This window comes from Clostridioides sp. ZZV15-6388, from assembly GCF_020657755.1.
In the GTDB taxonomy this organism is placed as follows: Bacteria; Bacillota; Clostridia; order Peptostreptococcales; family Peptostreptococcaceae; genus Clostridioides.
Genome location: NZ_JAGWCU010000015.1, coordinates 1 through 89,151, shown reverse-complemented (window position 1 = coordinate 89,151; position 89,151 = coordinate 1). Strand labels below are relative to the sequence as shown.

The following is an 89,151-nucleotide window of genomic DNA, read 5'->3' as shown; positions in this document are numbered from 1 at the left end:
TTATATAGTTAAGATAATTATCCAAGAAAATTTTGGATAATAGAAAAATATTTTATGAAATGGAAAAATTATAATTATATAATTTTTATTAAAAATTTGTTGGGAATCTTTGAATAAAATTAAGAACATAGGTTCGCTGGGGGATGGTGCATGTGGAAAAATCAAATACTACTATTATAAGAAAGGAAAAAATTAAAGACACAGGAATTAAATTAGATTTTTTATTGAGTGTAGATATTGATTTTTATGAACTGTTATTAGAAATCTTGGAAAAAGTAAAAGAAGAGAATTAGTTCTCTTCTTTTAAAAATCTCTTTATATAAGCATTATCAATCATTTTTTCTATAGCTTCTCTATCTTCTTCCTCAAGTGAATATATCTTTTCTAAAAGTTGTTTTGTTTTTTCACTAACTGATAAACTTTCTATTATTAATTTGTCTTCTCTATTTATTTTTGTATTTTCATTTATACCTAATAAATAATCTGTAGATGTCTTCAGTGCTTTTGCTAATCTTACTATTATTTCACTTTTAGGTTCTCGCAGATTATTTTCATAACGTGATAAACTAGCTTCAGTTATACCAACTTTAGTAGCAAGTTCCTTTTGATTTATATCCAACTCTTTTCTTAACTTTGCTATTCTATCTCCTAAACTTTCCATATGTACATCACTCCTTACCGAAATTATAAGTTATTTTACTAAAAAGTAAAATAAAATTACCAAAAATATATAAAAAAAGATAAAAGAGAAGAAAAAAGATTGATAATTACCGTTTGTATATATATAATATAAATTATACAAGTGGTAATTTATGGAGAGGTGATATGTTAAATACAAAAAATCAAAATTAAAAATGATGCTATTAAAAATAAATCAAAAAAGTAATAAAAATATTAAAAATAAATCCTATAATACATTTATTTGAAGGAAATATAAAACTAAGTTTATAAGAAAAGAGATATGCACTTTGTAAAAATATTGAGTTTTGATATAAATGATTTAAGATGCAAATGATTTGAATAAAAATTTTTATTAATACAATTACCAAATGTATAAATCAATATGAGAAGGGTGGTAAGGATAAGTTTTACTAAGTGAAATAGATTATATAATGGTGTTGGAATAATTAACAGATGATTTATCATGGAAATAAAAAAGAGAACTAATTTAGTAAATATTTTAAAATTAAAGAAATTCTCAAAAGAGAAAGATGTTATATAAGTATGTAATGGCAAAAGTTTTAATTATGTCAAAATAGTATATAACAAGGAAATGACTTTAAAATAAATTAAATATATTGGAGAGGTTGAAATGATAATAATTAGAAGCCAGGATAAAACTAATTTAATGAAAGTTAGTAAAATTGAAATAAATGATAATCAAATATATGTAACATTTGAAGATATGTATAATACTAGGAAGATAGGAGATTATGAAAGTAAAGAGAGAGCAATACAAGTATTAGATAAGATACAAAATTTTATTGAGAATGGTACTGAGTATGATTATATAACTGCTAATAAAGTTAGATGTAATGTAAATCGAATATTTCAAATGCCAATTAAGTAAGGCGATTATGTTAGGCTGTTAAGATTTGAAAAGTATTTTAATAATTTTGTTGAAGGTAATTATAATTAAAAGTTATAGATTATTTTAAATATTGTTTTTGCAACAATCAAGTATAAAAGGGAAAATAGGTATTATCAATAATATAAAAAGATTATTTTTAAATATATTATCTTTAAAGAATAAAATACCCCATTCTTAATGTAATAAGAAGGGGGATTTTATTTATACATAAATATTAAAATAAAATGTAAATTTAATGTATATTAAACTATCTAATAAGGAATGATATAAAAATTATACAATAGAAATTCTCCTAAGACAGCTAATATTAAGTACATAATAGTTTCATTTTTAGGAAGATTAATAGCTTTTCTATTTGTATCATCATCAGCTTCAACAGCAATTTCATCTTTAACAGTTTGTTCATATCGATATGAAAAGAGAGTCTTTTTACTTATATAATTAAATAAATTATTTATACATATCCATATGAAATATCCCAAAATAGCACCTAGAGTATTCATCATCAAATCATCAATATCTGTAGCTCTATGATTGAATAATTGACAAATCTCAATTGCTAATGAAAAAACTAATCCAGTCCATAATATACTAATAAAATTTCTATATCTTTCCCAAATCAAAGGAAGTAAAAATCCTAAAGGCATAAACATGATGATGTTTAGAATATAAGTTAAAGCACCACTTGAACTAAATGGAATTAAATTTATTTCATCTAGCCTAATAATTTCATCATATCTACCTATATCCCATATACTTCCAATACCTGCTTTGCTAAGTGCTAAGTAAATATAAAATAAAAAAACATAGACCCATATTAGATGTGTTATTAAACTCCTCTTTTCTTTTAAATTTACTTTTCTTATAACAATTATTTGGTATATTAAACAAGGTAATATTGCACAAAATAACGGATAAAGTGTCCACATAATTGTAATTTATCTCCCTTCAAAATTTATATTTTTAACCTCATAAATACTATCTTTATTGTAATCTTTAAAAATAAATTTTTCTTTAATAAAACCTTAAAAATTTATTAACTTATAAAATAGAATCTTCTACACCTAATATGTAAATGTTTAAAAATTTTATCATATGTATAAATATTATAAATATATGGAAATAATAATAGTATATATTGGTAAAATAGGAGGAATTGTATGAAATGGATTAAATGGTATAGTATTACATGTATATGTATTTTTGCTCTTATAACTTTTTTTATGTTAATATTTCCAAATAAAGTAAGAATGCTTGATGCTTCATATGCATATAGTCTTATTGAAAAAAAAGTGCCAAATGGTGCTAGCTATCAAGGATACAAGAAGAATCAAATTGATGGTACTACTACAATTTATTATAATTATAATAATTCAACTCATGTAGTGAAATTATCACACCCTGAATATAATTCGAGAGAGATTAACTGGGATAAAGTTTCAAATATTATATTTGATTAACTTAAAATAACATTTATTATTTTGAAAATTTATTGTATATAAAAATATGTCATTTTTATAATATAATAAAATGGATATGTTTAAGAAGATTTTAATTCTTTAAAATCTAGAAAGAATCATGGTCATACTACTATAAACTGTATATCTAGTAAAAGGCAAAGTGGTGTTCAGATTAATATCAGTACTTATATACAAGTATATTAAGTTATAATTTGTTTGACATTTATACATGTAGATATGAGAATCTAAACATAAACGATTTTTGTCTATTTAATTAAGGGAGATAAGACAACTATTGTGTCTTGGATTGGAGAAATATATTATGAAAAATGTAGAAGAACTACTTCCAAAAGATAAGTTTAATAACTGTAATATTGAAAAATTAAAATTATTATCTGATGAAGAAATAAAACCTATTTGCCATAGGCTTTTAGAATGGATACGAGATTACAATTGGCCTGTTGCAAAAGATATATTGTCTGTATTGGCATTACATCAAGAAATTATTACTCCACTGATAATAGATATTCCTAAAAACATTCTCTTAATGGAATGTTTTTTTATTTATTAGAAAAAACAATATTTATCAATGGATAAAATAATAAAGCCCTTATTTTTTATAAATAATACTATTTTCCATATTATTTAAAAAATTTTCTAAGTAATATAACAAAACTTTTTTATTTAGCTTAATTGTGCAATTTGTTGATATTTCTTAGATTTTTGTAATTAGTTAATAAAAAAATGTATTATAATAATATTATCGAAACTTGAAAATCTGACAAAGAGATAATATTATAAGAAGTGATGAAGAAGTTATTTGGATGGAATAAAAATAAAGGGTTATTTATTAAAACTTGAAAAAGAAAATAAATAATATCGATATACAATAAATACATATAGAAAGGATGATACTTATTATAAAAAAGAATTTGAAAGGAATTGTTACAGCACTTATCATTGTTATTTTTATACTCGTTTATTATACATTTTTTAGAGATATTACAGCAGAGCAGATACGTCAATATGTGCAATCATATGGAAACTATGCACCTTTTGTATATATATTGATTTTCTCAATTTTACCAATTACTTTTTTTCCAGTTCCAGTCTTAGCATTGGCTGGAGGATTAGCATTTGGATTGTGGAAAGGAACACTTTATACGATAATAGGTGCAGGTATTAATAGTGCAATTATGTTTATGATGGCAAAGGTATTAGCTAAAGATACCATAACTAAGTTTTTAAAAAATAAATTAGCACCATCTTTATGGGAACTTTTTATGGAGGCAGATGAGAAGAGAGGATTTTTTATTATATTTGTATTAAGATTGGTACCAATTACTCCATATAATCTTATAAACTATGGAGCAGGACTTACTAACATAAAGTTTAGTAGTTATATACTTGCAACATTTATTGGTATTTTACCAGGAACATTAGTGTTCTTAAATATAGGAGATAAAGCTATTGATGTTACTAATCCTTCTTTTATAATTTCTATAGTGTTGTTGCTTTTATTAATAATAGCATCTTTAATATTGGCAAAAAAGATTTCTCCAACTAGTATATCCAAGAGAGAATAAGCATTTAATTTATTTGTGTAAGATATTAATATAAAATCGTAATAATTTTATATTAATATCTTTTAATATTTTTTGGATTTTTTGTAATTAATTGATATAAAAATATATTATAATAATATTATGAAAATTTTAAAAATATAAGAAAGAGGTAATACCATGAGAAGTGATATAAAAAAAGGAATAGAAGGAGCTCCAAAGAGAGCATTAATGTATGGAATGGGTCTTACTAGAGAAGAGATTGAAAGACCACTAATAGGTATAGTAAATGCACAAAATGAAGTGATTCCTGGTCATCTTCATCTTGATGAAATAGCAGAAGCAGCAAAAAATGGAGTGAGAATGAGTGGTGGATTACCATTAGAATTTCCAGCTATAGGAGTTTGTGATGGTATAGCTATGGGACATGTTGGAATGAATTATTCACTTGCTTCAAGAGAATTAATAGCCGATTCTATAGAGGCAATGGCGATGGCACATGGTTTTGACGCTTTAGTACTTATACCTAATTGTGATAAAATAGTGCCAGGAATGTTAATGGCTGCTGCAAGACTTAATATACCAAGTGTTGTTGTAAGTGGAGGTCCTATGCTTCCAGGAAAAGCAAATGGAAAAGTATATGACTTTAACTCTGCAATGGAAGGTGTTGGAGCTTGTAAGGATGGAACAATGAGTGAAGAGGAACTAGAAGTGTTGTCAATGAATTCTTGTCCTGGTTGTGGTTCATGTTCTGGGCTTTTTACAGCTAATAGTATGAATTGTTTAACAGAGGCACTAGGTATGGGTATTCCATATAATGGTACTGCTGCTTCACATTCAGGAGAAAGAAAAAGAATAGCAAAATATGCAGGTATGTATGTCATGGAACTTCTTAAGAATGATATAAAGCCTAGAGATATTTTGACAATAGATGCTTTTAAAAATGCAATAACTGTAGATATGGCAATGGCTGGCTCTACAAATACAGTGCTTCATTTACCTGCAATAGCCTATGAAGCAGGAATAGAACTTAATTTAGATTTATTTGATGAAATAAGTGAAAAAACTCCTTGTTTAACAAAATTAAGTCCAAGTGGTAAGCATCATATCGAAGATTTACATATGGCAGGCGGAATACCAGCTATAATGAATGAAATTTCAAAGATAAAAGGAATAAATTTAGATTGTAAAACAGTAACAGGCAAGACTATAGGAGAAAACATAAAAAATTGTGAGATAAAGAACGAAGAAGTAATACATACATTAGAAAATCCGTATAGCAGTCAAGGAGGCCTAGCAATTTTAAGAGGTAATCTTGCTACAAATGGAGCAGTTGTAAAAAAATCAGCAGTAGCAGAGGAAATGTTGGTTCATGAAGGTCCAGCAAGAGTTTTTAATTCAGAAGAAGAAGCTGTTAGTGCTATATTTGGCAAAAAAATAAATAAAGGTGATGTTATAGTTATAAGATATGAAGGTCCAAAAGGAGGGCCAGGAATGAAAGAAATGTTATCTCCTACCTCAGCAGTTGCGGGAATAGGACTTGATAAGCATGTAGCACTTCTTACTGATGGTCGTTTTTCAGGAGCTACCAGAGGGGCATCTATAGGACATATTTCTCCAGAAGCTATGGAAGGTGGTTTAATAGGAATAGTTGAAGAAGGAGATATAATTTCTATAAATATACCAGATAAAAAATTAGAATTAAAAGTAAGTGATGTAGAAATGGAAAAGAGAAAATCAAAATTTAAGCCTTTGGAACCAAAAATAAAGCATGGATATTTAAGTAGATATGCTAAACTGGTTACATCAGCAAATACAGGGGCAGTTTTGAAATAGTAAATATATTATATCTTATAAAAAAGTAAATCTGCATATGTAAGCAAATCTTTATTTTGATATAGCACATAAATTTTATTTTGTAGATAATAAAATATGACTCCTAAAAATAAAAAACATATCATAAATATAAATAGATGAGTATAATCATGTAACTATAAATTAAATTATTAATTTATAGTTTATCATTTTAACTTGTTTATAATTTTTTATATGCAATAAAATTTTTAGGGGGATACATTATGAATAAAAAAATGAAGTTAATTCCATATGAGATAAATGAAAATCTAAGAGGAACAAAGAATAAATTTCCATATGGTATAAAACAAATGAATGCTAAAGGAATGTGGGAAGAGGGATACACTGGTAAAAATGTTGTAGTTGGTATAATAGATACAGGTTGTGATACATCTCATCCTCTATTAAAAGGGAAAGTCATTGGAGGGGTAAATTTCAGTGATGATAGTAATGGAAATAAAAATATATATGAGGATTTTAATGGACATGGAACACATGTAGCAGGTATTATAGCAGCATCTAATTATAATAATGAAGTTATGGGAGTAGCACCAGATTGTAAATTATTAATAGCAAAAGCATTAAATAAAGATGGTATTGGGACGTATCAGAGTATAATTAATGCTATCAACTTTGCTGTAAGTAGCAAGGTGGATATTATATCTATGTCTCTAGGAGGGAATAAAGATGATAAAAATCTAAAAAATGCTGTTTTACAAGCAGTAAAAAATAATATTCCTGTAGTGTGTGCAGCTGGTAATAATGGAGATGGGGATTCTAGTACAAGTGAATATAGTTACCCAGCAAGTTATCCTGAAGTAATAGAAGTAGGTGCAATAAATGAAAACTATTTAGTTGAGAAATTTAGCAATTCAAATAGTACAATAGATTTAGTTGCACCAGGAAGAAATATTTTATCAACTTATATGGATAATAAACTTGCTATTATGAGTGGTACTAGTATGAGTGCACCCTATGTAACGGGTTCAATGGCATTGATTAAAGAGTGGGCAAGAGAAGAATTTGAACGAAATTTTGATGAAGCTGAGTTGTATGCACAGTTAATAAAGTGTACAAGGGCACTTGGTTTGCCTAGAACAGAACAAGGAAATGGTTACCTATATTTAAATCTTTATAAATACAAGGGTAATACTAAAAGATAGTATTTGTTTGCTAATGAAAAATGAAGACTATGTATTTAATAGATAAATGATAAAAATTATTTAATGAGAAATATTATCAATAAATATTGATTTTTAAAACTACTCATGATATTATATATTTAGAAAAAATAAAGAGATTTCAAATAAAGAAATCTTTTATTTTTTAAATATTAGTTAGCTATAGCTAACTAATAAATTAATTAAAAATATCATAGGAGGTAAAAATGAGTAAAATATATATTGTTTATTGGAGTGGAACAGGAAATACTGAAAAAATGGCAAATTTTGTAGCAGAAGGTGTAAAGTCAAAAGGTAAAACACCAGAGGTTTTAGATGTAAGTTTATTGAAACCAAGCGATTTAAAAGGAGAAAATAAATTTGCACTAGGTTGCCCATCTATGGGAGCAGAGCAATTAGAAGAAGGTTATATGGAACCATTTGTATCAGAATTAGAATCAATGGTATCAGGTAAACAAATTGGATTATTTGGTTCATATGGTTGGGGAAATTGTGAATGGATGAGAGATTGGGAAGAACGTATGCAAAATGCTGGTGCTACGATTATAGGTGGTGAAGGAATCACAGCAATGGAAGATCCAGATGGAGAGGCAGAGGCTAATTGTATTGAATTAGGTAAAATGTTGGCTGAATAAATTTGTATGCTATAAAAAGCTAATTTTTAAAAACTAATGATAATATTAGTATACATAAAGCTAAAAAATATTAATAGTATGACATATGTGATGAATATTCTATAAAAGAGAAAATAGTTAATGTTTTGACTTCAAGATATATTCAGTACTGCCGGATAATAATTTTTTATTTGTTATCTGGCAGTATGTTTATTGTACAAGAAATACAATTATTTAATGATGTTTTTCAACTGGTACAACTTCATCATAAAAAGACCATAATTGATTGATAGCAGAAGTGATAAAGGTTGTATCTTGTGCAAAGCAAAGCATATTTGCACCAATATTGACCCATGTTTCAACGCTTGTCTTTTCTATTGTTGGAAAGACAATAAAAGGCATTTTATATTTTTTACATATCTCAGCAGCATGAGTAATCATATTTTTTATTTCTGGTCTATCCATATCTCCAGCAAAGCCAAGATCTAAAGATAGGTCGCCAGGACCTAGTGCTATAATATCAACACCATCAACCTGAACTATATCTTCAAGATTGTCATAGCCTGATTTTTGCTCAATTAACATCATTTTCAATGTTTCTTTATCTGCGTTTTTAATATAGTCTAAATAATTCATACGCCCATAATAAGAAGCACGTTGAGGATTACATCCTCTTATACCTTTTGGTGGGTAGGTACAAACTGATACTGCTTTTTGTGCGTCTTGTACTGTATTAATAAATGGAAATCCTATGATATCTGTTCCCATATCCATTATGGCTCTAACAAGAGCAGGGTCACTATTTCCTAATCTAACTAAAGAAGCAGCACCGCCAGCATGTGCTGCTATCATATGTTGCTGAATGTCTTTACGGTCTAAGGCTCCATGTTCTCCCTCAATCCAGACAAAATCATATCCAGATAGCCCTACTAATTCACTTACAGCTGAATCAGACAGTGAAACTGCAATTCCACAAAGTACTTTTCCTGCATTTAAATTTTCTTTAATCATAGTTGCATATTTTTCCATTTATATCATCCTTTCTTTTACCAGTTGATTTTTACACTTCAAACTATACAACTTCAACCTAACTTGAAGTCAATACTTTTTTATTGACTACTGATTGACTATTATGAAAGGAATTTTTATAATGTTATTATTCATTTAAAATTTTATGGAGGTAAAGAACATGCAATATTCCATGACTGAGGTATCAAAAATAACCGGAATTTCTCCATCAGCAATCCGTTTTTATGAAGAAAAAGGCTTGTTACTTCCTATCAATAGAAAACCAAGTGGTGTTCGTTATTTTTTAGAAGAGGATATAGAACGCCTAGTCTTTATTATAGAACTTAAAAAGGCAGGTTTATCTATAAAGGATATATATGAATGCTTTCATTTCTGTGATATGGGAGATGATACAATAGATAAAAGAATTTGCCTATTTGAACAACATAAACAGAATATTCAAAATAAAATACATGTGTTGGAACATTGTATGGAGCAAATAGATGAAAAAGTAGCCTATCTAAACGAAAAAAAGGCAGTTAAGAAATAATTTTTTGTGCTCTTTTTATAACTTTATTGTCTGTTTATGTATGTAAAGTCTTGATTTTAATGCTTTTCTTACACTATGTATCAAAGTCTAAATTGGTTTTTATTTTGTCTGAGATTTCTCTATGTAATAAAAAAGAAAATTATGATAAGATATATTAATGTAAGTGATAAAAATATTTATGAGTATAAAAGTGAGTGTTTTTTATTATATATATGAACAATCTAGATTATGATGTTAAAACATACAGTTATACTTTTTTAATTGGTATGATAAAAATATTAGAATTGAATTGTTATTGCTTGGGGGAAGTAGAAATGTATGAATCAAGAGAAAATTATTTAGAGACAATATTGATTTTGGAAAAGAAAAATGGAATTGTAAAGTCTATTGATATAGCAAAAGAACTAAATTATAGTAAAGCAAGTGTAAGTAGAGCTGTAGGGATTTTAAAAGAAAGTGGTTTCATTGTAATGAAGTTTGATGGTGAAATTATTTTAACTGAAAATGGTAGAAAAAAAGCAGAAGAAATTTATGAAAAACATATTTTAATTACTAGATTTCTAATAAATACATTGGGAGTTTCATTCAATATAGCTGAAAAAGATGCATGTAGAATAGAGCATGTTATAAGCAATGAGACGTTTGAAAGAATAAAAAAATATTTAGACAAAAACTAAGAGGTGAGCTTATGGAGTATTTTAGTGAGTCGAGTAAATATGAAGTGCAAAAATTTAATTGGGGAGAAGTTACATGGATACATGAGCCATCAAAAACACAATCTAATAGACTTAGTGCTGGAGTTGTAAAATTTTTTCCAGGAAATTGTCAAGAAAAACATTTTCATTTAAGTGAAGAACAACTTTTATACGTGATTCAAGGAGAAGGAATACAAATAATTGATGGTAGAAAGATTAATATAAAGAAATCATCAATAATCTATTGCCCACCATATTCAGAACATGAAATTATAAATACTGGTAAAAATGATTTGATAATATTAATCGCCTATGTTCCCTATAAATTTTCGAGCTTAAAACAATTACCAATCATGTTTTCTGAGAATAATATACAAGAGTTAATTAATATAAATATAATTGAAAATATTGCAAATCAAATATCTAATATACTGAAGCTAAAAATATCTATTTATGATTCAAAACACGAAAAAATATTTGAAACTAATGGAGAAGTTAAGTTTTGCAATATTTGCAAAAACATAAGAACATGTAATAGAAAACTTAATAAAAATATAAATAACGATAATTTTACTAAAATATATAATTGTGATTATGATGTTTCTAGCCTAGAGATATCTATAGTATTAGAAGAAAATATAATTGGATATATAGAATGTGGAAATTTTATAATATATAAATCTATTGATATAGATAAAAAGTTATCGATATTATCAAATAACTCAAATATAGATATAAAATATATAAATAAAATTTACAGTGAAATCCCATTAAATCCTAAAAGTAGATTATATGTATTAAAAGAAAATTTACTAATGGTAACTGATTTTATTCAGGAAATAGCAAAAAGAACATTCTTTGAAAACCAACTTAGTATAAAAGATGAGGAAATATTAAAGAGTAGAAAGGAAAATATAAAACTTGAAGATGCACTTAAAAGGGCTAATTATAAGCTATTAGAAGAAAAGTGCATTATAAGTCCTGTAGGAATTAGTATACTTAATACTGACTGTGTAGAGTATCCTTATGAATTAGAATTTTCTCTTGAGAAAGAAATTAAAAATATGAATTTAGAAGGCATTTGTAAACTAATAGAGATAAATAAGAAAATACATAATAATATTAAAAGTATTATTCAAGAGGTGATACTTGTATTATCTAGAACAGTACTTAGAGATTTAGAAGATTTAAATCTTATCTATTACGTAAAAAATAAATATACTAAAAAAATATCACTTGTAAGTAGTGATAAAGACTTATGGAATATATTACTTGAATTTTCTAAAGAATGTATTGATATTAATAGAGAATTTTGGAGAAAAGATAAAGTAAATTTAATTGAAAAGATAAACGAATATATACAAAAATATTATAAAGAAAATATAAATTTAAATAGCATATCTGAGATGTTTTTTATAAGTCCAAATTATTTAAGTTCTATTTTCAATGAAAAGAATAAAATTTCAATAACTGAGTATATAAATATTCTTAGAATAGAAGAATCTAAAAAATATTTAAAAAATGGGAATATGAGTATAGCTGATATTTGCAAGAAAGTAGGATTTAATAATAGCAGTTATTTTTCACAAATATTTAAAAAATTTAATAATAGCACTCCAAATGAATATAGAAAAAATATATTGGACAATAAAAATTAAGAAAGAATTGTATGAAGTATATATTGTAAAGGAGATTGAAATAGAATGTATGGAGGAATTTTATGTTTGTAATTATTTTTTTATGTATAGGGGGCTTTATAGCTGCTTTTGTAGATTCTATAGCAGGTGGAGGTGGACTTATCAGTATGCCTGTTCTTATGGCTATTGGAGTACCAATACATCTTGCTATTGGTACAAACAAATTTGCAGCATCAGCAGGTTGTATAAGTAGTGCTTATAGGTATGCAAAATCTGGCAAAACTAATAATGAACTCTTAAAAAAATTAGTTCCATTTACTATTATAGGTAGTATTTTAGGAGTAAAATGTGTATTATCAATAAATGAAAATATACTAAATGTTTTAGTTGTATTGATGATTTTGATAGTGGCAATTTATACTTTTGTTTCTAAAAATTTAGGTCAAGAAGACAGATTTGAAGGTATTAATAAGAAAAATTTGAGATTAGGAATGCTTATGGCATTTATAATGGGTTTCTATGATGGTTTTTTTGGACCAGGAACAGGAACATTTTTAGCTTTTGGATTTATAAAAATATATGGATATGATTTCTTGCATGCTTCAGCAAATACAAAAATATTAAACTTGACAAGCAATGTAACTTCATTATTATTATTTATGATAAATGGTCAAGTATATTATAAAATTGCTGTGTTGTTTGCATTAGTAATGATAATAGGGGCTTATGTAGGTGCTAAAGTTGCAATAAAAAATGGTTCAAAAATGATAAAACCAATATTTTTAGTAATGGCATTATTTATGGTCACAAAGCTAATGTACCAAACATTGTTTTAATTGGATAGTTTTATCTTTTATAATTATTTGTATATTATATAAAAATCTACAACCACTGTAATTAGATTAGTTGTAGATTTTTTATATGATATTAACTATTAAAAACTTCAAGTATTTTGCAGTTTCTAAATGCTTATTAGAGTATATATGAGAATATATATTTCAAGTTATTTTAAGATTTTTATTAGTTCAATATTGTATAAATATGAATATATACAAATTTTACAAAAATTCTAATTATCTTCTAATACAGTTCATATATAATACATATGGAAATTGTAATATTATAATAGAAAAGTTATATAGTATAAAAATATAACTTTAACTATGTATATGAAATATATAATAATTTGTAGGAGGAATATATATGAACATATCAAGAAGAGCTATGAAAATAATTGAACTGGCACAGAGAATTGCTAATAAAAGAGGTGTAACAGTACAAGAAGCTTGGAATGATGCCGTAAGAGAATACAGAGAAAAGTATGAATATGTTGCATAGATAGTGCACGTTATATTTTAAATATAAGAAAGTTTGTAAAATAAAAGGGCTTAGAGTTTTATTTCTAAGTCTTTTTATTTTTTTTGAAAGTAAAGTATTTAAATAAGAGTAATCTATGAGTGAGATTGCTTTATTTAAAACTAATTTTAAAAATTTATATATTCATTTCAATAACTATTTAGAAAAAAATCTAAATAGTTATTGAAATGAATAATTAATTATGTTATATTGTATTTAGATGAAATTCTAAATAGAGAGGTGATATTGTTGGGTTTTCCAGAAACGTTTAAGGCTCTTTCTGACCCTATAAGAAGAGAAATCTTACTTATGCTAAAGAGTAACAGGATGTCAGCAGGAGAAATTAGTGAAAAATTTAATATGACAAATGCCACAATCTCTTATCATCTATCACAATTAAAAAAGGCAGGGCTCATATTTGAAACCAAGTATAAAAACTTTATTTTCTACGAAATAAATACTTCAGTTTTTGAAGAAGTTATGCTTTGGTTTTCACAATTTATGGAGAAGGGAGAAAAAGATAATGAAAAAAATGATAAATAAACAATTTGTTTTATCAACTTTAGTATGTTTTATACCATTTATTGTATCAATTTATTTTTATAATAGATTACCAGATCAGGTTGCAATTCATTTTGACAACTATGGAAATCCAGATAATTATGCTCCAAAAGTTATAGCAGCTTTTGGTGTACCATTATTAATGCTATGTATTCATATATATACATGGTTTAGACTTGAAAATGAACCAAAGAAAATAGGATTTTCAAAAATACTTCAAAGTTTTTCAAAGTGGGGAGTTGCTATACTGTCAGTTATTTTACAAGTGATGATGATTATGTATTCAATAGGAATTACTTTAGAGACAAACTTTTATATAGGGTTATTTTCAGGAATATTGATTTTCTTTATTGGAAACTATATTCCTAAATGTAAACAAAATTATACATTAGGAATAAAATTACCATGGACTCTTAATAATGAAGAAAATTGGAATAAAACACATCATTTAGCTGGATGGATTTGGATTATTGGTGGAATATTGTTAATTATTAATGCATTTATTAATATTCCTTTTTATAATACTTTCATAATAATTATGATTGTAGTGATACCATTTATTTATTCTTATTTTATATATAAAAATTCAGCTAAAAATAATTAGGATAGTTATATATTTTTATAAAACTTAGTTAAATATTATATATTTCAGAGCTAAAACATACAATTAAAAACTTATTAAGGTATTTATTTTAGCTCTGAAAATCAATTAATATTCAAAGTGAGAAATCATCATTGATTATATATTCTAAGGTAATTTGCAAATCAAGCTATGTGTTATAAATTGAAAATTCATATTTAATATTGAAAATACAAGTATTATGTGATAGTATAATCTATAAAAATTATTTATAAACACAGGAGGTAGATATGAATCTTGAAGAAATGAAAGAATATAGAAAATTATATAATAATAAACTAAGTGAAACAGATGAATTTTTTAGAGTATTTGGAAGTCTTGATGATAAGACTTATTCAGAGGGAGCCATAAGTAAAAAAAATAAAGAGTTGATGGGATTAGCAATTTCTATTTTAAGTCGTTGTGATGAATGCATTTGCTATCATATAGAGGGATGTGTCAACTCTAAAGCAAGTAAGGCTGAAATTATAGAAGCAATAAAAATAGGTGTAATTGGTGGTGGCTCTATTACATATCCAAATGCAAGATTTGCAATAAAAATCTTAGAAGAACTTAATATATAATTTTTGTACATAGTTATTTGTATTAATACTAATATATTAATTTAATAATACTATTGAGTATGTTTTAATATAGCATATACTATTACATAACAAATACTTATATTATTAATTTAAATTTAATATTTTACATATTGGAATTTTAGAAGGACTTTAGATAAATTTAATTAAATTTAAATATATTGATTCCTTAAAGTTGTAATAAAAAAATAGATAAACTATATAGTTTATCTATTTTTTATTATAATCTTGTCTAATTGTAAATAGTTAGAATGTTAAATAAAAGACATATTTCTTCTTTTCAAAAATAATCTTTCTCTATCATAATTGTTATCTCACAGTCATATAATCTTTTTGACAAACTAGTATTATTATGCTGATATTTTATCTTATTTTTCCTTAATAGGTATTAGTAAATCAAGTTGTATATCTTTTACCTCATGGTCTGTATTTTCTATATGGCTAAAATAGTTTAAATGTTCTTCTAAAAGACCACACATATGTTCTTGGTCTTGTAAATCACCTGCAAATTCATATTTCTCACTGTTATTCACCCATTCGAGAAGTGCATCCCATTCAGCAAAATTGCCAAAAGCAATCATATGTGCACCATATAACCCTCCTGCAAACTGCTTTTTTTTAAGTGGTGCCGAAATCTCCATATTATCTGGAATTGTCACCCATGCCTCATAACCATGATAGCCTGTTTCATCTATTGGATTAGGATGATTGAAACCATAACGTCTTAAATCTGGTTTAATTTTATTCAAATTGTTTTTACGCACGAATTCATCAAGCATTGTATTTGCATGAAGTTCTGGGTCATCACCAATATAATGAGCGGAAGCAATAGTAGTTGGTGGTAGGTATACTATACGTACATCATTGAGTTTTGATAATCTTTCATCTGCTTTATTTAACTTATTCATACCTTGTTCCTCCTTAAAATTAATACTAACAATATTAAGTGATTCAATAGCTGATAACAATGTGTCATTTTCAGAAATAATAGTTTTGAGTGGTAGTTCTGTAACTTTAATTAGTTCTTTGATAAAACAAAAGAGAATATCCTTGATTGTAGAAAGAGCCGTAATTTCTTCATCCAATTCATTTATGTTTTGACGAAAGATGTTAATAGCAGTAATTGCATTTTTATTTTCTAGAATTATTTGAATTTGACGTACAGGAATTCGCAATTTACGCAAAAGCATAATCTGCTCAATTCTAGAAATTGCTTCTTCATCATAAACTCTGTAAGCATAACCTTCACGACGAAAACTTTTAATTAATCCAATTTGTTCATAATAGCGTAGCATTCTAGTGGATATACCCATATTTTTAGATACTTGGCTTATAGTGATTGTCCTCATTATACTTCCTCCTTACAGTTTTAGTATAAACTACGACACGGTGTCAAAGTCAACAATTAAACATTAAAATTATTGATTGTCTTAATTTAATCAGTTTAAATATCTCCTATTATACTTAGCACTCTGTAAAATTAAATAAGTCTCTATGGTAACATCAAAAACTTTCGAGATATCATATGTCAAAGCCATACAGAGATTGTATCTATTAATATCATATCAGTTTGAAATTTTTCTGTTATTAACTATTTTATTTTTTACTTACTTTGAGAAATAAAATAGTTAGCGAATCTTATGTATATATCAAAGCTGCTACACAATAAATAATTTTTATTATTTTTACTGTAAAACTTTTGGAAAGAGAAGTATTGATTTTTTTATTTTATTACTGAGTTTCCTACAAATTAAATTGTATATTTTTATTTATAGGGTAGAATAAACTAGTTTTGTTAAGGATTTTGAAGGGAAAATAAAGTTAAAAAAATAAAGGCACTAATTTGTCTAACGTTTATTGGTGAAAAATAAACATATAGAAGTTATAATAAATATATAAAAATGTATGAGAGGTGTTGTATGTTTGGTAAACAAAAGGAAAGTGTTAGATTTCTAGAGTTTAATGATGTAGCAGAGAAGTTTGGAGAGAAAAAAGCTGTTGCAATTTTTGATGCAATAGCTGGAAAAAAATCTAAAGAACATATTATCAAAGACATAGAGAAATTAGTCAAAAACGAAGTGTAGATATTTATAAGGTATATTGAGCTTGAGGGTAGCTCTTTATGCCTTCTTTTTTATTGCACAAAAATAATTAAATATTCTAGTATTCATTTAATTATGGTTTGTACTACTTTTATATTGACAAGAAAGTTCTTTAAATATATGGTGTATATATTAAAATAAATTTAAAGGTAATTATGAAATACAGCTATTGATTAATTTGTTTAGGTTAGAGATTTGTATAATCACTTTCCTAATGAATTTATTGCCTTAGATAAACAAAACAGTCAAATTAGTAATGTGAGGTGAAACTTTATGCCAATTAATTCTTTTGAAAATTATCCTATGAATTGGAAGCCAAAACGACCATCAAGAGGGCAAATACTATATAAAGCTATTGCAGAACAATTAGAAGAAGATATTAATAATGGAACTTTGTTGCCTGGTACTAAATTACCACCACAACGTGAATTGGCAGATTTCCTAGATGTAAATGTAAGTACTATTTCTAGAGCTTTTAAAATTTGTGAAAAGAAAGGATTAATAAGCGGGGTTACAGGAAGTGGAACTTTTGTAGCTTATGATATACGGTCAAATTTATTTTTGATGTCAAGTAATAAAATTACATTCATTGAAATGGGTACAATGAATCCAGATTGTGCATTAGAAGAAATGAGTACTTTATTTAAACAAATAACTAAAGAATTGGATTTTAAAACTATATTTCAATATGGACAGAGAGATGGTGCTGATTGGCAAAAAGAAGCTATAGCTAAATTGATTTCCAAAACTGGATTTAAAATCTCTTCTGATAGCTTACTTCCTGCAAGTGGAGGACAAAATGCAATTGTAGCTATTTTGGCAGGTCTATTTCAACATGGAGATAGAATAGGTGTAGACCCATTAACTTACCCTGGAATAAAGACGGCAGCCAAAATGCTTGGAATACAACTGATACCAATTAAACAAGAAAATGGAGAGATTAGTGAAGAAGGTTTATTATATGCCTGCAAGAATGAAAACATCAAGGGAATATATATAATACCAGATTATCAAAACCCAACTACACATATAATGTCAGAGACTGGACGAAAAATGATTGCACATATTGCATCTAAATATAATCTAATTGTGATTGAGGATGCTATTCATGGTTTACTTAATGAAATACATTTGAACCCAGTTGCTAATTATATACCTAATCAGACAATTTATATTACAAGCTTATCAAAAATTCTTGCACCTAGCTTACGTCTTGCATACATTGCTACACCTAAAAAGTATAGAGAAGCGTTATCAAGTGCTTTATATAATATTAATCTGTCTCAATCATATTTTTTAACAGAAATAGCTTACCGTATGATTGCATCAGGAGAAGCAGATAAATTAATTGAGGCACGCCGTAAGTCTGCTAGGAGAAGAAATGAGATTGTCAATCAATATTTATCTGAGTATAATATTTTAGGAAATGATGAATGTATATTTAGATGGTTAATACTACCTGATGATATAATGGCAGAAAAACTTGAGTTACAGGCACTCAAAGAAGGTGTACAGGTTTATGCATCTGAGCGCTTTGCGGTTGGAAAAGAAAAACCTATTTCTGCAATAAGAATAGCTGTATGTGCTACAGAAAATATAGAAGAACTTAAATCTGGTTTAAGTGTATTAAAACGATTACTGAAAGAAAAAAGATAATTGTATTGCACACAATATTTTAATTGTGTGTAATTTTTTTTGCTGTTACAATAAAAACATAATAGATAATTGATTTATAAGAATTGACATATATCATTGCCTTATAACAAAAAGTAATTATAGATTAATAGTATTTCAAAACTAATTTATTTTTATTTATTATAGTAAAGATTATATAGTTAATTCAAATTTATTTTTAAGTATAATTGCAATTATATGATTAATCTATTTTATATTTTAATAATACTCAATGTATTAAAAGTTAAAAGGAGTGATTTATCATGGAAAGAACTCAACAACTAAGAGAAAGTTTTATTGCCTCTATACCCATATTTTTGGGCTATATACCAATAGGTATAGTAGGAGGAATACTACTGCAGAAATCTGGTCTTTCACCTTTTCAAATAGCATTGATGGTAACTTTGGTATTTGGAGGAAGCTCTCAATTTATTGCAGCTTCAATGATTTCAGCTGGTGCAAGTATAACATCCATTGTATTAACCACATTTATTGTTAATTTGAGACATTTCTTAATGAGTTCCAATTTAAATATGTATATAAAAAATAAAAGTCCAAAGTTTATATTGCCATTTTGCCATACCATAACTGACGAAACTTTTGCAGTTAATTATGAAAAATTTACTACTGGAAATTGGACTGACAGAAATGCAATCTATCTCAATTTTTTTTGCCTAGTTTCATCAGTCTTAGCGAACTTTATTGGGGCATTTTTAGGAGAAACAATATCTGTAGATAGTTCTATTTCTGGATTTATACTGACTTCTATGTTTATAGCATTAATAGTTTCTCAAATAAAAAACAAAATTTATGTTTTAGTATTTATATCATCAATTATTATTTCAATTATTTTATATGTATTATTTAAGAGTAATTTAGTAATTATAGTCGCATCAATTTTAGCATCTTTAATTGGGTTCTTTGCAGAAGAGGTGCATTATAAAAAGGAGGAATCTTATGAATAATAGTAATTATATATTTTTTATTATAATAGGAATGTACATTGTTACATATCTTCCAAGAGTTTTTCCAATGTTAATCTTTTCGAAAAAGGATATGCCTGAGTCTTTGAAAAAAATAATGAAATTTATACCTGTAGCAATACTTACTTCTTTAACAGCGAAAGATGTATTTTTTAATGGAGATAATCTATATTTATCTGTAGTAAATCCTAAAATTATATCTTTTCTAATTGTACTTCTTGTTGCATACAAATTTAAATCTATTGGAATTTCTATTGTTACGGGTGTGGCATCTATATACTTATTTGGATTTATTATGTAATATTTAACCGCTAATATATACAAATTTTAAAATTATAAATATTTATAAATACATATTGCTTTAGATTTTATTATCTAACATAATTATATATTTTTAGTATTTAGTTGTTATGTATTTTAAATTTAATTAATTACTGTTTTGCGTACAAATATAGAGAACTTATTGCTTATATATTAACTTTTATATAGCAATAAGTTCTTTTTTATAATTAATTTATAAGTATTTTAATTTAATAGGGAATATTATATAAATACATAATAATATAGAAATTAATTTATTTTGTATAAATTAAATAGTTACTCTAAATCATTTTTTATTGTATCTAAGTTATATTTTGCATCATCATTATTTTGATTAATATCTAATGACTTATTTAAAAATTTTTTTGCATCATCATATTTTTTATTACACATTAATATAACTCCCTTTAAATTGTATGCATCACTTGCTTTCTTTTTATAGTTAGAACTTTTTTTATCTAAATATTTTAAGCAGTTATTAATTGGAAGTAGAGCCTTATCATAGTCATCTAAATACATATAGTTAGATGCTTCTATATAGTAAAGATCTGAATTGCTAGGATCAGCATCAGTTGCTTTTTTTAGCAATATAACAATTTCCTTAAAAGATTCTTCTGAAAATTTTTCGAGTTTTAGATATACAAAATCAAGGTATCTAGAACTAAGGTTACTTTTAAAATTTTCATGCCACAATAACTTATATTGATTGTTTTCAACTACAAAGTATCTATCAATTTTTAAAGATTTCTTTTTTCTAGAAAGCATATCTTTCATATCATAAGTTTCTTCTAGTTTAATAAGATTCTTATATTCTTTTTTATCATATTTATACTTTTCTATATTCTCTTCTTTTCCTAATTTATAGCCGATTACTTTTTTGGTCTCGATTAATACATCCTGATACTCTTTAAACCTTTCAAGACTAACTTTTTTCTTGGTGTCTTTGCTTAGTAAATCATATGCTGTTTCATAATCTCCAGAATTTACTCTATCAGTATACTTTTTTGCTACTTCACTAGCACTTTCTCTTGGAGAACATCCTGTTATTAATATTGCAATTAATACTATTAATATTAAAGGTACTCTTTTAATAATGTTCATAATATAATCCTCTATAATTAAATATTTATTAATTTTATTTTATCATCAAACATTAGATAAGTCATCAGCTTTAATATATATGTGAAGTAAATAGTTTAATAAAATGTTGTATATCTTAATTTAGATATATGAAAAATTTTTTATAAAATAATTAAGGCTTTAAAAAGTTATACTTATATCACTTTCTAGAGCCTCTAATAATAGATTTCTTTACTCATAACTATTTTGAATTTATAATACTAGTAACATCTGTTTTATTCGTACTAATATTTCTAAAAACCTAATTCTAATAACCAGTTTGTAAGTTTGTTTTCTCTTTCTTTTAAATTGTTATTATATTCATTAAACTTTCCTAATATAATTTCTCCTATGATTACACCATCGGACATAAATACTACTCGTTCTGTTTTTGCTGCAACTTTGGCATCATGAGTCACAAGCATAATGGTCGTACCAGAGTGGTTGATATCTAAAAGAATATCCATCACTTCATTTGTTACTTTAGAATTAAGTGCACCTGTTGGTTCATCTCCAAATAAGATTTCTGGAGTATTAATTAAAGCACGGCATATAGCTGCTCTTTGAAGTTGACCACCAGAAACCTGAGTAATATCTTTATCTTTGATTTCTGAAATATTTGTCTTATCCATAAGTATTTTTGCTCGTTCATTAATTATTTGGCGGCTTTCTTCCTTTCTCAAATAGGCAGAAAGGACTATATTGTCAAAGATATTTAAATTTTTCAGTAAATTGCTTTGTTGAAAGATAAATCCCATTTTTTTTAATCGTATCCTCGATAATTCTTCTTCAGACATATTAGAAATTATTTCTCCGCAGAATGTAATGTTTCCAGATGTGAGTTTATCCATACCACTTAAGTTATAAAGTAGAGTTGTTTTTCCTGAGCCAGAAGCTCCCATAACAGATACAAACTCTCCATGTTGAATGGTTAAATCAATTCCTTTTAAAACTTGATGTATATTCTCTTTGCTGATGACATATTCTTTACTAATTTTTTTAGCTTCTATAATATTATTCATAATATACCTCTTATTCTATGATAGACATAATTTTTATTTTTTTGATTGTCATACTGATTGCTGTGATAGCAATAGATACAGTTATAATTAAAGTTATTGGACAAATTATATATACAATTATTGGATTTGTTATAAATTGTAAATTAGATATACCAGAAAGAAGTAGCCCTGCTATTTTTTGACCAATTGTATTTGATGCAATAGTTCCTAAAATAATTCCAGTTGTAAGGACTAATAATGCTCTTGCAATATATTGAGTTCGTATATTTTTAATAGAGAAGCCTAAACTAAGCATAATTGCAATTTGTGATGTATCTTTAGCAATCAACATTTTAAAAAACATTGATGTAATAAATCCAGAAATCGAAATAGATAGAATAACAGCTAGCTTTATAACAAGTCTTAATTGGCTAATAACAGAGCCTAATGTCTGACTTACATAATCGTCCATATTTGTAACTTTTGCGGGATAACAATTCATTCTATACTGATTTAATTTATCTGTTAAATTAACTCCAGGTTTCATATTTAAATTTATGACATGCCATAAAATTGTATCTTCTTTGTAAGGGAGCATCGCTTTTGCAGTCTTACCACCATATGTAACATCTTGATAAATTCCACTAACAGTAAGGATTAGCTCATTATCTTTTTCTGAAAAAATAGATAAATTATCTCCAACACTTTTCCCTAATTCATCAGCATTTATAACAGATAGAGCAATCTCATTTTCATTTGTTGGTGCAGAACCCTTTACATATTCAAGTGGAAAAGTTGAAAAATCTCCATTTTCTATTTTCATATTTTCTATCGTCCCATCCTGGTTCATTACCTTATAAGAACTCGTTATAAAGGAAGCATACTTTTCAACATCATTGTCACTTTCAATAACCTTCAATATAGAATTAAGATGGTTTTGAGTTTCATTTGTATGTTGTAAATCAATGCGAATATCACTTTGACCAGCTCCCATATAAGTAATAAATTCTGGAGACTGAATAGTATTTAGAAAATTAAGTGGTACAATCATAAGGAAGATGCAGACAGCATAAACAAAGCAGAGTAAGCTATAAATGGTAAATCTTTCAGTTACTTCATTTAATCCTAAAAAGAGATTAACATTTGTTATTTTGCTTTTGTATAGTTTTAGACTATATCTGTTTCGCTTAGTGTTCATTGAAGTACCTGTTTTTAATGCTTCTACTACTGATATTTTATTAAATCTTTTGAGTATTAGATTACAAAAGAATATAACTGCTATAAATACAATAACTGCACCAATTAATGGAATAAAAATAGCAAAAGCACTTTTTTCTACTGTGCCCATATAAAGATTGATATTTTCTGTAAAAAAAGTTCTAATAAATAATGAGGTTATATAACCAAAAAAACTTGCTGAAGATGCAATCAATAGATATTTTGCCAGATACAACTTTCGGATATTACCACTTTGGATACCAATTGCTTTCATAACACCAATTTCACGATAATCTTCCTCAATAGTTGCAATTAGTGTAAATCGTAAGCATAAAGTAGCAATTATAATAAGTAGAACACTAATTAAGATAATAATTGCAACTACAATGCCATCAGATAATGCATTTAGCATTTGATAAAGAGAATAAGTTATTGATGTTCCTGTTTGTGGAAGATTAGTTGATTGATATAACGTTTCAAATTCACTAATTTTATTTATATCATTTAATAGAAACTCAATCAGGTACTCACTTTCACCCAAGTTAGCATGTAAAGTATTCCAATCATCATTACTGATTAAGAAACGCTTTGAAGTAACAAGGGAAGGGTTCATTTGTACATCACGTACAAAGTCTTTTATTGTAAATTCCATGAAGAAATCACCATTGACTATTTGTATCTTATCTCCAACATTTAAATTATTTTGTTTCATGTAATAGACAGGAACCCCTATTTCTCCATTTTCTACTTGAAATATCTCATTATCCATGTCTAATAAAAAATCGAACTTACTATTTTGCCTCACAAAACTATTTTCTAAAACACTGTCAGACTGGCTTTTTTTCTCATTTCCTAGAAAAATATTTCTTCCATTGATATTTAGGAGTTCAACAGTTTGTTGTTCTTTTACAGACGTAGTTGAAGCTGTAAATTTATTGATTGATTTTTGGTTTAATTCTCCAGAATACATTTGAACATAGTGAGGTGCACGAGATTGTCTAAACAAGGAAGCCATAGAACTAGTAAGTTCTATAATGATATTTGTAGCACTAGATACCAACATAGCTGCCAGTAAAATAAATATGAATAATGCGACTGTTACTACTTTATTTCTTGTTAAATCTTTTTGTAATATTCTTTTTAACATATTTCATCCTCGTTTCTTAAAAATTTCTAAAAATTAAAAATAGCATAAGTATAGCAATGTAAATAACTGAAGTAAGTAAACTGAGTTGAATATAAAAAAGCTCAAGTAAGTGTATCATAAGTTATTTTTTATTAATGCTGTATATTGATAAGAGATAACAATAGCTACCACTATTTTCATCAAAATTTTTATTAGGTAGTCTTTATGTACTTTCATAATCATACAAATATATATACATGTTATAATTATATTTGGCAATAGACTGACCGTCGGTTTATAATAATGATACAGTGTTATACTTCTTTTGTCAAGTAAGCTTTAAAAAAATTATATGTTAGGTAAATTACTATTTTATAGATGATTTATAGACAATAATAATTTATTTAGTAATATAAAGATATTTTTTATTTATTATTAATTAAAAATTGAATTTATATTTAATTAATATAAAATTTGAGGGAATATTATTTTGTAAATGTTTAATTTGTGTTATTATTCAGATATAGGCAATATTAGATAAATCTAATGACGCAAAGCTATAGGGACTAAAATCTTTATATAATAAAGGTCATGTCAGCCAGTTGCCAAAAAGATAATAATTCTTTTTGTTAAATTTATTTTTTAAGAGTTAGGTATTTTTAACAACTTAAAATTTGGCAAGAGGAGGGCTTGAAATGATATCTGAATTAATGTTAAAAAACTTTGATGAATCTAACCTCAATTTTAAGACTAAGATTAAATTGAATTTAAGAGAGAAACCAGATATAAACAGTATGAAATTAAAAAGCATACCAGAAGGAAAAATGGTTAAGTTAAATTGTGTAGATGGAAAATGGGCAGAAGTTGAAAGTAATTATGACAAAGGTTGGTTACTCTATAAATATTTAGAGAAATTGAGCAACACTAAAAGTAATAATATTCTAGAAAGCAGAAAAAGAAATTACATAGGAAATATAAAAACTAATGGTTTAAATCTAGAATTAAGAAATGACAGAACAACAGATTCAAAAATAATAACTACAATTCCTGATGGTTTTAAAGTTGAAGTCTGTTATAGTGTTGGAAAATGGTCAAGAATTAATATCCACAAAAATGGGAAAAGATATTCTGGATATGTATATAGCCAGTATGTAGAAGAATATTCGATTTTGGCATAATCATATATAATAAGCTTTATAAAAAAAGAATCCTATAAATGCAAGTTGTCATAAGGCTATATAAAAATATATTGAGAAGTAGCTCTTATACAATAGCTAAAGGCAATAAATAAAAATGAATATAATATAGATTGGCACTTCATATGAGGTGCCCTTTCTATATATATGCAAGAAGAGTAAATGAAATAAATACAAAACAGTAGACTATGAATTATATGTGGAAAGACATTATTTACAGTTTTTGTTTAACCTTTATAAACAGCTAATAATCTTTTTGTTCCAGAAATCTCTGCTAATACTATATCAATCATACGTTTTACATTAGCAACATGAAATTCACTAACTTCCTTTTCCCAGTCATCATCATCTTTTTGCTTAATTCCTGTTAGATATTGATTTAAAATTTCTAATCGTTTTTCTAAAAGATTTTTTCTTTCTTCTTTTTCTAGGCATTCAATAAAGAATGCTGTAATAGAAAAAATATTAGTGTCATAATCGAATTTCAAAATAGAGTTTCTCAAAGTATCATGAAATTCTGTACTTCCTTTTTCTGTGATTGTGTAAACTGTTTTGTCTGGCATATTACCATCCTTTTTAACAGTACCTAAAATCAATCCTCTTTTTTCTAAAGTTTTAATTGTAGTATATACGGTTGAGTCTGCGATATTAAACCAGTACTTTACATTCATGTATTCTAACACTTTTATAATTTCATAGGCATTAAGAGGTTTTTCATTTATTAGGCCTAAAAGCATTGTTGCTGGTTTTGATAACATTACAATTCACTCTCCTTTGTAATATTTATTATTACATAACTATATGTATATATTAGTTCTATATTAAACTACTGTTATCTAGCAGTATTATTGTATCATGGAATTTTGATAAAAGAAAGCATGAATATGGATTATGCTACAAATTAATAAATGTATAAATTTTAATTTAATTATTTCAAGAATTTAAGTGATAAAAATGATTTATAAGTTTAATTTTCTACTTAAGCTATTTAGGAATGAATATAAGATAACTAAAGATAACAAAGCAATTGTATATGGTATGAATAATATGATAGATGTTAAAGTATTATTTTTATATATTGATGTGATAAAATATGACTAACAAATAAATTGAACTTTGAAAGGTGAAATGAATGAAAAATATTTATATTATTGGTGGTACAATGGGAGTAGGCAAAACAACAGTATGCCAGTCTCTAAAATTAATCTTGAAAAATAGTGTTTTTCTTGACGGTGATTGGTGTTGGGATATGCATCCATTTCAGATTACTGGTGAAACGAAAAAAATGGTTCTTTCAAATATTTGTGCATTGCTGAATAACTTTATAAAATGTAGTGCTTTTGACAATATTATTTTCTGTTGGGTAATGCATGAACAAAGTATTATTGATACTATTATATCTTGTCTAGATATATCGGATTATAGAATAATAAAGATTTCTTTACTTTGTGATGAAACTGTACTGAGAAAAAGGTTGAAGAGAGATGTAGATGAAGGTTTGCGTTTTACTGATGTAATAGAAAGAAGTGTCAAGTATTTATCATTGTATGAAAGATTAGCAACAACTAAAATTAATGTTTCTAATAAGTCTGTTAAAGAGATTGTTGAAGAGATATCTGAATTGTAAAATTTTAGTTTTAACTCCAATGTTAATGATAGTATAGTATTGTTGAACATTCCTCTGTTGATTGAGAAGTGTAAAAAAGGAATTTATTACTTACTTTTATTTGTGCAAGTCCTACTGTTCTAGTTGGATGAAGAATAAGGGCGAAAAAATATAGTCAAATTTTAATATTTTTCTAATATTATTAGAAGTATTTTTAATAAAAAAACATATCTGATATAAAATAAATTAGAAATTTGAAAAAATTTGTAGTTTTTGAGTGAGTATATATTATAATAAAATAGATATAAATTTTTTATGAGGGGAAAAGAAATGAAAAAAAAGAAAAAATTGATTAGGATAATTATATGTTTTTTACTGGTAATCAGTATTGTAAATCCACTTCAAGTAGAAGCTGAAATTATTAACGATTTGAGTACATCTGTTTACTCAACACAAACGAACTATACATCTAGTAATGCTAAGTTTAAGACTATTAAATCTAGAAAAAGACATAGAAGTAGTAGGTCAAATAAAAGTAAAATAAAACTAAAAAAACGAAGTACAAGTAATAGAAGGTATAGAAGTGGAATTAGAAATAAACATAGTAACAGAAATATAAAAAGACACAGTATAATATCAAAGTTGATATTGTTAGTAATAGTGATATTTATCATTATAGCTATAGTAATAGTAATATTCATTAAAAGAAATAAGAAAAGATTTTATTAAAATATAAAAATAGAATTAGTAGAGTTTTATTAAGAATAATTCAAAAATTACATAAAAGAGCTAGATAAATGATAGGAAAATGAATTAAATTATTGAAAATAAAATTTAAAAAGTTAGAATTAGGTATAAAATTTTAAGAAAGAAATTAGTATTGATTTTTATTAGTATTATTTTTTAGAAAATAGTTTTAGAAGAAGTATATTTAAAAAATTATAAAAATATATTGACATTTTTTAGGAAAAGTAATATCATTATTTTAATGGTAAAACAATATATAATAAATTAAATCCTATGACAAGGAAGAGTAGTTAAATTTAGGTTCAATATAGAGAGCTAAGGATGGTGGAATCTTGGCAAGAAAAAATTTGATGAATGGGCCTTAGAGGAGTAAATCAAAATCATATTTTTGAGAGTAGACTTTATCGTCAGTCGCACGTTATAGCGAATAGGGTATGTAAGTACCTGATAATGAGATATATAAAAATTGAGTTTTATATTAAATTTTTATATAATTTAGGTGGCAACGCGGATAATCTCCGTCCTATTAATTTAGGACGGAGTTTTTTTATTTTACGAAAAATTCGATATGTAGAAGGTGGTGAAATAGATGTTATGAATTTCTAAAGCTAAAGAGGATGATTTAGAAGACTGGCAAAAAAATAAATTAAAAATTAAAAAATTAGGAGGAAATACAGAAATGAAAACAAATACAAAAAAACTAACTTTAAATGCAATACTTTTAGCAATAGGATTACTAATACATCAAATTACACCTGCTATAGGATTACCAATGAAACCAGATATACCACTAACAATGTTATTTGTAATATTAGTTTTAAATAGAGATGACTATAAAACTTGCTTAATAGCAGGAATAGTAACAGGTATATTTACAGCACTTACATCAAGTTTCCCAGGAGGTCAAGTTCCTAATATAATAGATAAAACTCTTACAGCAAATATAGTATTTTTATTAATATATGTTAGCTATAGAATGCCTTTTATAAAAAACTTATCTAAAAAAACACAGGATACTATAGTAGTTTCAATTATAATGCCAATAGGAACACTTGTGAGTGGAGCAATCTTTTTGTTAGCTGCTCAAGCTATAGTCGGTCTTCCAGGAGCTTCTTTTACAGCTTTATTCTTAACAATAGTATTACCAACTGTTTTAATAAATTTAGTTGCAGGAATATTTTTATTCAAGATTGTTAATTTATCAATAAGAAGGGTTAGTTACCAAAGTTAAAATTTGATTAGATATATGATTTATAATATTTTATTTAAAATCTATTTGATATGATAAAAAGTTTATTTTATAAAGACATTATGATTATTTCATTTTCTTAAATAAGATTAATTTAATATACTTGTATAGTATAAACTGAGTACATTATTAGATATCAATAGAAATATATTTTGTAGAATTGTAAATGGATTGATTTAAAATCTATTTTTATATAAAAGTAAAGTATAATAAAAGACAGCATTGAGCTGTCTTTTATTATACTTAAAACTTTAATAATACCTTTAAAAGATTTTTCTTATTTGATATAATTAAGGTTATGTGTAATATAAGAAATTAACTAGGAGGAATAGACGTGAGCAAAAGAAAACAAGTAACAATACCTATAGAGAAAATACAAGAACAAGATAAATATATAGAACAAATACACAGACAAAATGAAGAATACTTCAACAGAACAGGAAAGAGAAAACTCGTGTTTACTCAAACCTTTGGATGTCAAATGAATGAACATGATTCAGAAAAACTTTGTTCAATGTTAGAAGAAATGGGATACCAAATGTCAATGATAGTTGAAGAAAGTGATCTAATAATATATAACACATGTGCAGTAAGAGAAAATGCAGAGCTAAAAGTGTATGGAAATTTAGGTCAGTTAAAGCATCTAAAAGGAAAAAATCCAAACATGAAAATAGCTGTGTGTGGATGTATGATGCAACAACCACATGTTGTAGAAGAATTAAGAAAAAAATACAAACATGTAGACCTTGTATTTGGAACACATAATCTATATAAATTTCCACAATTACTTACAGAATCAATAAATTCTGACAAGATGTTAGTAGATGTATGGGATGTAGATGGAGAAGTAATAGAAGGTCTTAGAAGTAATAGAAAATTTGAATTAAAAGCATTTGTAAATATAATGTATGGATGCAATAATTTCTGTACCTATTGTATAGTTCCATATACAAGAGGAAGAGAAAGAAGTAGAACACCTGAAGATATAATTAACGAGATAAAAGAGCTTGTTTCAAATGGAACAAAAGAAATAACTTTGCTTGGACAAAATGTAGACTCGTATGGAAAAACACTTGAAAATCCAGTTGCATTCTCAGAACTTTTAAGAAAAGTTAATGATATAGAAGGAATTGAAAGAGTTAGATTTATGACATCTCATCCTAAAGACATATCTGATGAGGTGATATATGCAATTAGAGATTGTGACAAGGTGTGTGAATTTTTACATTTACCAATACAATGTGGAAGTAGTAGTCTTCTAAAAAAAATGAATAGACATTATACAAAGGAATATTATCTAGAAATAATAGAAAAGGCTAAAAAAGAAGTTCCAGATATTGCTTTTTCAACAGACTTAATGATAGGTTTTCCAGGAGAAACAGAAGAAGATTTAGAAGATACTCTAGATGTGGTTGAAAAAGTTAGATATGATTCAGCATTTACATTTATTTATTCTAAGAGACAGGGAACTCCTGCTGCTAAAATGGAAAATCAGATACCAGAAGAAATAAAACATGAAAGATTTAATAGAGTATTAGAAGCAGTAAATAGAATCTCAGCAGAGATAAATGATGAATATAAAAATAGAGTAGTTGAAGTTTTGGTCGAAGGAAGAAGCAAAAATAATGAAAATAAATTTGCTGGTAGAACTAGACAAAATAAACTTGTAAATTTTGAAGGTGGAAGTGATGATTTAATTGGAAAATTAGTTATGGTTAAAATCACTGAACCTAGAACATTTTCATTGAATGGTGTACTAGTAAATGATTAATACTGTATAAAATAATAAAATTATGTAAACCAATTGAAATAGATGTACTATAAAACAAAATATATTAAATTTTTTAATTTTAAGAACATATCATATATATTATGCTAATTTCAGTTTCTATTATAAATAAAAATAAATTTGATATAGGATGTAAATTAATTGTACATCTATTTTTTATTCTATTTTATCAAAGCTTACCTAACTATATTTAGTATTTCTTTATATATACTAAAATATTATATAATAGACTATGGGCATGCAGGAAAGGCAACTATACCATTATAAGTTTATATATGTTATTTTTTATAGAGCTTTTTAAATGCTAAAATATCTAATAGACATAAAAAAGCAGTCAATCTTTCACAATTAACTGCTACTTACTAATTTTTATTTTTTACATTTCTTATTAGAGTAATAGATGTTGAAAAGAACACTAGCAAGTATAACTATTATGAATATTACAGCAAATGGAAGCATTTTTTTTTCATCCATTTGTCCACTCTCTATTCTATATCCCAAAAATGACATGATAAATAACATTATAGATACAATAAAAGTAACAATACTAGAACTTCTACATAGTTTTTTTACATCATATCGAGCTTTTTCTTTATCACTCATAGTATTATAACCTGCTAATAACATACTTGCTTTTCCATTAAATAGCAATATACTTAAAATGAAAGAGGCAATTGCAATTATAACTGTGAATCCTACTGCAAACATTATAAGCACCTCCATATACTCTGATTTATCAGTTTACTTGTTTATTAATATTTTACCATAAACATACATTAAAATCATTTATTTCATATCTTAATCTTATTAGATATATTATCATACTATAATTTATTTATAGTGTGATATTAATAAATAGTGCTTAGCTTGAAATTGTATCAAAAATTGTGTAATAATAATTGAACAATAATCAAGTATAAAATATAATTTCATATCTTTTTTAGAATTTTAAATTTAGAAAATTTTAAAAACTTCGTATATAAAAATTTGAGTATTTGAATACAAGTATTATTCTGATAAGAAATTTAAAAAATTTTCTAATATCTTTGCTGTTATTCCCCAAATTACATAATCTTTATATTTATAAAATAGAACAGGATAACTTCCACTTTCAAATTTATAATCTTTTTGATTTGGAATTGAACCATATGGAAGATTTTCATCAGGAAAAACTTTGACTGTATTATTATAGGTATTTGGAGGATTTTCTAAAAGATATTTTATAGGTACCAAAAAAGTATGGTCAACTTCACCCTTATTTATATTTAAATTATTGATGTTCTTTATATATCCTAAATAGGGATGTATTATAAATTTTACAGGCGTTATAAGTAAGTCAAGACTTGCTATAACTTCTATATTGTCATTAAAAGTTCCAAGTTCCTCACATGTCTCTCTAATAACGGCTTCATAAGGAGTTTCGTTAGACTCTATTTTTCCACCTGGAAAAGAAATTTCATTGGGTTGATGCTTTAAATTTTTTGAGCGAACTTCAAATAATATATGATGTATGTTATTTATTTCTACTATTGGAATTAATACAGATGCTCTTTTCATATTTTCATAACCGTTTATATATGGTTTGTAATCTTTAAATTTATTTTTAATATTGTTTATCATTTTTTCCTCCTAAAATAATATTATTAAAAAATATAGAATTAAATTCCGACAATAACAATATATATATAATTATATTTATCTAATTCAATATATAGTAATATCTATATTATTATATAATAAATCAATAAATATATATTAACAAGTATTAACAAATACTAAAGTATTTAATTTTAGCAATGTTTAAACTAAGTTATTATAAAATAGTTTTTTAACATTTAATTGAAAAATATATTTTTACTTTAACTGACATTCATTTTTTTATTTTTACAATCTCATTTAAGGTGAATTTTACTTTAGAATCATCATCAAAAATAAAAAAGTCAGTATTCATAAAAAAGTAAAGTGGTAAGATTATCTTATCACTTTACTTTTTCATGAATAATTTATCTAAAATATTTATGAATTAAAAATAGAGTGAATTCTATTTCTCTAATTCTAAATATTTCTTAATAACTGACTCTGCTAAACATTTTGACGAATCAATAATATTAATTGATGGTTGTATCTTTTCTAAGACAACATTTAAATCAGTGCAAGCAATTACTATATTTTCAATAGATTCAAATTTTACACTTTCTAGAAATTCATTCAAAATATTGATATTTTGTGGATTATTCTTATCTGTTTTGATATTTTGGATAAGAGCATTTATCTTTTTTTGCCATTCATCTTTAAATATAAATTTATGACCAGCATCTGTTATACCTTTTTGATAAATTTTAGATTCAAATGTTGAACTTTTTGAAAGTAGAGTTACTTTTTGTGGAGTAGAAGGTAAATCTTTAACAGTTTCTTCTACAATATTTAATAATGGAATACTTATTGATTCTTTCAATTCTTTAAAATATATATGAGCTGAGTTGCATGGCATCGCAATAAAGTTTGCCCCAACGGATTCAAGTTTTTTTAGACCCTTAATGATAGTTTTTTTCATAAGTTCATGATTTATTGGGCGGTCAATATAAAATGGAGTAGGTAAGGAATATATCATAATTTCAGGAAACTCTTCATCGTACTTCGCTCCATATTGAGACTGACATTCATCAATAATTAAATCAACAAATGGTTCTTTGTATTAAAAGAGCCATAGTTCTGTTCATATTTTTAGAGTGTTGTTTGTTTTTCAAATATTCCGCAATTCACTCTAGAATAAGGGTGGTGAAAATTTATGCTTTCGATTCTAAACGATTTTCTTAGGACAGTTTTAGTAAGTAGTTTATTTACGGCTCTATTATTAGTTTTTAGAATGACTATTTTTAAAATTTTTAGTAGAAGATTTAACTACTATATATGGTTTATTGTTATTATTAAGCTATTGTTACCATTTACATATTATACTTTTGCATTTAATGAATTTAAATATCAAGAGAATATTAATAAGGTAAATCTAGAAGGTTTTAACAATCTTTCTACTTTGTGTACTATGATTTTAGTTTCTGTTTGGGCTACTATTACAATATTTTATTTGATTTCTACTTTATGGAAATATATTGAACTTAAAAATCTGATAGATGATTTGTCATATGAGGTTGATGACAAATACATAAACAATCTTTATAGTAATTTATTAAAAGAACTTAATATAAACAAAAATATACAAATTAAATATCCTCATGAAGTTGAAACACCCTCATTTTTTAATTCATGTATTCTTTTACCACCATATGATTATACACTAAAAGAACTGGAATGGATATTTAGACATGAGCTGATGCATTTTAAGAGTAAAGACCTTTGTATTAAATATCTAGTATTATTTTTAAAAATAGTATATTGGTTTAATCCTTTTATGTACATTATGGATAAGATTATAGATTTAGATTGTGAATTTTATTGTGATGAAGAGTTTTAAAAAATCGTAGTATAGAAGATAAAAAAGAGTATGCTTTGACTGTTATAAATGCAATGAAAAAAGATTTAAATTCTTCAAATAAATTTGTAGCCAGATTACATAAGAAATCAGATATAAAAAAAGAGTATCTAATATGTTTAATGAAAAAAATAGAACAGGTATTTTAATGGCAATAATTTTATGTTTATTCTCATTGATTACATATTTTAAATTTGATTCAATTGCATCAAATCCAGTTAAACATTCTTTAGAGGCTCCGATGCCAGTAAATACAGGGAAAGAAAAATCTTTTACTATAACTGTAGATTAAAAAGTTTTCAACTAATATATAAATTAATTTAATAATTTATTATAATACACTTTTTGAAAGGTTATAATGTTATAGAATACTAATAATGAAGGAGAAGTACATAGGATGAAAGAACTTGATTTCAAAGCAATAGATCAAAGAGTAAAAATTGCAAGGATAAAGAAAAGACTAACTCAAGAAGTTGTTACAGAAAATGTAAAAATTGTTTCAATCACGCTTAGATAATGTATATTAAATAAATATTTTATTTAAAAAGCTTCTATAAGTTTAATTATTTTGGAGCTTTTTTATTGTATCAAAACAAATTTCAAATATGTCTTTAGAGATTAGTTGGATTATAACCTTTTCATTATAAAATTCACTAATATCTTTGGTACAATAGAATAAAAAGGAGACTTATTATGAAAAATTGTTTAGAGTGCAGTTATACTTTTACTATTATAGATAGATTTAAAAGTATATTTACAGGAAAACTTAGATGTAAAAAATGTAATACCATATATAGAGTGAAAAGAAGTATTTATCGTTTTATATACTATTTAGTTATATATCTTTCAAGTATATTTGTTGCGCCAATTTTTACAAATTATAAAGGAATACCTTTAGGTTTTTTATCTAGATTATTAATACTTATTTTGATACTTAATTTTTTTATAATAGTATATGATTTAATTCCTCATAAATTTCAAAAATATACTAAGATAAAGTAATAAGTTTCTAGGGAACTAATAAGTCTTTTAATTGTAAGATATTTTTAATAAATTTGAAATAAATAACTGCTATACTTTATGTATATTTAGTTTTATAGGGGGGATAAAATGAATTTTAAAAATAAAGGCAAAGTATTAAGTTTATGTTTAATCTCAATTTCAATGATATTTACAGGGTGTACTAATCTTAAGGAGGAGAAAACCACTAAAATCAATATATTAGCAACTACAGACTTACATGGAGAAGTTACATATAACATAGCTGAAAAAATAAACGAAGAAAGAAAAAAAGACTCTAATATAACATTAGTAGATGCAGGAGATTTTTATGATTCAGATGGTTTAGGGGCAATGAATCAATATCTTAGTGAGGCTCGAGATGCTTACGAAAAAGATGAGGTAATTAAAAAAGAAGTACCTATAGTTAGACAAATGAGTGAAGTTAAATATGATGCAGTAGTACTTGGTAATCATGAGTTTGTTTCTAGTTCTAAAAAAAATTTAGATAAAATAATAAATGAATTTAACAGTGAAAATATAGAAGTTTTATCTGCAAATACATATAATAGTAACAGTTCAAGTTATGTTAAACCTTACACAATAAAGACAATTGAAACAAAAGATGGTGAAGTTAAGCTTGGTATACTTGGTCTTACAATCAAGGAAGTCGGAGAAGGATGGGATTTTGATGAAAACGGAAATAAAATTAAGGCTAAGTCCAGAGATTTAAAAGATATGGTTACATACCAGGATTTATATATGAATGATATAATAGAAGATGCTAAAAAATGGGTGAAGGAAATAAAAGAAAAAGAAAATCCAGATATACTATTAGCCGTAGTACATAGTGGAGAAAAACCTAAAAAGCCTAAAAATCCAGGTAATAGAATACAAGAACTAGCTAAAGAAGTTGCTGGAATTGATGCGATAGTAGCGGGCTATACTCATAAGGAAATTGAACAACATGATTATACAAATAATAAAGGTGAAAATGTAATAGTTACACAACCAGGCAACCATAACTCTTGTATATCAAAAATAACATTTGAATTAGAAAAAGATGATAATACTTGGAAAGTACAAAATAAATATTCAAAGTTAACTAAGCTAGAAGAAGATAAAAGTTTAGAAAATTTTGGTGATTTGATAACAAATTTACATGAGTTAAATGATAAAAAGAGCGAAGTGAATTTGTCATCATTAAGTAAATTCAAATGGGACAGAGCTTATTTATTTAGCAATGATACTAGTGTTGAAAAGATGTACGATATAGTTGGCTATAAATGGAAAAATCTTATAGATATAGAAAATGATAATAGAATTAAGATGGTATTTATGAAAGATGAAAAAGTTTCCTCATATGCTTGTTTTAATGGAAAAGACTTTGGTATAGACTTAAAAGTAGATAAATCTAGGTATCAAGATGGTGTACTAGAGATACTACCTAAAAAGAATGATAAATTTGAAATAAAGAAAAATAGTGAAGGATATGATATTCAGTTAGTGTATAAATAACAACCAGCAGTTAAATTTAGTTTATTGTATTTTAAATGAAAGTAATGCCCTTAAAATCCAAATAAATGGATTTTAAGGTCATTTTTACTAGATATCTTTAAATAAGTCTTTAGATGCTAGTATTCCTTGTAAGTGTATACAAAAACATCTACTTTAGTGTACGATTTGATTAATACAGGTTATTTTAATATAATATAGATAAATAGGAATTTGAAGGAGTAAAAGATATGAAAAATGAAAGTATAAGTTATTTGGGATTAGGATTATGCTTTGGTGTTATTTTAGGTTCAGTATTTAAAAATTTAGCTATTGGCTTATCCCTTGGGTTACTTATTGGAGTAGTGTTAGATAGTAAGAAAAACAAAAATAAATAAAATTTCTATAGTAGAGTATATCTAAAAGTAAGAATTTGTATTGTGATATTAAATTAGGCTACAATCTATCTAAAACTATTTAAATTAGTATCCAAGCTGTACAAGAAATAAAAAATACATTTTTATATAATTTATCTGTATTAAAACAATAAGTCTTAAAATTTAGTTTATGGATTATACTTAGAAAAAAAGCCTTTAGAATCCAAATAAATACATTCTAAGAGTTTTTATTAGATATTTTTAAATAAAAATAAGTTTTTAGAAATTAGTTCAAATTTATCTTTTAAAAACGATTGAACTTTCAATTAAATGTATATGAACTAATTTCCAAAACTTCTCTACATAATTGATTGAGAAGTTCTTCTAGTGTTTCTGCTTTACCTTTACTTGCTAATTTTTTTATTAATGCCATCTTGAACGTATAACTGTATAAATTTGTATTCAAATTTTTTCATTTGCTATCTTCTTTTTAATCAATTTTCTATTAACAATACATTTAAAATGTAGATAAAACTAAAAAGGGTTTTCTAGAAAATAAAATCCATTTAATTATACTTACTTACCAATACCATTACTTGATGTAAACAAGATTCCACAACATTTTCACCATACTCTAGTATAAAATCGTTTAACTGCGTATCTATAAAATTACAGTAATCATATGAACTGCATATATAGGCAGTTAGTATATGTGTACATCTATCTACTTTATTCATAAACATATATTATTTATCCCCCTAAAAAACTTTCATAAAAAACAAAAAGAAAATATCTTTTTGGCAACTGGCTGACATAACTTATTTTATAAGTGTTAGTCCCTATAGCTTTGCGTCACTAAATTTCTCTAGTTTTGCCTATTTAGTTTTATTCTACGATTATAATATTACAGGAAAACGTTTTGTTTTTCAATATATAAACTAAAAAAATTAAATATAAAAGTTATTTTGTCCTTTAAAAATAAAACATACAAGTAAATTATGTAATAAAGCTTATTGTGTAAAAGGAACTGTAAATTTATATTATTAATTTATTTGAATTATATTGATGAAGTAACACAAACTTAATCAATAAGAAGTGGTCAATATATTAAAAAGAGTATAGATAATCAATATATGTGTATAAAAATCTATTATATCAAAAATAATAGTATCGACAGAATAAAGTTATAGTAAGTAAAAGAGGGTTACTGAAATTTTAAAAAAATTAGTGAGGATAAAGATAATAAATCATAAACTATTATATAGTTTTGTAAATTTTAATACAGATAAAATATATAATATAAATAAAAAATTTGTTAAAATATAATAAGTGTAGTATAATCAAGTAGAAAAGATATAATATATTTCGGGGAGCTAATACGCTGAGAGGAGATTTTATCTCGACCCTTTGAACCTGTTTGGATAATGCCAGTGTAGGGAGACCAGTAAAGATAAAAATAAGTCTTATCCTATTTTGGATAAGACTTTTATTTTATTTAAATATTTTAATAAAAAACAAAATATACCTAGTAGGTATTAATTATTTTAAAAGGAGTGATTTAAATGGTAATTGCAGACATAGCAGTAATGCCACTAAGACCTTACAAAGGTGAAGAAGAAATGTATAAAGTAGTAGATGCTTGTATAGCAGAAATTGAAAACAGCGGTTTAAAATGTGAAATAGGAGCAATGAGTACTACTGTTGAAGGTGATTTTGATGAAGTTTTTGAACTCCTAAAAAAAGTGCATAAAATCCCTTTTAATCTTGGATGTGAAAGAGTTATAACAGTAGCTAGAGTAGATGAAAAAGCTGGGGGTTTAACTATAGATGAGAAACTTAGAAATCATAGATAAAGTCAAAAATAGTATATATCCAATAGCAACATTTTTGTTTATACTTATTTTTTGGCAATCTGTGGTAGAAGTTTTAAAGGTTCCTCAATATATACTACCTACACCAATAGATATAATTAATGTATTTTTTAAAGATTATCAAAATTTATCCATGCATGCCATGGTTACTATAGGGGAAGCAATATTTGGATTTATAGTTGCAATAATAATATCTTTAATAATTGGAATATTAATGGATTTTGTATTGATAATAAAAAAATGTCTTTATCCTATTATGTTAGTGACTCAAATGATACCTACAATAATAATAGCTCCACTTTTTATGATTTGGTTTGGCTTTGGGACAATGCCAAAAATATTGATGGTAACGCTTACTTGTTTTTTTCCTATATTAATAAGTTTTGTAGATGGTATTGAGAATATTGATAAAGATTATTTAAATTTGTTTAAGACTATGAATTCAAATAAGATTAATACTTTTATTCATCTTAAATTTCCTATGTCAATGGATAAATTTTTTTCTGGACTTAAAATATCGGCTACTTATGCTGTAATGGCAGCAACTGTTGCAGAGTGGTTAGGTGGAACTAAAGGTCTTGGTGTTTATATGCTAAGGTCAAAAAGTGCATATGCACTTGATAAAGTATTTGCATCTACTATATTAGTAGTTATATTTAGTTTAATATTTGTAGGAATTGTACAAGCTATAAAAAAAGTTGTTATAAAACATAGATTAGAAGATTAAATGTATTTGAGGGAGGATATTATGAATTTCAAAAAATTAGGAATATTAGGTTTAGTAAGTGCTCTTATATTAGCAACAATAACTGGATGTTCTTCTGGAAATAATAGTGATAAAGACAAAAAAAATAGTAAAGATACTTCTTCTAAAAAAGTGACTTTTGTACTTGATTGGACACCAAATACGAATCATACTGGATTATTTGTGGCACTTGATAAAGGTTACTATAAAGAAGAAGGCTTGAATGTTGAAATAGTACAACCACCTGAAAGTGGAGCTGAGACTTTAGTAGCAACAGGAAAAGCTGACTTTGGTATAAGTTATCAAGAGCAAGTCACTTATGCAAAAACTAGTGAAGACCCACTTCCAATAAAAGCTGTGGCGACTGTTATACAACACAATACTTCTGGATTTGCATCTCCAAAAGAAAAAAATATAACTACAGCAAAAGATTTTGAAGGAAAAACTTATGGAGGCTGGGGTTCTCCATCAGAAGAAGCTGTTTTCAAAGCAGTTATGAATAAAAATGGAGCTGACTTTAATAAATTAAAAATAGTTAATACTGGTCAAGATGATTTCTTTGCAGCTATGAAAACTGTAGATTTTGCATGGATATTTGAAGGTTGGGATGTAGTTAAAGCTAATTTAATTGATTATGATTTAAACTTTATACCAGTAAAAGACTTAGATGAAAGATTAGACTATTATACACCACTTATAATTTCTAATGATACTGTGCTTAAAGACAACCCAGAACTTGCTAAGAAATTCTTAAAAGCTACAACAAAAGGTTATGAATATGCAATAAAAAACCCTGAAGATGCTGCAAAAATTTTAGTAAAGCATGCTCCTGAAGTAGATGAAAAATTAGCAATAAAGAGTCAAGAATACTTAGCAAGTAAATATAAAGATGATGCACCAAGATGGGGAGAAATGAAAGATAGTGTATGGAATAACTATACATCATTCTTAAAAGAATATAAATTAATAGATAAGGATATGAAGGCAAGTGATGCTTACACAAATGAATTCTTACCACAATAAAAAAGCAAAAATATCTATAGAAAATGTATCAAAGACATATAAAGATGTAGATGTTTTAAAAGATATAAGTATTGATGTTTATGAAGGCGAATTTGTTTCTATATTGGGGCCAAGCGGATGTGGAAAAAGTACTATCTTTAACATCATAACTCAATTGACAGACTATAATAGTGGTATGGTAAACATAAATGGTAATTATAGTTACATGTATCAAAAAGATTTACTTTTACCATATAAAACTATAATAGATAATGTATCTCTTCCACTGGTACTAAAAAAAGAAAAAAAGGGCAAAGCTAGGTCTATGGTAAAACACTATTTTGAGGTTTTTGGTTTGGAAGGATATGAGTATAAATATCCAGCAGAACTTTCCGGAGGTATGAGACAAAGAGCTAATTTTTTGAGGACTTTTATAAATTCTAATGACATAATGCTTTTAGATGAACCTTTTGGTGCACTCGATTCATTAACTAAAACATCTATGCAAAAATGGCTTTTAGATGTTAAGAAAAAAGTAAATTCAACGATACTTCTTATAACTCATGATATTGATGAAGCTATAATGTTATCAAATAGAATCTATGTTATCTCAAAAAAACCATCAATAGTAAAAAAAGAATTTATCATAGATAATAGAAATATAAATGAAGATAATCTTGAAAATGTTATTAAACTGAAAAAAGAGATAATATCTTTATTATAAAATTCTATACGTTTTTACTTAGTGATTATTAAACTTAACAATCCAAAGTGCAATTAGCATTTTGGATTGTTTTTTAGTTATACGTCAAAATTTTATATATTATGTTAATAATAATCATCTACTATGATATAATATTTAATTAGAAAAGAAGGAGGTTTAATAATGCAAATAGATATGAATAAATTAACTCCTATGATGAAACAGTATCTTGAAGTAAAAAATAGGTATAAAGATTGTATACTGTTTTTTAGATTGGGAGATTTTTATGAAATGTTTTTTGAAGATGCATTAGTAGCTTCAAAAGCTCTTGAAATAGCATTAACAGGGAAAGCCTGTGGTTTAGAAGAACGTGCTCCTATGTGTGGAGTGCCATTTCACTCAGCCAATTCATATATATCGAAGTTAGTAGAAAATGGATATAAAGTAGCAATAGGTGAGCAAATGGAAGACCCATCTACTGCAAAAGGAATTGTTAGGAGAGAGGTCATAAGGGTTATTACTCCTGGAACAGTTCTAGATGGAAATCTACTTGAAAATAAAAAAAATAATTATTTATTATCTTTATACAAAGATGATGCCAATATAGGTCTAACTTATGTAGATATAAGTACAGGAGAAACTAATGCAACTTATCTAAATGAAGATAAAGTAATAGAAGAAATTGCAAAAATTCATCCTACAGAAATAATTGTAAATGATTTGAATTTTATAGAAAAACTTAGAGATATAGCTACTGTAAGCAACATATACATAAATGAAAGTTTTAGTGACAACTATTTAGATATAAATATATTAAAAGAATATTTTCCAGATGTTTATCTACAAAAATTAAAGTTTGATGATAAGGGTCTTATAAAATCGAGTTTATCAATTCTTCTAAATTATATATATAACACTCAAAAGCAGATAACATCCAATATTAACAATATAAATATATACAATTCATCAGAGTACATGGTCTTAGATATGTTTACTAGAACTAATTTAGAACTTACTCAGACTATAAGAGGAAACAAAAAGAAAGGTTCACTATTACATGTTTTAGATAAAACATCTACTGCAATGGGAGGAAGGCTTCTAAGAAAATATGTAGAAGAGCCTCTGATAAATAAATCTAAAATTGAAAATAGATTAAATGTAATAGAAGAAATAAAAGATGATTTTATACTAAGAGAAGACTTAAACGATATACTTAAAAATATATATGATATAGAAAGAATATGTGGGAAAATAGCATTTGAAAGAGTAACACCAAAAGAATTAGTTCACTTAAAAAATTCAGTAGAAAAATTACCAAATCTAAAAGACACAATAGACTTATCAAATGCAAATAGATTAAAAGAGTATGTATCAAAAATGGACAAGTTGGATGATATATACAGTTTAATAGATGAAGCCATTTTGGAAGAACCTACAATAACTATAAAAGATGGGAATATAATTAAATCTGATTTTAGTGATGAACTTAAAGAATTGAGAGATATTTCTAAAAATGGTGCTTTTCTTGTAAAAGAAATAGAAAATAGAGAAAGAGAAAAAACAGGAGTTAAATCATTAAAAATAGGATTTAATAAAGTATTTGGATATTATATAGAAATAACAAAGGCCAACTTTAAACAAGCAAAACTAGATGAGACATATATAAGAAAGCAGACACTTAGTAATGCAGAGAGATATATAACTCCAGAGTTAAAAGAAATAGAAGAAAAGATACTACATGCTGAAGAGAAAATTAAATCTCTAGAATATGAGATATTTGTAAGTATAAGAGATACTATATATAAAAATATAGACAGAATACAAAAAGTAGCTAAGATTATAGCTAATATAGACGTTTTCGTATCTTTGGCAACTGTTGCTCACATGAACAACTATATAAAACCACAGATAAACGAAAATAATAAACTTGATATAAGAAATGGTAGGCATCCAGTTGTTGAAAATATAGTAGGTGAAGAAAATTTCGTTCCAAATGATACATATTTAAATCGTGGAGAAAACATCATTAACATAATAACTGGTCCTAATATGTCTGGTAAATCAACATATATGAGACAAACTGCTATAATAGCACTTATGGCACATATAGGTTCTTTTGTTCCAGCAGAATATGCTAATGTACCAATATTAGATAGAATATTTACAAGAGTAGGGGCTAGTGATGATTTATCTCAAGGTCAGTCTACTTTTATGGTAGAGATGAATGAGGTCTCTCTTATATTAAAAAATGCTACCGAAAGAAGTTTAGTTATTTTAGATGAAATAGGACGTGGAACCAGTACTTATGATGGTATAAGTTTAGCATGGTCAATAGTAGAATATATTCAAAAGAATATTAGATGTAAGACACTATTTGCAACACATTATCATGAACTTACTGATTTAGAAGAAGAATTTAAAGAGGTTAAAAATTATTCAATAGCAGTTAAAGAAGATGGAGAGGGAATAATATTTTTAAGAAAAATAATTTCTCAAGGTGCAGATAAGAGTTATGGAATCTATGTTGCTAAATTAGCTAAATTGCCAGATGAAGTCATAGATAGAGCAAAATATATACTTAAGGATTTGGAAAAAAATCATGTTTATAACAGTGTCGCAATAAATGGAGATAAAGAAAAAACTACTGTGATTAATAATGATTTAGATGAAGAACTGCTTAAGGTAAATCAGAGCAATTTTAAAAATAAATACGAATCTCTAAAAATAGAACATGAGCTTATAGTAAAAGACTATAAACATATGAAAAAGGATTATGATAAACTAAATTCTAAGTTTAAAACATTAAACGATGAAGTTAGTTCAATGAAGAAAAAGGATAATAAAGAAGAAAGTGATAAAGAAGATTCTGTAAAGGAAGTTGCACTAACTCAAATATCTTTTGATAGTGTAAAGATAGATGTATTGTCAGAAGAAATTTTAAACTTAGATATTTTAAATATGACTCCATTAGATGCTATAAATTCTCTTTACAGTCTTCAAAAAAAAGCAAAAGAAATAAAATCTTAGAGGTGTAAAAATGAAAAATATAATTAACATCCTAGATGATTTGACTATAAATAAAATAGCAGCAGGAGAAGTAGTAGAAAGACCATCTTCTGCATTAAAAGAATTAATTGAGAATTCTATTGATGCAGGTGCAAATAAGATTTCTATAGATATCATTGATGGAGGAAAAACTTTAATTAAAATCACAGATAATGGAATAGGAATACCTTCAAGTGAAGTTGAGAAATCCTTTTTAAGACATGCTACTAGTAAGATAAAAAAAATTGATGATTTATATGATTTGTACTCTCTTGGATTTAGAGGAGAAGCATTAGCATCTATTTCAGCTATATCAAAATTAGAAATGATTACTAAGACCAAGGATGAAATGGTTGGAACGAAAATATTTGTAGAAGGTGGAAAAATAGTCTCAAAGGAGCCAATTGGTTCTACTAATGGTACAACAATCATTATAAAAGAGATTTTCTTTAATACACCAGCAAGACAGAAATTTTTAAAATCTACTCATGCAGAAACTATAAACATAAGTGATTTGATAAATAAGCTTGCAATAGGCAATCCTAATGTCCAATTTAAATATACAAATAATAATAAACAAATGTTAAATACTCCAGGTGATGGAAAGCTTATAAATACTATTAGGAGTATATATGGAAAAGAAATAACAGAAAACCTAATAAATATAGAATTTAAATGCAATCACTTTAAAATTGATGGATATATAGGAAATAATAACATCTATCGTTCCAATAAAAATTTGCAACATATCTATATAAATAAAAGGTTTGTAAAAAGTAAAATAATTATAGATGCAATAACTGAAAGTTATAAATCTATAATTCCAATAGGTAAGCATGCTGTTTGTTTCTTAAATATAGAAGTAGACCCAGCATGTATTGATGTAAATATACATCCTAATAAGCTTGAAGTTAAATTTGAAAAAGAACAAGAAGTGTATATAGAACTAAGAGATTTTTTAAAAGTTAAATTAATACATTCTAACCTTATTGGAAAGTATGCTACGTATAATGATAAGAAAACGCAGCCTCGAATTGCTATTAATAATAGAGAAAAAAGTATAGATTATGAATTTAAAAATAATAATTTCGTTGAAGCTAATTCAAAAAATAATAATACAACTAAAGAGAAAGATGAATTTATTGAAGTTGTAAGTTTATCAAGTGAAAAACCAATAGATGAATTTCCTTCTGTAAGTGAAGTTTTAAATGCAAATATAGAAAATGAATTAAAAAATACGGGCTATTTAGGAGAAGAGGTTGTAAATGACAATATACAAGAAGAATTTCAAGTTGATAGGCCTAAACAAATTGATAGTTCTAAAAATGAAGACAGTCATTATTTAGAAAAAAGTATTAAAGACAGCGAAGAGGAGTATTTAACTAATTCAAAACGTAAATTTTCCTTATATGGATATTCTGTAATTGGGGTTGTATTTAATACTTATATAATCCTAAGTAAAGATGATTCTATGTATTTGCTAGACCAACATGCTGCACATGAAAGAGTTTTGTATGAGAGATATATGGATAAGTTCTATAGACAAGATATCAATATGCAAATACTTTTAGACCCAGTAATTCTTGAAGTATCAAATGTAGACATGCTTCAAATTGAAAATAATTTAGAGTTATTTATGAAATTTGGTTTTGAATTAGAAGTTTTTGGCAACAATCATGTAATGATAAGATGTGTTCCAACTATATTTGGAATTCCAGAAACTGAAAAGTTTATACTTCAAATAATTGATAATATAGATGAGATTACAAGTAATTATGATTTAAAAGGTGAGAGATTTGCATCAATGGCATGTAGATCTGCAATAAAAGCAAACGATAAAATATATGATATTGAGATAAAAAGCTTATTGGAACAATTAGAAAATTGTGAGAATCCTTTTACGTGTCCTCATGGAAGACCAATAATGGTTGAAATTTCTAAGACCGAAATAGAAAAAATGTTTAAAAGAATTATGTAAAATATTTTGGATAGTTAAAATACATGGAAAGGAATGTTATGAAAAAAATACCACTTATAATACTTACAGGTCCAACTGCTGTTGGAAAGACTGATTTGTCAATAAAGTTAGCAAAAGATATGGATGCAGAGATAATCTCAGCAGATTCTATGCAAATATATAAATATATGGATATTGGAAGTGCAAAAGTTACTTCAGAGGAAATGCAAGGAGTAAAGCATTATCTTATAGATGAGGTTAAACCTGACTATCCATTTTCAGTTTCAGAATTTCAACAAAGAGCAAAAAAATATATATCTGAAATAAATCAAAAAGGAAAGTGTGTTTTAGTGACTGGAGGAACTGGTCTTTATCTGAATTCTTTAATATACAATATGGATTTTGCAAAATCTGATGCTAACAATGAATTAAGAGAAGAACTTCAAAAACAACTTCTTGAGAATGGAATAGATTACATGCATGATAAATTAAAATCACTTGATGAAGAAGCTGCTGATAGAATTCATAAAAACAATACAAAGAGAGTTATAAGAGCGCTTGAAGTTTGTCTAAGCGGTAAGAAAATGAATGACTTTTCAAGTGACTTAAAATTTAATGACGATTATCAACCTATAATAATAGTTTTGAATAGAGATAGAGAGCATTTGTATGAAAGAATAAATATGAGAGTTGATATTATGCTAGAGAGTGGTTTGGTTGAAGAAGTTAAAAAACTCTTAAGCATGGGATTTAAAAAAGACATGATATCAATGCAAGGTATAGGATACAAAGAGATATTGAAGTATTTAGATGGAGAATATACATATAAAGAAGCCATTGAAATAATAAAAAGGGATTCTAGAAGGTATGCAAAACGTCAGATAACTTGGTTTAAAAGATATGAAACGGCAAAATGGTTTGATTTGGATAAATATGAAGATATAGATTTATTAAAAAATGAAATAATTATATATATTAAAAATTCTATAAAATAATATATATAAATTTTTAAGTATACAACTTCATATTGAAAATTTACCATAACTTATATAGAATATAAGATAGGAATATTTTAGATGTTCAATTTAATCTTGGGAGGGTACAAATCTAATGAAAAATACAGTTTTAAATTTACAAGATTTGTTTTTAAATAATGCTAGGAAAGAAAGGATACCTGTTACTATATATTTAGTCAATGGAGTGCAAGTCAAAGGGCTTGTAAAAGGATTTGACAGTTATATAATATTGATAGAAGGGGACAATAGACAACAAAACATGATTTATAAACATGCTGTTTCGACTATACAACCTGGTAAATATATTAATTTAACTAATCAAAATCAAAATAATAATAATAATAACAACAATAACAATAGATAATTAATTTAATTTAAGATAATTAAAAGGAGACTTATGCTAACTTATAAACTATAATTTATTTGTTTTAGTAAAATAGTCTCCTTTGACATGTTTAAATAAAATAACAAAGAGACAGGTGATAAAATGCTTAATGAGACAAAAGAATTACTGAAAGATTACTATGGTGTAGATGAAGATACTTTTAAACTATCACAAGAAACAATGGAAGATATAAAATATAAGTTTGAGGAAATAAAAGAAATAAGAGAATACAATCAATATAAAGTTTTAAAAGCTATGCAAGAATCTAAATTAAGTGACATGCATTTTAATTGGACCACAGGATATGGATATAATGATATTGGACGTGAAAAAATAGAGGAAATTTATTCCAAAGTTTTTAATACAGAAGATGCTCTTGTAAGACCAATAATTGTAAATGGAACACACGCACTTACTTTATGTATACAAGGAATAGTCAGACCAGGAGATGAAATTCTATCTGTTACTGGAAGACCATATGATACTTTAGAGGGTGTTATAGGTATAAGAGAAGAAAAAGGTTCTTTAAAAGAATATGGTGTTACATATGATGATGTAGATTTTTTAGAAGATGGAAATTTGGATTTAGAAGGAATTAAAAGAAAAATAAATGATAAAACTAAACTTGTTATGATACAAAGGTCAAAAGGGTATTCTTGGAGAAAATCACTTTCAATTAGTGATATAAAGGAAGCCATTGATGTAATAAAATCTGTTAAACTAGAAGTTATAGTAATGGTTGACAACTGTTATGGTGAGTTTCTAGATACTAAAGAACCAACTGATGTTGGAGCAGATGTTATGGCTGGTTCTCTAATAAAAAATCCTGGAGGTGGACTTGCATTAACAGGTGGGTATATAGCTGGTAGAAAAGATTTAATTGAACTTATATCATATAGAATGACTTCTCCTGGAATAGGTAAAGAATGTGGTCTTACCTTTGGAACTACTAGAAATGTTCTTCAAGGATTTTTCTTAGCACCATATGTAGTATCTCAAGCTGTAATGGGCGCTATATTTTGTTCAAGAGCTTTTGAAAAATTAGGATATGATGTATTGCCAAAATATGATGATTTAAGAAGTGATATTATTCAGTGTGTTAGACTTAATAGTGGTGATGAAGTCATAAGTTTTTGTCAAGGAATACAAGAAGCTGCTCCAGTTGATTCTTATGTTAAACCTGTGCCTTGGGATATGCCTGGATATGAAAGTGAAGTTATAATGGCAGCAGGAGCATTTATACAAGGTTCTTCCATAGAATTAAGTGCAGATGCTCCAATAAGACCTCCTTACAATGTTTATTTCCAAGGAGGGCTTACATTTGACCATTCTAAAATGGGTACTTTAAAAGCAATTGAATTTATAAAAAAACTAAAAAAGTAAGCATATTTTTCTTTTAAAAGGTCAAAATATTTACTAGTATATTATGATGAGAATTGAAGGGTGATAATTATGAAAGAACAAATTAAAGAAAAAGTAAGTTCCCTACAAGATGAAATGATTTCTTCAATACAAGAAAGTGTAAAAATACCTAGTGTTATATCTGAGCCAACTGAAAATTTCCCATTTGGGGAAAATATAGATAAGGCTTTAAGAGGTATTTTAGACTTATGTAAATCTTTAGGGTTTAAAACAGTATATAAAGATGGATATTATGGCTATGCAGAAATAGGACAAGGTGAAAAAATGATAGGTATACTTGGTCATGTTGATGTAGTTCCAGAAGGTGACTTAGAAAGCTGGAATTATCCTCCATTTGAAGGTGTTTTAGAAGATGGTAAATTATATGGAAGAGGAACACAAGATGATAAAGGACCTACAATATCAGCAATTTATGCAGTAAAAGCTCTTATGGATTTAAATATAGATTTAAATAAGAGAATAAGATTCATTTTTGGAGCTGATGAAGAAAATCTTTGGAGATGTATAAATAAATACAAAGAAAATAATGAAGACGTACCAGACTATGGATTTACTCCTGATTCTAGATTCCCAATAACAAATGCAGAAAAAGGTCTTTTACAAGTTCATTTAACATGTGATAGTAAAAGTGATATAGAATTATCAGTTGGGAAGGCTTTAAATGCAGTTCCAGGAAAAGCAGTTTATATTGGAAAATATTCTGATAAGTTAAAAAAAGAATTAGATAAATTAGGTTTTGAATACACTGTTGAAGGTAATAAAATATGTATAATAGGAAAAAGTGTTCATTCAGCAGCCAGTGATACTGGTATAAATGCAGTAGCTAGACTTTGTATAGCTCTTAATAATATAGGGATAGATTCTAATATAATTAAGTTTTTAGGAGAAGTTATTGGTGAAGATGCTAATGGAAACAATATAGTTCCTAATTGCAAGGATGATGTGTCAGGAAAATTAACAGTAAATATAGGTAAAGTAACTATCGATAGTAAAAAAGAATTTGCTGGAATTGATGTAAGAATTCCTGTAACATATAAAAAAGATGACTTTGTAAAAGAACTAAAGAAAATAACAGATAAATATAATTTAGATTATAAAGAATATGATTTCTTAGATTCAATTTATGTTCCAGAAGATACACTTCTTGTTAAAACATTGAGAAAAGTATATGAAGAGGAAACTGGTCTTGATGGAACACCTCTTTCATCTGGAGGAGCAACTTATGCAAGAGCTTTAGACAATTGTGTTGCTTTTGGAGCTATTTTCCCAGGGAAACCAGAAACAGAGCATCAAGCTAATGAACATTTGATAGTAGAAGATATTGTAAAAGCTGCTCAAATATATGCTCTTTCTATTTATGAATTATTAAAGATTTAAATATAAATATAAAGCTGTCTTGTAATAGGATTTTTTCTAGTAAAAGACAGCTTTATTATTGTATTATTAAATAGGTTAATAAGATAAATATTTAATAGATATAAAAAATAATAGTAATGTTTATATAGGAGGAATTATATGAAAATAGCTATATTTTTGGGAGCAGGAGCATCAGCTGCAGAAAACTTACCTATTCAAAATGAATTATTTAGTGAATACTTTAAGAAATTAAAACCTAAAAATTATGATACTGATATGAATAGAGAATTGTATGCTTTTTTTAAACAAATGTTTAATATTGACATAAGAAAAGATAATCTAGATAATGCAAATTTTCCAACATTTGAAGAAGTTTTAGGGCTTTTAGATTTAGCAGAACAAAGAAGAGAAGGATTTAGAAATTTTGGACTTGAAAATTTAAATAATAGGAGTGATAGTATACGTTTTTTGAGACAGTATTTAATACTGTTGATGGCTGAAGCAATCCATAACACACCTAGAACAGATAATAAATATCACAAACTTTTAGTTGAAAATCTTTTACAAGATGATTTACTCCTTGATACAACTTTTATTAGTGCAAATTATGATATACATATAGACAATACAGTTACTGGTTTAAGAGATAAAGATAATTTGCCTATTATGCTTGATTATGGTGTAGAATTTACTAATTTTAAGGAAGAATTAAACTGGAGAAAACCAAAAGAACCATTAATTAAACTCTATAAGATACATGGTTCATTGAACTGGCTTTACTGTCCCATTTGTAACAGTTTAACTCTTACACCACATGAAGGTGGTGTTATGAAACTAATTGAAAACAGTTCAGAGACAAAATGTCTAGAATGCAATGAATTGACAGAACCTATTATAGTTCCACCAACATATTTTAAGAATATGTCAAATATATTTTTAAGTAATGTATGGAATGAAACAGAAAAAACTTTAAGAGATACTGACCTTTTAATATTTTGTGGATATTCATTTCCTGAAGCTGATATGCATATAAAATATATGTTAAAGAGAGTTCAGACAAATCGAAAAAAAGCCCCACTTAAAATAATGGTTTTTAACAATCATTCACAAAAACAAAGGATTACTTTAAAGAAAGAAGAAAGAAGATATAAACGTTTTTTGGGAGAAGATATTATATTTACTGATAATTCTTTTCAAGATTTTTCTATGAATCCATTAAATTTTATAAAAAGTATATATTAATTTGGCAATAATAGGATAAAATCCAATAGAAATAAAGTGAATTTAGGTATATAATAGAAAATAAAACATAGGGGGTATAAAAATGAAGGTTTTTGATTTAACTCATGTGACACACAATGATATGCCTGTATATGCAGAGCCTAATAGACCAGATATAAAAAAAGTAGCTATTATTGAAGAAAATGGATATCAAGAAACATTAATCAGTGTATTTTCTCACAATGGAACTCATATGGATTCACCAAAACATATGTATACTAAAGGGGAATCCTTAGATACATTGGATATAGAAAATTTTGTTGGTCAGGCTTATGTATTAGAACTTGAGCAAGGAAGCAAAAATATAGAATTGGAATATCTAAAAAAATATGAAGATGAAATAAAAAGTAGTGAGTTTATAATATTTAAATCAGGCTGGTCAAAGTTTTGGGATAAAAAACAATATTATTTAGGTTATCCTACTTTAACAGAAGAGGCTGCACACTATATAGCTGATAGTAATATAAAAGGAATAGGGATTGATATGTTGTCAGTAGATAGATATGATACATTAGCGTTTGAAGTGCATCATATTTTATTTGAAAAAGGTAAAATAATAATAGAAAATCTTACAAATTTAGAAGCTGTGCCAGAAAGATTTTTATTTATAGCAGCTCCATTTAAGTATAATGATGCTGATGGTGCTCCAGTAAGAGCAATAGCCATAGTAGAATAATATTTTACTATAAAATAAAGTGACATAGGTGTAATATACAAAGTATTAAAGGAGATTATAGTATGATGAGTGATTTAAAAGATAAAATGACAGAATTATCAGATGAAAATGAATTAAATTTAAATGAAACTAAAATATACAATGTATTAGATAAATTAAATATTAAATATGAGGTAGTAGAACATGAAGCTGTATATACAGCAGAACAGTTAGTAATTTTAAATGATATAACAAAAGGATGTCAGTGTAAAAATTTATTTTTAAGAAATGCTAAAGGAAATAAATACTATCTAATTGTAGTTAGAGGGGATAAACATGTTGATTTAAATTCAGTTAAAGAAAAAATAGGAAGTTCTAGGTTATCATTTGCTTCGCCTGAAAGATTATACAATGTACTTAAACTTCTTCCTGGAAGTGTAAATCCTTTTTCATTGGTAAATGATACAGAAAGAAAAGTAGAGCTTTACATAGATGAGGATGTAATTAAAGAAGAGTATTTAAATTTTCATCCGAATATAAATACTAAAACTGTAAACATATCTAGAAAGGGCTTTGAAGAATTTTTGGAATATTTAAAATATCCAATACAAAGTATTGATGTTTAAGTTTTGATAATGGGAGCAAATTTTAATTAGCTAATCGAGGGGAGAAAAAATGTTTGGAGTAATAGCAAATAGTCTAGCAATTGCAGGAGGATGTATAGTAGGTCTTATAATCAAAGGAGGATTACCTCAAAGAGTAAGTGATACTATAATGAATGGAATTGCATTATGTGTATTATATATAGGGATATCAGGAGCACTAGAAGGAAAAAATACACTAGTAACGATAATATCTATAGCTTTAGGGGCTTTAATAGGAGAATTAATAGATATTGATAAATGGGTAAATAAATTAGGGGCATTTTTACAGAGTAGATTTTCTAAAGGCAACAAAAAAGATTCTATTGCTGAAGGTTTTATATCATCTAGTTTGTTATTTTGCATAGGGGCTATGGCAGTAGTTGGTTCATTAGAAAGTGGACTTACAGGAAGCCATGATACTCTATTTGTAAAATCAGTAATAGATGGGATAGCTTCTATTATATTTACGGCTTCTTTAGGTATAGGTGTAATGTTTTCTGCTGTATCTGTATTTTTATATGAAGGTATTATATGTTTAGGGGCATCATTCTTAAATGGATTTTTAAGTGATCCTGTAGTTACAGAAATGACAGCTGCAGGAAGTTTATTAATTATAGGTCTTGGTTTAAATGTACTTAAGCTAACAAATATAAAGGTAGCAAATCTTTTACCAGCTATATTTATGCCAATATTATTTGGTGTGTTTGGATTAATCTAGAAATTAAAAACTTAAAGTTTGTCTAAATTTTTTAAAAACTTTAGACAAATTTTTTATTTAGAAGGAAAATGGCTTTTATCATCAAATTAATAATTATAGTAGAAATAAGTTTAATATTATGATTATAAAGTTTATATTAAATTTATTTTATTGATGAAACTAATGGGGGAGGTTAAAACTCAATGATTACATTTGATGTAAATGGAGCTATTATCAGGTTTGATGATACAAAAAATAATTATAATAAGATAAGAAAAATTTTTAAATTGTATGCTTTAGAAATTTCTAAAAACTTTGAGAGAGATTGTTTAAATAATTTTCAAAATCTAAAACAAATATCAGATAGAGGTCTAAATCTAGGAGAAAAATATATAGAGGAATCTTTTAAGAAAGGAATCGAGACTATAGTGAGTTTTGGAATTATAACTATAGATATTGATACCTTTAAAAGTGTTTATTGTGAAAAATATTTAGATTTTAAAAGGCTTTTTAATAACTTAAATAAAACTTTTATTATACCAAATAAGAATAAAAAAAATAATTATGCAAATTTTTTAGAAATCGAATCTACAGTAAAAAAAATGAGTAATTATTTGTATAATGATTGTTTCAAAATTCATTATGCTGTTATAGATGCTCTTATAGAAAATAGAGTCAGTGAAGTCCATTCTTATATTGATGAGGAATCTATAAAAAAATCTAATGCCTTATTTAATAATTATAAAGATGGTTTTATTGGAAAAGCAGATGAGTGTAAGGTTGTAAAACAAATAATAACATTAAATCCATATAGAGAAGACGTATACGAATTTTTGGTAAAAGAGGATGGTGATTTTAGTAAAGAGATTGAAAGATTAACTGAGTTTTTAGGATATGATATAAAAGAATATAAGGCTTCCTTAATGGACCTTTATATAAATGAACTAGTAGAGAGCGATGAAAGTGATGCTGAAAATGCAAGAGAGAAGATTGAAAAGTATGCTAAGTATATTGGATGTAGTGATGAAAATCTATATATAGCAAGAGTTAATGCCATATACACTTTTGCCAATGCATAAATTTTATATAATCTGTAAATAAAAAAATATATGATTGTACTAAAATTTTAAATAAAAAATACTTGTTAAGCTTACTAAAAAATAATTTATATTTTCTAGATAAAAATCATTCCTTTAAAGGAGTGGTTTTTTATTTTTTCAGCTATATTCTATCTAACTTCTTAAAGAAAATTTCTATGGTATTTTATTAATCATAAAGATTATATTTAAATTTCACTTTTTTTATCATCCAATATAAGAAGCAAAATTTAAGTTAAAAATGGTTCATATTGTTAAGAGAATTTGAATTAAACAAAAAAGACAATATATTGACTAAATTAATTTGAATTGATATAATAAAATAGTCAATATGGTGTCATATGTTTGAATTATTAATAGTCTGCTAAAGAAAGTTATTTCAAATATATAACTCATGAACACTAATTATTATATGGAGGAATCAATTATGAAAGTAAATGTGTACGATGTAGAATTACTTGTAGATGATAAAATTAAAGTTATAGTTTCAGACTTAATTCCAAATAGTAAATTAAGAGTATCTATGAAAATGGAATTTCCATGGTGTAAAGGAGAGGAATTTTCATCTTATGGAGTATTTTATTCAAATGAAAAAGGAGAAGTGGATTTAGATTCAATGGAACCTTTAGAAGGGACTTATAAAACGGCTGACTGCATGGGGTTAATTTATTCCCTGAAAAAATCGAAAACTGAAGGTAAAAATTTTGCAGAAAATATATCTATTGATAAACCAATAATCATGAATATGATATTTGAATCTGATATTGAAAGAAAAGAAGTTGAGTTGAAGAGATTGTTTAAAACAGAAGATATTATCACAAAAGACATATCAGATGAATTTATAGGAAAATTATTTTATAAACAAAATTCTAGTAATAAAACAATTTTAGTTTTAGGTGGTTCTGATGGAAATTTAGATGCTTTAGAACTTTTAGCAGCTCCACTTGCATCTAGAGGATTCAATGTACTAACAGTTGCTTATTTTGCTTTAGAAGGATTGCCAAGTAAATTAGAAGAAGTACCATTAGAATACTTTGAAAACGTATTTAAATGGATTAGTGAAAATGAAATCACTAATACTAAAGAACTATTTGTACATGGAACATCAAAAGGTGGCGAGTTAGCACTTTTACTTGCTTCAAGATATAAACAAATTAAAAAAGTAGTAGTATCACAGCCTCATGCGTATTGTTTTCAAGCACTTGATGGACAGATGAATGGAAAAGATACTTCATCATGGTCATATAAAGGTAAGCCACTTCCATATATCAAAGTCGACAATAATATATTTTTTGAAGACCAGAAAAAAGATATAGAAAAAGGAATCCCATTTGGATTTGCCAGTACCTATAAGAAAAGCATTGTAAGGGCAGACAATAAAGAAGAAGCCAGAATAAAAGTAGAAAATTCTGAAGCTGATATTCTTATGATTTCTGGAAAAGAAGATAATATTTGGAATAGTTATGATGGTTGTGTAGAAATCATGGAAAAACTTAAAAAAAATAACTACCAATATAATGTGGAACTATTAACATATGATAAGATGGGACATCCTTTACCAATTCCATATATTGTGCCTCTAAAGGAAACTTTATTTGTGAATATGGATGGAGGAATATTTTCTTCAGGAGGAACTGTAGAAGGTAATGCAAAAGGACAGTTTGAATCATGGAAAAGAACTATTGAATTTTATAAAGAACCTTTATCAATCGATATAAAAAAATAAAAATGACTATATTTTTCTATATATGCACAAAATCTATCAATTTTACAACTTTAATTTATTGTTTATATAATTTGTATGTTATATACTAGTTTTAACAAGATTGATAATTTATAAACAATTATAAGAGTTATTGAAAGGTGGAGTGAAATTATGGAAAGACTCACTAGAAGTGAACAGCCTCATATAAAATTTGGAATGTTTAAGATACGAATTCCATTTATACATTACAGATTTGAGAAACCAGAAGCTATTCAAGGCATAATATCAAGTATGACAAGCTTAGGAACTATTGGACTTAGCACGCAAATATTAGGATTACCATATGAAGTTGCATGGAGTATGGCTATCATTAACTCAATATTGTACTGCTTACATGTTTTTATGGGAGACCCAGTAGTTCCTGGCTGGATTACAGCTTCTATAACTCTTACAACTGCATATTTGTTAAAGTTCAATATTGGTATTGAAAGAATACAAGCATTAACAGCTTTACAAATAGACTTAGGAATTATATTTATTTTAATGGGGATAACAGGTATAGCTGGAAAACTAGTAAATAGAATCCCAAATTCCATCAAAGGTGGGATACTTATGGGAGTTGGTATATCAACTGTAATATCAGAATTTAGTCCTAAAGGCAGATTTGAATCTTATCCAATATCTATAACAGTAGGGATTTTAGTTGCTTGTTTTGTAATGTTTTCTGAAAAATTTGATGCTCTAAAAGTAAAGAATAAGTTTTTATTTCGATTAGGTCAATATGGAGTGGTTCCAGCTATTTTAGTGAGTTTAATTATAGGAATATTTAGTAAAGAAATAGGAATTCCTAGCTTTAATTTTGAAAATATTATTTATATAATGGATTTTCAAAAACTAATAGATACAGTATCTCCTTTTGGAATAGGTTTTCCAAGTGTAATATTATTTATACAAGGATTGCCAATGGCTTTCATGATATACATAATTGCGTTTGGTGATTTTATAACAGGTGAAAATTTAGTTCTTTCTGAAAGTAAAAACAGAACAGATGAGTATATTGATTTTAATTCCAATAGGTCTAATGTTATAAGTGGAATAAGAAATATTGCTATGGCAGTTATTTCTCCATATATAGCTATGTGTGGTCCATTGGCGGCAACTCTTACTGGAAGTGTTGCTCAAAGATATAAGGTCGGAAAGGAAGCAATGCAGTCTATTTTTAGTGGTATGGGTACGTTAGTATGGGTTTCGGCTATTTTTATTTGCTTTTATCCAATTGCACAAATAGCTACTCCTCTTATACCATTAGCATTATCAGTGACACTTTTAGTTCAAGGTTATTTATGTACTAAACTATCAATGGAACTATGTGATACCGGTGTAGAGAGAGGTTTAATTGGGCTGATGGGTGGTGTAATTGCTGCTAAAGGTGGAACATGGGGTCTTGTAGTAGGCTTTATACTTTATTTTGTGCTAATAGATTCTAAAAAGAGAAGAGAAAATGATAGTAATTCATCAGAAGATTATGTATATGAAATATCAGATAAAAAGAAAACTATTTAAAATAAAAAATGAGTTGCAATTGTCTATTAATTGATTAATTGCAACTCATTTTTTATTTATTAACCCCAGGAATGACAAAAAATGCAAAATTTTTTCTTGACATAATTTTTTTGATATGTAATAATTGTTATACAACATATGTGTTTTATAAAATTTTAATGGAGAAGTGAACTTATATGCCACCTAAAGCAAAAATAACGAAAGAAATGATTTTGAATATTGTCTTGGATATTACAAGAGAAACAGGATTTGAAACTGTAAATGCAAGGAGTATTGCAAGTAAATTACAATGTTCTACTCGACCAATTTTTACTTGTTATGAAAACATGGATGAATTAAAATCTGAATTTCTTGCTTTTGCATACGAATACTATAATCAGTATGTTATTAATTATCATAACTCTGAAAATGTCAATCACTATTTATTATTTCCACTTTCATACATTGAATTTGCTCAAGAAGAAACACATTTATTTAAGTTGCTATTTATAAACGATTTAGATTTGATGATGGAAGAGGCAAATGATTTTTATAAAGAAATTGATAATGAAAAAAAGGCAAGGCTTTTTTCGGAAAGCATTGGAATAGAGTTAGAATGTGCAAAAGTCATATTTTTAGATTTATTTCTTTATACTCATGGCATAGCTGTCTTAACAGCAACAAAAAAAATATCATTAGATAGAAATAGTGCTGAAAAAATGTTAAAAAATATATTATCAGCTTTTATAAGACAAGAAAAACCGGATTGGAATTTATCTATTTGATGTTTACTAACTAATACAGAAGGGGGTGCAATATGAAAACAAACCAATACTTAATTGATTTTTACAATAATTACGACGAAGATAGTCGGTTGGCATTAAAGCATGGAACAGTTGAATTCCTAACTACTATGCATTACATTGAGAAGTACATAAAACCTGGCGACCGTGTGCTTGAAATTGGCGCTGCAACTGGTCGCTATTCTCACACGCTGGCACGTCAGGGATATGATGTAGATGCAGTGGAATTGGTCGAACATAACATAGAAGTTTTCCGTAAAAATATTCAATCAAATGAAAATATAACTATTACTCAAGGTAATGCTATGGATTTATCTGTTTTTCCAGATAATGAATATGACATTACATTGTTGTTAGGTCCGTTGTATCATCTTTATAACAAAGAGGATAAACAACAAGCTCTACATGAGGCTATTCGTGTAACAAAGCATGGGGGTGTGATTTTTGCTGCATATGTTGTATCTGATGGCTGTCTTATTGATGAAGGGTTCAACCGTGGAAATATCAATGTAGCTGAATATATTGAAAAGGGCTTGATTGACCCACAGACATTTGCTACCAAGTCAGAGCCAAATGATTTGTTTGAACTTGTCCGTAAAGAAAACATTGACGATTTGATGTCTGTCTTTCCTGTAACAAGACTGCATTACGTCGCATCAGACGGTTTAGCTCTATGTATGCGTGAAGCAGTAGATGCTATGGATGATGACGCATTTGAGTTATATTTGAAGTATCACTTTGCTACTTGTGAACGCGAAGATTTAATAGGCGTTACGAGTCATGCGATTGATATATTCAGAAAATAAACAATAGAAGATAAAAAAACAAACAGAGGGTCGTAAAATCAAAATTTTCTGACCCTCCGAATTTTGAAAATCTATGTTGAGTGTAGTATAAAAGTAGCTATTTTTATGTCTATTCTTATTGAGAGCGTAAACGTTCTGTAAGGGATTGTTTTTCTAGATTTCTTATAAGTAATTCAATTATTAATATTTGTATGCATATTAACACAAATGAAAAAATTAAAATAGAAAAGATAGAAAAATTGAAATTAATGAAGTCTAATCTAATAACATCTTTTATAAAAAAGCAGAGTAATTTTGAACCACAATAACCCAATATAATCGATACAAATATAGCTTTAATACTCAAATTCAAACCTTCTCGATAGAGCATTTTGTGCAACTGTTTTTTTGTCATTCCAACTGCCTGAAGCAAGGCAAACTCTTTTTTTCTAATTAATACACTATTTACAAGAATATTTGTCATATTAAGGATACCAAAACAGGAAATTAAGCCAACAAATACATATGCAGCTATAATCATATACTTAAAAGCTCTAGTTAGCATTTTATAATCATTATCATATGAATAAAGGATTAAATTTGAATTATTTTGAATAATATTTAATAGTTTTTCTTCAACTTCTTTTGAATATTTTTTATCAGATAAAATTGAAAAATGTAAATTTGTATTATATGGTGTTATTTTATCTAAAGCCTTATCTGAAGTAAAGAACATACATCCTGTATTGGAATTATCGATTATTCCAACTATTTTCATTTGTCTTTTGATGATGTCATTTCCACTAAATATGTTAAATGTAATTGTACGTCCAATTTTCAAATCAACTCCATAAGATTTTGTTTTATGTTTATTTACAATTAAGCTGTTTGAATCCAATTGATTATAGTCAATTTTTCCATTTACAATATACTTTTGGAATGATTTTGCAAGCTCTGGTGTGATACCTTCAATCAATGTTGTAACTTTACTTCCATCTTCATCTTTAATTGAAGGGTCTATAACTTCACATTTAATTCCTTTAGATTCAATTACCTTTTGTACTCCATAAATTGAATTGATTTCATTTTTAAGAGTGTTTGTAAATGGATTATTTTGCTGAATTTGTGTAATGCGTTCATACAAATTGTCAATTTTATTTCCAATAATATAATTTTCATTATAAACGAATGTCTGAGACATCTGTTTGTTAAAATCTATAGAATTAGCAAGACTAGCAATTGAAATAAATAATATTCCACTAATACTCAATGAAATTAATGCTATTAAATTTTTCTTTCTATTTGCCTCAATATTTTTTAGTGCTAAATTTTTAATATTTATATGATTAAGTGTTTTAATTTTATTTCTAAATTTAATTTCTGTATATTGCATAGCTTCAATAGCAGAAGTTTTAGAAATAATTCTAGCTGGTTTGTTTAAAGAAATTCTTACAGTCAAAAATATTACTATTGATAATACTACAGTAATAAATAAGTCAGTAGTCATTTGCCATGCTAAAGGTTGAATTATATATGTAATTATACAGGAAGATATAATGCCTATTGGAATAAAAATAATAGATAAAATATTTCCTTGTAGGTAAATAATCTTTTTTAATTGCAAAGAAGTCATACCAAGTGCTTTCAATTTTGCATACATTTGAACCGAATTAACAACTGAAATATAAAAAATACTATAAATAACAAATAAACTAGAAAAAAGAATAATTACTCCTACTATTAAAACTGTAATAACTTGTTCACTATCAATTAAATTTGATTCAATATAATTATCATTTAAATATATATTATGTTTTTTAATATTTAAAGAGGAACCAATTTCATTTAATTGAGTCTTAATTGAAGTAGGAGATTTTTCTAAATTTTCTTTTGATAATCTAACTAATACATCTACAGTATTTGGAGTTGCTTCATCAAAATTATTGCTTTTGATTTGTAAAGGTGTAGAAGCTACATTCTTTAGATAATCATTGGAAACAACTGTATAGTATTGCTTAGCATTATCTTGATAATAATTTTCTACAAATCCAACAATAATAAAATTACTTTGTATTTCTTTGTTAGTAATATTATCACGATATTTTAATGTAATACTATCTCCAAGGTCTTTATTTAAACCAAGTTCATGCAGATATTTTTCTGAAATAGCAATTTCATATTTATTTGTTGGTATAGTTCCTTTTAGTAGTTTAAAATTCAGAAGCTCAATTGCAGTGTTATCTGCATATATCATTGACATCCTATAATCTGATTTTATCTTATTACCAAGTAACTTATAAACTCCTACGCTACTAAAGTTTTTATTTTGCTGTAATATGTTTTTTGATTTTTCATTTACAGATTGATATCTCGCATGATAGGGAGATGCATTAACTAAATCCATAGAACCATTATATGAAACTAAAGCAGTCGTTAATAATAAACATGTAGAAATCATTATAATAATACCTGAAAGAAAAAATTTAAGCTTATTAATTTTTAAATCATTCAATGCTATTTTTCTAATGAAAGCACCATTATTATTTTTAAACATATATTTCACCTCCTAGTTATCAATTTTTCCATCTTCAATACGAATAATTCTATCTGCTAATTGTGCAATTTCATTATTATGGGTAATCATTACAATTGTTTGGTTAAATTTCTCACTTGTCATTTTAAGTAAACCTAATACATCTGCACTTGTTTTACTGTCAAGATTACCTGTTGGTTCATCAGCAAGTATAATAGCAGGTTTCGTTACAAGTGCCCTTGCAATAGCAACACGTTGCTGTTGTCCTCCAGAAAGATTACCTGGAATATCATATAGTTTTTCATCTAGTGCTAGTAGACTTATAATTTCATTTATAAAGTCTTTATCTAGTGTTTCACCATCCAATCCAATTGGCAAAATGATATTTTCATATACATTAAGTAAGGGAACAAGATTATAATTTTGGAATATAAAACCTATGTTTCTACGTCGAAAAATTGTAAGTTGTTCATCATTCATAGTTGATAATTCTTTTCCTCTTATAATTACATTTCCGGATGTAGGATTGTCTAAACCGCCCATCATATTTAATAATGTAGATTTACCACTACCAGATGTACCTACAATAGAAATAAATTCACCTTTTTCAACAGATAGGCTCACACCATCAAGAGCTTTTGTAATGTTTGAATTTCTACCATAATATTTCTTTAAGTCTATTACTTGTAAAATACTCATCATAAGGACCTCCTTCATATATTGTAAGTACAGTATATAATCAAAATGTTGCAGAATTATCACAAATAAAATATTTGAAAATTTATTTATTAGGCAAAAATATAGAAAAAGTAGAGCCTTTTCCAATTTTTGATGTAACTTTAATATATCCACCTTGAAGAGATATAATTTTTCTTGAGAGATATAGACCAATTCCAATACCATCTATATCATGTACATCTTCTTCACGATAGAATCTCTTAAAAATTTCTGCTTGGTTACTTTCTGATATGCCTTTTCCAGTATCAGTAATATCTATTTTAACATACATAACCCAGCATTCTGTAGATATATGTATTTTACCTTTAGGGCTTGTGTACTTCACTGCATTATCTAATATATTGAAAATAGCTTCAGAAGTCCATTTTTTATCATGACATATACATAAGTTTGAATCACAATCAACTGTAACTTCAATGTCCTTTTTTTCAGCATCAAATAAAATTCCACTAAGTGAAGTAGCAATTGTTTCATAAATCAAATTCTTCTTTTTAGATAATTTAATTATACCTGTTTCTAGTCTTGAAGTTTTTATCATAGACTGCATTAAAAATTCTAATTTATCTAATTGACCTTGCATATCTATCAAAAACTCATTTTGAATTTCCGCTTTAAGATTCTGATTTAATAGGGTAGTATTAATTATCTTTAAGTTTGCAATAGGAGTTTTGATTTGATGAGATATATCAGAAACTAATTCTTGTAAATCAGCTTTTTCCATAGCAATATTATGACGACTTTCTTGAATGACTTCATACATTCTAATCATTCTATGATTAATACGTGACAAAAGTGTTTCTTCTTCAAAAGCAATTTCTAGATTATCTTCACTATTCATCATCTTATCTAAAGTTAAACATATCTCAGAGCAAAAGAGAGTTATTTTCTTATGAAGTAAGTGTATGATTAATAATATAAAACCACAGAATATTATTGTATATATTAATAATAGGGCAACTATTTTAAAATCATTAGTTATTATATAAATTGCTATATTGAATAGAATAACTGTAAGAGCCATACTAACAGCTATTATTAAATAAATAGTATTAAAAGAAAATTTTTTAAAATTCATTTTTTTCACCTATCCACATGTATCCCATACCATATAGTGTTTTAATATATTGAGAGTCATCTTTTTCAATTTTACTTCTAATTCTACTTATAACAGATGTCAAAGTATGTTCATCTACAAAATTAGCATCTATATCCCAAAGTTTTTCTAAAAGTATTTTTCTTGTTAGGATATTTTTAGGATTTTCAATAAATAGTTTTAAAGTACGATATTCTAGTGGCGTAAATACAATTTGATTGCCATTTATACATGCAGAGAGCTCAGAAAAGTTAATCTTGAGATGTCCATCATCATAGCAATCTTGTTTTGTTTTTGTTGTAATATGCTTTAAAAGTGCTCTTACTTTTTGTTTAAACACATTGATGTTAAATGGTTTTGTTATATAATCCAAAGCTCCAAGTTCATAACCTTTAATCATATCATATTCCATATCATTGGCAGTTAAAAAAATTATAGGGATATCATAATTTTCTTTAATTTTCTTGCATAAATCAAATCCGCTTTTATCTGGTAGATTAACATCTAAAATAATTAAATCAAATTTGTGTTTAGCAATAGATTCTAAAGCAGATATAGCTGTAAATTTTGAAATAACCATATATCTCTCTTCATTTAAGTTATATGATAGTGTTTTATTTAATATAGTATCATCTTCTACTACTAATATTTTTTCCATATATTCACTCCTTTTATTTTTAATATTCTATACAAAGTCAATTATAGACTCAAAATGTTGCTAAATTGTCATAAATAATATAAATTATTTATATAAATAAAATATTTAATAAATAATCTGCCCTAGAATTTATCATAGGACAGACTAATTATTAAATATATAAATATATAAAATTATTTTAACCAAGATGGATTTCCAGGTACAAATATTCTTTTACCAAATTTTGAAGTATATTCATCCAAAGCCTTCTCAATAAGCTCATTATTGCCTTTAAAAGAGGTAGTGTTTTTTATAGTTTCAAGGTTTTGGCTAAATGGGCAAGCAGATATACACATACCACAGTCTGTGCCTAGATATCTCCATTTAATATAACATGTTTCATGTTCAATCACCCAATTATATTTTCCATCATCACCAATTTTAATATCATTAGAAAGTGAGTGAGAAGGGCAATTAAAAGAACATTTTTTACATACTTTGCAAAAGTCTTCAAGTCCAAAATCAACATATTCATCTTCTATAAGTGGAATGTCAGTAGTGACAACCCCTAGTCTAAGTCTAGAACCATAATCTTTATTTGTAAGTATTGCATTTCTCCCTATATCACCTAATCCAGCATCACGAGCTAAAAAAACAGGCATTACTAGATAATTAGCATCCATATGATTTCTAGCATCATATCCTAGGTTTCTTATGTAGTAACTTAAAATCATACCGACAATAGATGCATCTACATAACATTTTGAAGTTTCTATAACTTCACATATCATTGGGGCTCTGTTTATCATTTCTTTATCCATTTCACATCCAAATACAATTGCATATTTATGAGATAGATTAACTTCTTCGCCGTAGTTTTCTTCATGCCTACCTCTATTTGTATAAATATGGTAGTCTTTTAATCTAGTTATACCAATCACAGAAGCTCCATATTGCTTTGCAAACCCTTTTATCTTTTTAGTCATTGACTTTGCATCTACATCTACTTTATTGTCACAAATTTTTCCTTCACATAGTGATTTTATATCAGATAAAAAGTCAAATGCACTACTTGCCATTGGAGAATTTATCTCATTATAAGTCATAGTTCCTTCACTACATAAATTTGGTCTACTTCTTATACTATCATCAACTTCTTTTTTTTCAGGATTTTTCTCATAATAGTCATTATAAGCAAAACCATTTTTTTTATAATTTGCTCTTGCAAACATAGTATTTCTTTCATCAACCCTTTTCAATTCTATTCCCCCTAGTAAAAGTATAATTAAATAATATAACCTTATCCTTACATAACTTAATTATATAAGAATAAGGTTATATTTTCAATTTAAGCGTCGTTAAATTAAATAATTTGTATTTATACAAGTTTTACAATATTTTTACATATAAATTATATTAATAATAAATAATAAAAAATTTAAGAATAAATATGATTTATTGTCTTTAAATGGAGTGTATTGACATATTGTAAAAAATCTTATTATAATAAATATACTAAGAATTAATACAAATTGATAAAGAAAGAAGTGAATTTATATGTCAAGAAATAAGCATTCTGATAAGATAAGAAGTCAGATATTAGAAGTTGCATGGAAAATATTTGAAGAAAGTGACTATGATGATGTAACCATGCAACAAGTCGTAGATACTCTTGATATATCTAAAGAATCTGTATACTATCATTTTAAAGATAAAGAAGTCCTGTTCGAAGAGATTATATCAAATATTTTAAAAGTAGAGATAGAAGATTTAAAGTTAATATTACATAATTCTGACTTTACGATTAGAGAAAAAATATCTGCGTTTATCTTATGTATATCTAGCTCAGAAATAAGAAAGAAATTGATTGATTATATGTGCTCTCAAAAAAAACCTACCTTCTTTATAAAGAGTATACGAGCATCTACGCTTGAAATTACTCCTTTATTATCTTACTTAATAAAACAAGGTATTGAAGAAGGTGTTTTTAAAACTGATTATCCAGATGAAATGTCTGAATTATTTATAATATTAATAAATATTTGGTTAGACCCAGTATTATTTAGTGAAAGTACAGAAAAACATTTCAAACGTATTGAATGTCTAGCTAATTTATTAAGTGCAAGTGGTGTACCTATTATAGCTGATAACGACTTAAAATTAATTAAAGCATTTTATAGAGAATGTTCTAAAGAAAAATAACCTATAAATAAGAAAAATAATCTATAAATAAAAAACTGTAATTAAATTTGAGAAAAAATAAATTTAATTACAGTTTTTTTAGTAAAATAAGTGTATCTATATATTTTTTAATAAGATAGAGCAAGAAAATACTATTTTACAAGTTTAAAAATAAAAATATAAGGAGGAGAAAATTTGAATTTATTAATTATTGAAGATGATACAAATTTAAATGAGGGTCTTTTTTATGCTTTTGAAAGTGAAGGATTTAATGTTTTAAAAGCTTATACAAAACAAGAAGGCTTACATGTATTTAATAATAAAAATATAGATTTTATAATTTTAGATTGTAACTTGCCAGATGGAAATGGATTTGATGTATGTAAGCAAATACGTGAAAAATCAGACATTCCAATTATAATGCTTACTGCAAGAGATTCAGAAATCGATGAGGTAACAGGATTAGAGATAGGGCTAGATGATTATATCACAAAACCATTTTCTCTATCTGTATTAAAAGCAAGAGTTAAAGTAGCAATAAGAAAAAAATCAAATAATAAAGTGATATATTCTAATGGAATAAAACTAGACCAAAATTCACTAAAAGTATATAAAAATGAAGTGGATTTGGAGCTTAGTGCTGTAGAATATAAGCTTATTAATTATTTAATTGAGAATAAAGGTCAAATATTATTAAAAGAACAAATTTTAAATCATATATGGGATAGTGAAGAAAATTATGTTGATGAGAATATTGTATCTGTAAATATAAGAAGACTTAGAATGAAGGTAGAAGATAATCCATCTAATCCAAAGTATATAAAAACAGCTTATGGAATGGGATATCTATGGAATGAGGTAGAATAATATGTTGGTCCTATTTTTTGCGATATGTATGATAATTATATCTATAATAACTATTAAAAAAAGTCAAAATACATGTGATGAATTGAGTCTAATGTTAAATCAATTATTGGAAGGTAAAGAAGTTTCTTATCCAGATACAAAAGATACAAGAGTATCAAAAATTTCTTATCAAGTAAAAAAAGTTAAAGATATGATAGAAATAGAAGTAGAGCAGTCAAAATCAGAAAAAGAAGCAATTAAAAGTTTAATTTCAAATATGTCACATCAATTAAAAACACCACTTTCAAATATTACCATTTACTGTGAACTTTTAGAAAATATGAATCTTCCTACATCAAAAAAAGTGGAGTTCTTACAAAAAATGAAAAATCAAACTTTTAAAATTGACTGGTTGTTAGAATCTCTATTTAAGATGACCAAATTAGAAGATGGAGTTATTAGATTTGAAACAGAAGAATTGATGATTAAAGATACTATTGTTCAAAGTATCAGTACTGTTTTTAATAAAGCAGAATCTAAAAACATAAAAATAAATTTAGAAACATTTTCAGATATAAAGTTATTTCATAATAAGAAATGGACTATAGAGGCAATTGTAAATGTCTTAGAAAATGCAATAAAATATTCACCATCAGATAGTATAATTACTATTTCTGTAGAAAAAATGGAACTATATACTAAAATTATAATCAAAGATGAAGGAATAGGTATTGATAGTAAAGAATTGAACAATATTTTTAAACGATTTTATAGAAGTAAAAATGTTGAAAATCAAAATGGTACAGGAATTGGTCTATATCTTACAAGATTAATTTTAGAAAAGGAAAATGGAAATATTATAGTAGAATCTAAATTAGGAAGAGGAAGTTGTTTTAGTATCTTCTTACAAAATTGTAAGAGTTTAAATTAACTTTGTAGGATGGATGTAATTATCGTCACTTACAATATCTTATAAGAACTTATACTTTAAGTTATGTTGAAAGGAGAAATAAAATGAGTATATTAGTGACGAATCATTTAGTAAAACATTATGGAGAAGATGAAAACAAGGTCAATGCTCTAAATGGAGTAAACATAGAAATTGAACAGGCTACATTTACTGCTATAGTTGGAACTTCTGGGTCTGGTAAAAGTACATTATTAAACATTATAGGTGGGTTGGATAACCCTTCATCAGGAGATGTAATAATTAAAGGGAAAAACATATCTAAACTAAGAAAAAAGGATTTGACTGTATTTAGAAGAAGGAATATAGGTTTTATATTTCAAAATTACAGTTTAATACCAGTATTGAATGTCTATGATAATATTGCTCTTCCTGTTACATTAGATAAAGGAAGTTATGTGGACCATGATTATATTGAAATGTTAATGAATACATTAGGAATTTGGGATAAGCGTCTAAAATTTCCAAGTGAACTTTCTGGTGGACAACAACAGAGAGTAGCAATTGCTAGAGCCTTATCAAATAAACCTGCACTTATACTAGCTGATGAACCAACAGGAAATCTTGATAGTAAGACCACAATGGAAGTAGTATGTTTATTAAAAGAAAGTAGTGCAAAATTTCACCAAACAATACTTATGGTAACACATAATGAAAATATAGCACAAATATGCGATTCTATTATACATATTGAAGATGGAATTGTAGTAAATAATGGCGGTGAAATACTATGATATCTTTAATGAAGTTTGCAATTCAATATATTAAACATTATAAAAAACAATCTATATCTATAATTTTAAGTATCGTACTATCAGTAGCCTTATTAACAGGAATTGGTTCTCTAGTACATAGTGCAAATAAAAGTAGAATTGAGAAAATAAGAGAAGATAATGGAGATTATCATTTTTATTTTAAGGTAGATAATAAACAACTACAAAAAATTAAGAAAAACAAAAAATCAAATGAATACACTGTAAACAGACTTGGTATAACAAATACTAAAGGTTCTATAGATGAACCTTTCATTATGAAGTTTTTAAATGTGGATTCATCTTATTTAGATATGACAGGTAGAAAATTATTAAAAGGAAAGCTTCCTAGCAAAGAAGGAGAAATAGCGCTTGATACCTATTCATTAAATAATTTAAATCTAAAAGAGAAAATTGGAACGGAGATAAAATTAGACGGAAAAACTTATAAGTTATATGGGATTTTATCTAATCTTTTAAATCCAGAAACTACTTTGGAGGGCTTTGTAGATAGTTCTACATTTTCTGAAGAAAATGGTAATTATATGGTTTATGTAAAATTTGATGAAAATAGAAATATAAAAAAACAAAGTTCTAAATTTATGAGAGAATTTAATATATCGAAAAAAAGTTCCCATGTAAACTGGAATTTATCAAGTGAATTTGGTGTAAAACCTCCAATAACTTTTGAAAGATATAGTATATTTCAATTCTTAAATTCTTTAAAGTTAAATACAAATGCAATTATTTTAATTATTGGAATATTTAGTGCAGCAGCAGTATATAGTATTTTCCATGTTTCTATACTTCAAAGAGTATCACAATATGGCGTTTTAGAAGTATTAGGTGCCAACAATAACCAACTTTTACTACTATTGTTTTTAGAATTATTTTTACTTTTCATCGTAGGTTTTCCTATAGGATGTATTTTAGGAATAGGAGTAGCTTCAACAATACATCAACAATTTCCTCATATATTCTTAGGTAGTGATATTATTTCAGGGTCATTTTTTATAAGTGAGAAATCTATTTACTTAGGATTTTTATTTTTAGCATTATTGTTAATTTTAATCACTATACGAGTTGTATATAAACTAAACAAATATTCTAGTATTGAGTCAATGAAAAATTTTGAAGTTACTAATAAACAAAATAGAGATATAAAAAGCATAAAGTTTTCTAACATGACAGCAGTATTATCTCATAAATATATGACTCAAAAAAAAGGAATGTTTATAGGAATTTTGTGTTCATTAGCTCTTGGGGGAATTATTTTTCTATGTTCTAGCTATTCTATACAACTTACCAGAAATAATAATGAACTTACAATGAAAGTCGATGATGGTTTAAATTCTGACTATCAAATAGCTATGCAAACAACTGATTTTGATGTAGGAATACCAAGAGATAAAATTTCAAAACTAAACGAAGTAGAAGGAGTATCAAGTATTTACCCAGTAAGGTATTTTTTGGGAGGTATACACATTAGAGATGAGCAATTACTTTGGAAAAATTTCTTTAAACCTCTTGAAAAAGATTACAGAATAAAGAATTTTTTCAATGGAATTTGCACTAAACAAAGTGATGGGGGACATCTCTTAAAGACAAATATCTATGGATATAATGCTGATATGTTAAAAGGATTAAATCCTTATATTATTGATGGAAAATTTGATAATTCTGACATGGTTAAAAACAACAAAGTGATTGTTAGACTTCCTATGGATGGTACTGGTATATATGGTGCAGTTGACATAAAGCCAGGAGATACTATCAAAGTTAAAGTGCCAAAAACAATGAAACCTACAGATGAGATTATTAAGTTTAAAGAAGAAGATAAAAATAATTATACAGTAAAAGAATTTGTAGTTGCTGCTACTGTAAAACGTGTAATGGCAAATAATATATACTTTATTGGCGATTATGGTATGGATATAGTTATGACAAATGAACAAATGGAAAGTAATTTTAATATCATAAATTACAATATGGCCAGTATAAAAAAGACGAAAGAAAGCAATAGCATGGAAGTAGCTAAAGAAATAAAGAATGTTATACATAATATAAAACGATGTATTGTGACAGATTATACCATTGCTATTGAAAAAAATAATATTTATTTAAACCAGAAATTATTGTTTATATATGGTATTGTATTTGTACTTCTAAGCATAAGTTTGTTTCATATTATCAATACAGTGAGTTATTTAGTTTTTTCAAGAAGACATGAATTTGGAATTTTAAGAGCTATGGGAATCACAGATAATAAGTTCTTGATTATGATGATGAGGGAAGGTTTCTTATATGGATTATATGCAAGTATTATAATGGTAATTGGAAGTATTATTGGGCAATCCATGATTTATTTTATAGTAAAACGCGTATATTTATATATAAATCCAGTCTTTAATATAAATATGTCTCTATACATGGGTATGATTATTTTAAATATTACTATTAGCATTATTGCAGTTATCATTCCAGTAAAACAAATATTAAAGAGTGATATTATTTCAGAAATAAATAGAGATTAAAATTTTTAATAACGATTAATAAATTAAACTATGTAAATATTAAATAACCTCTTAATTGATATACAGTAAAGTTATATCAGTTAAGAGGTTTATATTAGTTTTTAATCTAAATAAATTACCTAAAATGCCTTAAGATATATTATTTTGTATAGTTATCAAAATAACCTTGTATGTAAATAATAGGAGTACCTTTATCTCCACTTCCAGAAGTTAAATCTGCTAAAGAACCTATAAGGTCTGTAAGTCTTCTTGGAGTAGTACCTTGAGAAACCATATTTCCTGTTAAATCATCAGATTTATTATCTTTTTCAACTATGTATTTTGAAATTGCTTTTTTTAACTCATCTCCAGATAAGTCAGCAAAGTCATTATCAGCTAAATATTTTAATTTTACCTCATTTGGAGTACCCTCTAGGCCTTTTGTATAAGCAGGAGAAACTACTGGGTCAGCTAGCTCCCATATTTTTCCTACAGGGTCTTTGAAAGCTCCATCTCCATAAACCATTACTTCTACATTTTTACCTGTAATTTCTTTCATATTGCTTTGAATTTTATTTACAACTTCATCACAATTTATAGGGAATAATTTTACAGTTTCTTCTGTAGCTTTGTTTGAACCTAAAAGTCCATATTGGTCATTATATCCACTGCCATCTACACTTGATGTCATTATATCATCAAGAGAATATACTTTTTTAGCACCATTTTGATTTAAAATTCTCTTTGTTCTCTGTCTTGTATGTATATCACAAGTTAAAACACTTGTTGTGTAATTAAGTATAGTTTTTGGGTTATTAGCAAAAACTATTTCTACTTCTGCGCCACACTCTTTAATTAAATTTTTATAATAATCAACATAATCAACACCAGTAAATGTATGTTTATTATATCCAAATAGCTCTCTATATTTTTCTTCTGTTAACACATCTGACCAAGGGTTTATTCCTTTGTCATCAAGTTCATCAAGACTTATTAAGTGATTTCCAACTTCATCAGAAGGGTAGCTTAACATTAATACAATTTTTCTACATCCTTTTGCAATACCCTTTAGACATATTGCAAAACGATTTCTACTTAAAATTGGGAATATAACACCAACAGTATCATCTCCAAATTTATCTTTTACATCTTTTGCTATATTGTCAACATGAGCATAGTTTCCTTGTGCTCTAGCAACAACAGCTTCTGTAACAGCAATTACATCTTTGTCTCTAACTTCAAAGTTTTCATTCTTTGATGCATTTAAAACAGAATCAACAACTATTTTAACTAAGTCATCTCCTTGTCTTATAATAGGTGCTCTAACACCTCTTGAAACAGTTCCAACTAATCTATCCATTATTTAAAATCCTCCTAAAGAATTAATATTGTCATATTAGTACCATGTATATTATAATTCAAATATAATCATAAGTAAAATAAATAATACTAATATTTGATATAAGGAGTAGTTATGTATGAACGTAAAACTTGAATTATATAAAGTTTTCAATGCAGTTGTAAGTCATAAAAGCTTTTCTCTTGCTGCCAAAGAATTATTTATGTCACAGCCAGCTGTAAGCCAGTCAATTAAACAATTAGAAGAACAATTAGATACAATATTATTTTATAGAAATAATAAAGGTGTAAAGTTAACTCCAGAAGGGAAAATTTTAAGTGAACATGTTGCTACTGCATTAAACTTAATTGCATCAGGAGAAGATAGAATAAATAAATTTAAAAAATTGGAATATGGTTCATTAAAAATTGGAGTAGGAGACACAGCAGCACGTTTTTTTCTATTAAAGTATTTGGAAATTTTTCATAAGAAATACCCACATATACATGTATCTACAATAAATAGAACTAGTAGAGAACTTATATCATTACTTAAAGATGGTAATATTGATATAGCAATCATAAATATGCCAATAGAAGATGAGACATTAAATATCGTCGAATGTATTGAGATACATGACATATTTGTATGTGCAAATGATTACATAGAATACAAAGGAAAACAAATATCTTTAGAAGAATTAAATTTGTTCCCTTTGATAATGTTAGAAAATAAAGCAAATTCAAGACTTTATGTAAATGAATATTTTTTATCAAAAGGTATAAAACTAAATCCAGATATAGAATTAGGTTCTCATGAATTACTTTTAGAATTTGCATATATAAACCTTGGAGTATCTTGTGTTATAGAAGAATTTAGCATAGATTACTTAAATAGTGGAAAATTATTTAAATTAGACATAAAAGAACCAATACCTAAGAGAAATATAGGTTATTGCCATTTAAAAAATATATCTCTATCACTAGCAACAAAAGAGTTTCTAAGTATGATATCTAATAATATGTAAATTTGTGTTTAGTAATTCTAAAATAAGTTTAATAAAAATAAATTAAAGTGAGAAATACCTACATATACATATATCTTACAATAAATAGAACTACTATAGAGCTTCTATTATTACTAACAATGTTGTAGATTTGAAAGATTTATAATAAGCTAATTTTTATTAAAATTAGAAATAAGGTTAATTTGAGCACATTTATATAATTAATATCGTATTTTAAATATGAACAGTATATTAGATTAATGTATAAAGGAGGATTAGAAATGTCTGATTCTGAATATCCTCAAATGAAAACCTTAGAAACTAGAAACTGTATACTAAGACCTGCATCATTAAATGATACTGAAGATTTTTTTGATTGTTATAAAAATAAAGTAGTAGTAAAACATTTACCATTTAGTGAGCACAAGTCTTTAGAAGACACAAGAAAATTTATAAAATCATTTTTTTTAAATCCATATAAAAAAGGAAAAATAGGTCACTTTGCAATAGTATACAAAAGAGATAATAAAGTTATTGGGAATATGGGATTTAATAATATAAATCCCAAGGCATTGGAAGCAGAAATAGGCATATGTATTAATCCAAATTATTGGGGGCATGATTTTGCTACTGAGATAACTAAAAGAGTAATACAATATGGATTTAGGGAGCTAAATCTAAATAAAATCATTGCAATAACCTATGAAGAAAATACGAATTCTACAAAATCATTAGATTTATTAGGCTTTAAATGTGTAGGAAAATATATCAAAAAAATTCATACTGGAAGCACGATAAAAAATGTCCCTTGTTATCAGTATGAATTAAAAAAAATAATGAGTATTTAGTGTTCTAATAAGAGCTAGATAAAAACAATGCCAAAATCATATTATATCCACTAAAAAGGTTTAGTATATTAATATACTCACACTTTAATATAATATGATTTTGGCGTCTATAAGTTATTAAAAAATATATAAACAAAGTTATAAAATAACCTATTAATTAATTTTCTAAGTTTTTAAATCCTTCTCCAAGAACCTCATGCACATCTGTAACAATAACAAATGCAGTAGGGTCAGTCTTTTTAACTAATCTCTTAAGATAAAGTTCTTGTTTTTTAGAAACTACAACAAGTAGTACTTCTTTATTTTCTCTAGTGTAACCACCTTTACCATCAAGAATAGTAAGACCTCTATCAAGTTCTTTTGTTATAGCTTGTCTTAAACTTTCAGGTTCTTCAGAAATAATAAAAAATGCTTTTGAATGATCAAATCCTTCCATTATCATGTCTGCTATTTTTATTAAGACACAAAGCGCTATCCCAGAGTAAAGTCCCGTTTCTATACTACGATTTACTATACCAGAAGATATAACGACCATTCCATCTAAACAAGACATAAATTTTGTAGCTTTTATCCCTGGAAACTTTTTACTAAGTATAAGTGCAATTAAATCTGTTCCTCCAGTAGAAGCATCTGATTTAAACATTATTCCTAAACCTATCCCAACCAAAATTCCTCCTGCAATAGCAGATAGTAGTAAGTCATCAGTTAATCTCAATTTTGATAGTGGGTCTGTCAATTGGACTATAGCAGAGAATACAATTGTTCCAAATAACGTTTTTAATGAATTTTTTGTACCCATAATTCTAAAGGCAAGTATTACTAATGGTACACCTATGATTAACATGATAGCTGATACTGGAAGCCCTGTAACTTTATTTAATACTAAAGATAGACCACTAAGCCCTCCAGGAGCAATTGTATGTGGTTTTAAAAACATATTTATACCAATACTCATTGATATACAACCAAAAAATAACCCAATCATTTCAAGTAAAATTGGCGACTTTTGTTTTTTCATATAAACACCTCCATGAACTTGTCACAATTTAATATTATAACATATTTGACCAGTTTATATTATATAAAATTTCTTGACATAAGCAATTTCAAGTGTTTTATTATTCTTAATATTTGTAAAATATTTCTAAAATACATGATTTTCTGTCATTCTTCTAACACAATTATTTTTTAGTGGAAATTTTTTATATGTTATAATTTTTAATTCTTTTATTAAAGTATCCCCTATAAAAGTGGTTCTATGATATGCTTTTCTATTTTCATTAATATACACATATTATTTTGTATTCAGATTTAGATAGTTTGATAAGTAATTTTAAACTGTTTTATATATCGTCACTGTTTTATATATCGTCACTGTTTTGTATATTGTCGTAGTGCTTTATTAAATAAAACAGATAACTTGATAATATGAAACTATACACATATAATTTAAGAAGTATCATATTTAAGAATATTTGCATTAAAAATAGTTAAAAACACAAATATATAAGTTTAAGAAAAGATTTGATTAAATGCGTAAGTCTGGATATAAGACAATATTTTACTCGTACATTATTTTTTTCTTAGTGCTTTTCTGTCTGGCTTTAACTGCAAGTAGTAATCGTATTATTACAGTTCTAGATGGTGTAATAGCATAATAATTGGTAGATGTATTATGCTAATTTTTACATAATAAATTTAAAGATTTTCTTAAACATTTTCCATACTTTTCAGATTGTATAAATTTTGTATATATGAATTAGACTATGTTAAATGTGTTATAATATTAAGGCAATGAATAAAAGATTATAGTATATATGAATTATTTTATTTGCTGTTTACTAAACATATTATCAGGGTATTTATTTAAGACAGTGAAATATTTAAAAGGTTTAAGTAATAATTGATAGAAGTTTTGGCAAAATATACAAAAACTAATTGATTATATACGTTATATGGGTATATAATAGATATTGTTTTAATAAAATACTTGAAAGGGAATGATTTGATGAAAATTACTTTACCAGAAACAGCTATTGATACTTTAAAAAGTATCCTAAAAGACAATCAAGATAAACCTAACAATGTAAGAGTATACTTTGCAGGTGTTGGTTGTGGAGGTCCTTCTTTTGGATTAGCTTTAGATGAGAAAAAAGAAGATGACTTAACTTATGAAGTTGGAGAATTGCAATTTGTAATGAGCTCTGATGAATACAGTCAATATGGAGATATAATTATAGAAGATACAGGGTTTGGATTTAGAGTAATTCCTGAAAACATGAAAGATCAAGGTGGAGGAGGATGCTCTGGTTGTTCAGGGTGCCACTAGAATTGATTTTTTAGTATATTGAGAACTCTCTTTGATAGAAATACTTTTCTATTTTAAGAGAGTTCTTTTTATTTTTAAGTAAGATAATGTATAATAAAAAATGTATTTTACTAATTTTTATATGTAAGGAGAATTTTATTGTGAGAAGAAGACGAAAAAAAGGTGCAGATGAAAAACTTTTAAGTTATACAGAATATGTCTTAAGGGAAGATATAGACAAATTAAAGGGAAAATGGAATATAAAGTTTGGAAATGATAATCCAATACATGTGGAATTTGGAACTGGAAAAGGTCAATTTATTACAACCTTGGCCAAACAAAATCCTGATATAAACTATATTGCTATGGAATTAAAGGAAGAAGTACTCTTAAAGGCTGTTGAAAAAGCTGATGATTCTAATTTAGATAATATATTATTTTTGTGGGCGGATGTAAGCGATATTCTAAATTATTTTGAATCTAAAGAATTATCTAGGATTTATATAAATTTCTGTGACCCATGGCCAAAAAATAGATGGAGTAAAAGAAGACTTACTTATTCTGGATTTTTAGAAATGTATAATAATATTTTAGAAGATAATGGAGAAATTCATTTCAAAACAGATAATGAAAAATTATTCGAGTTTAGTTTAAATGAAATTGCTGCAAATAATTGGCTCTTAAAGAATATTTCTCTTGATTTAAGCAGTAGTGAGTATAAAAATAATGTTACAACAGAGTATGAGGATAAATTTATGTCACAAGGCATGCGAATATTTAGATGTGAAGCTAAAAAACGTAACTAGTAATATGTTTATAAGTTTAATAGTAGAAATTTATGCTAATTTATATTAATAAAGTGTACGAAAGTAGGCATATATAACAAGGAAACAGAGCCCTCTCATAGAAATTAATTTACTATGTAAAAAATTTTGTTTTATGTGGGAGGGTGCTATGAATTTAGCTAATTTAATACCATTTCTTATTTCTGCGACGGCTTTAAATCCAATAAATTCAAACGATAAGATTTTAAGTGAAAACCAACTTAAAGATATTTTTCCTGATGCTAACCTGAGAGCAGTTGTAAAACGATATGTAAATCCAGATGAAATGACTATAAGTAATATAAAGGCTTTGGATGGAGAATTTTATGCAACAGGGGAAAATATTTCAAATTTAAAAGGTATATCATATCTTGAAAACATAGACAATTTTATTTTTTGGAACAATAACATAAAGGAACTTCCTAGAGAAATACTAGGTTTAAAAGATATGGACTCAATTAATCTTGCAAATAATTATTTAATTAATGATAATACAGTCAATTCTCTTTCTAATAATGGTGTAGATGTAAATTGCGACTTGAATTTTATTGATACAAAAGACAATCAATATAAATTGGATTCTAAATACCATAATGTTGACATAGCAAAAGGTGAGAGTATTGATTTGAGAAAAATAGTTACAAAGAAAATTGATAGTTATTACAAATATTGGGAAGTAACTAATAGCCTTCCAAAAGATTTAAACTTTGTGGTATCTGTAAGTGATAAGAGTATACTTTCATGTAAAGATATGATTATTAAGGGTAATAATAAAGGGCAAGCAGTTGTGAAAGTTATACTAAATGACAAAGATGATTTAAATACATCGCAAGAAGTTTTAATCACTGTAAATGTAAAATAACATAAAATAAAGTGTATATTCATATAACTTATTTAATTATTATATTTTTAATTTCAATATTAAATCAAAGCAAAGGTTGCTAGTAACAAAGCACTAATATTAATGTTTTGTTACTAGCAACCTTTAGATATCTATGAATAGATTATCTAAAAAATCCCATTTCTTTTGTTAGTAGCCCATATCCCTATTAAAATTATCAATGAATATACTATATACAAAAATATTCTTATATACTGAACATCTAGTCCAAAAAACTCAATATTACTTTGTGAGGTATGCAACATCACAAGTACTGCAGATATACCAATAAGCAAAGGATTAATTACTATTTGCTTATCAGTTCTTAAAATCATTATTTTCCCCATCCAAATTATCGATAATATAAAAAATAAAATTTTAAGACCAAACTCTAATGTATCTACCAAAGCGAAAACATCCCTTCATTTATAATAAATTTTTCAGCTTAATCAAATATAAAACCCTAATATAACTTTTTAAACTTGTACTAAATCCATATAAGATAATTTAATTAAGTTCTATAAAACTTTATCTACATTAATATATACTACACTATACTTTGCATTTCTTAAATATAAATTAATAAAATTAATAAAATTTTGTTCATGAGCATATAAAGATATATTTCATTATTTAAATGCATATCATTATATATACAGTTTTAGGAGGCGAGGTATATGGATTCTAAATTTTTTAATTGGTACACTCAATCCTTAGGAGGAACTTTTGGTATTATATCATGTATATGTGCTTATTTAAATGGATATATGTTTGTTTATACAAATAGCGCTAGTAGTTACTTTGAAAGTATAGGATTTTTAGGAATAATTTCAAGCTATGTATTACTTCCACTTTGTATGCTAACTTTGGTTTTTGGAATTATACGTTCTTATACTCCAGATACATCCGATAAAAGTATTTTTGATATACCCTTTTTTACTTTAAATAAAAGGTTAATACTTGTTACAGTAGTTTTTGGATTTATTGGTGCTAGATTTTATTTTATAATTCCTACAATTTTAATGACTTTTAACTTATATAGTAGTATTTTAATCACTAAATTAAAAGATATACTATATAAGAACAAAGAAAATGATACTAATATGAAAGAAAGTGAAGTCTAAATTGCATAATTTTGGTATTTGTCTTAAAAATCCCCGAGGTATTAATTTGTATTTTATTATATTTTGCAAAATATATTGAATTTTATTCATTTTATACTTATAATTTATATTAATAATGGAAAATTAAAACAAAAGAATTTACTGGTTGTTAATTTAAAATTAAAATATATCTGAATGTGTTGATTCTATAGTCAGCACTTTTTCTTTTATAAATTTGCTTTTTGTGATATAATATTAGCACCAGGTAATAATACAAGGGGGTAACAACATGAACATCAATGAAATTAAGGAATTATTAAAGGTCATAGACTCAACTAACTTAGAATATGTAAAGCTTGAAAGTAGCGATTTTAAATTAGAAGCATCTAAAAAAACTGAAGTTACAAGCTCGCCTGTTTTAAGTGTACAACAAGAATCGGTAGTAGATCTTTCTTTAGAAAAGCCATTTGTAAACGAGGCACCTGTAGTATCTAATGAGAATTTATCAATAGTAGTAGCTCCTTTGATGGGAACATTCTATGATTCTCCAAGTCCAGATGCAGAAAGCTTTGTCAAGGTTGGCGATGTAGTTGAAGAAGGTGACACTTTATGTATATTAGAAGCAATGAAACTTATGAATGAAATAACAAGTGAAATTAAAGGTGAAATAATTGAAGTATTAGTTGATAATGAAGAACTAGTAGAATATAATCAACCTTTATTTAAGATAAAACCATTGTAGTAGGAGGTATTTAAGTTGATAAAAAAAATACTAGTTGCAAATAGAGGCGATATAGCAGTTAGAATCATCAGAACGTGTAAAGAACTAGGCATAAAAACTGTTGCTATCTATTCTGAAATAGATAAAGATTGTTTTCATAGATATATAGCTGATGAATCTATTTGCATAGGGCCAAATAATATAAGCAAGAGTTATAATAACATAGAAAATATTATATACCTTGCTCTTAAATTAAAATGTGATGCTATTCATCCAGGTTTTGGCTTTTTATCAGAAAACCCTGAATTTGCAAAACAATGTGAAGAGAATAATATTATTTTTATAGGTCCAACAAGAGAACAAATGATTTTGATGGGAGATAAATCTAGAGCAAGAGAAACTATGATGGAATTAAATATCCCTGTTGTTCCTGGTTCAGAATCTGTTTTAAAAACTAAGGAAGAAGCTTTAGAAGTTGCAAGAGAAATTGGCTATCCTGTTATGATAAAAGCCTCAAGTGGAGGCGGTGGGAAAGGTATGAGAATCGTTAGAAAGGAAGAAGAGCTTTTTTCAAATTTTGATATGGCAAGTTCAGAAGCTCTAGCAGCATTTTCTAATAGCGATTTATATATGGAAAAATTTATAGAAAATCCTAGACATATAGAAGTACAAGTATTTGGTGATAAACATTCGAATGCAATACATTTAGGTGATAGAGATTGTTCTATGCAAAGAAGAAATCAAAAAGTAATAGAAGAGTCTTTAAGTCCATACCTTTCAGATGAAGAAAGAATAAATCTTCATAAAATTGCAGTGGATATAGTAAAAGGTGTAGGTTATATCGGTGCTGGTACTATTGAATTTATAGTTGATAAAGATAAAAACTTTTATTTTATAGAGATGAATACAAGAATACAAGTTGAACATCCAGTCACAGAGATGGTAACAAATCTTGACCTTATAAAACTTCAAATATCTATAGCTAATGGAGAAGAAATACCTTTTAAACAAGAAGATGTTATTTTTAGAGGCCATGCTATTGAGTGTAGAATAAATGCTGAAGATTCATCAAATAATTTTGCTCCATCACCAGGTAAGATAGAGTCATTAAATTTACCTGGAGGTTTTGGTGTTAGATTTGATACTTTTGTATATACAGGATATACTATACCACCTTTATATGATTCTATGATAGGTAAATTAATATGTTGGGCTGAGACTAGAGAAGAATGTATAAATAGAATTTATAGAGCTCTAGATGAAATTATTGTAGAAGGTATTAATACAAATGTAGAATTCCAAAAGGCACTTGTAACAAGTGAAGAGTTTAGAAAAGATACTCATCATACCAAATTTATAGAAGATGTCTTTATGAAGAAGGAATTTGCTACATTATAAGGAGTAAATAGATTATGATAAAAAAATTTTTATCATCAAAAGAATCTAAGTATGTTACGATTTCTTTAGATGACAACTTTAAAAAGAATAGTGTAGATGATAAATTTTGGACTTATTGCAAAGGATGCGATAGTCATGTATTTAGAAAAGACATAGAAGAAAATTCATTTGTATGTCCAAAATGTTCAAGACATTATGGTTTAAGAGTACGAAATAGAATAAATTTATTGATTGATAAAGGAACTTTTATGGAATTTAATTCTGATATAGAATTTCAAAATCCATTAAACTTTCCTAAATATAAAGAAAAAGTAGACTCTTATAAGGAAAAAACGAATGAGTCAGAAGCTGTTGTCACAGGTTATGGAAGATTAAATGGAATTAAAACAGTTATTTGTGTAATGAATCCTGATTTTATGATGGGAAGCATGGGTTCTATTGTTGGGGAAAAAATAACTTACTCAATAGAATATGCTGCCAAAAACAATTTACCTATAATTATTTGTTCTGCTTCAGGAGGAGCTAGAATGCAAGAAGGTATGGTATCTCTTATGCAAATGGCAAAGACTTCTCAGGCACTTGCTAAGCTTGAAGAAAAGTCATTACCATATATATCAGTTTTAACTGACCCTACTACTGGAGGAGTAACTGCTAGTTTTGCTATGCTCGGAGATATTATAATTTCTGAACCAAATACATTAATTGGTTTTGCAGGTCCAAGAGTGATAGAACAAACAATAAATCAAAAACTTCCTGAAGGATTTCAAACTTCTGAGTTTTTACTTGAAAAAGGTTTTATTGACATGATAGTAGATAGAAGAAAAATGAAGGAAGTATTGTATCAAATTCTTGCTATGCACAAGAAATAGGGCATAAAGGAGGAACTGTTTTGATTGAAAATAATAATGATAAAATAAAAGTCTTAGAAAATGATATTAAACAATTAGTAGCTATTTCTGAGGCAAATAATATAGATTTAAGTGATAAAATAAATTCTCTTAATGAAAAATTAGCAAAGCTTAAAGAAGATGCCTTTTCACATCTATCACCATATGAAAAGGTAGTGTTAAGTAGAGATATAAAAAGACCTACAACTTTGGAATACATAGAACATATTTGTTCTAATTTTTTAGAGCTTCATGGAGATAGGCTTTATAAAGATGACCCTTCTATAGTTGGAGGAATAGGGCAAATAGGAAAATTCAATGTTACTATAGTTGGTCACCAAAAGGGAAGAGATACTAAAGAAAACATAAAAAGAAACTTTGGTATGCCTCATCCAGAAGGATATAGAAAAGCGTTAAGACTTATGAAACAAGCTGAAAAATTTGACAGACCGATAGTGACATTTATTGATACATCAGGAGCTTTTTGTGGCTTAGAGGCAGAAGAAAGAGGACAAGGAGAAGCTATTGCAAGAAACTTACTTGAAATGAGTAAACTTTCTGTTCCAGTAATCACCTTTGTAATTGGTGAAGGTGGTAGTGGAGGAGCTTTAGGAATCGGAGTAGGTAATGATGTGTGTATGTTAGAACACTCAGTTTATTCTGTAATTTCACCTGAAGGTCTTTCTAGTATCTTATTTAAAGATTCATCTAAAGCAAAAGAAGCTTGTGATGTTATGAAACTTACAAGTAATGATTTATATGATTTAAAAATAATAGATAAGATTATAAAAGAACCTCTTGGTGGTGCACAAAAAGATGTAGAAGCTGTTTCAAAGGAAATGAAGTCTTACATTTTAGAAAGATTAAATCATTATAAAGATATTCCTAAAGAAGAAATAATGTCTCAAAGGTATAATAAATTTAGAAATATTGGAAAATGCTTATAGAATATAAAGAAATTTGTAGATTTTTCATTATAAAATGGTTTTAAAAAATAAAGGTTTTCTTAAATCTATTATAGAAGTATATTTTTATAAAAGTATACTTTAAATGATGATTGTAATTAGTAAATGGCAATTGTGATTTAGTACTTTAGGTAATGGATACTTTAACAAATTAACAAGGAGATGTTGAAATGGAAGTACTAAAAGTTTCATCAAAATCTAATCCTAATTCTGTAGCTGGGGCTTTGGCTGGAGTACTGAGAGAACGAGGTATTGCAGAAATACAAGCTATAGGAGCTGGAGCTCTAAATCAAGCAATAAAATCAATTGCAATAGCAAGAGGCTTTGTTGCACCTAGTGGAATGGACTTAGTGTGTATTCCCGCATTTACTGATATAGAAATCGAAGGTGATAAGAAAACTGCCATCAAACTTATAATTGAACCTAGATAATATATCTTTTTGTTAGAATTTAATTAAGTTTTAAAGGTTGACTATGGAAATGATGTCCTGTAGTGAACCTTTTTTACTTTAATATATTTTATTTTATATAATTTTTAATGTATAATCTTAATTAAACAAATAAGTTTGAAGGAGATGTAGATTATGAAATTAAAACTATTTTTAGAAGAGTATGCAGTATGTAGATTAAATAATAACAGTGAAATACCAACATGGATAGATACAGAAAATTTTTACTCTATAACTAAAACTGATGATGAATTGAGCATTGTATGTTCAAACAACAATATCCCTTCTGATATTAAATCAGAAAAAGAATGGAGAATACTTAAAATCTTAGGCCCTTTAGATTTTTCACTTATAGGAATTTTATCTAAGATAAGTGGGTTATTAGCTGATAATAAAATAAGTATATTTGCAATTTCTACATATGATACAGATTATATTTTAATAAAAGAAAAAGATATAAAAAATGCTTGTAAAATTTTAAACTGTAATGGATATGAGATAGAGTAGTTGAAGACTTAAATGCGAGGTTCTAGTTTATGATTCATATAGTTGAGATTTTTAAAATAAGTATAATAAATATCTTTTGTTTTATAGGAATATTTATTGTATTTGGATTGATTTTTAGTATTATAGAAAATTTAAATAATAAATTTATCTTTTTATCTTTTGGAAAAACTGGTGTCATTGTAACTGGAGCTGTTGGAACTTTTATACATGAATTGAGTCATTTAATAATGTGTTTGATTTTTATGCATAAAATAAATTCAGTAAAATTCTTTAGACCAATTGAGAGTAAAAATGATGGAGTATTAGGATATGTAAATCATAGTTATAAAAAAGATAATATTTATCAGAGTATAGGAAATTTTTTTATAGGAATTGCTCCAATTATAGGTGGAACAATGATGATTATTGTACTTTTTAGAATACTATTACCAGATAGTTACATTAAAATAACACAAAACATAGATTTAAAATTATATGTAAGTATGATTAATAATTTTAATATAGCGGGTTTTATACAGATTATTTTAGATGATGTTTCTAATTTTGTAAAAATGATATTGTTAACACCTGATATATATTTATTAAGATATTTTATATTTATGTTTTTAATGTATTCAATTTCCACTCATATGTCACTTAGTAGTGCTGATTTGAAAAGCAGTTTAAAGGGTTTGAGTTTTATAGTTATAGTTATATTTGCAATTAGTCTAATTACATACTTATTTGGGCTTAATAGCTTAAATATATCTAGTTTAATAGTAAAGTATAATATATTTGTAAGTTTTTTTATGACGATAGGGCTTATTTTTTCAATAGTAACTCTCATAATATCTTATATTTTAAGTTTGATAAGTCCATTTAAAAATTTTAATTAAGATACTAAATTTTATACTATTTTTAGTTTTCTTATTTTAGTTTCCTTGAAAAGATAGTAAAATTCAAGATTGAAAAAGATTTTAGTAAAGCATAAAATTTCTCAATATATTTTAGTGAATATTTATTAAACATATATTGAGAAATTTAAAAAGAGTACTTGAACTCAACTAGTCTTTAAATGTGGATTTAGGGAATAGTTAACGCAAAAACCAATTAGAGCACTACTAATCTCTTAAAAAATACATTAATTGATTAAATTAAATATTTATGCTAACATAGCTACATTGTTATTAATAAAAATAACTTACAAATATTCATATTTTAATTTTAGGAGGTTTAAATTTGAATAATGATAAGAAAATTATAAAAGTACATAATAAATCTGATAAACCTGATAATATTGTCATCAAAGAAAATGAACTTATAGAAAAATGTCTACTTTTGGAAAATAAACTTCCTGTATTTATGAAAGATTATTTTATATATCTAAAAGGTTCTGTTGCCGTCTCTACACGACTTGCTTATTTAGAAGATATAAAGTTTTTCTGCTTATACATGATTGAGACAAAGGAACTAACAAGTGCAGATTGTATAAAAGACATTACAGAAAGTGATTTTAACATGATAAAATCAAGAGATATAAACTTATTTTTAGGCGATTATTGCAGCAGATATTATAAAAATACAGAAAAAAACACATTAATTTTTGAAAATAATAATAGAGCTCTGGCAAGAAAAAAATCATCCATCTCTACTCTATTTAAATTTTTATATAGAAATTCTCAAATAGATAATAACATAACTGATGGATTTAATCCAATAAAGCTACCTAAACCACAACCAGATGCTATTAAACGTCTTGAAATAGATGAAGTTGCAAAAATGTTAGAATCAGTAGAAACTGGTGAAGGTCTTACTGAAAAAGAAAAAGTTTATTGGAAAAAAACTAGATTACGTGATAAGGCTATATTAGCTCTATTTGTTACATATGGGCTTAGATTAAATGAACTTAGAGAACTTAATATCTCCTCTTTTAATTTTTCAAGAGGTGAATTCAAAATATATAGAAAACGTGGAAAAGAAGTCTTAATGCCTATAAATCATACTTGTGAACATGTAATAAAAGATTATTTGCAAAATGAAAGAACAAGAGATGATTTACTAAATGATGAAGTTAAAGATGCATTATTTTTATCTCTTCAAAATAAAAGGATTACAGCAAAAGCTATAAGAACACTTGTAAAAAAATATACATCTATTCCACTAGATACAACTAGAGATAATGGATATAGCCCTCATAAATTAAGAGCAACTGCTGCGACTTCTCTGATTCAAACAGGATTTTCTATATACGATGTTCAAAATTTACTCGACCATGATAATGTCACGACTACTCAACTTTATGCTGCACATAAAAAAAATGTAAAACGTGATATAGTTAAGAATTTTGAATGGATTGAAGATGATTAAAAATCAGGAACAAATGTTTGCAGATATAAATGGATTATGTTATAATTAAAAATATAAATGTATGGAAATAAAAACAAAATATGTTTGGAAATGAGTGATGTTATGTATTTAGATCTAACTGAAAAGCAAGTTTTAATACTGGAATTTATAAAATCTCAAATCATATTAAAAGGCTATCCACCTGCTGTAAGAGAAATATGTACTGCTGTAGGGTTAAGATCTACTTCAACTGTGCACTCTCATCTAAATAAACTTGAAAAACTGGGATACATAAGAAAAGACCCTACTAAACCAAGAGCTATTGAAGTTTTGGAGCGTAGTAAAGTCAATGATGTTTCTGGAGCTAACCAGGAAATAATAGAACTTCCTTTAGTAGGTCAAATAACAGCTGGAGAACCCATTTTAGCGCAACAAAACATAGAGGAATATATTCCATTCCCTGCCAGTTTAGTAAAGGGCAGTAATAACTTTGTATTAAAAGTAAAAGGCGAAAGTATGATTAATGCAGGAATTTTAGATGAAGATTACGTTGTAGTAGACAAAAAAAATACAGCCTTAAATTCTCAGATAGTAGTTGCACTTATAAATGGTGAATCTGCTACAGTCAAGAGATTCTTTAAAGAAGGAAACTTGATAAGACTTCAACCAGAAAATGATTTTATGGAACCAATTATGCTTAAAGACTCAGAAGTTGAAATTGTAGGTATTGTAACTGGTGTATTTAGAGTTATAAAATAACTATTAAAGAATATCAAAAAAATAAGCTATTTAATAGATAAAATATATCTTAATTTCTTTATTTTATCTATTTGGAATAG

Annotated in this window: 89 protein-coding genes, 3 riboswitches and 1 other annotated feature; of the genes, 69 read left to right on the top strand and 20 right to left on the bottom strand. The window is 26.4% G+C overall.

Annotated features, from left to right (window positions below; translation table 11 throughout):
* Positions 1–152: 152 nt before the first annotated feature.
* Positions 153–293: a hypothetical protein gene (locus KGF48_RS11140; protein WP_227435245.1), complete on the top strand. Its 141-nt coding sequence runs from the start codon at positions 153–155 to the stop codon at positions 291–293.
* Here the strand turns inward: KGF48_RS11140 and KGF48_RS11135 are convergent.
* Positions 290–661: a helix-turn-helix domain-containing protein gene (locus tag KGF48_RS11135; protein ID WP_227827964.1), complete on the bottom strand. Its 372-nt coding sequence runs from the start codon at positions 659–661 to the stop codon at positions 290–292. The genes KGF48_RS11140 and KGF48_RS11135 overlap by 4 nt on opposite strands.
* Before the next feature lie 651 nt (positions 662–1,312).
* On the opposite strand from KGF48_RS11135, the gene KGF48_RS11130 reads away from it, so the two are divergent.
* A complete protein-coding gene (locus KGF48_RS11130) occupies positions 1,313–1,570 on the top strand; it encodes a hypothetical protein (RefSeq protein ID WP_227827965.1) in 258 nt (85 codons plus the stop codon).
* Positions 1,571–1,842: 272 nt separating this feature from the next.
* Here KGF48_RS11130 and KGF48_RS11125 read toward each other — a convergent pair whose 3' ends face one another.
* The gene (locus KGF48_RS11125; RefSeq protein ID WP_227840958.1) at positions 1,843–2,520 is read right to left on the bottom strand and encodes a VanZ family protein; all 678 of its coding nucleotides are present in this window, start codon (positions 2,518–2,520) and stop codon (positions 1,843–1,845) included.
* Positions 2,521–2,751: 231 nt separating this feature from the next.
* On the opposite strand from KGF48_RS11125, the gene KGF48_RS11120 reads away from it, so the two are divergent.
* From KGF48_RS11120 to KGF48_RS11095, 6 genes are all read left to right on the top strand, one after another.
* Positions 2,752–3,051 (top strand): hypothetical protein, encoded by a 300-nt coding sequence (locus KGF48_RS11120; RefSeq protein ID WP_227840959.1) that lies wholly within the window; start codon positions 2,752–2,754, stop codon positions 3,049–3,051.
* Between the two features lie 322 nt (positions 3,052–3,373).
* The gene (locus KGF48_RS11115; RefSeq protein ID WP_227840960.1) at positions 3,374–3,622 is read left to right on the top strand and encodes a DUF5071 domain-containing protein; all 249 of its coding nucleotides are present in this window, start codon (positions 3,374–3,376) and stop codon (positions 3,620–3,622) included.
* A 337-nt stretch (positions 3,623–3,959) separates the two neighbouring features.
* Positions 3,960–4,637, top strand: coding sequence for a TVP38/TMEM64 family protein (locus KGF48_RS11110; RefSeq protein WP_227868052.1), 678 nt, complete (start codon positions 3,960–3,962; stop codon positions 4,635–4,637).
* 156 nt (positions 4,638–4,793) lie between these two features.
* Positions 4,794–6,449 carry a dihydroxy-acid dehydratase gene (gene ilvD, locus KGF48_RS11105; protein WP_227840962.1) on the top strand — a complete coding sequence of 552 codons (1,656 nt, stop codon included), beginning with the start codon at positions 4,794–4,796 and terminating at the stop codon, positions 6,447–6,449.
* 242 nt (positions 6,450–6,691) lie between these two features.
* A complete protein-coding gene (locus KGF48_RS11100) occupies positions 6,692–7,630 on the top strand; it encodes a S8 family peptidase (RefSeq protein WP_227868051.1) in 939 nt (312 codons plus the stop codon).
* Positions 7,631–7,854: 224 nt separating this feature from the next.
* Positions 7,855–8,283, top strand: coding sequence for a flavodoxin (locus KGF48_RS11095; RefSeq protein WP_227827972.1), 429 nt, complete (start codon positions 7,855–7,857; stop codon positions 8,281–8,283).
* Between the two features lie 213 nt (positions 8,284–8,496).
* On the opposite strand, the gene KGF48_RS11090 is transcribed toward KGF48_RS11095, so the two are convergent.
* Positions 8,497–9,291: an HpcH/HpaI aldolase family protein gene (locus tag KGF48_RS11090; protein WP_227840964.1), complete on the bottom strand. Its 795-nt coding sequence runs from the start codon at positions 9,289–9,291 to the stop codon at positions 8,497–8,499.
* Positions 9,292–9,451: 160 nt separating this feature from the next.
* Here KGF48_RS11090 and KGF48_RS11085 point away from each other — a divergent pair, with 160 nt between their 5' ends.
* The 8 genes from KGF48_RS11085 (at position 9,452) to KGF48_RS11055 (ending at position 15,272) form a co-directional block, all read left to right on the top strand.
* Entirely contained in the window at positions 9,452–9,820 is a 369-nt protein-coding gene (locus tag KGF48_RS11085; protein WP_227827974.1) for a MerR family transcriptional regulator, read from the top strand.
* A 314-nt stretch (positions 9,821–10,134) separates the two neighbouring features.
* The gene (locus KGF48_RS11080) at positions 10,135–10,497 is read left to right on the top strand and encodes a metal-dependent transcriptional regulator (protein WP_227868050.1); all 363 of its coding nucleotides are present in this window, start codon (positions 10,135–10,137) and stop codon (positions 10,495–10,497) included.
* Between the two features lie 11 nt (positions 10,498–10,508).
* Positions 10,509–12,173 carry a helix-turn-helix domain-containing protein gene (locus tag KGF48_RS11075; RefSeq protein ID WP_227868049.1) on the top strand — a complete coding sequence of 555 codons (1,665 nt, stop codon included), beginning with the start codon at positions 10,509–10,511 and terminating at the stop codon, positions 12,171–12,173.
* A gap of 62 nt (positions 12,174–12,235) precedes the next feature.
* Positions 12,236–12,988 (top strand): sulfite exporter TauE/SafE family protein, encoded by a 753-nt coding sequence (locus KGF48_RS11070; protein WP_227827977.1) that lies wholly within the window; start codon positions 12,236–12,238, stop codon positions 12,986–12,988.
* Between the two features lie 367 nt (positions 12,989–13,355).
* Positions 13,356–13,490 carry a hypothetical protein gene (locus KGF48_RS20330; RefSeq protein WP_255287792.1) on the top strand — a complete coding sequence of 45 codons (135 nt, stop codon included), beginning with the start codon at positions 13,356–13,358 and terminating at the stop codon, positions 13,488–13,490.
* Between the two features lie 267 nt (positions 13,491–13,757).
* Entirely contained in the window at positions 13,758–14,051 is a 294-nt protein-coding gene (locus KGF48_RS11065) for an autorepressor SdpR family transcription factor (RefSeq protein WP_227827978.1), read from the top strand.
* Positions 14,032–14,673 carry an SdpI family protein gene (locus KGF48_RS11060; protein WP_227827979.1) on the top strand — a complete coding sequence of 214 codons (642 nt, stop codon included), beginning with the start codon at positions 14,032–14,034 and terminating at the stop codon, positions 14,671–14,673. Before KGF48_RS11065 ends, KGF48_RS11060 begins: the two co-directional genes overlap by 20 nt.
* A 266-nt stretch (positions 14,674–14,939) precedes the next feature.
* Positions 14,940–15,272 carry a carboxymuconolactone decarboxylase family protein gene (locus KGF48_RS11055; RefSeq protein ID WP_227841254.1) on the top strand — a complete coding sequence of 111 codons (333 nt, stop codon included), beginning with the start codon at positions 14,940–14,942 and terminating at the stop codon, positions 15,270–15,272.
* A gap of 386 nt (positions 15,273–15,658) precedes the next feature.
* On the opposite strand, the gene KGF48_RS11050 is transcribed toward KGF48_RS11055, so the two are convergent.
* Positions 15,659–16,639 (bottom strand): MerR family transcriptional regulator, encoded by a 981-nt coding sequence (locus KGF48_RS11050; protein WP_227841255.1) that lies wholly within the window; start codon positions 16,637–16,639, stop codon positions 15,659–15,661.
* Positions 16,640–17,209: 570 nt separating this feature from the next.
* Between KGF48_RS11050 and KGF48_RS11045 the strand changes: the two genes are divergently transcribed.
* The 4 genes from KGF48_RS11045 to KGF48_RS11030 all read left to right on the top strand — a co-directional run bounded on the left by KGF48_RS11045 (position 17,210) and on the right by KGF48_RS11030 (position 20,350).
* Positions 17,210–17,374, top strand: coding sequence for a hypothetical protein (locus KGF48_RS11045; RefSeq protein ID WP_227435106.1), 165 nt, complete (start codon positions 17,210–17,212; stop codon positions 17,372–17,374).
* Positions 17,375–17,665: 291 nt separating this feature from the next.
* Positions 17,666–19,048, top strand: coding sequence for a PLP-dependent aminotransferase family protein (locus KGF48_RS11040; protein WP_227841256.1), 1,383 nt, complete (start codon positions 17,666–17,668; stop codon positions 19,046–19,048).
* 281 nt (positions 19,049–19,329) lie between these two features.
* The gene (locus KGF48_RS11035) at positions 19,330–20,031 is read left to right on the top strand and encodes an AzlC family ABC transporter permease (protein ID WP_227827983.1); all 702 of its coding nucleotides are present in this window, start codon (positions 19,330–19,332) and stop codon (positions 20,029–20,031) included.
* Positions 20,024–20,350 (top strand): AzlD domain-containing protein, encoded by a 327-nt coding sequence (locus tag KGF48_RS11030; protein ID WP_227827984.1) that lies wholly within the window; start codon positions 20,024–20,026, stop codon positions 20,348–20,350. Before KGF48_RS11035 ends, KGF48_RS11030 begins: the two co-directional genes overlap by 8 nt.
* Positions 20,351–20,646: 296 nt before the next feature.
* Here KGF48_RS11030 and KGF48_RS11025 read toward each other — a convergent pair whose 3' ends face one another.
* The 3 genes from KGF48_RS11025 to KGF48_RS11015 form a co-directional block, all read right to left on the bottom strand.
* Positions 20,647–21,471, bottom strand: coding sequence for a hypothetical protein (locus KGF48_RS11025; RefSeq protein WP_227868048.1), 825 nt, complete (start codon positions 21,469–21,471; stop codon positions 20,647–20,649).
* A gap of 272 nt (positions 21,472–21,743) precedes the next feature.
* The gene (locus tag KGF48_RS11020) at positions 21,744–22,511 is read right to left on the bottom strand and encodes an ABC transporter ATP-binding protein (protein ID WP_227841330.1); all 768 of its coding nucleotides are present in this window, start codon (positions 22,509–22,511) and stop codon (positions 21,744–21,746) included.
* Between the two features lie 10 nt (positions 22,512–22,521).
* Positions 22,522–24,855: an FtsX-like permease family protein gene (locus tag KGF48_RS11015; protein WP_227841329.1), complete on the bottom strand. Its 2,334-nt coding sequence runs from the start codon at positions 24,853–24,855 to the stop codon at positions 22,522–22,524.
* Positions 24,856–25,350: 495 nt separating this feature from the next.
* A riboswitch (cyclic di-GMP riboswitch) is annotated at positions 25,351–25,444 on the top strand.
* 85 nt (positions 25,445–25,529) lie between these two features.
* Between KGF48_RS11015 and KGF48_RS11010 the strand changes: the two genes are divergently transcribed.
* On the top strand, positions 25,530–26,012 hold the full coding sequence (locus tag KGF48_RS11010) for an SH3 domain-containing protein (protein ID WP_227841328.1): 483 nt from the start codon (positions 25,530–25,532) through the stop codon (positions 26,010–26,012).
* A 245-nt stretch (positions 26,013–26,257) separates the two neighbouring features.
* Here the strand turns inward: KGF48_RS11010 and KGF48_RS11005 are convergent, their stop codons facing one another.
* On the bottom strand, positions 26,258–26,788 hold the full coding sequence (locus tag KGF48_RS11005) for a PadR family transcriptional regulator (protein ID WP_227841327.1): 531 nt from the start codon (positions 26,786–26,788) through the stop codon (positions 26,258–26,260).
* Positions 26,789–27,162: 374 nt separating this feature from the next.
* Here KGF48_RS11005 and KGF48_RS11000 point away from each other — a divergent pair, with 374 nt between their 5' ends.
* The 4 genes from KGF48_RS11000 (at position 27,163) to miaB (ending at position 31,403) form a co-directional block, all read left to right on the top strand.
* Positions 27,163–27,657 (top strand): AAA family ATPase, encoded by a 495-nt coding sequence (locus tag KGF48_RS11000; RefSeq protein ID WP_227841326.1) that lies wholly within the window; start codon positions 27,163–27,165, stop codon positions 27,655–27,657.
* Between the two features lie 309 nt (positions 27,658–27,966).
* Positions 27,967–28,365, top strand: coding sequence for a hypothetical protein (locus KGF48_RS10995; protein ID WP_227841325.1), 399 nt, complete (start codon positions 27,967–27,969; stop codon positions 28,363–28,365).
* A 282-nt stretch (positions 28,366–28,647) separates the two neighbouring features.
* Positions 28,648–28,912: a binding site (T-box leader), on the top strand.
* Positions 28,913–29,062: 150 nt separating this feature from the next.
* On the top strand, positions 29,063–29,614 hold the full coding sequence (locus tag KGF48_RS10990; RefSeq protein ID WP_227841441.1) for a tryptophan transporter: 552 nt from the start codon (positions 29,063–29,065) through the stop codon (positions 29,612–29,614).
* 352 nt (positions 29,615–29,966) lie between these two features.
* Positions 29,967–31,403, top strand: coding sequence for a tRNA (N6-isopentenyl adenosine(37)-C2)-methylthiotransferase MiaB (gene miaB, locus KGF48_RS10985; RefSeq protein ID WP_227841442.1), 1,437 nt, complete (start codon positions 29,967–29,969; stop codon positions 31,401–31,403).
* 387 nt (positions 31,404–31,790) lie between these two features.
* Here miaB and KGF48_RS10980 read toward each other — a convergent pair whose 3' ends face one another.
* From KGF48_RS10980 to KGF48_RS10970, 3 genes are all read right to left on the bottom strand, one after another.
* Positions 31,791–32,129: a DUF3784 domain-containing protein gene (locus tag KGF48_RS10980; RefSeq protein ID WP_227841443.1), complete on the bottom strand. Its 339-nt coding sequence runs from the start codon at positions 32,127–32,129 to the stop codon at positions 31,791–31,793.
* Between the two features lie 300 nt (positions 32,130–32,429).
* Positions 32,430–33,041, bottom strand: a complete 612-nt coding sequence (locus KGF48_RS10975; protein WP_227841444.1) for an NUDIX hydrolase — start codon at positions 33,039–33,041, stop codon at positions 32,430–32,432.
* A 421-nt stretch (positions 33,042–33,462) separates the two neighbouring features.
* A complete protein-coding gene (locus tag KGF48_RS10970; protein WP_227868053.1) occupies positions 33,463–34,089 on the bottom strand; it encodes an amino acid racemase in 627 nt (208 codons plus the stop codon).
* Positions 34,090–34,209: 120 nt separating this feature from the next.
* Between KGF48_RS10970 and KGF48_RS10965 the strand changes: the two genes are divergently transcribed.
* The 5 genes from KGF48_RS10965 (at position 34,210) to KGF48_RS10945 (ending at position 37,802) form a co-directional block, all read left to right on the top strand.
* Positions 34,210–34,893 carry a M56 family metallopeptidase gene (locus KGF48_RS10965; RefSeq protein WP_227868047.1) on the top strand — a complete coding sequence of 228 codons (684 nt, stop codon included), beginning with the start codon at positions 34,210–34,212 and terminating at the stop codon, positions 34,891–34,893.
* A gap of 133 nt (positions 34,894–35,026) precedes the next feature.
* Positions 35,027–35,203 (top strand): hypothetical protein, encoded by a 177-nt coding sequence (locus KGF48_RS10960; protein ID WP_227827997.1) that lies wholly within the window; start codon positions 35,027–35,029, stop codon positions 35,201–35,203.
* Positions 35,204–35,604: 401 nt separating this feature from the next.
* A complete protein-coding gene (locus KGF48_RS10955; RefSeq protein WP_227868046.1) occupies positions 35,605–35,913 on the top strand; it encodes a hypothetical protein in 309 nt (102 codons plus the stop codon).
* Between the two features lie 108 nt (positions 35,914–36,021).
* On the top strand, positions 36,022–37,428 hold the full coding sequence (locus KGF48_RS10950; RefSeq protein ID WP_227868045.1) for a metallophosphoesterase: 1,407 nt from the start codon (positions 36,022–36,024) through the stop codon (positions 37,426–37,428).
* 227 nt (positions 37,429–37,655) lie between these two features.
* A complete protein-coding gene (locus KGF48_RS10945) occupies positions 37,656–37,802 on the top strand; it encodes a hypothetical protein (RefSeq protein ID WP_227841486.1) in 147 nt (48 codons plus the stop codon).
* 545 nt (positions 37,803–38,347) lie between these two features.
* On the opposite strand, the gene KGF48_RS10940 is transcribed toward KGF48_RS10945, so the two are convergent.
* A complete protein-coding gene (locus tag KGF48_RS10940) occupies positions 38,348–38,524 on the bottom strand; it encodes a hypothetical protein (RefSeq protein WP_227828001.1) in 177 nt (58 codons plus the stop codon).
* A gap of 53 nt (positions 38,525–38,577) precedes the next feature.
* Positions 38,578–38,667, bottom strand: a riboswitch (cyclic di-GMP riboswitch).
* A 470-nt stretch (positions 38,668–39,137) separates the two neighbouring features.
* Positions 39,138–39,237, top strand: a riboswitch (TPP riboswitch).
* Between the two features lie 106 nt (positions 39,238–39,343).
* Between KGF48_RS10940 and KGF48_RS10935 the strand changes: the two genes are divergently transcribed.
* From KGF48_RS10935 to KGF48_RS10845, 19 genes are all read left to right on the top strand, one after another.
* A complete protein-coding gene (locus KGF48_RS10935) occupies positions 39,344–39,634 on the top strand; it encodes an MTH1187 family thiamine-binding protein (protein ID WP_227828002.1) in 291 nt (96 codons plus the stop codon).
* Positions 39,609–40,379: an ABC transporter permease gene (locus KGF48_RS10930; protein WP_227828003.1), complete on the top strand. Its 771-nt coding sequence runs from the start codon at positions 39,609–39,611 to the stop codon at positions 40,377–40,379. Before KGF48_RS10935 ends, KGF48_RS10930 begins: the two co-directional genes overlap by 26 nt.
* Before the next feature lie 21 nt (positions 40,380–40,400).
* The gene (locus tag KGF48_RS10925) at positions 40,401–41,420 is read left to right on the top strand and encodes an ABC transporter substrate-binding protein (protein WP_227840155.1); all 1,020 of its coding nucleotides are present in this window, start codon (positions 40,401–40,403) and stop codon (positions 41,418–41,420) included.
* Positions 41,389–42,123: an ABC transporter ATP-binding protein gene (locus tag KGF48_RS10920; protein WP_227828005.1), complete on the top strand. Its 735-nt coding sequence runs from the start codon at positions 41,389–41,391 to the stop codon at positions 42,121–42,123. The genes KGF48_RS10925 and KGF48_RS10920 overlap by 32 nt, the downstream gene beginning before the upstream one ends.
* A 162-nt stretch (positions 42,124–42,285) precedes the next feature.
* A complete protein-coding gene (mutS, locus tag KGF48_RS10915; protein WP_227840156.1) occupies positions 42,286–45,129 on the top strand; it encodes a DNA mismatch repair protein MutS in 2,844 nt (947 codons plus the stop codon).
* Positions 45,130–45,139: 10 nt separating this feature from the next.
* Positions 45,140–47,125: a DNA mismatch repair endonuclease MutL gene (gene mutL / locus KGF48_RS10910; RefSeq protein WP_227840157.1), complete on the top strand. Its 1,986-nt coding sequence runs from the start codon at positions 45,140–45,142 to the stop codon at positions 47,123–47,125.
* A gap of 38 nt (positions 47,126–47,163) precedes the next feature.
* Positions 47,164–48,099: a tRNA (adenosine(37)-N6)-dimethylallyltransferase MiaA gene (miaA, locus tag KGF48_RS10905; protein WP_227840158.1), complete on the top strand. Its 936-nt coding sequence runs from the start codon at positions 47,164–47,166 to the stop codon at positions 48,097–48,099.
* A 115-nt stretch (positions 48,100–48,214) separates the two neighbouring features.
* The gene (gene hfq / locus KGF48_RS10900; protein ID WP_169466998.1) at positions 48,215–48,484 is read left to right on the top strand and encodes an RNA chaperone Hfq; all 270 of its coding nucleotides are present in this window, start codon (positions 48,215–48,217) and stop codon (positions 48,482–48,484) included.
* Positions 48,485–48,607: 123 nt separating this feature from the next.
* Complete coding sequence (locus tag KGF48_RS10895; protein ID WP_227840159.1) at positions 48,608–49,888, top strand: methionine gamma-lyase family protein; 1,281 nt, start codon at positions 48,608–48,610, stop codon at positions 49,886–49,888.
* Between the two features lie 69 nt (positions 49,889–49,957).
* Complete coding sequence (locus KGF48_RS10890; RefSeq protein WP_227840160.1) at positions 49,958–51,304, top strand: M20 family metallopeptidase; 1,347 nt, start codon at positions 49,958–49,960, stop codon at positions 51,302–51,304.
* A 138-nt stretch (positions 51,305–51,442) separates the two neighbouring features.
* Positions 51,443–52,525 carry an SIR2 family protein gene (locus KGF48_RS10885; RefSeq protein WP_227840161.1) on the top strand — a complete coding sequence of 361 codons (1,083 nt, stop codon included), beginning with the start codon at positions 51,443–51,445 and terminating at the stop codon, positions 52,523–52,525.
* Positions 52,526–52,607: 82 nt separating this feature from the next.
* Entirely contained in the window at positions 52,608–53,240 is a 633-nt protein-coding gene (locus KGF48_RS10880; RefSeq protein WP_227840162.1) for a cyclase family protein, read from the top strand.
* A gap of 65 nt (positions 53,241–53,305) precedes the next feature.
* Positions 53,306–53,845: a prolyl-tRNA synthetase associated domain-containing protein gene (locus tag KGF48_RS10875; protein WP_227828091.1), complete on the top strand. Its 540-nt coding sequence runs from the start codon at positions 53,306–53,308 to the stop codon at positions 53,843–53,845.
* 49 nt (positions 53,846–53,894) lie between these two features.
* Positions 53,895–54,581 (top strand): DUF554 domain-containing protein, encoded by a 687-nt coding sequence (locus KGF48_RS10870; protein WP_227828013.1) that lies wholly within the window; start codon positions 53,895–53,897, stop codon positions 54,579–54,581.
* A 182-nt stretch (positions 54,582–54,763) separates the two neighbouring features.
* Positions 54,764–55,639, top strand: a complete 876-nt coding sequence (locus tag KGF48_RS10865; protein WP_227828014.1) for a kinase — start codon at positions 54,764–54,766, stop codon at positions 55,637–55,639.
* A 445-nt stretch (positions 55,640–56,084) separates the two neighbouring features.
* Positions 56,085–57,383 carry an acyl-CoA thioesterase/bile acid-CoA:amino acid N-acyltransferase family protein gene (locus tag KGF48_RS10860; RefSeq protein ID WP_227868044.1) on the top strand — a complete coding sequence of 433 codons (1,299 nt, stop codon included), beginning with the start codon at positions 56,085–56,087 and terminating at the stop codon, positions 57,381–57,383.
* Between the two features lie 150 nt (positions 57,384–57,533).
* Positions 57,534–58,925, top strand: a complete 1,392-nt coding sequence (locus KGF48_RS10855; protein WP_227868043.1) for a hypothetical protein — start codon at positions 57,534–57,536, stop codon at positions 58,923–58,925.
* A gap of 176 nt (positions 58,926–59,101) precedes the next feature.
* Positions 59,102–59,689: a TetR/AcrR family transcriptional regulator gene (locus tag KGF48_RS10850; protein WP_227868042.1), complete on the top strand. Its 588-nt coding sequence runs from the start codon at positions 59,102–59,104 to the stop codon at positions 59,687–59,689.
* A gap of 32 nt (positions 59,690–59,721) precedes the next feature.
* Positions 59,722–60,513 (top strand): class I SAM-dependent methyltransferase, encoded by a 792-nt coding sequence (locus KGF48_RS10845; protein WP_227868041.1) that lies wholly within the window; start codon positions 59,722–59,724, stop codon positions 60,511–60,513.
* A gap of 115 nt (positions 60,514–60,628) precedes the next feature.
* Here the strand turns inward: KGF48_RS10845 and KGF48_RS10840 are convergent, their stop codons facing one another.
* From KGF48_RS10840 to KGF48_RS10820, 5 genes are all read right to left on the bottom strand, one after another.
* A complete protein-coding gene (locus KGF48_RS10840; RefSeq protein WP_227868040.1) occupies positions 60,629–63,046 on the bottom strand; it encodes an ABC transporter permease in 2,418 nt (805 codons plus the stop codon).
* Positions 63,047–63,058: 12 nt separating this feature from the next.
* Complete coding sequence (locus KGF48_RS10835; RefSeq protein WP_227868039.1) at positions 63,059–63,724, bottom strand: ABC transporter ATP-binding protein; 666 nt, start codon at positions 63,722–63,724, stop codon at positions 63,059–63,061.
* Positions 63,725–63,806: 82 nt separating this feature from the next.
* Positions 63,807–64,838, bottom strand: coding sequence for a sensor histidine kinase (locus KGF48_RS10830; RefSeq protein WP_227868038.1), 1,032 nt, complete (start codon positions 64,836–64,838; stop codon positions 63,807–63,809).
* Positions 64,828–65,514: a response regulator transcription factor gene (locus KGF48_RS10825; protein WP_227868037.1), complete on the bottom strand. Its 687-nt coding sequence runs from the start codon at positions 65,512–65,514 to the stop codon at positions 64,828–64,830. The genes KGF48_RS10830 and KGF48_RS10825 overlap by 11 nt, the downstream gene beginning before the upstream one ends.
* 173 nt (positions 65,515–65,687) lie before the next feature.
* A complete protein-coding gene (locus KGF48_RS10820; protein WP_227868036.1) occupies positions 65,688–66,752 on the bottom strand; it encodes a 4Fe-4S dicluster domain-containing protein in 1,065 nt (354 codons plus the stop codon).
* Positions 66,753–67,050: 298 nt separating this feature from the next.
* Between KGF48_RS10820 and KGF48_RS10815 the strand changes: the two genes are divergently transcribed.
* From KGF48_RS10815 to KGF48_RS10795, 5 genes are all read left to right on the top strand, one after another.
* Positions 67,051–67,695 (top strand): TetR/AcrR family transcriptional regulator, encoded by a 645-nt coding sequence (locus KGF48_RS10815; protein WP_227840172.1) that lies wholly within the window; start codon positions 67,051–67,053, stop codon positions 67,693–67,695.
* Between the two features lie 174 nt (positions 67,696–67,869).
* On the top strand, positions 67,870–68,541 hold the full coding sequence (locus KGF48_RS10810; RefSeq protein WP_227828025.1) for a response regulator transcription factor: 672 nt from the start codon (positions 67,870–67,872) through the stop codon (positions 68,539–68,541).
* A 1-nt stretch (position 68,542) separates the two neighbouring features.
* Positions 68,543–69,451 carry a sensor histidine kinase gene (locus tag KGF48_RS10805; protein ID WP_227828026.1) on the top strand — a complete coding sequence of 303 codons (909 nt, stop codon included), beginning with the start codon at positions 68,543–68,545 and terminating at the stop codon, positions 69,449–69,451.
* Positions 69,452–69,534: 83 nt separating this feature from the next.
* Positions 69,535–70,221, top strand: a complete 687-nt coding sequence (locus KGF48_RS10800) for an ABC transporter ATP-binding protein (RefSeq protein ID WP_227840173.1) — start codon at positions 69,535–69,537, stop codon at positions 70,219–70,221.
* Entirely contained in the window at positions 70,218–72,773 is a 2,556-nt protein-coding gene (locus KGF48_RS10795) for an ABC transporter permease (RefSeq protein WP_227868035.1), read from the top strand. Before KGF48_RS10800 ends, KGF48_RS10795 begins: the two co-directional genes overlap by 4 nt.
* 139 nt (positions 72,774–72,912) lie before the next feature.
* On the opposite strand, the gene KGF48_RS10790 is transcribed toward KGF48_RS10795, so the two are convergent.
* Positions 72,913–74,112 carry a coenzyme F420-0:L-glutamate ligase gene (locus tag KGF48_RS10790; RefSeq protein ID WP_227868034.1) on the bottom strand — a complete coding sequence of 400 codons (1,200 nt, stop codon included), beginning with the start codon at positions 74,110–74,112 and terminating at the stop codon, positions 72,913–72,915.
* Between the two features lie 118 nt (positions 74,113–74,230).
* Between KGF48_RS10790 and KGF48_RS10785 the strand changes: the two genes are divergently transcribed.
* The gene (locus KGF48_RS10785; protein WP_227828030.1) at positions 74,231–75,118 is read left to right on the top strand and encodes a LysR family transcriptional regulator; all 888 of its coding nucleotides are present in this window, start codon (positions 74,231–74,233) and stop codon (positions 75,116–75,118) included.
* Positions 75,119–75,378: 260 nt separating this feature from the next.
* Positions 75,379–75,945 carry a GNAT family N-acetyltransferase gene (locus KGF48_RS10780; protein WP_227839427.1) on the top strand — a complete coding sequence of 189 codons (567 nt, stop codon included), beginning with the start codon at positions 75,379–75,381 and terminating at the stop codon, positions 75,943–75,945.
* A 157-nt stretch (positions 75,946–76,102) separates the two neighbouring features.
* Here the strand turns inward: KGF48_RS10780 and KGF48_RS10775 are convergent, their stop codons facing one another.
* Complete coding sequence (locus KGF48_RS10775) at positions 76,103–76,963, bottom strand: YitT family protein (RefSeq protein ID WP_227839428.1); 861 nt, start codon at positions 76,961–76,963, stop codon at positions 76,103–76,105.
* A gap of 990 nt (positions 76,964–77,953) precedes the next feature.
* Between KGF48_RS10775 and KGF48_RS10770 the strand changes: the two genes are divergently transcribed.
* From KGF48_RS10770 to KGF48_RS10760, 3 genes are all read left to right on the top strand, one after another.
* Positions 77,954–78,274 (top strand): Fe-S cluster assembly protein HesB, encoded by a 321-nt coding sequence (locus KGF48_RS10770; RefSeq protein ID WP_227435162.1) that lies wholly within the window; start codon positions 77,954–77,956, stop codon positions 78,272–78,274.
* Positions 78,275–78,414: 140 nt separating this feature from the next.
* The gene (trmB, locus tag KGF48_RS10765; protein ID WP_227839429.1) at positions 78,415–79,059 is read left to right on the top strand and encodes a tRNA (guanosine(46)-N7)-methyltransferase TrmB; all 645 of its coding nucleotides are present in this window, start codon (positions 78,415–78,417) and stop codon (positions 79,057–79,059) included.
* Between the two features lie 148 nt (positions 79,060–79,207).
* A complete protein-coding gene (locus tag KGF48_RS10760; RefSeq protein ID WP_227839430.1) occupies positions 79,208–79,939 on the top strand; it encodes a hypothetical protein in 732 nt (243 codons plus the stop codon).
* Positions 79,940–80,085: 146 nt separating this feature from the next.
* Here the strand turns inward: KGF48_RS10760 and KGF48_RS10755 are convergent, their stop codons facing one another.
* On the bottom strand, positions 80,086–80,364 hold the full coding sequence (locus KGF48_RS10755) for a hypothetical protein (RefSeq protein ID WP_227828036.1): 279 nt from the start codon (positions 80,362–80,364) through the stop codon (positions 80,086–80,088).
* Between the two features lie 270 nt (positions 80,365–80,634).
* Between KGF48_RS10755 and KGF48_RS10750 the strand changes: the two genes are divergently transcribed.
* From KGF48_RS10750 to lexA, 10 genes are all read left to right on the top strand, one after another.
* Positions 80,635–81,081: a hypothetical protein gene (locus KGF48_RS10750; RefSeq protein ID WP_227839431.1), complete on the top strand. Its 447-nt coding sequence runs from the start codon at positions 80,635–80,637 to the stop codon at positions 81,079–81,081.
* Between the two features lie 268 nt (positions 81,082–81,349).
* On the top strand, positions 81,350–81,802 hold the full coding sequence (gene accB / locus KGF48_RS10745) for an acetyl-CoA carboxylase biotin carboxyl carrier protein (protein WP_227828038.1): 453 nt from the start codon (positions 81,350–81,352) through the stop codon (positions 81,800–81,802).
* 15 nt (positions 81,803–81,817) lie between these two features.
* Positions 81,818–83,179 (top strand): acetyl-CoA carboxylase biotin carboxylase subunit, encoded by a 1,362-nt coding sequence (accC, locus tag KGF48_RS10740; RefSeq protein ID WP_227839432.1) that lies wholly within the window; start codon positions 81,818–81,820, stop codon positions 83,177–83,179.
* Positions 83,180–83,193: 14 nt separating this feature from the next.
* Complete coding sequence (gene accD, locus KGF48_RS10735) at positions 83,194–84,048, top strand: acetyl-CoA carboxylase, carboxyltransferase subunit beta (RefSeq protein WP_227828040.1); 855 nt, start codon at positions 83,194–83,196, stop codon at positions 84,046–84,048.
* Between the two features lie 20 nt (positions 84,049–84,068).
* Entirely contained in the window at positions 84,069–85,013 is a 945-nt protein-coding gene (locus tag KGF48_RS10730) for an acetyl-CoA carboxylase carboxyltransferase subunit alpha (RefSeq protein ID WP_227868033.1), read from the top strand.
* 188 nt (positions 85,014–85,201) lie between these two features.
* Entirely contained in the window at positions 85,202–85,462 is a 261-nt protein-coding gene (locus KGF48_RS10725) for a stage V sporulation protein S (RefSeq protein WP_003424039.1), read from the top strand.
* 153 nt (positions 85,463–85,615) lie between these two features.
* A complete protein-coding gene (locus tag KGF48_RS10720; protein ID WP_227828042.1) occupies positions 85,616–85,987 on the top strand; it encodes an ACT domain-containing protein in 372 nt (123 codons plus the stop codon).
* A gap of 29 nt (positions 85,988–86,016) precedes the next feature.
* On the top strand, positions 86,017–86,862 hold the full coding sequence (locus KGF48_RS10715; RefSeq protein ID WP_227839434.1) for a hypothetical protein: 846 nt from the start codon (positions 86,017–86,019) through the stop codon (positions 86,860–86,862).
* A 343-nt stretch (positions 86,863–87,205) separates the two neighbouring features.
* Entirely contained in the window at positions 87,206–88,333 is a 1,128-nt protein-coding gene (locus KGF48_RS10710) for a tyrosine-type recombinase/integrase (protein WP_227828044.1), read from the top strand.
* Between the two features lie 102 nt (positions 88,334–88,435).
* Complete coding sequence (gene lexA, locus KGF48_RS10705) at positions 88,436–89,071, top strand: transcriptional repressor LexA (RefSeq protein WP_227828092.1); 636 nt, start codon at positions 88,436–88,438, stop codon at positions 89,069–89,071.
* Positions 89,072–89,151: the final 80 nt, after the last annotated feature.

Bases quoted from the DNA above. Each gene is read 5' to 3' on its own strand.
- KGF48_RS10760 (WP_227839430.1), top strand. From the start codon at position 79,208: ATGAATTTAGCTAATTTAATACCATTTCTTATTTCTGCGACGGCTTTA.
- KGF48_RS10860 (WP_227868044.1), top strand. From the start codon at position 56,085: ATGAAAGTAAATGTGTACGATGTAGAATTACTTGTAGATGATAAAATT.
- KGF48_RS11050 (WP_227841255.1), bottom strand. From the start codon at position 16,639: ATGAGGACAATCACTATAAGCCAAGTATCTAAAAATATGGGTATATCC.
- KGF48_RS11005 (WP_227841327.1), bottom strand. From the start codon at position 26,788: ATGTTATCAAAACCAGCAACAATGCTTTTAGGCCTAATAAATGAAAAA.
- KGF48_RS10805 (WP_227828026.1), top strand. From the start codon at position 68,543: ATGTTGGTCCTATTTTTTGCGATATGTATGATAATTATATCTATAATA.
- KGF48_RS10880 (WP_227840162.1), top strand. From the start codon at position 52,608: ATGAAGGTTTTTGATTTAACTCATGTGACACACAATGATATGCCTGTA.
- KGF48_RS11060 (WP_227827979.1), top strand. From the start codon at position 14,032: ATGAAAAAAATGATAAATAAACAATTTGTTTTATCAACTTTAGTATGT.
- mutL (WP_227840157.1), top strand. From the start codon at position 45,140: ATGAAAAATATAATTAACATCCTAGATGATTTGACTATAAATAAAATA.
- KGF48_RS11075 (WP_227868049.1), top strand. From the start codon at position 10,509: ATGGAGTATTTTAGTGAGTCGAGTAAATATGAAGTGCAAAAATTTAAT.
- KGF48_RS20330 (WP_255287792.1), top strand. From the start codon at position 13,356: ATGAACATATCAAGAAGAGCTATGAAAATAATTGAACTGGCACAGAGA.
- KGF48_RS10835 (WP_227868039.1), bottom strand. From the start codon at position 63,724: ATGAGTATTTTACAAGTAATAGACTTAAAGAAATATTATGGTAGAAAT.
- KGF48_RS10920 (WP_227828005.1), top strand. From the start codon at position 41,389: ATGCTTACACAAATGAATTCTTACCACAATAAAAAAGCAAAAATATCT.
- KGF48_RS10715 (WP_227839434.1), top strand. From the start codon at position 86,017: ATGATTCATATAGTTGAGATTTTTAAAATAAGTATAATAAATATCTTT.
- KGF48_RS11120 (WP_227840959.1), top strand. From the start codon at position 2,752: ATGAAATGGATTAAATGGTATAGTATTACATGTATATGTATTTTTGCT.
- KGF48_RS11000 (WP_227841326.1), top strand. From the start codon at position 27,163: ATGAAAAATATTTATATTATTGGTGGTACAATGGGAGTAGGCAAAACA.
- KGF48_RS11100 (WP_227868051.1), top strand. From the start codon at position 6,692: ATGAATAAAAAAATGAAGTTAATTCCATATGAGATAAATGAAAATCTA.
- accD (WP_227828040.1), top strand. From the start codon at position 83,194: ATGATAAAAAAATTTTTATCATCAAAAGAATCTAAGTATGTTACGATT.
- KGF48_RS10945 (WP_227841486.1), top strand. From the start codon at position 37,656: ATGAAAAATGAAAGTATAAGTTATTTGGGATTAGGATTATGCTTTGGT.
- KGF48_RS10840 (WP_227868040.1), bottom strand. From the start codon at position 63,046: ATGTTTAAAAATAATAATGGTGCTTTCATTAGAAAAATAGCATTGAAT.
- KGF48_RS10965 (WP_227868047.1), top strand. From the start codon at position 34,210: ATGCTTTCGATTCTAAACGATTTTCTTAGGACAGTTTTAGTAAGTAGT.
- KGF48_RS11040 (WP_227841256.1), top strand. From the start codon at position 17,666: ATGCCAATTAATTCTTTTGAAAATTATCCTATGAATTGGAAGCCAAAA.
- KGF48_RS11030 (WP_227827984.1), top strand. From the start codon at position 20,024: ATGAATAATAGTAATTATATATTTTTTATTATAATAGGAATGTACATT.
- KGF48_RS10775 (WP_227839428.1), bottom strand. From the start codon at position 76,963: ATGAAAAAACAAAAGTCGCCAATTTTACTTGAAATGATTGGGTTATTT.
- KGF48_RS11020 (WP_227841330.1), bottom strand. From the start codon at position 22,511: ATGAATAATATTATAGAAGCTAAAAAAATTAGTAAAGAATATGTCATC.
- KGF48_RS10950 (WP_227868045.1), top strand. From the start codon at position 36,022: ATGAATTTTAAAAATAAAGGCAAAGTATTAAGTTTATGTTTAATCTCA.
- KGF48_RS10890 (WP_227840160.1), top strand. From the start codon at position 49,958: ATGAAAGAACAAATTAAAGAAAAAGTAAGTTCCCTACAAGATGAAATG.
- KGF48_RS10855 (WP_227868043.1), top strand. From the start codon at position 57,534: ATGGAAAGACTCACTAGAAGTGAACAGCCTCATATAAAATTTGGAATG.
- KGF48_RS10830 (WP_227868038.1), bottom strand. From the start codon at position 64,838: ATGAATTTTAAAAAATTTTCTTTTAATACTATTTATTTAATAATAGCT.
- KGF48_RS10780 (WP_227839427.1), top strand. From the start codon at position 75,379: ATGTCTGATTCTGAATATCCTCAAATGAAAACCTTAGAAACTAGAAAC.
- KGF48_RS10935 (WP_227828002.1), top strand. From the start codon at position 39,344: ATGGTAATTGCAGACATAGCAGTAATGCCACTAAGACCTTACAAAGGT.
- KGF48_RS10940 (WP_227828001.1), bottom strand. From the start codon at position 38,524: ATGTTTATGAATAAAGTAGATAGATGTACACATATACTAACTGCCTAT.
- KGF48_RS11125 (WP_227840958.1), bottom strand. From the start codon at position 2,520: ATGTGGACACTTTATCCGTTATTTTGTGCAATATTACCTTGTTTAATA.
- KGF48_RS11035 (WP_227827983.1), top strand. From the start codon at position 19,330: ATGGAAAGAACTCAACAACTAAGAGAAAGTTTTATTGCCTCTATACCC.
- KGF48_RS11015 (WP_227841329.1), bottom strand. From the start codon at position 24,855: ATGTTAAAAAGAATATTACAAAAAGATTTAACAAGAAATAAAGTAGTA.
- KGF48_RS10980 (WP_227841443.1), bottom strand. From the start codon at position 32,129: ATGTTTGCAGTAGGATTCACAGTTATAATTGCAATTGCCTCTTTCATT.
- KGF48_RS10845 (WP_227868041.1), top strand. From the start codon at position 59,722: ATGAAAACAAACCAATACTTAATTGATTTTTACAATAATTACGACGAA.
- KGF48_RS10865 (WP_227828014.1), top strand. From the start codon at position 54,764: ATGATTACATTTGATGTAAATGGAGCTATTATCAGGTTTGATGATACA.
- KGF48_RS11025 (WP_227868048.1), bottom strand. From the start codon at position 21,471: ATGAACATTATTAAAAGAGTACCTTTAATATTAATAGTATTAATTGCA.
- KGF48_RS11080 (WP_227868050.1), top strand. From the start codon at position 10,135: ATGTATGAATCAAGAGAAAATTATTTAGAGACAATATTGATTTTGGAA.
- KGF48_RS11095 (WP_227827972.1), top strand. From the start codon at position 7,855: ATGAGTAAAATATATATTGTTTATTGGAGTGGAACAGGAAATACTGAA.
- KGF48_RS11110 (WP_227868052.1), top strand. From the start codon at position 3,960: ATGATACTTATTATAAAAAAGAATTTGAAAGGAATTGTTACAGCACTT.
- KGF48_RS10790 (WP_227868034.1), bottom strand. From the start codon at position 74,112: ATGGATAGATTAGTTGGAACTGTTTCAAGAGGTGTTAGAGCACCTATT.
- KGF48_RS11130 (WP_227827965.1), top strand. From the start codon at position 1,313: ATGATAATAATTAGAAGCCAGGATAAAACTAATTTAATGAAAGTTAGT.
- KGF48_RS10995 (WP_227841325.1), top strand. From the start codon at position 27,967: ATGAAAAAAAAGAAAAAATTGATTAGGATAATTATATGTTTTTTACTG.
- KGF48_RS10795 (WP_227868035.1), top strand. From the start codon at position 70,218: ATGATATCTTTAATGAAGTTTGCAATTCAATATATTAAACATTATAAA.
- KGF48_RS10870 (WP_227828013.1), top strand. From the start codon at position 53,895: ATGTTTGGAGTAATAGCAAATAGTCTAGCAATTGCAGGAGGATGTATA.
- KGF48_RS10815 (WP_227840172.1), top strand. From the start codon at position 67,051: ATGTCAAGAAATAAGCATTCTGATAAGATAAGAAGTCAGATATTAGAA.
- KGF48_RS10750 (WP_227839431.1), top strand. From the start codon at position 80,635: ATGGATTCTAAATTTTTTAATTGGTACACTCAATCCTTAGGAGGAACT.
- KGF48_RS11045 (WP_227435106.1), top strand. From the start codon at position 17,210: ATGTTTGGTAAACAAAAGGAAAGTGTTAGATTTCTAGAGTTTAATGAT.
- KGF48_RS10895 (WP_227840159.1), top strand. From the start codon at position 48,608: ATGCTTAATGAGACAAAAGAATTACTGAAAGATTACTATGGTGTAGAT.
- KGF48_RS10800 (WP_227840173.1), top strand. From the start codon at position 69,535: ATGAGTATATTAGTGACGAATCATTTAGTAAAACATTATGGAGAAGAT.
- lexA (WP_227828092.1), top strand. From the start codon at position 88,436: ATGTATTTAGATCTAACTGAAAAGCAAGTTTTAATACTGGAATTTATA.
- mutS (WP_227840156.1), top strand. From the start codon at position 42,286: ATGCAAATAGATATGAATAAATTAACTCCTATGATGAAACAGTATCTT.
- KGF48_RS11055 (WP_227841254.1), top strand. From the start codon at position 14,940: ATGAATCTTGAAGAAATGAAAGAATATAGAAAATTATATAATAATAAA.
- KGF48_RS10850 (WP_227868042.1), top strand. From the start codon at position 59,102: ATGCCACCTAAAGCAAAAATAACGAAAGAAATGATTTTGAATATTGTC.
- KGF48_RS10955 (WP_227868046.1), top strand. From the start codon at position 35,605: ATGAAAAATTGTTTAGAGTGCAGTTATACTTTTACTATTATAGATAGA.
- KGF48_RS10770 (WP_227435162.1), top strand. From the start codon at position 77,954: ATGAAAATTACTTTACCAGAAACAGCTATTGATACTTTAAAAAGTATC.
- miaA (WP_227840158.1), top strand. From the start codon at position 47,164: ATGAAAAAAATACCACTTATAATACTTACAGGTCCAACTGCTGTTGGA.
- KGF48_RS10885 (WP_227840161.1), top strand. From the start codon at position 51,443: ATGAAAATAGCTATATTTTTGGGAGCAGGAGCATCAGCTGCAGAAAAC.
- KGF48_RS10930 (WP_227828003.1), top strand. From the start codon at position 39,609: ATGAGAAACTTAGAAATCATAGATAAAGTCAAAAATAGTATATATCCA.
- KGF48_RS10960 (WP_227827997.1), top strand. From the start codon at position 35,027: ATGTTTAATGAAAAAAATAGAACAGGTATTTTAATGGCAATAATTTTA.
- KGF48_RS10875 (WP_227828091.1), top strand. From the start codon at position 53,306: ATGAGTGATTTAAAAGATAAAATGACAGAATTATCAGATGAAAATGAA.
- KGF48_RS10720 (WP_227828042.1), top strand. From the start codon at position 85,616: ATGAAATTAAAACTATTTTTAGAAGAGTATGCAGTATGTAGATTAAAT.
- KGF48_RS10725 (WP_003424039.1), top strand. From the start codon at position 85,202: ATGGAAGTACTAAAAGTTTCATCAAAATCTAATCCTAATTCTGTAGCT.
- KGF48_RS10990 (WP_227841441.1), top strand. From the start codon at position 29,063: ATGAAAACAAATACAAAAAAACTAACTTTAAATGCAATACTTTTAGCA.
- KGF48_RS10975 (WP_227841444.1), bottom strand. From the start codon at position 33,041: ATGATAAACAATATTAAAAATAAATTTAAAGATTACAAACCATATATA.
- ilvD (WP_227840962.1), top strand. From the start codon at position 4,794: ATGAGAAGTGATATAAAAAAAGGAATAGAAGGAGCTCCAAAGAGAGCA.
- KGF48_RS11070 (WP_227827977.1), top strand. From the start codon at position 12,236: ATGTTTGTAATTATTTTTTTATGTATAGGGGGCTTTATAGCTGCTTTT.
- KGF48_RS11135 (WP_227827964.1), bottom strand. From the start codon at position 661: ATGGAAAGTTTAGGAGATAGAATAGCAAAGTTAAGAAAAGAGTTGGAT.
- KGF48_RS10825 (WP_227868037.1), bottom strand. From the start codon at position 65,514: ATGGAAAAAATATTAGTAGTAGAAGATGATACTATATTAAATAAAACA.
- KGF48_RS11010 (WP_227841328.1), top strand. From the start codon at position 25,530: ATGATATCTGAATTAATGTTAAAAAACTTTGATGAATCTAACCTCAAT.
- KGF48_RS10785 (WP_227828030.1), top strand. From the start codon at position 74,231: ATGAACGTAAAACTTGAATTATATAAAGTTTTCAATGCAGTTGTAAGT.
- accB (WP_227828038.1), top strand. From the start codon at position 81,350: ATGAACATCAATGAAATTAAGGAATTATTAAAGGTCATAGACTCAACT.
- KGF48_RS11085 (WP_227827974.1), top strand. From the start codon at position 9,452: ATGCAATATTCCATGACTGAGGTATCAAAAATAACCGGAATTTCTCCA.
- KGF48_RS11115 (WP_227840960.1), top strand. From the start codon at position 3,374: ATGAAAAATGTAGAAGAACTACTTCCAAAAGATAAGTTTAATAACTGT.
- KGF48_RS11090 (WP_227840964.1), bottom strand. From the start codon at position 9,291: ATGGAAAAATATGCAACTATGATTAAAGAAAATTTAAATGCAGGAAAA.
- hfq (WP_169466998.1), top strand. From the start codon at position 48,215: ATGAAAAATACAGTTTTAAATTTACAAGATTTGTTTTTAAATAATGCT.
- KGF48_RS10925 (WP_227840155.1), top strand. From the start codon at position 40,401: ATGAATTTCAAAAAATTAGGAATATTAGGTTTAGTAAGTGCTCTTATA.